This window comes from Stappia sp. ICDLI1TA098 (assembly GCF_054880955.1).
Genome location: NZ_JBTZBT010000001.1, coordinates 1,755,568 through 1,866,786, shown reverse-complemented (window position 1 = coordinate 1,866,786; position 111,219 = coordinate 1,755,568). Strand labels below are relative to the sequence as shown.

At 66.2% G+C, this 111,219-nt stretch carries 108 protein-coding genes (2 of these 108 cut by a window edge); 54 read left to right on the top strand and 54 right to left on the bottom strand.

The annotated features are described in order from the left end of the window. Positions 1-75, bottom strand: partial view of a DUF4198 domain-containing protein gene (locus tag ACSLUQ_RS08500; protein ID WP_461808249.1) — the start only. The gene continues 651 nt to the left of window position 1, outside the view; the window shows 75 of its 726 coding nt (coding positions 1-75); it begins with the start codon at positions 73-75; its stop codon lies off the left edge, out of view. A gap of 195 nt (positions 76-270) precedes the next feature. Next, positions 271-1,290 (bottom strand): zinc ABC transporter substrate-binding protein ZnuA, encoded by a 1,020-nt coding sequence (gene znuA / locus ACSLUQ_RS08495; RefSeq protein WP_417772692.1) that lies wholly within the window; start codon positions 1,288-1,290, stop codon positions 271-273. 284 nt (positions 1,291-1,574) lie between these two features. Between znuA and ACSLUQ_RS08490 the strand changes: the two genes are divergently transcribed. The 3 genes from ACSLUQ_RS08490 to ACSLUQ_RS08480 are packed head-to-tail and all read left to right on the top strand — an operon-like array spanning position 1,575 to position 3,749. Next, complete coding sequence (locus tag ACSLUQ_RS08490) at positions 1,575-2,468, top strand: ATP-binding cassette domain-containing protein (RefSeq protein ID WP_461808248.1); 894 nt, start codon at positions 1,575-1,577, stop codon at positions 2,466-2,468. Beyond that, positions 2,458-3,315: a metal ABC transporter permease gene (locus tag ACSLUQ_RS08485; protein ID WP_461808247.1), complete on the top strand. Its 858-nt coding sequence runs from the start codon at positions 2,458-2,460 to the stop codon at positions 3,313-3,315. The genes ACSLUQ_RS08490 and ACSLUQ_RS08485 overlap by 11 nt, the downstream gene beginning before the upstream one ends. Next, positions 3,312-3,749 (top strand): transcriptional repressor, encoded by a 438-nt coding sequence (locus ACSLUQ_RS08480; protein WP_417772695.1) that lies wholly within the window; start codon positions 3,312-3,314, stop codon positions 3,747-3,749. The genes ACSLUQ_RS08485 and ACSLUQ_RS08480 overlap by 4 nt, the downstream gene beginning before the upstream one ends. Positions 3,750-3,783: 34 nt before the next feature. Here ACSLUQ_RS08480 and ACSLUQ_RS08475 read toward each other — a convergent pair whose 3' ends face one another. From ACSLUQ_RS08475 to ACSLUQ_RS08460, 4 genes are read right to left on the bottom strand one after another with little or no spacing between them, the layout of a single operon-like run. Beyond that, positions 3,784-4,629: a heme ABC transporter ATP-binding protein gene (locus ACSLUQ_RS08475; protein ID WP_461808246.1), complete on the bottom strand. Its 846-nt coding sequence runs from the start codon at positions 4,627-4,629 to the stop codon at positions 3,784-3,786. Positions 4,630-4,631: 2 nt separating this feature from the next. Further along, positions 4,632-5,741, bottom strand: a complete 1,110-nt coding sequence (locus tag ACSLUQ_RS08470; protein WP_417772697.1) for a FecCD family ABC transporter permease — start codon at positions 5,739-5,741, stop codon at positions 4,632-4,634. Positions 5,742-5,758: 17 nt separating this feature from the next. Next, entirely contained in the window at positions 5,759-6,673 is a 915-nt protein-coding gene (locus tag ACSLUQ_RS08465) for a heme/hemin ABC transporter substrate-binding protein (protein WP_461808245.1), read from the bottom strand. A gap of 14 nt (positions 6,674-6,687) precedes the next feature. After that, complete coding sequence (locus ACSLUQ_RS08460) at positions 6,688-7,761, bottom strand: hemin-degrading factor (protein WP_461808244.1); 1,074 nt, start codon at positions 7,759-7,761, stop codon at positions 6,688-6,690. A gap of 385 nt (positions 7,762-8,146) precedes the next feature. Between ACSLUQ_RS08460 and ACSLUQ_RS08455 the strand changes: the two genes are divergently transcribed. The 6 genes from ACSLUQ_RS08455 to ACSLUQ_RS08430 are packed head-to-tail and all read left to right on the top strand — an operon-like array spanning position 8,147 to position 13,396. Then, entirely contained in the window at positions 8,147-10,231 is a 2,085-nt protein-coding gene (locus tag ACSLUQ_RS08455) for a TonB-dependent receptor domain-containing protein (protein ID WP_461808243.1), read from the top strand. 19 nt (positions 10,232-10,250) lie between these two features. Next, entirely contained in the window at positions 10,251-10,709 is a 459-nt protein-coding gene (locus tag ACSLUQ_RS08450) for a hypothetical protein (protein WP_417772701.1), read from the top strand. Between the two features lie 11 nt (positions 10,710-10,720). Beyond that, a complete protein-coding gene (locus tag ACSLUQ_RS08445; protein ID WP_417772702.1) occupies positions 10,721-11,437 on the top strand; it encodes a MotA/TolQ/ExbB proton channel family protein in 717 nt (238 codons plus the stop codon). After that, entirely contained in the window at positions 11,427-11,810 is a 384-nt protein-coding gene (locus ACSLUQ_RS08440) for an ExbD/TolR family protein (RefSeq protein ID WP_461808242.1), read from the top strand. Before ACSLUQ_RS08445 ends, ACSLUQ_RS08440 begins: the two co-directional genes overlap by 11 nt. Before the next feature lie 3 nt (positions 11,811-11,813). Then, positions 11,814-12,347: an ExbD/TolR family protein gene (locus tag ACSLUQ_RS08435; RefSeq protein WP_417772704.1), complete on the top strand. Its 534-nt coding sequence runs from the start codon at positions 11,814-11,816 to the stop codon at positions 12,345-12,347. After that, complete coding sequence (locus ACSLUQ_RS08430) at positions 12,344-13,396, top strand: energy transducer TonB family protein (RefSeq protein ID WP_461808241.1); 1,053 nt, start codon at positions 12,344-12,346, stop codon at positions 13,394-13,396. Before ACSLUQ_RS08435 ends, ACSLUQ_RS08430 begins: the two co-directional genes overlap by 4 nt. A 61-nt stretch (positions 13,397-13,457) precedes the next feature. Here ACSLUQ_RS08430 and ACSLUQ_RS08425 read toward each other — a convergent pair whose 3' ends face one another. After that, complete coding sequence (locus ACSLUQ_RS08425; protein WP_461808240.1) at positions 13,458-14,747, bottom strand: DUF2254 domain-containing protein; 1,290 nt, start codon at positions 14,745-14,747, stop codon at positions 13,458-13,460. A gap of 277 nt (positions 14,748-15,024) precedes the next feature. Here ACSLUQ_RS08425 and ACSLUQ_RS08420 point away from each other — a divergent pair, with 277 nt between their 5' ends. Beyond that, a complete protein-coding gene (locus tag ACSLUQ_RS08420; RefSeq protein ID WP_461808239.1) occupies positions 15,025-15,924 on the top strand; it encodes an extensin-like domain-containing protein in 900 nt (299 codons plus the stop codon). Between the two features lie 194 nt (positions 15,925-16,118). After that, positions 16,119-16,406, top strand: a complete 288-nt coding sequence (locus ACSLUQ_RS08415; RefSeq protein ID WP_417772708.1) for a hypothetical protein — start codon at positions 16,119-16,121, stop codon at positions 16,404-16,406. Between the two features lie 15 nt (positions 16,407-16,421). Here ACSLUQ_RS08415 and ACSLUQ_RS08410 read toward each other — a convergent pair whose 3' ends face one another. Then, complete coding sequence (locus tag ACSLUQ_RS08410) at positions 16,422-16,988, bottom strand: cupin domain-containing protein (RefSeq protein WP_417772837.1); 567 nt, start codon at positions 16,986-16,988, stop codon at positions 16,422-16,424. A 161-nt stretch (positions 16,989-17,149) separates the two neighbouring features. Between ACSLUQ_RS08410 and aptA the strand changes: the two genes are divergently transcribed. Next, the gene (aptA, locus tag ACSLUQ_RS08405) at positions 17,150-18,475 is read left to right on the top strand and encodes an omega-aminotransferase AptA (protein WP_461808484.1); all 1,326 of its coding nucleotides are present in this window, start codon (positions 17,150-17,152) and stop codon (positions 18,473-18,475) included. 109 nt (positions 18,476-18,584) lie between these two features. Here aptA and ACSLUQ_RS08400 read toward each other — a convergent pair whose 3' ends face one another. Continuing rightward, the gene (locus tag ACSLUQ_RS08400; RefSeq protein WP_461808238.1) at positions 18,585-19,400 is read right to left on the bottom strand and encodes an N-acyl homoserine lactonase family protein; all 816 of its coding nucleotides are present in this window, start codon (positions 19,398-19,400) and stop codon (positions 18,585-18,587) included. A 186-nt stretch (positions 19,401-19,586) separates the two neighbouring features. On the opposite strand from ACSLUQ_RS08400, the gene ACSLUQ_RS08395 reads away from it, so the two are divergent. The 10 genes from ACSLUQ_RS08395 to ACSLUQ_RS08350 all read left to right on the top strand — a co-directional run bounded on the left by ACSLUQ_RS08395 (position 19,587) and on the right by ACSLUQ_RS08350 (position 29,195). After that, a complete protein-coding gene (locus tag ACSLUQ_RS08395; RefSeq protein ID WP_417772710.1) occupies positions 19,587-20,261 on the top strand; it encodes a GntR family transcriptional regulator in 675 nt (224 codons plus the stop codon). Between the two features lie 129 nt (positions 20,262-20,390). Next, positions 20,391-21,290 (top strand): NAD(P)-dependent oxidoreductase, encoded by a 900-nt coding sequence (locus ACSLUQ_RS08390; RefSeq protein ID WP_461808237.1) that lies wholly within the window; start codon positions 20,391-20,393, stop codon positions 21,288-21,290. Next, the gene (locus tag ACSLUQ_RS08385; RefSeq protein WP_461808236.1) at positions 21,283-22,548 is read left to right on the top strand and encodes an alpha/beta fold hydrolase; all 1,266 of its coding nucleotides are present in this window, start codon (positions 21,283-21,285) and stop codon (positions 22,546-22,548) included. Before ACSLUQ_RS08390 ends, ACSLUQ_RS08385 begins: the two co-directional genes overlap by 8 nt. Positions 22,549-22,559: 11 nt before the next feature. After that, positions 22,560-22,970: a carboxymuconolactone decarboxylase family protein gene (locus ACSLUQ_RS08380; protein ID WP_417772713.1), complete on the top strand. Its 411-nt coding sequence runs from the start codon at positions 22,560-22,562 to the stop codon at positions 22,968-22,970. Between the two features lie 54 nt (positions 22,971-23,024). Next, positions 23,025-24,254: an ABC transporter substrate-binding protein gene (locus ACSLUQ_RS08375; RefSeq protein WP_417772714.1), complete on the top strand. Its 1,230-nt coding sequence runs from the start codon at positions 23,025-23,027 to the stop codon at positions 24,252-24,254. An 84-nt stretch (positions 24,255-24,338) separates the two neighbouring features. Further along, positions 24,339-25,229 (top strand): branched-chain amino acid ABC transporter permease, encoded by an 891-nt coding sequence (locus tag ACSLUQ_RS08370; RefSeq protein WP_461808235.1) that lies wholly within the window; start codon positions 24,339-24,341, stop codon positions 25,227-25,229. Beyond that, positions 25,226-26,215 (top strand): branched-chain amino acid ABC transporter permease, encoded by a 990-nt coding sequence (locus tag ACSLUQ_RS08365; protein ID WP_461808234.1) that lies wholly within the window; start codon positions 25,226-25,228, stop codon positions 26,213-26,215. The genes ACSLUQ_RS08370 and ACSLUQ_RS08365 overlap by 4 nt, the downstream gene beginning before the upstream one ends. Further along, on the top strand, positions 26,212-26,952 hold the full coding sequence (locus ACSLUQ_RS08360; RefSeq protein ID WP_417772717.1) for an ABC transporter ATP-binding protein: 741 nt from the start codon (positions 26,212-26,214) through the stop codon (positions 26,950-26,952). Before ACSLUQ_RS08365 ends, ACSLUQ_RS08360 begins: the two co-directional genes overlap by 4 nt. Positions 26,953-26,981: 29 nt before the next feature. Beyond that, positions 26,982-27,686: an ABC transporter ATP-binding protein gene (locus ACSLUQ_RS08355; RefSeq protein ID WP_461808483.1), complete on the top strand. Its 705-nt coding sequence runs from the start codon at positions 26,982-26,984 to the stop codon at positions 27,684-27,686. Between the two features lie 33 nt (positions 27,687-27,719). Beyond that, complete coding sequence (locus ACSLUQ_RS08350) at positions 27,720-29,195, top strand: NAD-dependent succinate-semialdehyde dehydrogenase (RefSeq protein ID WP_417772718.1); 1,476 nt, start codon at positions 27,720-27,722, stop codon at positions 29,193-29,195. A 59-nt stretch (positions 29,196-29,254) separates the two neighbouring features. Here the strand turns inward: ACSLUQ_RS08350 and ACSLUQ_RS08345 are convergent, their stop codons facing one another. Then, on the bottom strand, positions 29,255-30,229 hold the full coding sequence (locus ACSLUQ_RS08345; RefSeq protein ID WP_461808233.1) for a quinone oxidoreductase family protein: 975 nt from the start codon (positions 30,227-30,229) through the stop codon (positions 29,255-29,257). A gap of 48 nt (positions 30,230-30,277) precedes the next feature. Further along, positions 30,278-30,982: an RraA family protein gene (locus tag ACSLUQ_RS08340; RefSeq protein WP_461808232.1), complete on the bottom strand. Its 705-nt coding sequence runs from the start codon at positions 30,980-30,982 to the stop codon at positions 30,278-30,280. Positions 30,983-31,141: 159 nt separating this feature from the next. Between ACSLUQ_RS08340 and ACSLUQ_RS08335 the strand changes: the two genes are divergently transcribed. From ACSLUQ_RS08335 to ACSLUQ_RS08325, 3 genes are all read left to right on the top strand, one after another. Beyond that, positions 31,142-32,035, top strand: a complete 894-nt coding sequence (locus ACSLUQ_RS08335; RefSeq protein WP_461808231.1) for a LysR family transcriptional regulator — start codon at positions 31,142-31,144, stop codon at positions 32,033-32,035. Positions 32,036-32,147: 112 nt separating this feature from the next. Beyond that, the gene (gene dusA, locus ACSLUQ_RS08330) at positions 32,148-33,230 is read left to right on the top strand and encodes a tRNA dihydrouridine(20/20a) synthase DusA (protein WP_461808230.1); all 1,083 of its coding nucleotides are present in this window, start codon (positions 32,148-32,150) and stop codon (positions 33,228-33,230) included. Positions 33,231-33,296: 66 nt separating this feature from the next. Beyond that, entirely contained in the window at positions 33,297-34,130 is an 834-nt protein-coding gene (locus ACSLUQ_RS08325) for a sulfite exporter TauE/SafE family protein (protein WP_461808229.1), read from the top strand. Between the two features lie 90 nt (positions 34,131-34,220). Here ACSLUQ_RS08325 and ACSLUQ_RS08320 read toward each other — a convergent pair whose 3' ends face one another. The 4 genes from ACSLUQ_RS08320 to cobS form a co-directional block, all read right to left on the bottom strand. Further along, positions 34,221-34,937 carry a retropepsin-like aspartic protease family protein gene (locus ACSLUQ_RS08320; RefSeq protein WP_417772724.1) on the bottom strand — a complete coding sequence of 239 codons (717 nt, stop codon included), beginning with the start codon at positions 34,935-34,937 and terminating at the stop codon, positions 34,221-34,223. Next, entirely contained in the window at positions 34,934-35,122 is a 189-nt protein-coding gene (locus ACSLUQ_RS08315) for a DUF1289 domain-containing protein (protein WP_461808228.1), read from the bottom strand. The genes ACSLUQ_RS08320 and ACSLUQ_RS08315 overlap by 4 nt, the downstream gene beginning before the upstream one ends. A gap of 54 nt (positions 35,123-35,176) precedes the next feature. Further along, positions 35,177-36,376 (bottom strand): alpha/beta hydrolase, encoded by a 1,200-nt coding sequence (locus ACSLUQ_RS08310; protein WP_417772726.1) that lies wholly within the window; start codon positions 36,374-36,376, stop codon positions 35,177-35,179. A gap of 82 nt (positions 36,377-36,458) precedes the next feature. Then, on the bottom strand, positions 36,459-37,298 hold the full coding sequence (cobS, locus tag ACSLUQ_RS08305) for an adenosylcobinamide-GDP ribazoletransferase (RefSeq protein WP_417772727.1): 840 nt from the start codon (positions 37,296-37,298) through the stop codon (positions 36,459-36,461). 139 nt (positions 37,299-37,437) lie between these two features. On the opposite strand from cobS, the gene cobT reads away from it, so the two are divergent. Continuing rightward, positions 37,438-38,466, top strand: coding sequence for a nicotinate-nucleotide--dimethylbenzimidazole phosphoribosyltransferase (gene cobT, locus ACSLUQ_RS08300; protein WP_461808227.1), 1,029 nt, complete (start codon positions 37,438-37,440; stop codon positions 38,464-38,466). Positions 38,467-38,615: 149 nt separating this feature from the next. Here the strand turns inward: cobT and ACSLUQ_RS08295 are convergent, their stop codons facing one another. Continuing rightward, positions 38,616-40,181 carry a sensor histidine kinase gene (locus ACSLUQ_RS08295; RefSeq protein ID WP_417772729.1) on the bottom strand — a complete coding sequence of 522 codons (1,566 nt, stop codon included), beginning with the start codon at positions 40,179-40,181 and terminating at the stop codon, positions 38,616-38,618. 153 nt (positions 40,182-40,334) lie between these two features. Between ACSLUQ_RS08295 and ACSLUQ_RS08290 the strand changes: the two genes are divergently transcribed. Further along, on the top strand, positions 40,335-41,006 hold the full coding sequence (locus ACSLUQ_RS08290; protein ID WP_461808226.1) for a uracil-DNA glycosylase family protein: 672 nt from the start codon (positions 40,335-40,337) through the stop codon (positions 41,004-41,006). Here ACSLUQ_RS08290 and ACSLUQ_RS08285 read toward each other — a convergent pair. After that, complete coding sequence (locus tag ACSLUQ_RS08285; protein WP_461808225.1) at positions 40,980-41,852, bottom strand: LysR family transcriptional regulator; 873 nt, start codon at positions 41,850-41,852, stop codon at positions 40,980-40,982. The genes ACSLUQ_RS08290 and ACSLUQ_RS08285 overlap by 27 nt on opposite strands. Positions 41,853-41,941: 89 nt before the next feature. Here ACSLUQ_RS08285 and ACSLUQ_RS08280 point away from each other — a divergent pair, with 89 nt between their 5' ends. Together ACSLUQ_RS08280 and ACSLUQ_RS08275 are read left to right on the top strand one after the other, a co-directional pair. Further along, positions 41,942-42,910, top strand: a complete 969-nt coding sequence (locus ACSLUQ_RS08280) for a quinone oxidoreductase family protein (protein ID WP_461808224.1) — start codon at positions 41,942-41,944, stop codon at positions 42,908-42,910. 23 nt (positions 42,911-42,933) lie between these two features. Further along, positions 42,934-43,536: a cysteine hydrolase family protein gene (locus ACSLUQ_RS08275; RefSeq protein WP_461808223.1), complete on the top strand. Its 603-nt coding sequence runs from the start codon at positions 42,934-42,936 to the stop codon at positions 43,534-43,536. Here the strand turns inward: ACSLUQ_RS08275 and ACSLUQ_RS08270 are convergent. Next, positions 43,529-44,494 (bottom strand): sulfurtransferase, encoded by a 966-nt coding sequence (locus ACSLUQ_RS08270; protein ID WP_461808222.1) that lies wholly within the window; start codon positions 44,492-44,494, stop codon positions 43,529-43,531. The genes ACSLUQ_RS08275 and ACSLUQ_RS08270 overlap by 8 nt on opposite strands. 231 nt (positions 44,495-44,725) lie before the next feature. On the opposite strand from ACSLUQ_RS08270, the gene ACSLUQ_RS08265 reads away from it, so the two are divergent. Continuing rightward, on the top strand, positions 44,726-45,217 hold the full coding sequence (locus ACSLUQ_RS08265; protein WP_417772840.1) for an Lrp/AsnC family transcriptional regulator: 492 nt from the start codon (positions 44,726-44,728) through the stop codon (positions 45,215-45,217). Positions 45,218-45,360: 143 nt separating this feature from the next. Beyond that, positions 45,361-45,882: a DUF302 domain-containing protein gene (locus ACSLUQ_RS08260; RefSeq protein WP_461808221.1), complete on the top strand. Its 522-nt coding sequence runs from the start codon at positions 45,361-45,363 to the stop codon at positions 45,880-45,882. Between the two features lie 84 nt (positions 45,883-45,966). Here the strand turns inward: ACSLUQ_RS08260 and ACSLUQ_RS08255 are convergent, their stop codons facing one another. Further along, positions 45,967-46,449 carry an EF-hand domain-containing protein gene (locus ACSLUQ_RS08255; RefSeq protein WP_461808220.1) on the bottom strand — a complete coding sequence of 161 codons (483 nt, stop codon included), beginning with the start codon at positions 46,447-46,449 and terminating at the stop codon, positions 45,967-45,969. Between the two features lie 246 nt (positions 46,450-46,695). Then, complete coding sequence (locus tag ACSLUQ_RS08250; RefSeq protein WP_417772737.1) at positions 46,696-47,577, bottom strand: NAD(P)-dependent oxidoreductase; 882 nt, start codon at positions 47,575-47,577, stop codon at positions 46,696-46,698. Between the two features lie 376 nt (positions 47,578-47,953). Between ACSLUQ_RS08250 and ACSLUQ_RS08245 the strand changes: the two genes are divergently transcribed. Beyond that, on the top strand, positions 47,954-48,853 hold the full coding sequence (locus ACSLUQ_RS08245) for a LysR family transcriptional regulator (protein ID WP_461808219.1): 900 nt from the start codon (positions 47,954-47,956) through the stop codon (positions 48,851-48,853). Between the two features lie 27 nt (positions 48,854-48,880). On the opposite strand, the gene ACSLUQ_RS08240 is transcribed toward ACSLUQ_RS08245, so the two are convergent. The 9 genes from ACSLUQ_RS08240 to ACSLUQ_RS08200 form a co-directional block, all read right to left on the bottom strand. Further along, a complete protein-coding gene (locus ACSLUQ_RS08240; RefSeq protein WP_461808218.1) occupies positions 48,881-50,053 on the bottom strand; it encodes a trans-sulfuration enzyme family protein in 1,173 nt (390 codons plus the stop codon). A 174-nt stretch (positions 50,054-50,227) separates the two neighbouring features. After that, positions 50,228-51,064: an ABC transporter permease gene (locus ACSLUQ_RS08235; RefSeq protein WP_417772740.1), complete on the bottom strand. Its 837-nt coding sequence runs from the start codon at positions 51,062-51,064 to the stop codon at positions 50,228-50,230. Continuing rightward, positions 51,061-51,753, bottom strand: coding sequence for an ABC transporter permease (locus ACSLUQ_RS08230; RefSeq protein WP_417772841.1), 693 nt, complete (start codon positions 51,751-51,753; stop codon positions 51,061-51,063). The genes ACSLUQ_RS08235 and ACSLUQ_RS08230 overlap by 4 nt, the downstream gene beginning before the upstream one ends. Before the next feature lie 122 nt (positions 51,754-51,875). Beyond that, a complete protein-coding gene (locus ACSLUQ_RS08225) occupies positions 51,876-52,652 on the bottom strand; it encodes an ABC transporter substrate-binding protein (RefSeq protein WP_417772741.1) in 777 nt (258 codons plus the stop codon). 155 nt (positions 52,653-52,807) lie between these two features. After that, entirely contained in the window at positions 52,808-54,094 is a 1,287-nt protein-coding gene (locus ACSLUQ_RS08220) for a molybdopterin molybdotransferase MoeA (protein WP_461808217.1), read from the bottom strand. Next, positions 54,081-54,626, bottom strand: a complete 546-nt coding sequence (gene mobB / locus ACSLUQ_RS08215) for a molybdopterin-guanine dinucleotide biosynthesis protein B (protein WP_461808216.1) — start codon at positions 54,624-54,626, stop codon at positions 54,081-54,083. The genes ACSLUQ_RS08220 and mobB overlap by 14 nt, the downstream gene beginning before the upstream one ends. Further along, a complete protein-coding gene (gene mobA / locus ACSLUQ_RS08210) occupies positions 54,623-55,279 on the bottom strand; it encodes a molybdenum cofactor guanylyltransferase MobA (RefSeq protein ID WP_461808215.1) in 657 nt (218 codons plus the stop codon). The genes mobB and mobA overlap by 4 nt, the downstream gene beginning before the upstream one ends. Positions 55,280-55,562: 283 nt before the next feature. Then, a complete protein-coding gene (locus tag ACSLUQ_RS08205) occupies positions 55,563-56,033 on the bottom strand; it encodes a BLUF domain-containing protein (RefSeq protein WP_417772745.1) in 471 nt (156 codons plus the stop codon). Positions 56,034-56,229: 196 nt separating this feature from the next. Continuing rightward, the gene (locus tag ACSLUQ_RS08200) at positions 56,230-56,682 is read right to left on the bottom strand and encodes a BLUF domain-containing protein (RefSeq protein ID WP_417772746.1); all 453 of its coding nucleotides are present in this window, start codon (positions 56,680-56,682) and stop codon (positions 56,230-56,232) included. A 269-nt stretch (positions 56,683-56,951) separates the two neighbouring features. Here ACSLUQ_RS08200 and ACSLUQ_RS08195 point away from each other — a divergent pair, with 269 nt between their 5' ends. The 12 genes from ACSLUQ_RS08195 to ACSLUQ_RS08140 all read left to right on the top strand — a co-directional run bounded on the left by ACSLUQ_RS08195 (position 56,952) and on the right by ACSLUQ_RS08140 (position 68,536). Then, positions 56,952-58,130, top strand: a complete 1,179-nt coding sequence (locus tag ACSLUQ_RS08195; protein WP_461808214.1) for an Mrp/NBP35 family ATP-binding protein — start codon at positions 56,952-56,954, stop codon at positions 58,128-58,130. A gap of 467 nt (positions 58,131-58,597) precedes the next feature. Then, a complete protein-coding gene (locus ACSLUQ_RS08190) occupies positions 58,598-59,185 on the top strand; it encodes a TorD/DmsD family molecular chaperone (protein WP_461808213.1) in 588 nt (195 codons plus the stop codon). A gap of 46 nt (positions 59,186-59,231) precedes the next feature. Continuing rightward, the gene (locus ACSLUQ_RS08185; protein WP_417772749.1) at positions 59,232-59,426 is read left to right on the top strand and encodes a twin-arginine translocation signal domain-containing protein; all 195 of its coding nucleotides are present in this window, start codon (positions 59,232-59,234) and stop codon (positions 59,424-59,426) included. A 145-nt stretch (positions 59,427-59,571) separates the two neighbouring features. Continuing rightward, positions 59,572-62,553, top strand: a complete 2,982-nt coding sequence (locus ACSLUQ_RS08180) for a formate dehydrogenase subunit alpha (RefSeq protein WP_417772750.1) — start codon at positions 59,572-59,574, stop codon at positions 62,551-62,553. A 12-nt stretch (positions 62,554-62,565) separates the two neighbouring features. Beyond that, positions 62,566-63,165: a formate dehydrogenase FDH3 subunit beta gene (gene fdh3B / locus ACSLUQ_RS08175; protein ID WP_417772751.1), complete on the top strand. Its 600-nt coding sequence runs from the start codon at positions 62,566-62,568 to the stop codon at positions 63,163-63,165. A 179-nt stretch (positions 63,166-63,344) separates the two neighbouring features. Beyond that, positions 63,345-63,542, top strand: coding sequence for a hypothetical protein (locus ACSLUQ_RS08170; RefSeq protein ID WP_461808212.1), 198 nt, complete (start codon positions 63,345-63,347; stop codon positions 63,540-63,542). 120 nt (positions 63,543-63,662) lie between these two features. Next, positions 63,663-64,808, top strand: a complete 1,146-nt coding sequence (locus tag ACSLUQ_RS08165; RefSeq protein WP_461808211.1) for a formate dehydrogenase subunit gamma — start codon at positions 63,663-63,665, stop codon at positions 64,806-64,808. 87 nt (positions 64,809-64,895) lie between these two features. After that, entirely contained in the window at positions 64,896-65,048 is a 153-nt protein-coding gene (locus ACSLUQ_RS08160; RefSeq protein WP_417772754.1) for a hypothetical protein, read from the top strand. Positions 65,049-65,255: 207 nt separating this feature from the next. After that, positions 65,256-66,026 (top strand): biotin/lipoate--protein ligase family protein, encoded by a 771-nt coding sequence (locus ACSLUQ_RS08155; protein ID WP_461808210.1) that lies wholly within the window; start codon positions 65,256-65,258, stop codon positions 66,024-66,026. Next, complete coding sequence (locus ACSLUQ_RS08150) at positions 66,023-66,517, top strand: DUF6505 family protein (RefSeq protein ID WP_461808209.1); 495 nt, start codon at positions 66,023-66,025, stop codon at positions 66,515-66,517. The genes ACSLUQ_RS08155 and ACSLUQ_RS08150 overlap by 4 nt, the downstream gene beginning before the upstream one ends. Next, positions 66,517-67,533: a DUF6352 family protein gene (locus ACSLUQ_RS08145; protein ID WP_461808208.1), complete on the top strand. Its 1,017-nt coding sequence runs from the start codon at positions 66,517-66,519 to the stop codon at positions 67,531-67,533. The genes ACSLUQ_RS08150 and ACSLUQ_RS08145 overlap by 1 nt, the downstream gene beginning before the upstream one ends. Positions 67,534-67,564: 31 nt before the next feature. Beyond that, positions 67,565-68,536, top strand: a complete 972-nt coding sequence (locus ACSLUQ_RS08140) for a DMT family transporter (RefSeq protein ID WP_461808207.1) — start codon at positions 67,565-67,567, stop codon at positions 68,534-68,536. Here ACSLUQ_RS08140 and ACSLUQ_RS08135 read toward each other — a convergent pair. Beyond that, positions 68,533-69,354 carry a hypothetical protein gene (locus ACSLUQ_RS08135; RefSeq protein ID WP_461808206.1) on the bottom strand — a complete coding sequence of 274 codons (822 nt, stop codon included), beginning with the start codon at positions 69,352-69,354 and terminating at the stop codon, positions 68,533-68,535. The genes ACSLUQ_RS08140 and ACSLUQ_RS08135 overlap by 4 nt on opposite strands. A 52-nt stretch (positions 69,355-69,406) precedes the next feature. After that, complete coding sequence (locus tag ACSLUQ_RS08130; RefSeq protein ID WP_461808205.1) at positions 69,407-70,861, bottom strand: metal-dependent hydrolase family protein; 1,455 nt, start codon at positions 70,859-70,861, stop codon at positions 69,407-69,409. Between the two features lie 229 nt (positions 70,862-71,090). On the opposite strand from ACSLUQ_RS08130, the gene ACSLUQ_RS08125 reads away from it, so the two are divergent. Continuing rightward, entirely contained in the window at positions 71,091-72,314 is a 1,224-nt protein-coding gene (locus ACSLUQ_RS08125; RefSeq protein ID WP_417772761.1) for a multidrug effflux MFS transporter, read from the top strand. 16 nt (positions 72,315-72,330) lie between these two features. Here ACSLUQ_RS08125 and ACSLUQ_RS08120 read toward each other — a convergent pair whose 3' ends face one another. From ACSLUQ_RS08120 to ACSLUQ_RS08110, 3 genes are all read right to left on the bottom strand, one after another. Further along, positions 72,331-74,211, bottom strand: a complete 1,881-nt coding sequence (locus ACSLUQ_RS08120) for an aspartate:alanine exchanger family transporter (protein WP_461808204.1) — start codon at positions 74,209-74,211, stop codon at positions 72,331-72,333. 86 nt (positions 74,212-74,297) lie between these two features. Continuing rightward, positions 74,298-75,698 (bottom strand): glutamate decarboxylase, encoded by a 1,401-nt coding sequence (locus ACSLUQ_RS08115; RefSeq protein ID WP_417772764.1) that lies wholly within the window; start codon positions 75,696-75,698, stop codon positions 74,298-74,300. Positions 75,699-76,129: 431 nt separating this feature from the next. Continuing rightward, the gene (locus ACSLUQ_RS08110) at positions 76,130-78,169 is read right to left on the bottom strand and encodes a 4Fe-4S binding protein (protein ID WP_461808203.1); all 2,040 of its coding nucleotides are present in this window, start codon (positions 78,167-78,169) and stop codon (positions 76,130-76,132) included. 225 nt (positions 78,170-78,394) lie between these two features. Between ACSLUQ_RS08110 and ACSLUQ_RS08105 the strand changes: the two genes are divergently transcribed. Next, a complete protein-coding gene (locus ACSLUQ_RS08105; protein ID WP_417772766.1) occupies positions 78,395-78,937 on the top strand; it encodes a DUF3305 domain-containing protein in 543 nt (180 codons plus the stop codon). Next, positions 78,934-79,629, top strand: coding sequence for a DUF3306 domain-containing protein (locus ACSLUQ_RS08100; protein ID WP_461808202.1), 696 nt, complete (start codon positions 78,934-78,936; stop codon positions 79,627-79,629). The genes ACSLUQ_RS08105 and ACSLUQ_RS08100 overlap by 4 nt, the downstream gene beginning before the upstream one ends. Positions 79,630-79,640: 11 nt before the next feature. Here the strand turns inward: ACSLUQ_RS08100 and ACSLUQ_RS08095 are convergent, their stop codons facing one another. Together ACSLUQ_RS08095 and moaA are read right to left on the bottom strand one after the other, a co-directional pair. Next, positions 79,641-79,964, bottom strand: coding sequence for a hypothetical protein (locus ACSLUQ_RS08095; RefSeq protein ID WP_417772768.1), 324 nt, complete (start codon positions 79,962-79,964; stop codon positions 79,641-79,643). Between the two features lies 1 nt (position 79,965). Continuing rightward, positions 79,966-80,967, bottom strand: coding sequence for a GTP 3',8-cyclase MoaA (gene moaA, locus ACSLUQ_RS08090; RefSeq protein WP_417772769.1), 1,002 nt, complete (start codon positions 80,965-80,967; stop codon positions 79,966-79,968). 281 nt (positions 80,968-81,248) lie between these two features. On the opposite strand from moaA, the gene ACSLUQ_RS08085 reads away from it, so the two are divergent. Then, the gene (locus ACSLUQ_RS08085; protein WP_417772770.1) at positions 81,249-81,614 is read left to right on the top strand and encodes a gamma-butyrobetaine hydroxylase family protein; all 366 of its coding nucleotides are present in this window, start codon (positions 81,249-81,251) and stop codon (positions 81,612-81,614) included. An 87-nt stretch (positions 81,615-81,701) separates the two neighbouring features. Here ACSLUQ_RS08085 and ACSLUQ_RS08080 read toward each other — a convergent pair whose 3' ends face one another. The 5 genes from ACSLUQ_RS08080 to ACSLUQ_RS08060 form a co-directional block, all read right to left on the bottom strand. Further along, positions 81,702-82,286: a L,D-transpeptidase gene (locus tag ACSLUQ_RS08080; RefSeq protein ID WP_417772771.1), complete on the bottom strand. Its 585-nt coding sequence runs from the start codon at positions 82,284-82,286 to the stop codon at positions 81,702-81,704. Positions 82,287-82,558: 272 nt separating this feature from the next. Further along, entirely contained in the window at positions 82,559-84,196 is a 1,638-nt protein-coding gene (locus ACSLUQ_RS08075; protein WP_417772772.1) for a fumarate hydratase, read from the bottom strand. Positions 84,197-84,330: 134 nt separating this feature from the next. Beyond that, the gene (locus ACSLUQ_RS08070) at positions 84,331-84,903 is read right to left on the bottom strand and encodes a YceI family protein (protein ID WP_461808201.1); all 573 of its coding nucleotides are present in this window, start codon (positions 84,901-84,903) and stop codon (positions 84,331-84,333) included. A gap of 26 nt (positions 84,904-84,929) precedes the next feature. Then, positions 84,930-85,526, bottom strand: coding sequence for a cytochrome b (locus ACSLUQ_RS08065; protein ID WP_461808200.1), 597 nt, complete (start codon positions 85,524-85,526; stop codon positions 84,930-84,932). Between the two features lie 92 nt (positions 85,527-85,618). Continuing rightward, entirely contained in the window at positions 85,619-86,194 is a 576-nt protein-coding gene (locus ACSLUQ_RS08060) for a YceI family protein (RefSeq protein WP_417772775.1), read from the bottom strand. Positions 86,195-86,542: 348 nt separating this feature from the next. Between ACSLUQ_RS08060 and ACSLUQ_RS08055 the strand changes: the two genes are divergently transcribed. Continuing rightward, on the top strand, positions 86,543-87,178 hold the full coding sequence (locus ACSLUQ_RS08055; RefSeq protein WP_417772776.1) for a glutathione S-transferase family protein: 636 nt from the start codon (positions 86,543-86,545) through the stop codon (positions 87,176-87,178). 96 nt (positions 87,179-87,274) lie between these two features. Here the strand turns inward: ACSLUQ_RS08055 and ACSLUQ_RS08050 are convergent, their stop codons facing one another. Further along, the gene (locus tag ACSLUQ_RS08050) at positions 87,275-87,958 is read right to left on the bottom strand and encodes a L,D-transpeptidase (RefSeq protein WP_417772777.1); all 684 of its coding nucleotides are present in this window, start codon (positions 87,956-87,958) and stop codon (positions 87,275-87,277) included. A gap of 124 nt (positions 87,959-88,082) precedes the next feature. Continuing rightward, positions 88,083-88,781, bottom strand: a complete 699-nt coding sequence (locus ACSLUQ_RS08045; RefSeq protein WP_417772778.1) for a glutathione binding-like protein — start codon at positions 88,779-88,781, stop codon at positions 88,083-88,085. A 228-nt stretch (positions 88,782-89,009) separates the two neighbouring features. Between ACSLUQ_RS08045 and ACSLUQ_RS08040 the strand changes: the two genes are divergently transcribed. The 3 genes from ACSLUQ_RS08040 (at position 89,010) to pbpC (ending at position 99,545) form a co-directional block, all read left to right on the top strand. Next, the gene (locus tag ACSLUQ_RS08040) at positions 89,010-91,616 is read left to right on the top strand and encodes a PAS domain S-box protein (RefSeq protein ID WP_461808199.1); all 2,607 of its coding nucleotides are present in this window, start codon (positions 89,010-89,012) and stop codon (positions 91,614-91,616) included. Between the two features lie 111 nt (positions 91,617-91,727). Then, complete coding sequence (locus tag ACSLUQ_RS08035; protein WP_461808198.1) at positions 91,728-97,334, top strand: alpha-2-macroglobulin family protein; 5,607 nt, start codon at positions 91,728-91,730, stop codon at positions 97,332-97,334. Positions 97,335-97,400: 66 nt separating this feature from the next. Further along, positions 97,401-99,545, top strand: coding sequence for a penicillin-binding protein 1C (gene pbpC, locus ACSLUQ_RS08030; RefSeq protein WP_461808197.1), 2,145 nt, complete (start codon positions 97,401-97,403; stop codon positions 99,543-99,545). Positions 99,546-99,558: 13 nt separating this feature from the next. On the opposite strand, the gene ACSLUQ_RS08025 is transcribed toward pbpC, so the two are convergent. Beyond that, positions 99,559-100,449, bottom strand: coding sequence for an alpha/beta fold hydrolase (locus ACSLUQ_RS08025; RefSeq protein WP_461808196.1), 891 nt, complete (start codon positions 100,447-100,449; stop codon positions 99,559-99,561). A gap of 222 nt (positions 100,450-100,671) precedes the next feature. Here ACSLUQ_RS08025 and dapA point away from each other — a divergent pair, with 222 nt between their 5' ends. Further along, on the top strand, positions 100,672-101,550 hold the full coding sequence (gene dapA, locus ACSLUQ_RS08020) for a 4-hydroxy-tetrahydrodipicolinate synthase (RefSeq protein ID WP_417772783.1): 879 nt from the start codon (positions 100,672-100,674) through the stop codon (positions 101,548-101,550). Positions 101,551-101,650: 100 nt separating this feature from the next. After that, the gene (gene smpB, locus ACSLUQ_RS08015) at positions 101,651-102,136 is read left to right on the top strand and encodes an SsrA-binding protein SmpB (protein ID WP_417772784.1); all 486 of its coding nucleotides are present in this window, start codon (positions 101,651-101,653) and stop codon (positions 102,134-102,136) included. A gap of 526 nt (positions 102,137-102,662) precedes the next feature. On the opposite strand, the gene ACSLUQ_RS08010 is transcribed toward smpB, so the two are convergent. The 10 genes from ACSLUQ_RS08010 to ACSLUQ_RS07965 all read right to left on the bottom strand — a co-directional run. Next, a complete protein-coding gene (locus ACSLUQ_RS08010; protein ID WP_461808195.1) occupies positions 102,663-103,106 on the bottom strand; it encodes an acyl-CoA thioesterase in 444 nt (147 codons plus the stop codon). A gap of 26 nt (positions 103,107-103,132) precedes the next feature. Further along, entirely contained in the window at positions 103,133-105,382 is a 2,250-nt protein-coding gene (parC, locus tag ACSLUQ_RS08005) for a DNA topoisomerase IV subunit A (RefSeq protein WP_417772786.1), read from the bottom strand. 91 nt (positions 105,383-105,473) lie between these two features. Next, complete coding sequence (recO, locus tag ACSLUQ_RS08000; RefSeq protein ID WP_417772787.1) at positions 105,474-106,277, bottom strand: DNA repair protein RecO; 804 nt, start codon at positions 106,275-106,277, stop codon at positions 105,474-105,476. A gap of 147 nt (positions 106,278-106,424) precedes the next feature. Further along, the gene (gene era / locus ACSLUQ_RS07995) at positions 106,425-107,372 is read right to left on the bottom strand and encodes a GTPase Era (RefSeq protein ID WP_417772842.1); all 948 of its coding nucleotides are present in this window, start codon (positions 107,370-107,372) and stop codon (positions 106,425-106,427) included. A 26-nt stretch (positions 107,373-107,398) separates the two neighbouring features. Then, complete coding sequence (rnc, locus tag ACSLUQ_RS07990; RefSeq protein WP_461808194.1) at positions 107,399-108,121, bottom strand: ribonuclease III; 723 nt, start codon at positions 108,119-108,121, stop codon at positions 107,399-107,401. A 16-nt stretch (positions 108,122-108,137) separates the two neighbouring features. Beyond that, positions 108,138-108,890 (bottom strand): signal peptidase I, encoded by a 753-nt coding sequence (gene lepB, locus ACSLUQ_RS07985; RefSeq protein WP_417772789.1) that lies wholly within the window; start codon positions 108,888-108,890, stop codon positions 108,138-108,140. A 251-nt stretch (positions 108,891-109,141) separates the two neighbouring features. Further along, complete coding sequence (acpS, locus tag ACSLUQ_RS07980) at positions 109,142-109,579, bottom strand: holo-ACP synthase (protein WP_461808193.1); 438 nt, start codon at positions 109,577-109,579, stop codon at positions 109,142-109,144. A gap of 3 nt (positions 109,580-109,582) precedes the next feature. Further along, complete coding sequence (locus tag ACSLUQ_RS07975; RefSeq protein ID WP_417772791.1) at positions 109,583-110,344, bottom strand: pyridoxine 5'-phosphate synthase; 762 nt, start codon at positions 110,342-110,344, stop codon at positions 109,583-109,585. 87 nt (positions 110,345-110,431) lie between these two features. Then, the gene (locus ACSLUQ_RS07970) at positions 110,432-111,034 is read right to left on the bottom strand and encodes a DUF2062 domain-containing protein (RefSeq protein ID WP_417772792.1); all 603 of its coding nucleotides are present in this window, start codon (positions 111,032-111,034) and stop codon (positions 110,432-110,434) included. 108 nt (positions 111,035-111,142) lie between these two features. Beyond that, positions 111,143-111,219 carry the 3' end of a RelA/SpoT family protein gene (locus tag ACSLUQ_RS07965; protein WP_417772793.1) on the bottom strand. Its footprint extends 2,137 nt past the window's final position, so the window shows 77 of its 2,214 coding nt (coding positions 2,138-2,214); its start codon lies beyond the right edge, outside the window; the stop codon is at positions 111,143-111,145.

The window sequence follows — 111,219 nt, the reverse complement described above, 5'->3', positions numbered from 1 at the left end:
GATGCCATGGGCTGAGGCCGAGGCAAGCGAGGCCAGGAAAAGCGCGGCGGCGGTTGAGGTGCGAAGCAGTCGCATGAATGCGTCCTTTATGTGATAACATAACATATTTGGGTGATGAAAACCCACGCCACAACACGCCACCGGGAGCCGGCAGCGAGACGGAGACGGGTTCGGCGGGCAAGGTCGCGCAACGCCAGGCGGCGTCGCTGCGACGGTGCGGGGAGAATGCCGGCGCGCAAGCAGTGGGCGTTGCGCACCGGCGTGGTCAGGTCAGTCGTTCGCCGAAAGGCAGTCGGCGAGCGAGGTGGCAAGCGCCTTCAGCAGCTCGGGGTACTGATCGGGACCGGCGGGAATGTCCGCACCGAGCGGATCCAGCACGCCGCTGCGCGCCTTCGTGCCCTCGATGACGACGGAAACCAGCTTCGGCTCGAACTGCGGTTCGGCGAAGACGCAGGTGGCGCCGAGATCGGAGATCTTGGCGCGGATCTGCTTCACCCGGTCCGCCCCGGGCATGACCTCGGGGCTCACGGTGATGGAGCCGGCGGCGTGGAGGTCGAAACGCTTTTCGAAGTACTGGTAGGCGTCATGAAAGACCACATAGCCCTTGTCCCGGATGGGGGCGACGATGTTGGCGATCTCGGCCTTTTCCGTATCGAGCCGTCCCTCGAGGCGGGCAAGGTTGGCCGCATAGGCATCGGCGTTGTCGGGATCGGCCTGCGACAGCGTCGCCGAGATGGCGCGGGCCATCGCCTTGGCGTTCTCCGGATCGAGCCAGACATGCGGGTCGACCTCCCCGTGGCCGTGCTCATGGGAATGGTCGTGCGCGGCCTCGTGCTTGTGGTCATGGCCGTCGCCATGATCGTGGGCGTGGCCTTCCTCGCCGTGATCATGCTCGCCGTGGTCATGGGCCTCGAAGGCTCCTCCCTCGCGCGGGGGGAGTTCGACAACGCCCTCGACCTCTCCAAGCTCGACGGAGCGGGCGCGCGCGCCGACGGTCTCGATCGGCTTTTCCAGGAAGGCCTCGAGATCGTGGCCGATCCAGAAGATCACGTCCGCCTTCTCGAGAGAGGTGGCCTGGGACGGCTTGAGCGTGGCGGTGTGCGGCGAACTGGCGCCCTCGAGAAGCAGCGTCGGCTCGGCGACCCCTTGCATGACCGATGCCACCAGCGAATGTACGGGCTTGATCGACGCCACCACCGAAAGGTCGGCGGAAATGGCGAGCGTGCTGGTCGACATGAGCAGGGCGGCGGAGAGCAGGGACGTGCGAAGCAGGCGGGGCGGTGTTTTCATGAGGCAGTCCTGTGTTTGGTTCCAGGCGCGGCGACTGCGCGTCTTGGCTAGAACCGGCCGGCAAGCGGCCGGGTGGCGGGGAGGCTCGCCGGAAGCGGCGGGCGGATCCGGCGTCGGGAGGGGCGGCTCCGCCCGGGCTTCTCCCGCTGCCGGGCTCCTGGTGAGGGATGTTATAATATCACATTGTTGCGTTACGGTATAACGTGTGCGATAAGCTCGGGCAACAGGTTTTTTCGACAGATGCTCCGGCAAGTGTGCCGGGCCTTGTGATTGCGGGACATGAAATGGCGGAAAACGGATCGGGCGAAGCTCCGGCGCTGGTTTCTCTGGCCGGCGCGGGCGTTCGTGCCGGCAACCGCTGGCTTGTGCGCGGCGTCGATCTTGCCGTCAGACGTGGTGAGATCGTCACGCTGATCGGGCCGAACGGCTCGGGCAAGTCGACCACGGCGCGCATGGCGCTGGGGCTCCTGCCACCGAGCGAGGGGCGCTCCGAACGCATGGCCGGTCTTCGGGTCGGCTATGTGCCGCAGAAGGTCTCCATCGACTGGACGCTGCCGCTCGATGTCGAGCGGTTCATGCGTCTGACGGGACCCGTGGCGCGCGAGGAGGCGGAACGCGCGCTGGCCGCCACCGGCGTTTCCCATTTGCGCCACGCGGAGGTGCGCGAGCTGTCCGGCGGCGAGTTTCAGCGGGTTCTTCTTGCCCGCGCGATCTCGCGAAAGCCGGACCTGCTGGTGCTCGACGAGCCGGTCCAGGGCGTCGACTTTTCTGGCGAAAGCGCAATCTATGACCTGATTTCGCAAGTCCGCGACGAACTGGGCTGCGGTGTGCTGCTGATTTCCCATGATCTCCATGTGGTCATGGCGGCGACCGATCATGTGATCTGCCTGAACGGCCATGTCTGTTGCCAGGGCGCGCCGACGGCGGTCGCCTCGAGCCCCGCCTATCAGCGGCTTTTCGGTGCCCGTGCAAGCTCGACGCTGGCGGTCTATGAGCATCGCCACGACCACACGCATCTCCCCGACGGTCGCGTGCGCCATGCGGACGGTTCGATCTCCGAGGATTGCCACCCGAACGACGGCCACCACGGGCACCACGACCAAGGCGGGGCTCACGATCATTCCCGCCCTCATGTGCAGGAAACCGTAGGCGAGACGGAGACCGGCCATGCTCGATGACTTCTTCACCAGGGCGCTTGTCGCCGGCCTCGGCGTGGCGGCGGTTACAGGTCCGCTCGGTTGCTTCGTGGTCTGGCGCAGGCTGGCCTATTTCGGCGACACGCTGTCCCACGCGGCGCTGCTCGGCGTTGCCATCGCCTTTTTGCTGGAAATCAACGTCACGCTCGCGGTCTTCGTCGTCGCGACGCTGGTGGCGTTGCTGCTGCTTCTCCTGCAGCGGCGCGCGACGCTCTCTTCCGATGCGCTTCTGGGACTGCTCGCCCACTCGTCGCTTGCCATCGGCCTGGTGGCTCTCGGCTTCATGAGCTGGGTGCGGATCGACCTGATGGGATTCCTCTTCGGCGATATCCTGGCGGTGTCGAAGTTCGACATCCTCGTCGTTTATGTCGGCGGGGTTGCAGTTCTTGCGGTTCTGGCCGCGATCTGGACGCCGCTTTTTGCCGCGACAGTCAACCGCGACCTGGCCGAAGCAGAGGGACTGCGGCCAGACCGGGCCAATCTCATCTTCATGTTGCTCATGGCGACTGTCATCGCCATCTCCATGAAGATTGTCGGCGTGCTTCTCATCACGGCAATGCTGATCATCCCGGCGGCGACCGCGCGACGCATCGCCTTCGGGCCGGAGCAGATGGCCGTCGTCGCCGCTCTTGCCGGCATGGCGGCGGTCGCCGGCGGGCTCTTCGCCTCGCTGGAGTGGGACACGCCCTCGGGACCGTCGATTGTCGTCGCCGCGCTCGTGCTCTTCGTGCTCGCCATGTCGCCGGCCGCCGGTGTTCTCGCGCGGCTGGCACGGGGCGCGCGCCCGACGCGCGGCGCGGCGCCGCAACAGGAAAGGCCGGAGCGATGAGCGCTCATCATGACCATCACCACGCCCCGACGGAGGGGCTCACCCGCAACCAGGCGCTGGTGATGCGCGCCCTGTCGCAAGCCAGGGCGCCGCTCACCGCCTACACGATCCTGGATGAATTGCGCGCCGAGGGTTTCCGCGCACCGCCGCAGGTCTACCGGGCGCTGGAAAAGCTCGTCGAGATCGGCATGGTGCACCGGCTCGAGAGCCTCAATGCCTTTGTCGCCTGCCGTCACCCGGACTGCGACGGGCACGAAACGGTTGCCTTCGCCATCTGCGACGACTGCGGCCAGGTGGCGGAACTGAGCGACGACCGGCTCGCTGGCCACCTGAAGGCGATTGCCGGCGAGACCGGGTTTATTCTGCGCAAATCCATGGTGGAACTGCGGGGGCGCTGCGCCGATTGTGCCCGCGCCGCTGCGGCGCCAGCCTGAACCAAGAAAGCTGGAGTGTTGGTGGAGAGCGGGTTCAGCCCTTCGCGACCGCGCGCGGCGTTTCCGCCGCCGCTGCCCCGCCTGTCTGCGGAAGAATAAAGGGCATGCCCGGCGCGGGCACCGCGCCGACCCTCAGGGGATGGTCGAAGACCTGTGAAACCAGCCCGTCTGTAATCACTTCCCGGGTGCTTCCGTCGGCAAGCAGGTGGCCCGCCTTCATCGCCAGCACCTGATCGGCATAAAGCGCCGTGAGATTGAGGTCGTGCAGCACCGCGACAACACCGCCGCCGCGACGTGCGAACCCGGCGGCGATGTCCATGATCAGGATCTGGTGACGGATGTCGAGGCTTGACACCGGCTCGTCCAGAAACAGCCAGCGCGGGCCTTCTTCGGTGACCGGCTCCCAGACCTGGCACAGAACGCGGGCGAGCTGCACGCGCTGCTGCTCGCCGCCCGACAGGCTATGGTAGGGGCGCGGGGCAAAGCCGTCGAGATCCACCTTCTCCAACGCTTCCAGAACCCGTTCCCGGATCTGGGCGCGGCTGGTGCGCAGGCGCAGGATGCCCAGACGCACCACCTCGGCGACGGTGAGCGGGAACGCAAGCGTCGTGTGCTGGGCAAGGACGCCGCGCTGGCGCGCCATTTCCTCCGGCGACAGATCGCTCGTTGGGCGACCGTTCATCATCACCTGTCCGCCAGCCGAAAGCTCGCCGGTGACGGCGCGCAGCAGCGAGCTCTTGCCGGAGCCGTTGGGGCCGATGATCACCGCGAGCTGGCCGGCGCGTGCGCGGAAGCTGACCCCGTCGACGACCTTGTGCGTGCCGTAGCGCACATCGAGGTCACGGATGTCGAGGCTCTCGAGGGGGAGGGGCGTTGTCATGTTCATGCCTGGGTCAGTCCCTTGCGTCCGAGAAGGATCCACAGGAAGACGGGTGCGCCGGCGATCGCCGTGACAATGCCGATGGGCAGTTCCGCCGGCGAGACGATGGTACGGCTCACCGTGTCGGCAAGGATCAAAAGGCTTGCGCCGAGCAGCGCGGATGCCGGCAGCAAATGGCGATGATCGGGCCCGATGCTCAGCCGTAGCAGGTGGGGCACCACAATGCCGACGAACCCGATGCCGCCACTGACCGCGACCGAGGCGCCGGTGGCTGCGGCGACAGCGACGATGCAGACGATTTTCAGCCGCTGCACCCTGACGCCGAGATGTCCGGCGGCGGCTTCCCCGAGCACGAGGCCGTTGAGGCCGTTGGCGAAGACAGGGATAGTCAGGAGAACGATGCCGATGATCGGCGCAACGGCGGCGAGCTTTTGCCAGGTGGAGCCGGCCAGCGAGCCGAGCAGCCAGAAATTCAGGTCGCGAAGCTGCTGGTCGTCGGCGACATAGACGAGAAGCCCGGTTGCCGCGCCCGCGAGGGCTGCCAGCGCGATGCCGGCCAGAAGCATGGTGGCGACAGACGTGAAGCCGCCGCGCGTGCCGATGCGGTAGAGAACGAAGGTCGTCAGGAGACCTCCGAAGAAGGCAGCGAGCGGCAGTGCGTAGATGCCGAGCAGCAGGTACAGCGGGGCCAGGGCGGTGCCGCCGAGCACGATCATCGACGCGGCGCCGAGGCCCGCGCCGGCGGACACGCCGACAATGCCGGGATCGGCGAGCGGGTTGCGGAAGAGCCCCTGCATCATTGCGCCCGAGACGGCAAGCGCCGCGCCGACGAGCGCCCCCAGCAGCACGCGCGGCAGGCGAACCTGCCAGAGGATGACGCTGTCGCGCAGGGCATCGGCCGCTTCCGCGCTGGCGTTGCCGAAGAGTGCGCCGATCTCCCGGGACAGGTCGATATCGAGCGGGCCGATGGCAAGCGAGAACCCTGCCACCAGAACAAGGAACACCGCGAGACAGGCAATCGCGAGCCGGGCGAGCGGCTCGCGATTGCCGAAGCGCGCCTCGGCCAGCACGCCGGAGCGTGCTGGCCGGGTTGGCAGGGTGCTGATGGCCATGACCGGCGTGTGCTCCCTCAAAGGCCGTCGGCGGCAAGCTTTGCCGAAAGGTCGCGCACGGCCTTGGCGGTGCGCGGTCCGAAGCCCAGAAGGTAGAGGCCATCCATGCGCACCAGCCGCTTGTCGCGTCCGGCCGGGGTCTGAGCCAATGCCGGATTGGCGAAGACGGCTTCCGGTGCGACCGCATGGCCCTCGCCGCGATCGATCATCAGGATCGCGTCGGGCGCTGCGGCGATGATCGCCTCGTCGGAGATCTGCTTGTAGCCCGAAAAGCCCTCGATGGCGTTTGTCAGCCCGGCAAGCCGGAGCACGCCGGCGGCCGCCGTGCCTTCGCCGGAGGCAAGCACCCGGCCGCCCTGCAGCGACAGCACGAAGATCACCTTCGTCTTGCGGTCGAGCGCGTGCGCCTCGGCAACGGCTGCGTCCAGGTCGCCGGCAACCTCGTCGGCAAGGCTCGCGGCCTTGTCCTGCACGCCAAGCGCGCCGCCGACTGCGACGATCTTGTCAAGGATTGCCTGGCGGTCGTAGCCCTCGTGCACGCTCACCATGGACACGCCGGCCGCCTTCAGCACGTCAAGCGCCTGCGGCGGGCCGCTGCCGTCGATGGCAAGGATCCCGTCGGGCTTCACCGAGAGCACGCCCTCGGGAGAGAGCGCGCGCATGTATCCTACATCCGGGAGGTCGAGCGCCTCGGCGGGAAAGGAGCTGGTGGTGTCGCGCGCCACCAGCCGCTCGCCTTCGCCGAGCGCATAGACGATCTCGGTTACATCGCCGCCGATGGAAACGATCTTCTCCGCCTTGGCGAGCTCATCGACCGCCAAGGCCGGCGACAGGGCGGCAAGACCGACCAGTGCGGCGCCGAAACCCGCACGGGCAATCCCCGACGCCAGGACGGGGGATGCGGCGCGCGTGCGCGTATATGTCTTTTCCATGATGTTCGTCCGCCTCACGCCGGCTCGAGCGCGGGCTGGCTGGAGGCGGAGCGCGGCAGTCCCTCGACCAGCCCGCGCCAGTCCACGAGTTCGTCGAGCCCTTCCTTGCGCTTCCCGAAGAACTGGATGATCAGATCGCCGTTGGCGTCATAGGCCTCGACCGAGGTCACATGGCCGGCTTCGCACGGCTTGCGCACGGCCCAGGCCTCGACGATGTGGTCGGTGCGCAGATGCAGGTGGAAGCCCGGGTCCATCACGTTGATCCAGGGACCCATGGTGGCGATCTTGCTCACCGGGCCCGTGTGGATCTGGATGCAGCCCTTGCTGCCGACGAAACACATGATCGGCAGGCCGCTTTGCGAGGCGCGCTCCATCATCGCCGTCACCGCATCGGCCTCAAGCTTCCACGCCAGCTCATCGCCCGCCATGCCGAGTGCGTCGAGGCGATGCAGCTTCATGTCGCGCAGCAGGCCGAAGAAGTCGTGCGTGTCGTTCATTGCCTGCCAGCGGGTGCGCAGCTCGGGCGCGCGCGCCGGATCGGCCGGCACGCGCTCGTGCACTTCGCGTGGGGTCACATCCTCGAGCAGGCCCGGGTCCTGGTCGACGGCGATCAGGCTCTCGACCAGCGCATCCCAGACGGCCATGTCGGTCGCGTCGCGGGTGTGGATCTTGTGAACGGCGTCGCCATGGGCGTCGAAGAACTGCAGGCTCTTCTTCACCGACCCGTCGTCCTGCGGCTTCTCGACCGCGAACCCGTGCTTCCAGACCGAGGGGAACATGCGCATGTCGATGTCTTCGCCGAGCATCATCGCGGCGCCTTTGCCGGGGATGAACTTGTCGTAGACGCCCGGCTTCTCGTGCACGGCGCTTTCGTTGCGGGTCAGCGCCAGAACCTCGCCGACCCCGGCCAGTCCCTTGAAGATGTCATCGAAGCGCACGTCGACACGGCGAACGCCGTGTCCGCAGAAGGCGGCGATGAATTCGGCCTCGCTGAGCTCGAGCATGTGAGCGAGATCGCGCTCGCGCATCTTCGGGTTTTCCGAACGCATGTGGCGAACGTGGGCGAAATCCGTGGCTTCTCTTCTCATAGGTCACCTTTTCGGGAGCGGATGGCGAGCACGGGACCGGGGCTTGCGCAGGCGCATCCCATGTCTGGCTGTCTCGGCACATGCCGGTTCGGACCTATGCTGGCATCCCTTCGGCCGGTCGCGTGGCACGCTGTGGCGAAAGGGAGTCGCTGGCTGGCTTCGGGGGCCGAACGCTTTGTGGACAAGATCGGTAACGCGATCTGTTACTTGACTGAATAACTCATGTTTTGTATCGAGTTCAATACCTGAGTTGAGTGCTCAAGAATTATCAACAATCGAACAGCAAGCAAGCAAGCGCCAGCTAGCCGTCGAATCAGTGTGTGTGTGAGGGCGTGAAATGGGGCTGGCTAGCTCGCGAGAAATGAATGTTCGGGCACGGTATCGCGTGTTGCTGTGCAGTGGCGTGGCGCTCGGTGTGCTGATGACGGCCTCGACGGCCATGGCGCAGAGCGCCGACGGCGCGCCGGCGGGGGCTAAGACGTCGAAGCGTGACGAGGCCACCAGGCTCGAGCGCATCGTCGTCGGCGCGGGGATCGAGAAGGTGGCCATCGACACGCCGCAGGCGGTCACCGTTCTCGACCAGGAGGCGATCGACGCCGAACAGCCGATGACCATCGGCGAGATCTTTCAGCAGGTGCCGGGCGTGACCGTCGTCGGGTCGGATCGAATCGGCGGCCAGTCCTTCAATATTCGCGGCATTGGTGACTTGTCCTCGGCGGACGAGTCCAAGATCATCGTCACTGTCGACGGGGCGCCCAAGTTCTACGAACAGTACCGTATGGGCTCGTTCTTCTCCGACCCGGAGCTCTACAAGCGCGTTGAGGTCCTGCGCGGCCCGGCGTCTTCGACGCTCTACGGATCCGGCGCGCTCGGTGGCGTCATCAACTTCACGACCAAGGATGCTTCGGATTTCATCAAGGACGGTGAAACCGGCGCGGTTCGTCTGAAGACGATGTATGATTCCAACAAGGCCGGTGCGCTTGCCTCGATCACCGCGGCGCTTGCCTTCTCCGAGCAGACCGAGATGCTGCTCAACGGCAACTTCCGCCGCGCCGACAACTACGACGCCGGCGGCGGCGTCGAGGTGACGGGTTCGGAGTTCTCCTCCTTCTCGGGCCTTGCCAAGCTGACGCACCGCTTTGGCCAGGACAACGAGCAGGTGCTGCGCGTCTCCTACGAGCGCTGGCAGAGTGACGGCGACAACACCGAATACTCGCAGACGGGCACGTTCCCCGTGTTCGGCACGATCGACCGGGACATCACGGACCAGACCTTCGTGGTCTCCTACGAGAATCCGGCGAGCGAGACTCCCTGGCTTGACCTGAACGTCAATTTCTCGATCTCCGACACGCAGGTGTGGCAGGGCAATTCAAGCGCCTTCATTCCCAGCCCGCTGTTCCAGGATGGCGACTACGGATATCGGACCTATTCCGCCAGGGCCGACAACACGATCGAGCACCTTGGAGAGAACTTCACCAACCACTTCACGTTCGGCGCGCAGACGAGCTACCAGGAGCGCACGGCCGAGACGACGTCGGGCGCGATCAGCTTTCATCCGGAAGGCACCGACACGAAGTTCGGGGTCTTCTTCCAGAACGAGTTCACCTGGAACGACCGGCTGACGATCATCCCGGGCGCGCGCGTCGATTTCATCACGCTGGAACCTGACTCCTCCGTCGCCGGCGCGTCCACCCGTCACGAGACGGCTTTCTCGCCCAAGCTTGCGGTCATGTACAAGGTGACGGAGGCGTTCTCGCTGTTCGGCTCCGTCGCTCACACGGAGCGCGTTCCCACGCTTGACGAGCTGTTCTCGACCAATCCGCCCGACGGCACCTACCCGGGAGGCCGGGGAATGAGCCTTGGCCTGCAGAAGGAAAAGTCGAACGCGGCCGAAATCGGCTTCTCGATGTCCGCCTATGACCTGGTGCGTGACGGCGATAGCGTTCAGCTCAAGACCACGGCGTTTTACAACGACCTGCGCGACATGATCGTGCCGAACCCGAATACGGGTCTGGCGACGCCGGTGTCCTACTACCAGAACGTCACCCATGCCGAGATCTATGGCATCGAGGTGGAGGCGGCCTATGACGCCGACTATGCCTTCGCCAACCTCGGCTACAGCCATGTTCACGGCGAGAACAAGTCGACTGGCGCGACGCTGAACACCATTCCGGCCGATACCCTGACGGTGACCCTCGGCGGCAAGCTGCCGCAATACGACCTGTCCTTCGGCTGGCGCGGTCTTTTCGCCGGGTCAATGTCGACGGGCGCGACCACCGGCCCCTTCGCCGGATACGCGGTGCACAACCTCTTCGCCGACTGGAAGCCTGATGACGGCGCTCTGGCCGGGCTCGAGTTCCGCGCCTCGGTCGATAACCTCTTCGACAAGCACTATCGCAACAATCTGGCCGGCGACGACGGCAAGGGTCGGACGTTCAAGCTGACCCTTGCCAAGACGATCGGCTGGTAACGCCAAGCGGGAGCGGACAATGGGACGACGGATCGAAATCATGGTGGCGGCGGCTCTGACCGCCTCCGCCATCTGGGCGGGGCAGGCCCGAGCCGGGGAGGCCGAGGCGAAGCCGGCGGAGGAAAAATCCGCTTCCGAGCTGCGCATCGAGCTCAACAAGCTGGCCGACACCGGTGCCGGCGGCTGCCGTTTGACATTCGTCGTCTCCAACGCCACCGGCGGGGATATCCCGCAACCGCGCTACGAGTTCGTGCTCTTCGACGCGGACGGGCTCGTGGAGCGGCTGACCACCTTCGACTTCGGTGCACTCGAGGCCAGCAAGACCTCGGTGCGCCAGTTCGATCTCGCCGGCATCGGATGCGCCCGCCTCGGGCGCATCCTCGTCAACGGTCCGTCCCAGTGTGGTGAGGGCGCGGCGGCGCATTGCAGCGCCACCCTTGCCCTTTCGAGCCGGTCCGCCATTCCCCTCGTTCAGTAGGAAGCGCTCCCATGTCCTTCGCCGACATTCTCGCTCAAATCGTCGGTTTCCTCGAGCTTGGCGGCCCGGTTGTCGCGATCATCGGGGCGCTGTCCGTCGTGGCACTGGCGATCATTCTGATCAAGCTGGTCCAGTTCGCGCTCGAGGGCGTCGGTCGCCGCCGGCGCGCCGAGCGGGCCGTCTACCTTTGGGTGCATGGCCGGCGCGCCGAGGCGCGTCAGCTTGTTTCCGACGCGCGCGGCCCCACCGGCGCGTCTGTGGCCGTCGCGATGGCCACGGCCGAGCGGGCGAACACCGACAAGTCCCTTGCCGAAGACGAAGTGGGGCGCATCGCCGCAATCCGGCTGCACCGGCTGGGCCGTGGCCTGCGTCCGCTCGACACCATCGCCCAGATCGCGCCTCTGCTCGGCCTCTTCGGCACCGTGCTCGGCATGATCGAGGCGTTCCAGAAACTTCAGGGTGCCGGCAATGCCGTCGATCCCTCGCTGCTCGCCGGCGGTATCTGGGTCGCGCTGATGACAACGGCGGCTGGCCTCGCGCTCGCCATGCCGGTCTCCATCGTCGTCACCTTCTTCGAAGGCATGATCGACAACGAGCGCATGGCCATCGAGAGCCTGTCCTCGGCCGTGCTTATCGACAGCGCGCTGAATGCGGGAGACCTGCGCGAAGCCGCGTTCGACGCCGGCGACACGGTCAGCCCGGTGAAGCGGCTCGTCCATGCGCATTGACCTGCCGCGACCGAGCCGGCGGCGGCTTTCGCTCACGTCGCTCATCGATGTGATCTTTCTGCTGCTGCTGTTCTTCATGCTGTCCTCGACCTTCACCCGGTTCGCCAGCGTCGAGATCGCTGCGCCCGGTGGTGGCGGGGGCACTGCGCCGCGCCCGAAGATCTTCGCGACCGTCGACGCGGAAGGGCTCGCCATCAACGGTGAGCGCTTCGCCGACGCTGAGGCCGTGCGCGCCAAGATCGAGCAACTTGCCGAAAGCGGTGGGGACACCGCGCTGCTGGTTCCAAAGGAGGGCGCGCGCGCCCAGGATCTGGTCACCGCCCTGGAGCGCCTTCGGGCGGGCGACCGGCTCAAGGTCGTTGTTGCGAGGTAGGACATGATCCGTCTTCCAAGGCCCGCTGTGAAACGCCAGGCCGAGAGCACGATCTCGCTGATCAACGTTGTGTTCCTGATGCTGATCTTCTTCCTGATCGCCGGCCAGCTTTCGCCTCCGGTCGATCCTGAGGTCGACCTCGTCGAAACCGAGGACGCGCCGCCGCTTCCTCCGCCGGACGCGCTTTTCGTCGATGCGCAGGGCGCGCTGCGCTATCGCGGCGCCGTCATCACCGCCGAGGCCTATCTGGCCGAACTGGCCAGCGAGGGTGCGGCAGAACTGCCGCCGCTTCCTGCCGACACGGCGGAGGCGCAAGCCGCGACGCCCGCCGGACCGCCGGTTCTCCTGGCGGCCGACCGGGAGCTGGATGCCAGTGTGCTGCTGGAGACGGTCGACACGATTTATCGGGCGGGTGCCTCGAAGGTTTCGCTCGTCACCATGGGCGAGACGCCAGAAGCGGCAGGCGACCTGCCGGCCGACACGCCGGAGGGCACCGCGAACGCAACCCCGGATGCGGGGGTGGGAGCTGATCAATGAGGCTTAGGAGCTATCATATCGCCGGTGCGCTGGTGCTGTCGCTTGCCGCCCATGCTGGTGCCGTTGGGTGGTTTACCTCTGGCGAGGAGCCGACGCTGCTGGCCGGCGGCGGACCGGTTGTCTCGGCCGAACTCGGCCAGGTCTTCGTCGACGCGATCCAGGCCGGCAACATGGACGAGGGCGAGGAGGTCGGCGAGGTCAAGCCCGAGGAAGTGCAGCCCGTCGATGCGCCCGAGGCCGACAAGGCGAGGGAGGAGTCGACCGCGCTGGTCGAGTCGCTTGAGCCGGAAGCTTCGGACCCGACGCCGGCGCCGGAGGTCGAGGAGGCGACCGAGGTTTCCGCGGCCCGACCGGTGCAGGAGGCCACCGTGGCCGATCAGGTGCCCGCCGACATGGCCGTGCCCGAACTCACCGCGTCTGTCCCCGCCGAGATTGCCTATGCGGATGCGACGGTCAGCGAGCCGGTGAGCGAAATCACGGAGGCGGTGCAGGCGGCCCCCGCCGAAGTCGCCGAGACCGCTCCGACGGAAACTGTCGAGGCCGCGGTTGTCGAGGCGGCGCCGACGCCGCGCGGCCGGCCCAAGGATCTCAAGATCGCCGAGGTCAAGCGCGAGGCTCCGGCTCGCAAGGCGAAGGAAGTCAAGCGACGCAAGGAAAAGCCGGCGCGCGCCCGCAAGGCCGGCGGACAGAAGGGGGCCGGCGGTCAGTCGAACGCCACGGCAAGCCGGGGGGGCGCATCGCGAGCCGGCAGGACCAGCGAGATGGGCAACGCCGACGTCTCCAACTACCGCGGCCTCGTCCAGCGCAAGCTGGAGCGCGCGCGCCGTCGCAGCCGCGATGCCGGCAACCGCCGGGGAACGGTGACTGTCTACTTTGTCGTACAGACGTCGGGTTCGGTGTCGGCGATATCGATCCGCAGCAGCTCCGGCGATCCGGTTCTGGACCGGGTGGCGGTCAAGATGGTGCAGAAGGCTGCCCCTTTCCCGCCGATCCCGGCTGGTGCGGGACGTCGTACCTGGCCCTTCACCGTGCCGATCGCCTACAACTGATCGCGCGGGAGCGATACCGAACGAAGACGCCGCCGGGAGATACCTAGCGGCGTCCTGCGTTTCAGTGGCGGCGGCGCGCGGCGTGAATCGATCGCCGGGCGCGTCGGATCAACTCGGCGATGGCGGTGCGATCTTCGCGCGTATCGACGGATCTGCAGGCTCCGGATGCGATCAGCAGGAGGTGCTCGGCCAGGATCGGCGCGTGATGGCGCCGCGTCACCAGCGCCATGCGCCCGACCGCATCGACGAGACGCATGGTGACCATGACGTTGCCGCGCGTGACGCGACGCAGGGGATGCAACGCCGTGCCGACCATGTCTTTCACCTCCAGGAGCTCAACCCAGACACGCGGCTTTCCGTCGCTGTCGCAGATCAGCGAGGACGGTACGCCGCGCTGCAGGATGAGGGCGAGCGAGGCTGAAAGCTGGTCGATGGAACTGATCGCCGTATAGGAATCGTTGATGCCGGGAGAAAGCGCCCTGAGCGCGATCTCGAGGGTCAGATGGATGGCGAACTGCATGTCGCCGTCCGGGGTGCGGGCATCCTCGATCCGCACGGCTCTGCGCACGCGGTCGCCCTCGATCTCGCCATAGACATAGGCGATCGGCTGGCCCTGGATGACAAAATGCCCGGGCACCGCCACAATGCGGATGAAACCGTCCTTGGCGGAGGCTTCGCTGAGAAGCGGGGCGGTCCCGATGGCCGTGATGTAGCCGGAGCGGGCCGCCGGCACGGGAGCCCCGTCTTCTTTCGGAAGCGCTTCCCTGTCGTCGGGTTCCTCGCGGGGTTCGTCCGACAGGAGCCGTTCGATTGTCGAACGCAGTTTGCGTTGCGTGCGGGCGATCTCGTTGTCGACCATGACCCGGCGTGCCGTGTCGTGAACGAAATAGACAAGCCAGAAGAAGCTTACGGTCGCCAGCACGATAGCGGTCGCCACCGCGAAGCGCGGAACGTCATCATCGCCGACGATGTAGAGAACGATGAGCGCGTGCAGGAACGTCGCCCCGAGCAGGCCGATGGTCGTCTGGTTCACGCGGTTGTCGGTGAATGTCTCAAGAAGGCGCGGTCCGATGTTGCCGGCGGCCAGGGTGAAGACCACCAGGGTCAGCGAATAGACGAGGCTGAGCACCGTCATCATGGCGCCGGCAATGGTGCTGAGCACTGACCGGGCGCCATCGGCGCTGATGTTCAGGAAGGCGACGTAGTCGAACAGGCTGGTGGCGATGCTGCTGCGGTCGACCGCGACCGTGGCAACCGCCAGAAGCACGCCCAGAACGGCCAGCAGTCCCGGCAGGAAGAAGAAACCGCGCACCAGAACGTGTATGCGTGCCGTGAAAGCGTTGAAGTACACAATACCCCCTTTGCCGGGAAGAGCACGCAAGCGGGCTCTTCCTCCATGTGTCCCGTCTGCGGCGCACGGGCTTTGCGCAAGAGGATATACGCAAGCGCGCGCCTGTCCATCGCGTCGCCTTGCCATTGCTGCAAGGGCGCGCGAGGTTCCGAGTGCGCGCGATCGCAGGTGCTTGCGGAACAATACAGCGGCGTCAGGCGTTTCCTTCAGGCGGGGCACAGGAATGAGCAGAGCGGGCGCGCATCGGCGGTACGCTGAAACAGGAGCGGCGAGAGGAATGACTGAACGCAGGACGCGGTGCGAAGATCACGGCGGATATGGCGGTGCGATTGCCTCTCGCGCGCGGCTGCTTGTGGGCTTGTCTGCCCCATGGAGTGGATTGCTTGCTCTGGCGCTGGTCGCCGGCTGCCTGTCCGTCCTGCCGGCGGAGGCTGCCGATACGCCGCACCCGCGTGACAAGCCAGCGGAAGATGCAGTCGTCAATCCTCCCGCTCTGCCCGAACCGGCTCCGGCGGAGACCGCGGCGGAAAAAACCGCTGGAAAGCCCGCGGAAAAACCCAGGGACAAGCCTTTGCCGCTCGGCTCTGCGGCTCCGACACCCGAGCCGGCCCCGGAAGCGGAGGTTGCGAAGCCCGAAGCCACCTCCTCATGTCTTGGCGACCTGAGGGCAAGGGGGGCCAAGGTCGTCGCCCGCCCGGATGCGGTGACACAGGCGCGCTGTGGCGTCGAGGAGCCGGTGGAGCTTTCCTCGATGGGAGCGGTGCTGTTCGATCCGGCGCCGATCCTTGCCTGCGACACGGCGCGAAAGGTTGCGGACTTCGTATCCGGAACCTTGTCGGAACTCGCCAGCAAGCACTACGGGACAGGCATCTCAACGATCCGCGTTGCTGGTGCGTATGAGTGTCGCGGGCGCAACCGGCAGCCGGGCGCCCGGCTCTCCGAGCATGCCTTTGGCCGCGCCCTCGACATGCGCGGAGTGACGCTGGCGGATGGTGGCAATTTTTCGGTGCTCCCGCGTGCGGACAAGGACATGACGGTTGACGCAAGGTTCCAGCGCGCCGTGCGCAAGGCGGCCTGCGGCCCGTTCACGACGGTTCTTGGGCCGGGAAGCGATGCCTATCACGACGACCACATGCACTTCGACACCAAGCCGAGGCGGAGCCCCTACTGCCGCTGATCCGGATGTGTCTCCGTAAGTGCGGGGAAACGCGTACATATTGTCGCAGTGGCGGGCGGTCGCATGGGATTGGATGCGCGTCCACGTCAAAGTTGGTTCCGCGCCCCAGGAGGGCTGGCCTGATTTCGCCCGAAGGGCGAACCGGCCGGTTGGGGCGCACGAACGCAACCAACGCAACGGACGGACATTCCAATATGACGACCCCTGCCAGTGCCGCGGCCGCGACGCCCGCGCCGGGTGGAGCAATCCGCCTTCTCGAATACGTTCCCGTCTTCGGCTTCTTTCTGAGGAGCGCCCGTCTGGGTGGTGAGATGGAGCGTTGGGCGTTCGCCGCCAACATCTTCGCCTTGTGGCTGATCGCCGTGTTCACATTCGGCTACCCGGTTCTCATTGTCACGGTTCTGGGCGCGGCCTGGCTCTATCTGCTGATGCTGGTGGTTCTTACCTCGCAGGGCCTTTGGTCCCGACGCGACGAGGAGTGATCCTGTCCGCCTGTCTCAGAACGTCGGCGGCGTGCAGGCGCTGACGACGACGCAAGGGGCCGGGCCGACAGCGCGAAAGCGATGCGGGCTTGTGCTTGCGAAGAGATAGGCATCTCCCGGGCCAAGGATCTTGCGTGTCTCGCCGACGGTGACCTCCAGCCTGCCGCTGATGACGACGCCGCCCTCTTCGCCGGCATGGGTCAGCATGACGCGACCCGTGTCGGCGCCTGGCTGGTAGGTTTCATGCAGGATCTGCAGGCTGCGGGCGAAAAGCGCGCCGCCGACCTGGCGGTAGGAAATCCCACCCTTGCCGATTTCGGTCAGTTCTTCGGCGGCGAAGAACACCTGCTCTTCCGGTTCGGGCTCATACGCGAAGAACTCGGCTATCCCGATGGGCACGCCGTCGAGCACCCGCTTCAGGGCGCTGACCGACGGGTTCATGCGCCCCGATTCGATCAGCGAGATCGTCGCGTTGGTCACGCCCGCCTTGCGCGCCAGCGCCCGTTGCGAGAGCCCGCGCGCAAGGCGGATGGCCTTGAGCTTCGGCCCGAGGGTGCGCACGAACCCGTCTTCGTCCGTCATTGCCGGCATTTGTCGATTTTCCTGTTCACGATCCTGAACGTTTGCGGCTCGTACCAAGTTATATCAATATGTTGCGCGAGAGAAGAAACAGGCTGTTTCCCGATCTCTTTGCGTGTTCATTGGTGGCAGGGGAATTTTCTGGAGGATCGATCATGGATCACATGTCTGCCGACGCCGGCCACAACCGCCCGCTCGACGCCTACTGGATGCCGTTCACGTCGAACCGGCGCTTCAAGGCCTCTCCCAAGCTCCTCGCCGAGGCGAAGGGCATGTACTACAAGGCCGCCGACGGTCGCGAGATCCTCGACGGCACCGCCGGCCTTTGGTGCTGCAACGCCGGCCACGGCCGACAGGAGATCGCTGACGCGGTCCACAAGCAGCTCATGACGATGGATTATGCGCCGTCGTTCCAGATCGGCCATCCGATCGCCTTCGAGTTCGCCGAGCGCCTGACGCATCTCGCGCCGGGCGGCTACGACCATGTCTTCTTCACCGGGTCGGGCTCGGAGTCGGCCGATACCGCGCTGAAGATCGCGCTTGCCTACCACCGCGCCCGTGGCGAAGGCACGCGCACCCGGCTGATCGGCCGCGAGCGCGGCTACCATGGCGTCGGCTTCGGCGGCACTTCGGTTGGCGGTATCGTTGGCAACAGGCGTCAGTTCGGCACGCTGCTGGGCGGCGTCGACCACATCTGCCACACCCACGATCCGGCGCGGAACGCCTTCTCCGTCGGCCAGCCGGAATACGGCGCCGAATTCGCCGATGACCTGGAGAAGCTCGTCGCGCTGCATGGCGCTGACACGATCGCGGCCGTGATCGTGGAGCCGGTTGCCGGCTCCACCGGAGTTCTGCTGCCGCCGAAGGGCTATCTGGAGCGCCTGCGCGCAATCTGTGACCGCCACGGCATCCTGCTCATCTTCGATGAGGTCATCACCGGTTTCGGCCGCCTCGGCGCACCGTTCGCAGTGGACCGTTTCGGTGTTCGTCCGGACATCTTCACGACGGCGAAGGGGCTGACCAACGGCGTCCTGCCGATGGGCGCGGTCTTCACGCAGGGCCACGTCCACGATGCGCTGATGCAGGGTGACGAGGCGGCCATCGAGCTTGCCCATGGCTACACCTATTCGGGGCATCCGGTCGCCTGTGCCGCCGGCATGGCCGTTCTCGACATCTACGAGCGCGAGGGGCTTCTCACACGCGGTTCCGAGCTTGAGGAGACCTGGGCGAAGGCGATGCACGCGCTTCGTGGCAAGCCGAATGTGGTCGACATCCGCACCATCGGCCTTGTCGCCGGTGTCGAGCTTTCGGCTCGTGACAACAAGCCCGGTGCGCGTGGCTATGATGTCTTCACCCGCTGCTTCGACGAGGGTGTGATGGTTCGCTTCACCGGCGACACCATTGCCATGTCGCCGCCGCTGATCGTCGAGCCGGGGCAGATCGCCCGCATGGCCGAGACGCTTGCCGACGTGCTCGACCGGGTCGACTGATCCCGTCTGGCCGGGACTGAACGACAGAGCCCCGCGCGGTCCGTACCGCGCGGGGCTTTTGCATGCTTCTGGCGACCTGCCGACCCTGGGCGGTGACGACGGGGAGGGCTCAGGCCCCGCGTTTGCGGACAATCACGGCGTCTTCCCAGTCCGGTTCCACGCGCGGATAGAGCGTCACGACATCTGGATCATGGCCGGGGAGGATCTCCGCTCCTTCGTCCATCATCTCGCGCAGCACGCGGTATCCCTCGACTGTCTCGAGGTAGTTGCTGAACATCGGGAAGATCTCGTCGGTTTGCAGGTATTTTCTGAGATGCACGGCGTCGGAGGCGATCACGAGTGGTGCATCACCGTCGACGACCAGGATCTGAAGTCCTTTCGAATGTCCACCGACGTGTTTTGCCTGAAGCCCCGGGAACAACCGGTAGTCGCCGTCGTGGAATCGCACCCTGTCACGATAGACCAACTCGACGGCAGTCGTGACATCCGCGACGGCAAAGGGTTTTCGCATGCGTGCGTGGCACATGCAGCGCCCCGTTGCGTAGCTCATCTCAGAATCTTGAAGATGAATGGTGGCATTCGGGAAATATTTCAGGTTTCCTGCGTGATCGTAATGCAGGTGAGTTATGAAAATGTCGGTAATGTCCGCTGCGGCAACGCCGATTCTGGCGAGCGCGTCGACGGGATGGATCTGCATGACACGGCCACGGCTTTCGCCCTCGATCCGGTCGAATCCGGTGTCGACCAGCACCGTCCGCTCGCCGTTGCGGCAGAGCCAGACAAAATAGTCGAGCTGGTGTTCGCACTCGTGTGGATCAGGGTCGAGAAGGGCGTGGCTGGCGGGAAGCTTCTTGGATGCGTAGCGCAGGGCGATGACCTCCCAGTCAGCGGACCTGGGCGAATTCTTCTGATCTGACAGGGTCATATGCGTTCAGCCTGTGTTCGTCCCGGAAGTCGTGCTAAGACATGACACATGTGCAGTTTGTCTGACAATGCGATAAATCAGACAAAATACGAAATGACATCCGAGTGGGTCCCGCCGGTGGGGTATGCCGGTGAGGGGCGGGGATGCACGGGGCGCGTGCCTCGAGACGAAGGAGTTGAGCAGTTCATGGACAAGCCGGTGCTGAAAATTTCCAAGCAACGCGCCACGATTCGGCATCTGGTTGAGGAAAAGCTGCGGGAGTTGATCTCGCTCGGTCATTTTCGGCCCGGGGACCGGCTGGTTGAACGCGAGCTTTGCGAGATGTTCGATGTCGGACGCACCTCGGTTCGTGAAGCGCTGCGCCAGCTTGAGGCGGAGGGCCTGATCCAGACGGAGCCGCATCGCGGTCCCTTCGTCAGCAAGGTGACCTACGAGGAGGCGCAGCAGCTCTACACCTTCCGGGCCCTGCTTGAGGGGTTCTGCGGGGCTGAATTCGCGATCCATGGCACGGACGAGGAGCACCGCCGCTTGCAGGAGGCCTGCGACGCCTTTGCCCGCGCGGCAAAGGACAAGGCCGACACGGCGGAACTGGTCGCGCGAAAGACGGAATTCTATCGCTGCCTGATCCAGGGCGCGCGAAACACATTCGTGGAAAGCGTTCTGACCTCGCTGCACAACCGGGTGACCCTCCTGCGCTCGACAACCATGACACAGCCGGATCGGTTGCCGAAGAGCGTGCAGGAGATCCGTGAGGTGACGGCGGCAATCTGTGCGCGCGACGCCGATGCGGCGCGCCTTGCAAGCGTCCGCCATGTCGATGAGAGCAGCAAGGTCGCCCTTCATATCCTGAGCAAGCGATAGCCGCCGCGACACCGCTCCGGCGGGGTGGTTCTGTCCGTGAGACAGATTTTCAGCTTGCAAGTTTGTCAGACAATCTGCTAGCCATCCCTTGCACGCGGCCGTCGTGGCCGCTCAACGGGAGGTGCATGGATGTCCGCGCAGGTTGGCAAGCTCACTGGATCGGTCGCTTTCATCGGTCTTGGCCGGATGGGTCTGCCAATGGCTGCAAACCTGGTCGCCGCCGGGTTCGACGTCACCGGATACGATCGTTCGGAAGCGGCGCGGGCAAGCTTTGCGGCAAAGGGCGGCAAGGTGGCCGACACCGCCAGGGCCGCTGCTGCCGGCAAGGCCATCGTCATCACGATGCTGCCGACCTCGGCCATCGTCGCCTCCTGCCTGATCGGCGATGAGCAGGCGCTCGCCGATGTCGCGCCGGGCGCGCTTGTCATCGACATGAGCTCCTCAGTTCCCGGCGATACGCTGAAACTCGCCGAGGTGCTCGAAGCGCGCGGGCTTTCCCTTGTCGACGCGCCTGTCTCCGGCGGCGTGAGCAAGGCTGTCGACGGCACTCTGGCCATCATGGCCGGCGGCGATGCTGTCGACCGGGCCATGCCCTGCCTCGAGGCGATGGGGGCTCGGGTCTTTCGCGCCGGCAAGCTCGGCGCGGGCCATGTGATCAAGGTGCTGAACAACTATGTCTCCGCCGCCGGCGCGCTCGCCGCCGCGGAAGCCCTGATCGTCGGGCGGGACTTCGGCCTGGATCAGGACGTCATCACGGACATTCTCAACGCCTCCACCGGCCGCAACAACACCACCGAGAACAAGGTGAAGAGGTTCATCCTGTCGGGGGCCTTCAATTCCGGCTTCGATATGTCGTTGATGTCGAAGGACATCGGCATTGCGGCGGGACTTGCGCGGGACATGGGCCTGCAGATGGGCCTCCTGTCCCTGACTTCGCAGGAGTGGAACGCCGCAACGGAGGCGCTGGACAACGGTGCCGATCACACCGAAATCTACCGCTACGTCGATGCGATTTCCCACCGTGACTGAGCTCTTCGATATCCTTGTCGGGCGTCTTGCCGGGATCTCGGGTGATGCCGAGCTCGAGCGGCTTTCATCGGGTCTGGATTGCACGCTTGCAATCCGCTGCGGCCCGGATCGCGCGGTTGTCGTCATTCGCGATTGTCGCTTCGGTCTCGCCGATCCGCAGGCACCTGCGGGTCTGGAGCTTGTGCTTGATCCCGACGTGCTTCGACGAATGGTGGAAACGCCGCCGCCGCCGCGCCATCAAGGGTTCACGGCGTTGCAGATCGCCAATCCGGCTGTCGCGACCAGCGGGGACGCGCTTTTGCTCGCCCAGGCGCGCGCCGCGCTGGAGCGCGTCTTCGAACTCGCGCTCGCAGCCCCGGAAAAAGCCGCGCCGGTGCGTTCCCGCAACCTCATGGGGGTCGCTGGGCGCTATCTGACGCTCGAATGTGCCGAGGGTCCGCTCGAGATCTATACGGATATTTCCGGCAAGCCGGGCGCCACGCCGCTGGTGTTCCTGCATACGGCCGGGGCGGATGCGCGCCAGTTTCAGGCCCAGCTTGCCGATACGGCGCTTGGGGCCGGCTATGAGCTTCATGCCCCCGATATGCCGTTTCACGGAAGGTCGCTTCCGCCGCTCGATTGGGACGGCGCGCCCTACCGGTTGACCGCCGCACGCTATCTCGACTGGGTGAAGGCCTATCTGGCGCAGGTCGTCGGTCGGCCGGCGATCCTTGCCGGGTGTTCCATGGGAGCGGCAGTGACGCTGCTTTGCGCCGCGCGCGCGCCGGAGTTGCTGTGCGCGGCGCTGCCAATCGAGCCGCCGTTTCGCGCCACCGGCCGGATCAACCGCGGGCAGAACGATGTCGCGGTTCATGCCGGTCTTCACAATGGCGCCTTTGTGCGCGGCTTGATGGCGCCGACTTCGCCGGAAGGCTACCGCCGCCGCGCTGGCTGGATCTACTCCCAGGCCGCGCCGGGCATCTATCAGGCGGATCTGGCGTTCTATTCGCTCGAGTTCGATGGCGCCGAGGTTGCCCCGGCCATCGATGCGCGACGGCTTCCCGTCGTTCTTCTGTCGGGCGCCTACGACTATTCCGCGACGCCCGAAGATGGCGCGCGGCTCTGTGCACTGATGCCGGGTGCCCGGCAGATCGTCATGCCCGATCTCGGGCATTTCCCGATGAGCGAGCACCCCGATCTTTTCGCCAGCTACCTGGACGAAGCTCTGACGTTGCTGGCTGCCGGCCCCATCGACACACCCCTACCTGAGAGAAACTGAAGGAAATTGAGATGAGCACGACGACCAAGCGCCCTGACGGCACGCCGGCTGGCGAGAAATTCGACGCCGGCCTCAAGACCCGCCGCGAGGTGCTGGGGGAGGATTACGTCAACGCCTCCGTCAACAAGGCGACCGACTTCAACTGGCCGATGCAGCAGCTCGTGACCGAATACTGCTGGGACGAGGTCTGGAACCGCCCCGGCCTCGGACGCCGCGAGCGCTCGATCCTCAACCTCGGCATGATCTCGGCTCTCGGCCGCAGCCACGAACTGCGCCTGCACGTGCGCGGCGCGATCAACAACGGTCTCACCAAGGATGAGATCCGCGAGATCATGTTGCAGATCGCCATCTACTGCGGCGTGCCGGCCGGCATCGACAGTTTCCGTACCGCCCAGGACGTCTTCGACGAAATGGGAATCTGATTTGCGCAACGCCCGGCGCGACAGTCCGGGCAACCTATCTTGGGAGGAGACGAGATGACCAAGGACAAGTCGAAATCAGGATTCCGCCTGTCGCGCCGGCAGGTTTTGGCCGCCGGTGCCGCAACGGCCGTGGCCATGCCGTTCTATGCGCGCCGCGGGTTTGCTGCCGACACGATCAACGTCGGCGTGATTCAGCCGCTGTCGGGAGCCAATGCCCAGTTCGGCATCAACTCGCGCAATGGCATCCAGCTTGTGGCCGACGAGATCAACGCCGCCGGCGGCATCAAGTCGCTGGGCGGAGCGCAGATCAATCTGATCGTCTCCGACGCCACGTCGAACCCGACGCAGGCCGCCACGGTGGCGCAGAGAATGATGTCTCAGGACGGCGTCTGCGCCGTGCTCGGTGCGTTCGCCTCGTCGCTGACGCTGGCGATCTCCGAGGTCACCGAAAGGCGCGGCGTGCCGCTGCTGACCATGTCGTTCTCGGATCAGGTGACCGGCCGCGGCTTCCACAACATCTTCCAGGTGGTGTCCAAGGCCTCGCAGCTGGGCGACGCAACGATCACCCACACGCTGGACCTCGCCCAAAAGGCCGGTGATAAGATCACCAAGATCGCGATCATGTACGAGGACACGGCCTACGGCACGTCACAGGCCAAGGGATTGCGCAACTCGGCGGCGGCGCATGGCGTCGAGGTGGTGATGGACGAGGCCTATCCGCTCGGCATCACCGACGTCTCGCCGCTGATCAACCAGCTGCGCCGGACCGAGGCCCAGGCGGTGTTCCCGGTCTCCTATCTCAACGACAGCCTCCTGATCATCCGCAACATGCGGCAGCAGGGCATCAACCTGCCGACCATTGGCGGCGCGGCGGGCTACATCATCCCGGACTTCCGCAACGGTCTCGGCGAACTGGCGGACGACGTCCTGTCGATCTCGCCTGCCGCCTACGATCAGGCGCCGGAATACACCGACCGGTTCCGCGAGCGCTTCGGCTACTTCATGGTCCACGAGGCACAGGAACACGCGGCCTGCATGGGCGTTCTTGCCTCGGCTCTCGAGAAGTCGGCCTCGACCGACCCGCGCAAGATCCGCGATGTGATCGCCTCGGAGACCTTCGACGAGGGCTGGGCCACGGTGATGTCGGGCGGAAAGATCAAGTTCGACGAGACCGGCCTCAACATCCACGCCGTGCCGATGATGGTGCAGTGGCGTGGCAACGAGCTCGTCACCGTCGCGCCGGCCGAATACGCCAAGGCCGAGGCTGTCTGGCACAGCCTCTGATCCCGACCATCTGCGCCCCGCGCGAGCGGGTATCCAGGCTGCCGGGAAGGGGACACCCTTCCCGGCGAACCTCGTGAGGGGATAATGGAACAATTGATCATCCTGCTACAGACATTGCTGGACGGGATCATGATCGGCGGCGTCTACGCGGTGCTGGCGATCGGTCTCAGCCTCGTTTTCGGCGTGATGCACATCGTGAACTTCGCCCATGCTGAATTCATGATGGTCGGCATGTTCATCGGCTGGCTTTGCTGGCACTTCCTTGGCCTTGATCCGCTGCTCGGCGCCTTTATCGCGCTGGCGGTCACCTTCGCCTTCGGAATGCTGGTGCAGCGCGTCTTGATCCGCCCGGTTCTCGGCGCCCCGCAGGTCGCGCAGATCTTCCTGACCGTGGGAATGATGTTCGCGATGGAAAACGCCGCGCTCATGATCATGGGCGCGGAATACCGCTCGGTTACCACGGCCTATCAGACCCAGTCGCTGACGCTGTTTTCCTACGGCGGCGAGCGCGTGCTGGTCGGCATGGACAAGCTCTATGCCTTTCTGATGGCACTGCTGTCGGGCGGGTCGGTCTGGCTCTTCCTCAACAAGACACGCTTCGGCACCGCGATGCGCGCCACCTCACAGGACCCGATGGCGGCCAAGCTGATGGGGGTGAACACCGACCTGATGTATGCCGTCGCCTTTGGTCTGGGCGTTGGTACCACCGCTTTCGGCGGTTCGGTCGTTCTGCCCTATATCACCGCCTCGCCGTCCGTCGGCTCTGGCTATGCGGTGCTGATGTTCACCGTCGTGGTGCTTGGCGGGCTGGGGTCGGTCACCGGCGCGATCATCGGCGGCATCGCCGTGGGCGTCATCCAGTCCTTCTCGGCATTGTTCATGCCGATCCAGTTGCAGAACCTGGCGCTGTTCACCGTCTTCATCCTCGTGCTTGCACTGCGGCCGGAAGGCATCGTTGCCCGGAGGCGCTCATGACACGCAAGAATACCCTTTCCCTGGCCGCGCTTGCGGCGGTTGTCCTGATCCTCATCGTCATGCCGCTGTCGATGGACCCCTTTGGCTACACGCTGCGTATTCTCTGCCTGATGCTGCTGTTCTGCGCCATGGGGCAGGCCTGGAACATCGTCGGCGGGCTGGCAAACCAGATCTCGCTGGGGCACGCGGCCTATTTCGGCATCGGTGCCTACAGTTCCACCATCCTGTTCAGCTCCTTCGGTGTGTCGCCGATCCTTGGCTCCCTTGTCGGCATGGTGCTCGCGGCACTGTTCGCCCTGGTTCTTTCGTTGCCGACGCTTCGGCTGAAGGGCCACTATTTCGCGCTGGCCACGCTTGCGGCCGGCGAGGTCGCCCGGGTCGTCGCCAACTCCTGGACCAGCCTGACCGGAGGGCCGGTTGGCATCTCGGTTCCCTACCGGCCGGACGCCGGCATCTGGGCTCTCCAGTTCCAGACCGTGTTGCCGAACTACTATCTGTTCCTCGGGGCGATGCTGCTGGTCTCACTTGTGTTCTGGCTGGTCCAGACATCCGCGTTCGGCTACCGCCTGCGGGCGATCAAGGAAAACGAGGTCGCCGCCGAGGTGATCGGCGTCAACACCTACCGGGTGAAGCTCTACGCCTCGATCCTTTCGGCCATCCTGACGGCGATGCTGGGCACGCTCTATGCGCAGTTCCAGTTCTTCTTCGACCCGGACACGATCTTCGGGGTTGCGACGATATCGGTGAAAATGGCGCTGATCGTCATCCTGGGCGGCGCCGGACGGCTTTACGGCCCATGGGTTGGGGCGTTCGTGATCATCCCGCTTGAGGAGATGGCGAATTCCTACCTGGGAGCCTCCGTGGCGGGCCTGTCGCAATTCGCCTATGGCGTGCTGCTGATCGTCGTCATCCTTCTCAATCCGCATGGCCTGATCGCGATGATCGAGTCTCTGCGAGACCGGTTTGTCAGGAGGAGCCGGGCATGAGCGAATATCTTCTTGAAGTCAGGAATGTCACCCGGCGCTTCGGCGGGTTGGTGGCCAATTCCGACGTGAGCTTCTCTGTGTCGCCGGGCGAGATCATCGGCCTGATCGGTCCCAATGGCGCTGGCAAGACGACCCTCTTCAACGTGCTGGTCGGCATCTATCCGCCGAGCTCCGGCGAGGTGATTTTCGACGGACAGAGCATCGGCGGGTTGAAGCCGCACCGGGTGGCCAAGGCCGGCCTGACCAAGACATTCCAGAACGTCGCGCTTTTCGCGGAATCGACCGTTCTGGACAATGTGGTTACCGGCGGTCTCGTAAACCGCAGCCTGTCGGATGCGCGCGCCTTCGCCGCCGAAACCCTGGAAAGGGTCGGCATCGGCGCGATCTCGGACAAGCGTGCCGGGGACCTGTCCTTCCCGGAGCGTGCCCGTGTCGAAGTTGCGCGCGCGCTGTGCACCTCGCCGAAACTCCTGCTGCTGGACGAGGTGATGGCAGCGCTGACGCCGGCGGAGATGGAGGAGATCATCGAGCTGGTTCGCGGCCTGCGTGACGAGGGGATGACCTTCATCGTCGTGGAACACCACATGAAGGCCGTGATGAAGCTTTGCGAACGCCTGATCGTGCTGAACTTCGGCGAGAAGATCGCCGACGGGACGCCCGAGGAGATCGCGAGCAACAAGAAGGTGCTCGATGCCTATCTCGGCGCCAATTTCTCGACTGAAGGGGAGGGGCACTGATGCCGGCGACTGTTCAAGGGCGGGAGATCCTGCTGGAGGTGAGCGGGTTGACCGCCGGCTACGGCGCGCAACCGGTGCTTCACGGGGTGTCGCTCGAGGTGGCGCGCAACGAGTTCGTCGCCGTGATCGGTGCGAACACCGCCGGCAAGAGCACGCTTCTGCGCGCAATCTCCGGACTGCTGCCGCAATGCAGCGGCCGGATCGCCTTCGAGGGAGAGGACCTGACCAGGCTCAAGGCGCATGAGATCGCGGGTCTCGGCATCGCCCATGTGCCGGAGGGGCGTCATGTCTTCCCCGACATGACGGTCGAGGAAAATCTCAAGATGGGGGCCTATTCGCACGCGAATCCGGCCTTTGCCCATCACGCGCTGGAACGTGTCTACGAGCTCTTTCCGCGGTTGAAGGAGCGACGCGCGCAATATGCCGGCTCCATGTCGGGAGGCGAACAGCAGATGGTGGCCGTCGGCCGCGGCATGATGCTTGAGCCAAAACTTCTGATCCTCGACGAACCGAGCCTCGGGCTTGCGCCGCTGGTCGTGGAGGAAATGCACCAGAGGTTCCTCGACATTCACCGCTCGGGCGTTACCGTATTGCTGGTGGAGCAGAACGTTTCGCTGGCGCTGCACAGTGCCGAGCGGGCCTATGTCATGGCCTCCGGCGCGATCGAGATCGAGGGCGCGGCGCGCGAGTTGCTCAACGACGACCGGATCCGGCGGGCCTATCTGGGCATCTGAGGCCGGATCGCAAGCAACAGGACTGAAACAGCAATGAGGGACGGTATGTCGACCAATCCGCTGCGTCTGAAGGATGCGAGCCTGCTGGAAACGCGCGCCTACGTGAACGGCGCATGGGTTGCCGGGGAGCGGAGCTTTCCGGTTCACAACCCGGCCTCCGGCGATCTGGTTGCCGAGGTCACCGACCTGAACCCCGGCGACGCCGCCCGTGCCATCGACGCGGCCCACGCCGCACAGCCCGGCTGGGCCGCCCGCACCGGCAAGGAACGGGCCGCGGTCCTGCGTCGCTGGTTCGACCTGATGGTGGAAAACGCCGACGATCTGGCGACCATCCTGACTGCCGAGATGGGCAAGCCCTGGCCCGAGGCGCGCGGCGAGATCCTCTACGGGGCCTCGTTCATCGAGTGGTTTTCCGAGGAGGCCAAGCGGATCTACGGCGAGACGATCCCCGGGCATCAGCCCGACAAACGTATCGTCGTTATCCGCCAACCGGTGGGGGTGGTCGGTTCGATCACACCGTGGAATTTCCCCAATGCGATGATCGCCCGCAAGGTGGCTCCGGCGCTGGCGGTGGGGTGCTCCTTCGTTGCCCGTCCGGCCGAACTGACGCCGCTTTCCGCGCTCGCGATGGCGGTTCTGGCCGAGCGCGCGGGCGTTCCCGCTGGCATCTTCAACGTCATCCCGTCATCGGATTCCGCCGCTATCGGCGCCGAGCTTTGCGCCAATCCGAAGGTGTCAAAGATCACCTTCACCGGCTCGACCCGCGTCGGCAAGATCCTGATGCGGCAGTGCGCGGACACGGTGAAGAAGATGTCGCTGGAGCTGGGAGGCAACGCGCCCTTCATAGTCTTCGACGATGCCGATATCGATGCGGCGGTCGAGGGCGCGGTGATCGCTAAGTACCGCAATGGCGGTCAGACCTGCGTTTGCGCCAATCGCATCTATGTCCAGTCTGGCGTCTACGATCAGTTTGCGGAGAAGCTTGCCGCGAAGGTGCGCGAACTGAAACTCGGCAATGGCCTTGAAGACGGTGTAAATCTGGGGCCGCTGATCAGCGAGGCGGCGCTTGCCAAGGTCGAGGATCATGTCGCCGACGCCCTGGCCAAGGGCGCGCAGGTTCTGGAGGGCGGCAGCCGTTCGAACCTTGGCGGCACCTTCTACCGCCCGACCGTGCTGGGCGGCGTCACCAGCGACATGAAGGTGGCGCGCGAGGAAACCTTTGGCCCGGTCGCCCCGCTGTTCCGCTTCGAAGACGAGGCGGAGGCGATCGCCCTGGCCAACGACACCGAGTTCGGCCTGGCATCCTACTTCTACAGCAAGGACCTGGGACGGGTCTGGCGTGTCGCCGAGGCACTCGAGTCCGGGATGGTCGGGATCAACACCGGCCTCATCTCGACCGAGGTCGCGCCGTTCGGCGGCATCAAGCAGTCAGGCCTCGGGCGCGAAGGGTCGCGGCATGGTGCCGAGGACTACCTCGAGATGAAGTACCTGTGCATGGGGATCGACTGAGTACCTCTCACCGGGCGGCTCAAGCCGCCCGGTGAGGCATCCTGCGGTGGCGGGGCTGCTCAGGCGATCAGCACCGTCGCACCACTCGTGCCGCCGGTCTCGAGCTGGCGATGAGCCTCGGCCGCATCCTTCAGGGCAAAGACCTGCTGGACATTCGGGCGCAGAATGCCGCTGGCGACAGCGTCGAACAGATGCGAGGAAATCGCCTCCAGCTCCGCCCGTGTCGCGGTGTAGGCGCCGAGCACGGGGCGGGTGACGTAGAGCGAGCCCTTTGCTGCCAGCGTCGCGATGTTGACGGGTGCGACCGCGCCCGTGGTGTTGCCGAAGCTGACCATCGTCCCGCGACGTCTCAGACAGTCGAGGGAGGTATCCCAGGTATCCTTGCCGACGGAATCGTACACGACCGACACGCCGTCGCCATTGGTGATCTCGCGGACCCGCTCGGCGACGTTTTCGCTCTTGTAATTGATCGTGTGGGTGCAGCCGTTCCGCTTCGCCAGAGCGGCTTTCTCCTCGGAGCTGACGGTGCCGATCGCAATCGCACCGATGCTCTTGAGCCACTGGCAGGCAAGAAGCCCGACGCCCCCGGCGGCGGCATGGAAAAGCACCGCGTCTCCCGTCTGAACCCTGAAGCATCGGTGCAGAAGAAACTCGGCGGTCATCCCCTTCAGAAGGACGCCGGCCGCATCCTTGTCGGAGATCGCGTGGGGCACCTTGAGCAGGATGGCGGCCGGCACGACGCGTTTTTCGGCATAGGCTCCCGCCGGCCCGCCGGCATAGGCGACGCGGTCGCCGACCGCGAAGTTGGTGACGCCAGGACCAATGGCCTCGACGACGCCGGCGGCTTCCGAGCCCAGTCCGCCCGGCAAGGGGATCGGATACAGGCCTGTGCGGTGATAGATGTCGATGAAGTTGACGCCGATGGCCGTTTGCCTCAGCAGGACTTCTCCCTCGCCGGGCGCGCCGGGATCGACGTTTTCCCAGCTCAGGACATCAGCGCTGCCGGTTCGTGCGAGGCGGATCGCTCTCGTCATTGCTATCTCTCTTTCATGCTTCTTGAGGGGTAAGGCGGCCCGCGCGTGTCAGACTTCGCCTGCGGCGGCGATCGCCTTCAGGTGCTGGCGGAATCCGTAGGAGGGGGTCGCCTGCCGTTTGGCCAGATACTCGGCGAACCGTGTCTGGCTGCGGTAGCTGAGGCCTTCGCGCATTGCCTTGAGCTGGGTGGCCTCTACATCCCGGTATGTCATCGCCGCCCGGATTACGTCCTCGAGCTTCTCCTCGGCGATAAAAAGCGCGCCATTGGCGTCAGCGATGACAAAGTCGCTGCGGGTGACGTCGTTGCGTCCGAATGTGGCGCGCGACAGCGCGTCGCCGGGGCGAGGGGCGGAACGCTGCGGACCGGTGGGAAGCGCCCCGAGGCTGAAGACCGGAAAGCCGATCTCTGCAAGCTCCTTGCTGTCGCGGTGACATCCCCACACGACGAAGCCGGTCGCGCCCGCGGCTTCTGCCTCGAGCAGGACGATGTCGCCGATGCAGGCTTCGTCGAGGCGCCCGCCATTGTCGATGACGACGACGTCGCCCGCCGTCATCTGCTCGAACGCCTCGAAGAAGATATCTATGCTGCCAAGGTGCTGAACCGGGAGCGCGCGGCCAAAGCAACGCATGCCCTCGACCAGAGGCCGCGTCCCCGCGGGCGCGATGCGGATCGGGTTTCCGGTGACAAGACATCCATCTGCCAGATGCGGGGTGGTCAGGTTCGCCAGTTCATCCAGTAGCGTTCTGTCCAAGATCGTTCCTCCCTGATGAGCTCCGGCGAGTAATTCTGTGCCGCCTCGCGGAGGCCCCCATGCCGGGCATCGGTTGTGTCGAACGGCTCCTGTCTAGACAGTCGAGTGGAATTGGAATAACGAATAATATGGATATTTCGCATTCGAAATGATGAAGTGATGATCTGTAATTTCGATATGGAAGCCCTGCGCACGATGGTCGAAGGTGTCGAGCAGGGCAGCTTCACCCGCGCCGCCTCGAGATTGGGCCGGTCCCAGTCGGCGATCAGCATGCAATTGAAAAAGCTGGAAGAGCGCGCCGGCGTGCCGCTTTTCGTGCGCAAGGGCAGGGGACTGGTGCCGACAGAGGCGGGCGAGGTGCTGCTGACTTTCGCGCGCAAGATCATCGCTTTGAACGACGAAGCGGCTGTGTCCCTTGGTGTCATCCAGGCCGAGGCCAGTGTGAAGCTTGGCCTGCCGCAGGATTTCTTCGAGGACATTTTGCCGGACACCATCACGGCATTCGAGGATCGCCTCGAGAATGTGCATGTCGAGGTGCGGGCGGGGCGCAATTTTCTCCTGGAGGAGGAAGTCAACGCCGGACGCCTCGACGCGGCCATCGCCTTTTTCCCGCAAGGCTCCCATGCGCACGGGGACCTGATCGCGACGCTTCCGACCTTCTGGGTGGGCGGCGACGGTTGCCGCGTTCGTCCCGGCAAGGACAGGCTTCCACTGGTGCTGTTCGATCACCCGTGCCTGTTCAGGTCGACGGCCCTGAAAGCCCTTGAGGATGGCAATCTGAACTGGCGCGTGGTTCTGACGACGCCCAGTCTTCCTGGCATCTGGGCGGCGGTGCGCGCGGGAAAGGGCATTTCGCTGCGGACACGCCACGGGATACCCGAGGGAGTGAGCGTTCTGCGAAACGACACCGGCTTTCCCAAGCCGCCGCCGGTGGAGGTGCGCCTGCTCACGGCGGCGGACATGTCCGCGTCGGGAAGGAAACTGGGCGAGATCCTGCGTGAGGTCGCGGCGTCGCACCTGGCGCCGCTTGCCCTGTCTTCGTGGATGGACTGACCGGCAAGGAGTTCCCTCCAGGCGGCGCTTGGGATATTCAGGTCGCGTTCTTGCCTGCCTGCGCGGGCGCGGGCGGCGACATGCGGGACACGAACGGGACTGTCAGAGCATCATGGAACGATCTGAAAAAACCAAGACAACAAGCCAGCTCCGTGCGCGTCGGGTTGCCGTGGCGCCCATGATGGAATGGACCGACCGGTTCTGCCGCGCCTTTCACCGGAGTCTGAGCCGCGACACGCTGCTCTACACCGAAATGGTTGCCTCCGCCGCGGTGATCCACGGGGATCGCGAGCGGCTTCTCAGGTTCCGCGACCTTGAGCATCCGCTGGCCTGTCAGCTAGGCGGTTCCGATCCCATGGAACTGGCCGAGGCCGCGCGCATCGTCGAGGATTTTGGCTACGACGAGGTCAACATCAACGTCGGCTGCCCCTCCGACCGGGTGCAGTCGGGGCGTTTCGGAGCGTGCCTGATGCGCGAACCGGCGCTTGTCGGAGAGTGCGTCGCGGCGATGAAGGATGCTGTTTCCATCCCCGTGACCGTGAAGTGCCGCATCGGCGTGGACGACCAGGATCCGGAGCCGGCGCTCGACGCCGTGGCCGATGCGGTCGTGGCGGCGGATGTCGACGCGCTTTGGGTTCACGCCCGAAAGGCCTGGCTGAAGGGGCTTTCGCCCAAGGAAAACCGCGATATTCCGCCGCTTGACTACGACCGGGTCTACAGACTCAAGCAGCGGTTGCCGGACCTCTTCATCGGCATCAACGGCGGCATAACCGATCTCGATGAGGCGGAGACGCATCTCACCCGGGTCGATGGCGTGATGCTCGGCCGTGCCGCTTACCATGACCCCTGGGTGCTGGCGCGCGCCGACACTCGGTTTCTCGGCGCGCAAGATGATCCGGCCGCTGACCGTTTCGCCGCGGTGGAAGCCTTCCGCCCCTTTCTTCACGAGGAATTGTCGAAGGGCGTGCGCGCCAACCAGGTGATGCGCCATATGCTCGGACTGTTCCACGGCATGCCCGGCGCGCGGGCCTGGCGGCGGCGGCTCACGGTCGATGCGGTGAAGCCTGGAGCCGGCATGGAGGTGCTCGATGCGGCGCTGCGGGAGATCGCTTGCGTGGAGGTCGAGACCTCGGACAGGCTGGACAAATCCACTCCGCTGGGTCAGACAAGCGCAACGAGGGCCGCCGCGCGGTAGCTCGCCGCCCGCTTCTCCCGGTTCCTTCTGACCGCTCATCCCTTGGCGAGCCATTCGGGGGCATTCATGGATTTGTCGTCAATCAATGGCGAGGTGATCGGCCTCGTCTTCGCGCTTGTTGCGTCCGGAGCGGTGGCGGGTCTTCTCGCCGGTGTGTTCGGCATCGGGGGCGGGGCCGTGCTTGTGCCCGTCCTGTTCCAGTTCCTCACCTGGTTGGGTGTCGATGAATCCGTGCGCATGCACGTCTCCGTTGCCACGTCGCTGGGTATCATTGTTCCGACGTCTATCCGCTCCTTCATGGCGCACAAGAAGCGCGGCGCGGCTGATCTCGAACTGCTCAAGAGCTGGATCATCCCGGTTCCCGCCGGTGCGCTGGTTGCCAGCCTGGTTGCAGCGCATGTGTCTGGCGACGGGCTCAAGGGCATCTTCGCCGGCATTGCCGTCGTCGTCGGTCTCAGGATGCTTCTGAACCGCGACAGCTGGAAGCTCGGCAACGATATTCCCGGCAATCCGGTCCGCGCCATCTGCGGGATGCTGATCGGTTTCTTTTCCACGCTGATGGGAATTGGCGGCGGCGTCATGAACAACACCTTCATGACGCTCTTCGGTCGACCGATCCACCAGGCCGTTGCCACATCCTCCGGCACGGGCGTTCTGATCTCCATCCCGGGTGTTCTGGGCATGATCTGGGCCGGCTGGGGGCACCCTGATCTGCCGAACTTCTCGCTTGGCTACGTCAATCTGCTCGGCGTCGCGCTGATCATTCCGATCACCACCTTTGCTGCGCCTTTCGGCGTGAAGATCGCCCACGCGCTGCCCAAGCGCGCGCTGGAAATCTTCTTCGGCGTGTTCCTGCTCTCCGTGGCAGCACGCTTCGCCTGGAGCCTCTGGGGCGGCTGAACCACCTCCCGGCGCGCCATCGCATCGTCAAGACGCCCCGTCCATCGACGGGGCGTTTTTCGTTTCCGCGCGCGCTGGGGCGAGGCAGCCTCAGGGTTGGAGAATGAGCCTGTCGCCCTCGACCCGCCAGCTCTTCAGCCGATCAAGGACGCTCATGCCGAGCAGGCTTGTGTCCAGCGCCCCGTCGCGGGCGACGAAGGCGCGCAGGTTTCCCAGGTGCAGCGTATCGATCGTCAGATCCTGGACCCGCACCGAGGCGACCATGGTCATCCCGTTGGCTGTCGAGACCGGCGTCGTATAGGTCAGCGCATCGGGATCTATCCCCGCAGCTCGCGCGTCCTGCGCCGTCAGCGTCATGGCCGAAGCGCCGGTATCGAAGAGGAAGTCCACCGGCGCGCCGTTGACGCTGGCGCGGATGCGATAATGGCTCGACCGGTCGCGGATCACCGTGATCGTGCCTTTTTCTGTGTCGGCGATGGGATGGCCGGGAAGCAGCGTTCCAACAATCCTGCGCCCAACGACTTCAAGCTCGCCGCGATAGGCGTATCCGCCAACGAGCAGGAAGCCGAGGGAAAGCCATATCACGATGTTCTTCAGCAGATCCGGCACGGCCGGTGGGGCGGCAAGCATGCCTCCGGCGACGACGATCAGGATCGCGACCAGCGAGACGATGCGCGGTGCCTTGTCCGAGGCCCAGGTCTCGGCACCCGGCATGGAGTTGCCGGCGAAAAAGGCGATCACCGCGCCGATCATGGCGACGAGTAGGAGGCCGAGCACCAGGGTGCCGACAATCTGTCCGCGTCTCATGCCGGTTGCTCCGGAACAAGCCGGCGGCGGGCGGGCAGGGCGGCCAGGACCTTGGCGCGCGTGGCCGCGCTCATGCCGCTCCACCCGGCGATCTCGTCGAGATCGCGCAGGCATCCGATGCAAAATCCGCTGTTGTCATCGATGCGGCAGATATCGACGCAGGGGCTTTCTGTGGAAGCGGTCATGGGCTCCGTTTCGTCGCTTGTTCCCTCAGACCCGCTTCATGTGGGGCGGTCGTGCTAGCGCGACAAGGCAGTGAGCGGCGCGGTCAGGATCTTGAGCGGGAATGTTACCGCGGCCTTCGCGGTGTCGCCGATCGTGTTGTTGAAGGTGTCGACACCCGTTCGCGATCCCTGCGAGTTGCTTTCGATACGCAGCGAGCGGAGCGCCTGCTGGAGCTCGGGCGCCGCCTGGGCGAGTTGGGTGTATTTGCCGTGATTTGCTGAATCTCCGGCCTTCACCTGTGTCAGGTCAACGATGACCGCGCCGAGCCGGGCGAGCTCTTCCTCGTCCTCATAGGCGCCAAGCCGACCCTTGCCCCCGGCGAGGTAGTTGGACGCCCGCAGCGCCCGGTCGTCCTTGGACACGAGGATGACGAACGGCTTGTCCGGCTTGCCGACACGTTTCATCTGCGCCTTGAAGACCTCGACATCGACATCCGGCGCGGCCATCGCGATAAGGCCCATCTTTGCTGCGGGCAACGGTCGCCCGGAGATGCGGATCTGCCGCATCGTTTCCGTCAGCACCCAGTTCCCCATGGAGTGGGCCAGCACGTTGACCTTTTCCGCCTTGGAAGCGGTGAGCGTGCGCAGCGTTTTCTCCAGTGCATCGCGGGCGATGGTGGCGCTGTTGGTGTCATAGAGATAGTCCGACACACGGCCGGCCGACGCCCATGTGAAGAGCACCGGCACCTGCGGCAGGCCGGAATCGTGGCGAAGCTGAACGATACGGTAAAGCGCTTCCGGATAGGTCGTGTTGAAGCCGTGAACGAAGACGAAGACCTCTCGCTTGCCTTTGGGAAGCTGCATGACCTGGCGGTTGACCTCCGCAAGGAAGGCGGCATCGCTCAGAAAGCGGCTGGAGCGCAGGGTGAAATCCGTTCTCGGATCTCCAGGCGGGATCGAGGCCCATTCGATCTCGCCGGGCTTGTGCGTCGGCGGAACGGAAACGGTGGCCATCGCATGATCAAGCACATCGGCGCGCTGGCCGTTGTAGATTGTGTAGGGCGTTTCGGCACGCTCGCGCGTTGTCGCCACAAGCACGGTGTGGTCGGTCGCGCCGTCGAGCGGCTTGTCGGATACCTTCAGCATGCCGACGCCCGGGCGCACCGCGCAGGCCGCGAGGAGGAGAAGCGTTGCGACCAGCGCCGTCGCCCTGCCGAGGCGGCGACAGCCGATCCGCGCAGTTTCCCGAAATTCCCCGACTGGAGCTGCGCCCATGCGCTCTTCCTCTCGATTGCCGCACTTTGCGGCTTTCCTTAGCACAAGCTGGCCTGCCACGACACGCAAGAGGTTCGCGTGCTTAACCAAATGCTGCAAGCGCGAAGAGCGCCGCCAGGCCGCACAGTTGCTGGGTCGCGCCGAGCACGTCCCCGGTCTGGCCGCCGATGCGGGATGTTGCGAGCCGGGCGACGCCCAGCCCTGTAACGATTGCCGCGCCCATCGCCGTTGCCGTGGCCGTCAGGGAAAACAGCGGTGCAAGCGCCAGCATCGCGGCAAGGCCGATCAGCGCGGCAACCGATGCCGCCTTGGCCGAAGGCATGCCGCAGGCCGCTGCAAGGCCGCCCGGGCGCGCAGGCGGCAGCCGCGACCACAGCACCACCAGCGCCGAGCGGGAGCCGGCCTCGATGGCGAGGAGCGCCGCTGCCGCCGCCGGCCCGCCGTGGCGGTCGAGGAGCGCGGCGAGGAGGCTTGCCCGCGCCAGCACGGTGACGGCAAGCGCCAGCGCGCCAAAGGCGCCGATGCGGCTGTCCTTCATGATTTCCAGGCGGCGCTCGGCGCTTGCCCCGCCGAAAAAGCCGTCGACGACATCCGCCAGCCCGTCCTCGTGCAGGGCACCGGTGAGCGCCATTGTCAGCCCCAGCGCGGTGAGCGCCACCGCAAGTGCCGGCAGCGACGTCTGGGCCAGAAGTGCCAAGGCGAGGGCGCCGGGAAGGGCTATGAAGAAGCCCGCCAGCGGCGCCACGGCGCCGGCGCGGCGGAAATCGGGGAGCGCGGCAGGGTCATCGAGAGCGTTCGCTGCCGGCACGGGAATGCGCGAGAAGAACCGCGTTACCCCGGCCGCGTCGGCGACGGTTTGCGCAAGGCCTCCGGCGGGGCTTCTGCTGGCCGTGTCCGGTGCTGTTTCCGGAGCCTGGTTCATTTTCCCGTCCCTGATGCTGTCGTAGGTCTTGCGAGGTTTGCGAGGCGAAGGCTCCCGGTTTATAGATCGACCCCCGCCTGTGGCCAATGCCTCGTGCGCCCACGCTGGCGCGCCCCATGTTGCGACCGGAGTTCCCCCAATGTCCATGTCCCCGTCCGCGCTTCCCTTCGACGACATCCGCAATCTGGTGCGCCAGATGCCCGGGCCGGACGAGGACGCCGTGGCCGAGGTTCGCGCGCGCGAGGTGCAGCTCACCAAGCCCGCCGGCTCTCTCGGACGTCTGGAGGAACTCGCCGAATGGGTGGCCGGGTGGAGCGGACATGGCCGCCCCCGTGTCGCACGCCCGGTGGTCGCGATCTTTGCCGCGAACCACGGCGTCGCCGACAAGGGCGTCTCGGCCTTTCCCGCCAGCGTGACGCGCCAGATGGTGGAAAACTTCTCGGCCGGTGGCGCGGCGATCAATCAGCTCTGCATCGCTCATGACCTGGGCCTCAAGGTGTTCGATCTGGCGCTCGATCTGCCGACACCCGACATCACCGAGGAAGACGCGTTCGACGAGGCCAGTTGCGCGGCGACCATGGCCTTCGGCATGGAGGCCGTCTCTGGCGGCACCGACCTTCTCTGCATCGGCGAGATGGGCATCGCCAACACAACAGTGGCGGCGGCGCTGCTTGCCGCGCTCCACGGCGGCGAGCCGGGCGACTGGGTTGGCCCGGGCACGGGCGTCGACGACGAGGGACTTGAGCGCAAGCGCGCCGCGGTCGCCGCCGCCGTTGCCCGCGTCAAGGGCACGAAGGATCCGCTCGAGGTGCTGCGGCGTGTCGGTGGACGCGAGATCGCCGCCATGGCTGGCGCGGTGCTCGCCGCGCGCCTTCAGCGCATTCCCGTGATCGTCGACGGCTATGTCGCCACCGCTGCCGTCGCCGTTCTTCATGCGATGGACCCGGAAGCACTCGATCATTGCCTCTTCGCCCATCTCTCCGCCGAGCCGGCGCATGGGCGCATTCTCCAGATCATGGGCAAGACACCGCTTCTCGACCTCGGCATGCGTCTTGGCGAGGGCACAGGCGCCGCGCTGGCCGCCGGCATCGTCAAGGCGGCTGTCGCCACCCATTCAGGCATGGCGACCTTCGCCGATGCTGGCGTGTCTGGAAAGGCCGACGCCTGAGTGAGACTGGTTATAGGCGGATGATTGGTGGGGCAGGGGCGGCTTGGCGGGGCGTTTTCCCTCGGTGCCCCGCCGGCGACGGGACACGCGGCTGAAACTCGACGTCGTGTTGAAGTCGCCGCTGGATCGAACTGATGGAGCGTCGGCTCTCAGGAGGCCTTGCGCAACAGGCGGGCCGAGGCGCGCCTGGCACGCGGCAGTCCGGCGTTGCCGCCCTCGTCCAGCGCCGGCATCGCTTCCAGCACGCGCGAGGCGGGGAAGGTGACAAGCGCTTCCGTGCCCTCGCGCAGGCGCGAGCGCAACTCGAACTTGCCGCCGTGCATCTGGATCAGGGCGTTGACGATGGGCAGGCCGAGGCCGGTTCCCGCTTCGGCGCTCTTGATGGCGATGGCACCCTGGCCGAAGGCCTGCATGACGATCGGGATTTCCTCTTCGGGAATGCCCGGGCCATTGTCGCGAACCGAGACATATTGTCCGCCGCCGGCCGTCCAGCCGGCCTTGATATGGACCTCGCCGCCGGTCGGGGTAAACTTCACCGCGTTGGAGACCAGGTTCAGGATCACCTGACGGATGGCGCGCTCGTCCGCCCAGAGTTTGGGCAGGCGCTCCTCCACCGTCTCGGAGATGGTGATGTTCTTCTTGCGGGCGCGGATCGACATCATTCCGCGGCACTCGGTCAGCAACTCCGAAAGCTGGATCGCCTCCTCGGAGAGCTCGTAGCGGCCGGCCTCGATGCGCGACAGGTCGAGGATTTCGTTGATGAGGTTGAGCAGATGCTCGCCCGAGCTGTGGATGTCCCCGGCGTAGTCGCGATAGGTATCGTTCTCCATCGGCCCGAGCAACTGGCTCTTCATGACCTCGGAGAAGCCGAGGATGGCGTTGAGCGGCGTGCGCAATTCATGGCTCATGGTCGCCAGGAAACGCGACTTGGCGAGATTGGCTTCCTCGGCGCGGCGGCGGGCCTCGTCGGAGATTGCATTCGCCTGTTCCAGCTCGCTGATCAGATGGTCCTTCTCGGCACGGAAGGCGAGCATCGTCAACGTCGAGACATGGAGCTGGTTGCCCAGCATGACGAAGAACCCCTGTGCGCCCATCGCCATGGCCATCATCGCGTAGTGGATCGCCGTCTGCTGGTTCAGGAAGGAAACGACGATGGCAATGGTGATCGGCAACGTGCCGGCGAGCAGCGCGCGCGGCAGGCTGGAGGACAGCATCGTCAGCATCGCGATGACGATCAGCATCGTCGCGAACTGGAAGATCTCGGAGCCGTCATGTCCCGGAGCGGCCGACTGGAGCAGGAAAAAGCCTGCCCAGGTCAACCCGTAGAGCAGATCGCCGATGACGAACTGACGCCGCCACACCGGGATCCGAACGCTGCCGGGGGCTTCGCGCTCGAAGCGGCGGCAGGCCATCATCAGCAGCGTGTGGGCGATGAGCGAGAAGGCGAGCCAGCCGACGATCATCGCCAGCGGCATCCACAGCAGCGATATGCCCGCCACGATGAGCGAGAACAGAGGCAGGGCGATTGCCGCGCTCAACCGGTTCTTGGTGAAGGTGAGGAGAAGCTCGTATTCGAAATTTGGCTGCACGCCGTCGACCGTCGACAACCGTTCGCGCACGGTTTTCACCGTCTTAGCGACGTCGCGTCGGCGTTGCGCCCGCTCGCTGTTGGAGGCGGTGCGCGCATCGCTGTCTCGTGTCTCCGCGCTTGCCATCTGATTCCCGGAGCAACTCTTGCCGGTCGTTTGACCCGACCGCTTGAACTTGCTCCATCATGCTCACCAACTCTTAATAAGCACCTCAGGGACGTGGTTAACGTTTTCTCATCGCGGGCTTGCAAATGCTGCAAAATGACAGGAACAGGAGCCATGGCAACGGCAGATGACACCAACGCCGCGCGCGGAGTGCGCGATGAGGCGGACGCGGAAATCGAAAGGCTGGCTGTGGACATCGGCGCCTGCCGTGCCTGTGTCGAGGCGCCCTTGCGCTCGCCGTTGCCGCATGAGCCCCGCCCCGTCTGCGTGCTGTCGCCGACAGCGCGGATCGTCATCTGCGGACAGGCGCCAGGCACCCGCGTGCATGCCAGCGGGCGTCCCTTTACCGACCCGAGCGGAGACCGTTTGCGCGACTGGATGGGCATCGGGCCGGAGGTCTTTTACGATGCGGCGCGGATCGCCATTGTCCCGATGGGGTTCTGCTTTCCTGGCCTCGATGCCAAGGGCGGGGATCTTCCTCCGCGCCCGGAGTGCCGACGCCTATGGCATGACAAGGTATTCGCCGCCATGCCGCGGATCGAGCTCCGGCTGGTGATCGGCGGCTACGCGCAGGCCTATCACCTGGGCGCGCATCGGCATCGCACGCTCGGCGGTACCGTCGCCGACTGGCGGGCGATCCTGTCTGCAACGCGCGCCGAGGGGCGCGCGGCGCTCCCGCTGCCGCATCCGTCCTGGCGCAACAATGCCTGGCTGAAGCGAAATCCGTGGTTCGAGGCGGAGTGTCTGCCGGTGCTCAGGTCAGAGGTTGCGCGTCTTGTCGGATGAGGTCGCGCGCAAGCCGGCGCGCAGCGCATCGATCACGGCGCGCACAGGGGCTGCGTCCTTCATGTCGGAATGGACGACGATCCAGACGTCTCGCACCAGCGCGGTTTCATCCGGCCACACCCGTTGTAGCCGCTCATCCCCCTCGGCCAGGAACTCCGGCAGCACCGCGACCCCGCCGCCGGCCCGCGCCAGAGCGGCCTGTATCTCGATCTGGTCGGAGGCCAGGCCGATATCGCGTCCGGCCGCCTGCTTGGCAAGGATGGCCTGCTGCGGGGCTCCCGCCATCGGCCCGGCCGATCCGATAAAGCGCAACTCGTCCACGCCGCTCGCCCGCAGATAGTCGGGGCTTGCGTAGAAGCGAAAGGGCATCTCGCCCAGCCTCGCGGTGGTGAGGTCGCCTGATTGCGGACGGCTGAGGCGGATGGCGATATCCGCCTCGCGCCGTTCCAGCGAAGCGGTGCGGGCCTCGCCAAGAAGCGTGATGCGGAGCGCGGGATGGCGGCCTCCAAGGTCCGCCACGAGCGGCGCGAGCAGCGCCGCGGCGTAGGCTCCGGGAGCGCTGATCACCACCTCGCCACCGAGTTCCGATCGCGCGCCCCGTGCCAGCCGCGCCAGCGCCTCCTCGCCGGCCGCCATGCGTTCGGCTATCGCCGCCACGCGTTCGCCGTCCTGGGTCAGAAGCAGCCGTCGGCCCCGGCGGTCGACGAGCTTCAGTCCCAGCTTCATTTCCAGCGCCGCGATCCGGCGCGCGACGGTTGCGTGCTCGACCGCCAGAAGACGCGCGGCCCCCGACAGGCTGCCGCCGGACACGAAGGCGGCGAAATGGCGAAGGTCGTCCCAGTCCATATGTGAATAATCTCCCATACCATGAGAAGTTATAGTGAATTTATAAATCATGCGCCATGGGCGAGTCTCCGCTGGAAAGTGAGGACGACATGACCATTGCCATCAAGCTTCAGCGCCCCGGGTCCCCCGATATGCTTCATGTCTCGGACTGGGATCCCGGGGAGCCCGGACCCGACGAGGTCCGCATTCGCCAGCACGCCATCGGCCTGAATTTCATCGACGTCTACCAGCGGATCGGGCTTTACGGGCTGGAAGCCCCTGCCATTCCCGGCGTCGAGGGGGCCGGGGTGGTGGAGGCCGTTGGCGCGAATGTGCACGACCTCGTCGTCGGTCAGCGCGTCGCCTATGCGGGAGCCTCCGGTGCCTATGCGGCGGCCCGGCTGCTGCCCGCATGGCGCGCGGTGGCTCTGCCGGAGGCAATCTCTTTCGCCCATGCGGCTGCGACGCTGCTGCGCGGACTGACCGTGCGGATGCTGCTTGCCCGGACCTATCCCGTTTCGCGCGACAGCGTGCTCCTTGTCCATGCCGCCGCCGGCGGTCTCGGGTCGCTTCTGACCCGTGTCGCGACCCGACTTGGCGCCTGTGTGATTGCAACGACGGGATCCTCGGAAAAGGCGGAGCGGGCGCGGGAGAATGGTGCGCGTCACGTCATCGTCGGTCGCGATGCGGATCTCGAGGGTGAGGTCGCGCGCCTCACCCGGAACAGAGGCGTCGACTTCGCCGTCGACGGTATTGGCGGCGACATGCTTGCCCGGACGCTCGCCTGCGTACGCCGTTTCGGGACGGTCGCGAGCATCGGTCAGGTTGCCGGCCCCATTCCGCCGTTGGCGGTCGAGGACCTCGGCCCGCTGCGCTCGCTGACGCTGGCCCGGCCGAGCGTCATGGCGTTCGCCGCCGAACGGGAGACCTATGGCGAGGCCATGCACGATGTCTTCGCCATGATCGCCAGCGGCGACGCGGAGTCGCCGACACAAACCTATCCGCTCGCGCGCGCAGCCGAGGCGCACCGCGATCTGGAAGCCGGACGCACCGCCGGTGCCGCCGTGCTCATTCCCTGAAGGGACAGGAAGGACGCAGGATCATGACGGCTGCCAAGACGCTGTTCGAACTCGCCGGGCATGTGCCCGAAGCGGCATCGCTGGAAGAGGCGGTGCTGGTGTTGATCGATTATCAGAATGAATACAGGGAGGGACCGCTCGCGCTTCCAGGCGTCGAGTCCGCGCTGGAACGCGCCAGTGCATTGTTGGCGGCGGCGCGGCGCGTGGGAGCGCCGGTCGTGCATGTCGTCCACCGTGGACGGCCCGGCGGCCTGTTTGACCGCTCGAGCCGGCGCGGAGAGATTGTCGAGGCGCTGGCGCCGCGCGCCGGAGAGCCCGTGGTGGAGAAGACGCTGCCCAACGGTTTCGCGGGCACGGACCTTGCCAGCTGCATCGGCGCTGCGGGAACACGGATCATCGTGGCGGGTTTCATGGCGCACAATTGCGTGTCGTCGACGGTGCGCGCCGCGCTCGATCTCGGCTATGCGATCACGCTTGCCGGCGATGCTTGCGCGACCCGCGACCTGCCGCTGCGCGGCGGGATCGTGCCCGCCGCGCAGATCCATGAGGCGACGCTTGCCGCGCTTGCGGACCGGCATGCCCGTGTGGTTGAGGTCGCGGACCTCTTGAAGGCTCGTGTCAGCTGAAGATGTTGCTGAAGAAGGCCTTCACATCGTCCATCATCGTGCGCTCGGAGGCGATCGGCAGGCTCTCATCCTGCGACCAGCCGACCATGCTCTCGTCGTAGAGCGAGACGTTCTTGTAGCCGAGCAACTCGTGCATGACGAACCAGTTGGTTGCCGCCCAGTGGCCTGTGTTGCAATAGGAGACGATGTCGACATCCTTGTCGTCGAGCCCCTGAGGAACCAGTTTCGCGATCTCCGAAGGGGCCTTCAGTCGGCCGGCCTTGTCGTCGTAGAAGACGCCTTGGTCGAGGCTGACGGCCCCTGGAATGCGCCCGAAGCGGGTTGCCTTGGAGTGCTTGGCCTGGCCGGCGAATTGCGACGCGGGCCGACCGTCGATCAGCACGGTGGAGGTGTTCATCCGCCTGGCGACGTCGGAGGTGCCGGTGAGATAGTCGGCACGCGGTTCGGCGACGAACATGTCGCCCACCGGTGTGACCGCCCCGGTCTCGAGCGGGCGCTTCTCTTCCGTCCAGCGGCGGTGACCGCCGTCGAGAATGGAAACCTCGTCATGGCCGAGGTACTTGAGCGTCCAGTAGATCCGCGCCGCGGCGCTGAACTCCGAACTGTTGCCGCCCGCGGGAACGATCACCACGGTCTTGCCATCGGCGACGCCGAGCTCGGACAAGGCCGCCTCGAGCTTCTCGACGGAGGGCAGGACGCCGACGACATCGCCGCGGTCCGTGCGCCAGTAGCCGGGATACTCGCTCCACAGCGCGCCGGGAATGTGTCCCTCGAGATAGGCCTCCCGGCTCGAACCGGCGAAGGGTGAGCGGATGTCGAGGACGATCGTGTCGTCGCGCTTCAGGTTCTCCGCCAGCCAGTCGGTCGAGACCAGCGGCGTTGCCGCCAGAGCGACCTGCGCCAGCGTCAGGGACAGAACGAGGGCACCAAGGCCGGTGAGCCGCTTGAGGGCCTGCATGGGATATCTCCGAAGGTCACGTAGAGGGAGCCGCCGAATGGGTTCCTGAGCTTTGAGTTGACATCGGATATAAAAAGCGGCAAGCGGAAAGCGAAGAGATTTTGGAAGAAAAATCCAATATTCTCCAAGTTAAGCACTAAGGAAGAAAACGCGCATCGTCATATCCGATTTCTTTGGAAAATGAATCCAGATGAAGTCGAGCGACCTGCCGCCAGCCGGGCCCGTTCCATGATCGACCGTATCGACCGCCGCATTCTTTCCATTCTGCAGGAGGACTGCACCATTCCCGTCGCCGAGGTTGGCCGCCGTGTCGGCCTGTCGACGACGCCGTGCTGGAGGCGCATCCAGAAGCTCGAGGAGGACGGCGTCATCAAGCGCCGCGTCGCCATTCTGGATCCGAAGAAGATCAACGTGAAGGTCACCGCCTTCGTCGCGATCACCACCTCTCGCCACAATGACGACTGGCTGCGCAAGTTCGCCGATGTGATCTCCGAGTTTCCGGAGGTGGTCGAGTTCTACCGCATGGCCGGTCAGGTGGACTATCTGCTGCGCGTCGCGGTGCCCGACATCGAGGCCTATGACGCCTTCTACAAGCGCCTGATCGCCAGAATCGACATTTCCGACGTGTCGACGTCTTTCGCCATGGAGCAGATCAAGTCCACCAGTGAGTTGCCGCTCGCCTATGTTCCAACGGAAAAGCCGCGCAACGAACGCGACGATTAAGCCCGCGGTGAAAAGGGGCTGGTGGCGCGACATATTCCATGAATGGGATATGTCTTGGCGTTGGCCGGTGCGAGGCGATACGATCAGGCAAAGGCCGGTCCGCTTCGGACACAGGGCCCAGGACAACACCACGGGAGGGTGCCATGCAGCGCAGGCGGAACTGGATCTTGATGCGGGGCGCGCGGGCGTTGCTGCTCGGTGGCGCGGCGCTGCTTGCAGCCGGCGCGTCCGCCTCGGCGCAGGACGGGGCGGCTCTTCCGGACGGGGCGACCGCCCTCACGGTGGAGCGAGCCTATGACGATGTGCGCTTCGACATGGAGAACGCCATCATCAACCGCGGTCTCGTCATCGACCATGTGTCGCATATCGGCGAGATGCTGGCGCGCACCGGCGCGGACGTCGGCTCCGACAAGGTGGTCTACGTCAACGCGGATGCGATGATGTTCTGCTCCGCGCGCCTGTCGCGCGCGGCGATGGAAGCCTCGCCCGGCAACATCGCCTTCTGTCCTTATGTGGTCTTTGCGTTCGAGACGCCGGATGCGCCGGGAAAGGTGACCGTCGGTTTCCGCCGGTTGGAGGAGGTCGGATCGGAGGCGTCAAAAAAGGCGCTTGCCGATGTCAACGCGCTGCTTGAGGAGATCGTTTCCGAAGCGGCCGGCCGATAGTGCGATCAAGCGGGCGCCTTTGATGCGGATGGCACAGGCGCCCGCTCTCGTCCGGTCGTTCACTCTCAGGCTGATGCCGGGAGATTACCTCCACATCTGCTGCCGAAATTCCTCGACCGTCACGTTGCCATCCTTGTTGGTGTCGGCAGCCTCGAAGCGGGCCTTGCCGCTGTCGATGAATTCGTCCCGGCTGACCTTGCCGTCGCCATCCTTGTCCATGGTGGCGAAACGGTCTTCCTTTGCCGCCTGGCGTTCTGACTGCCTGGCCGTGTTGAGGCCGGAGCCGGGCCCCATGCGCACAGACATGTATTCGTCTTTCGTCAGGGCGCCATTGTCGTCCGCATCCATGGCGGAATAGACGTCCTCGACGGAGGTGGCGGCCTCATCCGCCGTGACGACGCCGTTGGCGTCGGAGTCGATCGCACCGAAACGGCCCATCATCATCTGTCCGCCGCGCATTCCCTGGCCTGTTCCCATTCCCATGCCGCCACCGGCATTTTGCTGGGCAAAGACGGGCTGGGCGAGGGCAAGCGTCATGGCCAATGCCAAGATCGACACACGGTTCATCGGAGCCTCCTGTGTTGGCCCGACGCATGCTCTCCAGCCTGAACGGACAAGCGCGCGTCGAGCGCCGTCACCTGACCGGCGACGTAGCCAGTCTGGACCCCTGTGAGGTTTGCGTCTTGATGAGGATCAATATTTTCGAATAAAGGAATGTTTTAAAAGAGCGCGCGCCGGATCATGTGATCTGGCCATGCCCCCGGCACCCGTCTGGGGCACCGGGAGCGGATCGTCGCCGTCGCGCTTGCGACGTTACTTGTTATCGGGCTGCTGCAGACGTGCGATCAGGCTGGAGGTGTCCCAGCGATTGCCGCCCATTCCCTGCACTTCCGCATAAAACTGGTCGACCAGCGCCGTGACGGGCAGGCGGGCACCGGTCTCGTTGGCGGTTTTCAGGCAGATGCCCAGATCCTTGCGCATCCAGTCGACGGCGAAGCCGAACTCGAACTTGTTGTCGCGCATCGTTTCCCAGCGATTTTCCATCTGCCAGGACTGCGCGGCTCCCTTCGAGATCACATCGATCACCTTGGCCACGTCGAGATCCGCTTTCTTGGCGAAGTGAACCGCCTCGGAGAGGCCCTGCACGAGACCGGCGATGCAGATCTGGTTGACCATCTTGGTGAGCTGGCCGGCACCGGAGGGGCCCATCAGTCCGACCATCTTGGCAAAGCAGTCGATTGCCGGTCTGGCCTTGTCGAAATCTGCCTGGTCGCCGCCGACCATCACCGTCAGCGCGCCGTTCTCGGCGCCCGCCTGGCCGCCCGAGACCGGAGCGTCGAGGAAGCCGAAGCCCTTGGCGGATGCTGCCTGGGCAAGCTCGCGCGCGACTTCCGCCGAGGCCGTCGTGTTGTCGATGAAGATGGCGCCCGGCTTCATCGCCTGGAACGCGCCGTCGGGCCCGAGGGTGATGGCGCGCAGGTCCTCGTCGTTTCCAACGCAGGCGAAGACGAAATCGCAGTCGCGGGCGGCTTCAGCCGGGGTCGGCGCATGGGCGCCACCGTGTTCGGCAACCCATTTTTCCGCCTTCGCTGCCGTCCGGTTGTAGACCGTGACGTCGTGACCGCCCCGGTTCTTCAGGTGGCCGGCCATCGGATAGCCCATGACGCCAAGACCAATGAACGAAACTTTCGCCATCGCGCTTCTTCCCCTTTGTCGTGTCGGATTGGCTGCGCGAGGCCCGCTCCCGCGTCCCCCTGTCGCGCCGTGTCGCGGTTCCTGTGTAGCGCATTGACACGGAGCTGTCAGGGGGAGCGGAAGGATCAAAGGGGCAGCATGGCAAGCAGGCCGCGGAGCCGCCTGTGCAAGAGAGGTTCCGCCTGGCGCAGTCTCGCCGTCGACTGCCGACGCCGGCCTTCGGCGCCATCAGAACGGGTTGCGGTCATGAAAGTTTCTGCGAAAATGCCGAGCATCGATACGCCCTCCGTCTTGTGTTTGGATTGGCTGTATCGTGCGCCTCGAGTGGCCTTTTCGCCACTCAGGAAAAACCTGGAAACGTAAGGCAGTATTACAGATGGACTGGACCCATATGCCCCCGCTTTCCGGGCTGCGCGCCTTTGCCGCTATGGCGGAGGAGGGCACTTTCGCTGGCGCGGGACGCAAGCTCAACGTCAGCCACGCGGCGGTCAGCCAGCAGGTGCGCGCGCTGGAGGTGTGGTTCGGTTGCCAACTGGTGCGGCGCGAGGGCCGGGGCATGGCGCTGACCGGCGAAGGGCTGCGTCTTGCCGGGCATCTCGACACCGCCTTCTCGACGATGCGGCGCGCGGTAGACGAGCTTGCCGATGCCGACCGGATGCGGCCCTTGCAGGTGACGATGACGCCGGCATTCGCGGTGAGCTGGCTGATGCCCCGTCTGTCTGAGTTTCGCCATCGCCACCCGGGCATCGAGTTGATGCTCAACCCGACGGGCGAAGTGGTGGACCTGCAGCCAGGCGGAGTCGACCTGGCCATCCGTTATGGCGGCGGGGAGTGGCCGGGACTGGCGTCGGAGCCGCTCCTGCGGGCCTCCATCGTCGTCGTCGCGGCGCGTGCGCTTGTCGGCGACGAGGCGTTCCCTGAGCCTGCGCGGCTCGTCGACTTCCCCTGGATCCAGGAATACGGAACCGCCGAGGTTTCCGCCTGGCTCGACAGCCAGGGCGTGTTGTCGCGCAAGAACCTCAACATCGTTCACATGCCGGGCTACATGGTGCTCGAGGGGCTCAGACGCGGCGACGGGATCTCCGTCACCTCGCGGGCCTTCATCGAGCCGGAAATCCGATCCGGCGCGTTGCGGGTGCTGTTCGAGGATGCCTATCCCGGCAACGGCTATCACATGGTGACGCGCCCCGGCGTGCGCCGCGCGCCGCTCAAGGCCTTCATGTCGTGGTTGAAGACCCATCGTGTCGCGGAGACGGACGACACCGGCGCGACATAGGCCGGCACCGTCCGCATAAGCAAAGGGTCAGGCGCGGTGGATCAACGGATCGAGTGCGGCCGTCAGGTCGGCGATGAGGTCCTCCGCGCTTTCGATGCCGATCGAGAGGCGCAGCAGATTGACCGGGATGCCGCTTGCCTCGCCCTCGATGGTGTAGCGATGCTCCACCAGGCTTTCGACGCCGCCGAGCGAGGTGGCCCGCTTGATCAGCGACAGCCGGCCGGCGACGGCCAGCGCGTCCGCGGCGGTTCCCTTCACCAGAACCGACATCATGTAGCCGAAGCCGCCGTTCATCTGTCGCCGCGCGGCTTCATGCGCCGCGTGCGAGACGAGACCCGGATAGAGCACGGTCTCAATGGCCGGATGGGCCTCCAGCGCGGTGGCGACCGCCTGCGCGTTGGCACACATGCGCTCCATTCGCAGTGACAGGGTGCGCAGGCCGCGCAGCAGCAGATAGGCGTCGAAGGACGAGAGAACCGCGCCCGCGTCGTGGCGTTCCTCGCGCAGGAACCGCCAGGCGTCGCTGTCCGCATCGCGGCAGGAGACGATGCCGGCGAGCACGTCGGAATGGCCGTTGAGCGCCTTGGTGGCGGAATGCACGGCCAGATCCGCGCCCAGCTCCAGCGGTCGCATCAGCAGCGGCGTCGCCGCTGTGGCGTCGACGGCTACGACGGCATCGCAGTCGTGGGCCGCCTCGCTGATCGCCCTGACGTCTGCGACCTCGAGGAACGGGTTCGAGGGGACCTCCAGGAAAACGAGGGCGGGGCCGCATTCGCGCAGCGTTTCGCAGAAACGCGTGCCGTCGGCGGCATTCGCCTCGATCAGCGCGATACCCATGTGCTGGCAGTGCTTGCGCATCCACAAGGTGGTGCCCCAGTAGATGCCGGACTGCATGAGGATCGTCTGCCCGGGCTTCACCATGCGCGCCGTTGCGGCGATGGCGGCCATGCCGGAGGCAAAGAGCCTTGCTTCGGCGCCGCCCTCCAGGTCGGCGATCAGCGCCTCGATCTGGCGCGTGAGGTCGTTGTCGTCGCGGGAGTAGAGGTGGGTGGGGCTCGTCAGCCGGTAGGCCTCATCGCGGGCGAACGTGGTCGCGGTCGAGATCGGCGGCACCACGGCTCCCGTCGCCGGGTCGATCCCGCCGCCGCCATGGGCAAGCCTGGAGGCCGGGGAGAGCTTCGCATTGCGGGGAGTGTGCATGGGTCGTTCCGTCTGTTCTGTCGCGCGGGCAGGGGGGGCGGTGCGGATGATCCACACCGGCGAGCCGATGCGGAATGCCTGCCGGATCAAGGATCTGGCCGCATCGCGGGCCGCGCTCCGATGCCCAGATTCCTAGCGGTTTCGCGACATGTCCGCAATCGGCCTTTCGCTGCTCTATCGTTCCAGATGCCGGGTCAGACGGAGTTCCAGGACATCCCACACCCGACGCACCGTTTCGACGACCATCAGGTAGAGCACCGCCGCCCAGATGTAGGCCTGGAAGTCGTAGGTGCGCGAATAGGCACGGCCCGTCACCCCCATCAGGTCCTGCACGGTGATGATGGAGGCGATTGCCGACCCCTTGATCATCAGCACCAGCTCATTGCCATAGGGGCGGAGCGCTACGATCATCGCCTGCGGCAGGATGATCTTGCGGAAGGTGACGACGCGCCCGAGGCCGAGCGCCGCGGCCGCCTCCCACTGCCCCTTGTTCACGTTCAGCACGGCGCCGCGCAGGATCTCGGCCTGATAGGCGGAAGTGTTGAGCGCGAACGCCAGGACCGCGCAATACCAGGCGTCGCGGAAGAACCACCACAGGCCGATGTCGTTCAGGAACGGCTGGAAGCTACCGGACCCGTAATAGATCAGGAAAGTCTGGGCGATGAGCGGCGTGCCGCGGAAGAAATAGACATAGCCGAAGGCGAGCGCCGAGATCGCCTTCACCCGCGACTGGCGAGCCATGGCAACCGGCAGCGAGAGCGCGGCACCGATGACCATGGAGACCGCGACAAGCCTGATGGTGATGAGAACGCCGCGTTCATAGCGCTCCCAATAGGTCAGCAGGAAGTCCGACCCGATGTTGAGGGCCAGATAGAAGAGGAGCCCGATGCCGGCGATGGCCCAGACCGTCATCAGCGCATGGCCTGCGATGCGTGCCTCGCTCCATCCCTGCCGGCGGGCGGGCGGGGGCGTGCGCGCCGGGATCGGCGCGTTGCGGACGAAACCCGTCATCGCCGGACCTCCCCGCGTCTGCTCCAGATCTCGATGCGCGTCAGGCCGATGGAAGAGATCATCGAGAGCGCCAGATAGATCAGGCAGGCGACGCCGAAGAACAGGAAGGGGGCCTTCTCCACCCGCGCGGCAATGCCCGACCAGCGCAGCAGGTCGTCGAGGCCGACGACGGAGACCAGGGCGGTTTCCTTGAGCAGGATCAGCCAGAGGTTGCCGAGCGCCGGCAGGGCGAGGCGGATGAGCTGGGGAAAGATCACGAGGCGCATCGTCTGCCGGCGACTGAGCCCGAGCGCCTGGCCGCCTTCGTACTGGCCGTAGGGAATGCCGCGAAACGCCGAGACGAAAGCTTCCGATGCGTAGGAGGAAAACACCAGTGACAGGGCGACCATGCCCGCGACAAAGGAGTTCACGTTGATCTGGATCAGAACGTTGAGCGCGATCTGCACGCCGTAATAGACGAGGAACAGCGTCAGCAGTTCGGGCAGGCCTCGAAAGATCGTGGTGTAGACATCTGCCGCCGCCCGCAGCGACGCCTCCTCGGATTTCTTGGCAAGCGCCAAAAGGAAGCCGATGACCAGCCCGAAGGGAAGCGAGGCGAGGGCAAGGCTGATCGTCACCAGCGTGCCACGGGCAATCTCGTCTCCCCATCCCTCGGGGCCGAAGGAAATCAGGGTCAGCGCGTCGTTCATCGTCTCGGACCGCGTCGGGGCATGTCGCGACATGGCGGCATCCCGGGAAATGTCTCACGAACGCCGGCGGGCGTCAGCGGGCGTTGCCCGCGTGTCGCCCGCCGGTTTCGTCGCGGATCCGGTCAGTCGCCGTAGACGTCGAAGTCGAAATACTGGTCCTGGATCTCGGTGTATTTGCCGTTCGCGCGGATCGCCTTGATCGCCTCGTTGAACTTTGTCTTGAGGTCGTCTTCGCCTTTGCGGATGGCGATGCCGACGCCGGGGCCGTTGATCTCCGGGTCCGGCGTCAGCGTGCCGAGCAGCTTGCAGCAGGCGCCGTCATCGGAGGCAAGCCAGTCGGACAGCACCACCACGTCGTCGATGGCCGCGTCGAGGCGGCCGGAGGACAGGTCGAGCTTGTACTCGTCCGGGGTCGGATAGAGCTTCAGCTCGGCCGAGGGCAGTTTCGCCTCGGCGTAGTTCGAATGCGTCGTCGACGACTGCGCGCCGAGGAACTTGCCGGCGAGCCCGGCGTCAGAGGCCTCGGTGATGTCTGAGTCCTTCGGAACGGCGATGCCCGGGGGCGTGTTGTAATACTTGTCGGTGAAATCGACTTCCTTGAGCCGCTCCTCCGTGATCGACATGGACGCGATCACCGCGTCGAACTTGCCGGCCTGAAGGGCGGGGATCATGCCTTTCCATTCCTGAGTGACAAACTCGCACTCGACCTTCATCTCCACGCAAAGGGCCTTGGCGATGTCGACATCGAAGCCGACGAGCTGGCCGTCGGAGGTCAGGTTGTTGAAGGGGGGGTAGGCCCCTTCGGTGGCGATGCGGACCTTGGTCCAGTCCTTGGCCTCGGCTCCTCCAACGGCAGTGAGGAAGATGGCTGCGGCTGCTGCGATTTTCATGAAACGCATGATTGCGTGTCCCCTGGTGCAATAAGGTTTATTTTCCGGAACGACTTCGCGCTCCTTTCTGGAAGGTGTCATCCTTCCATGAACCTCAAGCTGATTTCAATATTGTTGAATCGTGCCGGGGGAAATTGCCGATGGATGACGCAGCGTTGCCCTGTTCAACGCGGAAGCAGGCCGAGCTCCGGAAAGGGAAGGAAGTCGACGAGGTCGCCGGGACGGATCTCAGTTGTCGCCTCGGGGATCTCGATGAGCCCGTCGGCGGCGCGCAGGCCGGAGATCAGGCCCGAGCCGTCGCGGGCAAACTTGTCGACGACCGTGCGTCCGGCCGGGTCGCTCGCCAAGGTGCCGCGGTAGAACTCGCGCCGGTCCGCCTTCTTCCTCGGCACGCCAAAGGCCGCCGGCACCTGGAAACGATGCGGATGGACGAAGCCGGCGCCCGAAAGCGCCGAGATCACCGGGCGGGCGTAGAGCAGGAAGCAGACCATCGCCGCGACCGGGTTTCCGGGGAGGCCGAGCACCACGCAATCGCCGATCTGGCCGAAGCTCATCGGCCGCCCGGGCTTGATCGCGAGCTGCCACATGTGACGGCTGCCGAGCGCGTCGAGAGCCGCGACCATGTGGTCCTCCTCTCCGCGCGAGGCTCCGCCGGAGGTCAGCACCAGGTCGTGGGTCCTGGCGGCCTGGGCCAGCGCCTCGTGCACGACGTCTGGCTTGTCCGGCAGCACGCCGAGATCGGTGGCGGTGGCGCCGGTTCCCTCGACCAGCGCCTTCAGCAGAAAGTGGTTGGCGTCATAGACGCCACCCGGCGGCAGCGGTTCGCCGGGGCGGCGGATCTCGTCACCGCTCGAGACCAGAGCGACACGGAGCCTGCGGAAGACATCGATTTCGGCCTGCCCGGTGGAGGCGATGGCGGCAAGGTCCTGTGGGCGCAGGCGGGTGCCGGCATCGAGAAGCGGCGCGCCCGCCCTGAGATCCTCGCCGGCGCGCCGACGGTTGGCGCCGGGCTTCAGACCGTCGGGCACGGCGACGACGGCTGCGCCGCCGGTCTCCTCGATGGCGCAGTCTTCCTGCATGGCGACCGTGTCGGCGCCCTGGGGCATGACCGCGCCGGTGAAGATCCGCGCAGCCGTGCCGGGCGGCAGGGGGGCGTTCGCGGGGTGGCCGGCTGCAATCCGCGCGGCAATCTTCAGCCGGCCGTTGCACGCGAGGTAGCTGGCGTGTGCGAAGGCATAGCCGTCGACGGCGGAATTGTCGTCCGCCGGCACATCGCGCGGCGCGCTGACCGTTTCGGCGAGAACCCGCCCGCAACCCGAGCCGAGCGGCACCCGCTCGCACCCGGTAACGCCCGTCAGCCGCGCTTCGAGGATCTCGAGCGCCTCCGCATGGCGCAGCCGGTCGCGGTCGTGCAGAAAGCAGTCATCCTTGAGCTTTCTACTGCCCGCCATCGCGCGTCCTTTCGGCGGCGTGGAGACCGCATTCGGCTAGGATGAAATCCGCCATGGCGGCCACGTCATCGAGATCGAAGACCGGCAGGCCATGGGTTTCGCATCGGTGGTCCGTGGCGATGGCCCGGATTGCCGGATCGCCGGGCGCAAGCGGCCCCTTGTCCCTGGAGGCCGACCTGCGGGCCTCGATCTTCGGATGCCCCTCGCGCTTGAAGCCTTCTATCAGCACAAGATCGCAAGGCCCCAGCCTGTCGACGATTTCCGCAAGCGCCGGCTCTTCCTCGTCGCGCAATTCGTGCATCACTGCAATACGGTGGGCGGAGACGAGCGCCACCTCCCGCGCACCCGCCTCGCGGTGGCGGAAGCTGTCCGTGCCAGGCGTGTCGATGTCGACGCCATGATGGGCGTGCTTGACGGTCGAGACCGTCAGGCCACGTCCGACGATTTCGCTTACCAGCCGCTCGACGAGCGTGGTCTTGCCGGAATTCTTCCAGCCGGTGACACCGAAGAGCGGCGGGCGGGCGGGCGTCATTGCGAGCCTCCGGAGCGGGCGCGGGCGGACGCTTCGGCAAGTTCCTCCGGCGTGTTGATGTTGAAGAAGGGATCGCCGCCCCCGGTGCTTGCGCCAAAGTCGGCAATGGCATTGTCATGGGCGTCGACGAAGGCGAGCACCTTGCGGGTCGTCGCCTCCCGCAGGAAACGCTCCAGTGCATCGGCCAGCGCCACCGGCCAGTAGCCGAAGACCGGATGCAGATGCCCGTCGGCCTTGGCCAGCACGATCCTGTCGATCTGCGCTCCGCGTACGCTGATCAGCCGGGTGACGAGATCTGTTGGGAAGAACGGCGTGTCACCGGCGACCGAGACGACGCCCGGCACCTCCGGCCTGTTCGTTTGCGCCCACCTGAGGCCCGCCAGCACGCCGGCGAGCGGCCCGGCGAACCCTTCGACCGGATCCGCTGCGACGGGAAGCGCGAAGCTGGCGAAACGGGCGGCATCGCCATTGGCGTTCAGCACCATCGGCCCGACCTGCGGCGCGAGCCGGTCGATCACATGTGCAAGCAGAGGGCGTCCGTCCAGGGCGAGAAGCGGCTTGTCGCCGCCGCCCATGCGCCGTGCCAGTCCGCCGGCGAGAATGCAGCCCGCAAGGCCGGATTGCCCTGAGGTCGGGGCGGCCGTCCGGGTCATGCGTCCTGCGCCTTCTCGGGGAGCGTCATCGTTTCGTGCAAGGCCAATCTCCGCAGCCTTCCTTGGGGGATCCGCCCGGGCGTCGTCTCGATGCCTCGCGGTCAGGATCACAACCTAGGAAGCCCGGCCGCATCCTGGCAAGGGGGGCGAGGAGAAAGGCGCGGGAAAGTCGCAGACAGGTGGCGTGAGCGGTGACTGGAAAAAGGTAATCGCCGTTTTATCTCAAGGAGATGCGGGGCATTCCGGAATCGTTTTGCAAACCATCGAGTCACGGCGCATGGAGCTAGGCGGACATGCGCCGGCCGATCTCGGGACCTCGCGAAAGGCGAGCCGATGCGAAGATCGTGACCGAGACGATATCGTCATGGGTCACCAGATCCGGTGATTGCATGATCGGCATGGAGAGGCTCGACAGAACGCCATCATGGGCGTCGAGCGCGTCGCAGAAGAAGAGCGGCAGATCAGGCAGTATGCGAGACGTCGCCGTCCGGACTTCGATGATGGTCGGCTGGTTGTGGCGCGTGTCGCGTGCGATCCGCCCATAGGCTGCCATCACCTCGGCCTCCGGTCCTTCGATCATCTGGAAGAACGAGGGGCCCGCCAGAATCAGGGCGCCGGTGACATTGTCTCGCTTGTTGTTGTGGCGCGAGCGGCTGGTGATCCGCTCGATTTCCTCTTCGAGCGAAAGCGCCATGTTGGCGAAGTTCGGTGTGCTGCGGTAGCAAAGCCGCGTGATCGACATCGTGAGCCCCAAGGGTATGTTCCTGTGATCTGGAGCTTACGGTGGACCTGTTCGAGTTCCGTAATCCGGTCCGTAAATTCTGAAATCAATTCATTAACTTGGCGGCAAGCAGTTGCGCGGATCGTAAAATACCGGATGTCATTGTGGACCCAGCGTCAAGCGCGTCCCGCACGCCGCAAAGCCGCGCGGGAAACGGTAAATGCGGCACTCAGACAAGCATCGCCTGATGGGTGAAACGCGCAGGTGCCAGCCGTTCTCCGATGGGCGCGAAGGCCTCGCGCATGGCGGCAAGCCCGGGCGCGGGCTCCTGCGCCAGCTGATCGATTCGCGCGCCGACGGCATCGGTTGCCTCGCGATAGTCGGCGAAATAGAGCCAGCAACGCGGGAAGCTTCGTGCCTCGACGGGGCCTTCGCACAGTGTCGTCAGCGCGCTCAGACGCGGATCGCGCGCGGTGCAGTCCCTGGTGTCCGAAAGGCCGGTCGGCTCGCCCTCGATCCACTGCACGATGCAATCAGGATAGAGCAGCAGTGCGCCGGTCACGCAATTGAGCCGGTTGAGCTTGCGCGCGCGCGCCAGAACGGTCTCGATTTCGGCGTCGACCGGCGCGCGCACTGCGCTCCAGTTGATCTTCGCGGTAAGGCAGACTGCGGTGAGGGGCATGACAGGCTTCTTTCACGAATGTCTCTGCTGTCATGAGCCTGACACCGGAACCTAGCGGAACCGTTAAGAGATCCCTCCAAAATCGTTAAAATGCGCCGGATCCGATCACGTTTCCTCTCCGTTTTGCAATGCGGCCGCCTGTCTGTGAATGTCGGAGGGACGCGATGTCGCGGGATTGGCGATTGACGCAAGTTGCATTCGCCTTACGTTCCGCACCCAACAGCGAACGCTAGGGGTGACGAATGTTCTGGAAATCGAAGGGGGGTGGGATGCCGACACGCGAGGATGTGCTCAAGGAGCTTTCCAAGGTCAAGGGACCGGATCTTGAGGGCGATATCGTCTCTCTCGGTCTCGTTTCCGACGTGTTCATTTCCGACGGCCGCGTCATCTTCTCGATCACCGTGCCGGCCGAGCGGGCACAGGAGCTCGAGCCCTTGCGTCAGGCTGCGGAAAAGGTCGTCTCGAAGCTGCCCGGCGTCGAGAAGGCGCTCGTTGCGCTGACGTCGGAGCGCAAAGGGGGAGGGCAGGGAGCCGCGCCGGCGCCCGTGCGCCCGGCGCCGAAGGCCGGCGATGCCGCCAGCGTGCCGCCGCCGATGCGTGCTGGCGGCGCTCAGCCCGGTGGCGCGGCGGCGAAGCCCGGCGTGCCTGGCGTCAAGGCGATCATTGCCGTCGCCTCCGGCAAGGGCGGCGTCGGCAAGTCCACGACGACCTGCAATCTGGCGCTGGCGCTTCAGGCCAACGGGTTGAAGGTCGGTGTGCTTGACGCCGACATCTACGGCCCCTCGATCCCGCGCCTCTTCCATGTCACCGGACGACCGGAGCCGGTTTCGGGGCGCATTCTCAAGCCGCTCGAGGGCTATGGCGTCAAGGTCATGTCCATGGGCTTCCTCGTCGATGAGGAGACGCCGATGATCTGGCGCGGGCCGATGGTGATCTCCGCGATCACCCAGATGCTGCGCGAGGTCGAATGGGGCGAGCTCGACGTTCTCGTCGTCGACATGCCGCCGGGCACGGGCGATGCTCAGCTCACCATGGCGCAGAACGTGCCGCTCGCCGGTGTTGTCATCGTGTCCACGCCGCAGGATCTGGCGCTGATCGACGCCCGCAAGGGGCTCAACATGTTCCGCAAGGTCGACGTGCCGCTTCTCGGCATCATCGAGAACATGAGCTACTTCCTCTGTCCAGACTGCGGCGGGCGACATGACATCTTTGGCCACGGCGGCGCCCGTACCGAGGCCGAGCGTCTCGGCGTGCCGTTCCTTGGCGAGGTGCCGCTCGACATGGCCATTCGCGAAACCTCGGATGCAGGCACGCCGGTGACCGTCTCAGACGCAGACGGCGCGCATGCCAGGATCTACCGGGATATTGCCGAGAAGGTCTGGGCCGAGGTCGCGCGCAACCGCGACGGCGGCCATCGCGCTGCACCCAAGATCGTCCTCGAGAGCTGAGCGGGAGACAGCCCGCTTGCCCCGGCGCGAGACCGCGCCGGGGCGAATCTTTGCTTTGCCGACCAGGCGAAGAAAGATGAGTAATACAATCATGTTTCAGGGATCTACATGCGCTGAAGGCTGTTTTTCATGCCGGTGGCGTCGATATGTCACGAGAGCTTGAGGACATTGTGGATAGGCGATTGTGCGTCGCACAAGCGTCGATCCGTCCCTGCCTATGCGATTTGTGTCTTTCTGTGTTTTAATTTTCTTATTTGTCTGAAAAATATGAGAAAAAATCAAATTTAAGCTTGCGCGACGCAGCACTTAAAGCGTTTGCATCGTCGTATTCGTCATGTCTATTCTGCCGATGAGGGAGACTGCCTTGGGCTGGTGTTTGCCGGTCGAAGGCTCAACTACAGAGCATGTGCAGCAAAAGCGCGCATGCGAGGTACGAGATGACCGCTGAAAATGGCGCAAGGGCACTCATGACAATTACGGAAGAAGACCGGGACCGCGCGGCGGTTTATGATCTTCTCGCGTCCGCGCTCGCTGGCCCGGTCGGGCAGGACTGGCTTGATGTGGTTTGCGGCCTTTCGGGTGGCGACGGCGCACTCGGACAGGCGGTCGGCGACCTGGCGACCGCGGCGCGCAAGGCCGACCCGGAACGGGTTGCACGCGACTACCACGATCTTTTCATCGGCGTTGGCCGGGGCGAGCTCGTTCCCTACGGCTCCTTCTATCTGACCGGTTTCCTGAACGAGAAGCCGCTGGCGCTTCTGCGTCAGGACATGCGGCGCCTGGGCATCGAGCGCGATCCCTCGGTCAGCGAGCCGGAGGACCATATCGCGGCCGAGTGCCAGATGATGGCCGGGCTCATCATCGGGGACTTCGGCAGCGGCGAGCCGGAGGCGGCGGGCCGCTTCTTCCGCGCCCATCTTTCGACCTGGGCGCCGTATTTCTTCAAGGATCTCGCAGCCTCGACCTCGGGTGATCTCTATCCGGCCATTGGCCGGCTGGGCCTCGCCTTCCTGGAGATCGAGGCGCAGCTTGACGTCATGTTCGAGGCGTCGTGACGCAACACGTGGCCCGCCCGGGCGCGGCTGACTGAGGAGAGTGGACATGAAACGCAAGGATACGGCCGTTGAGGCCGACCGTCGCAGCTTCCTGAAGCTTGCCGGCCTGGGCGTCGTGGCGGCGCCAGCGGCTCTTGTCGCTAGTGAAAAGGCGGAGGCGGCCGCGCCGACGTCGAAGACCGCCGCGGGCTACCGCGAGACCGAGCACGTCAAGCGCGTCTACGAGACGTCGAGCTTCTGAGCGGCGATGGGGTTCGGTCCGCAAGGCCGAGCCGCCGGATCCGATAACATTTCGCGAGGCGCCCGCGCCGTTCCGCATCGAGGGAACGGGAGGCGGGCAGGGAAGTGCAAAGCGCTCCCGCCGCGCGGTTCGAGGGAGAAACGAGATGCTGAGAAAGAAGACGAGCTCCGTCGCCCGTCGCACGCGGCTTGCCTCCGCGATCGAGGCCATCGGCGCGAGTGCCATGGACCGGCGCACCTTCCTGCGTCGCTCGGGCCTGGCGGCCGGCGGGCTAGCCGCTGCCGGCGCCTTCACCGGCGGCATGGTCCGCAAGGCGGAAGCCGCGGGGCCGACGAGCGCCTCGACCGAGATCAAGAAGACGATCTGCACGCATTGTTCGGTCGGCTGCACGGTTCTGGCCGAAGTGCAGGACGGTGTCTGGACGGGACAGGAGCCGGGCTTCGACAGCCCCTTCAATCTCGGCTCGCACTGCGCCAAGGGTGCTTCGGTGCGCGAGCACGCCCATGGCGAGCGGCGCCTGAAATATCCGACCAAGCTGGTCGATGGAAAATGGGTGCGCGTTTCCTGGGAAGAGGCGATCAACGAGATCGGCGACCAGATGCTGAAGATCCGCGAAGAAAGCGGACCTGACAGCGTTTATTGGCTCGGCTCGGCCAAGCACTCCAACGAGCAGGCCTATCTGGTGCGCAAGTTCGCTGCCTTCTGGGGCACGAACAACGTAGATCACCAGGCGCGTATCTGTCACTCGACCACGGTCGCGGGTGTTGCCAACACCTGGGGCTATGGCGCGATGACGAATTCCTACAACGACATTCACAATTCCAAGGCGATCCTGATCATCGGTGGCAATCCCGCCGAGGCGCATCCGGTGTCCCTCCTGCATGTGCTCAAGGCCAAGGAAGAGAACAACGCACCGCTGATCGTTTGCGATCCGCGTTTCACCCGCACGGCTGCCCATGCGAGCGAATATGTCCGCTTCCGCCCGGGCTCCGACGTCGCGCTGGTGTGGGGCATTCTCTGGCACATCCTCGAGAACGGCTGGGAAGACCGCGAGTTCATCCGTCAGCGTGTGTGGGGCATGGACGAGATCCGCGTCGAGGTGGCCAAGTGGACACCGGAAGAGGTCGAGCGCGTCACCGGCGTTCCGGGGTCTCAGCTTCGCCGGGTCGCGCGCACGCTCGCGAACAACCGGCCGGGCACGCTGATCTGGTGCATGGGCGGCACCCAGCACACCAATGGCAACAACAACACCCGCGCCTACTGCATCCTGCAGCTTGCCCTCGGAAACATGGGCAAGGCCGGCGGTGGCACCAACATCTTCCGCGGCCATGACAACGTCCAGGGCGCCACGGACCTTGGCGTGCTCGCCGACACGCTGCCCGGTTACTACGGACTTGCCGAAGGCTCCTGGAAGCACTGGGCCCGCGTATGGCAGGTGCCTTACGAGGACCTCGCCGCGCGGTTCGCCACGATGAAGGCAGCCGACGGCAGCGACAAACCGATGATGTTCGAGACCGGTATTCCGGTGTCGCGGTGGATCGACGGCGTGCTCGAGGAAAAGGCGAACCTTCAGCAGCCGGACAACACCCGCGCCATGGTGTTCTGGGGCCATGCGCCGAACTCGCAGACCCGTCTCCCGGACATGAAGCGGGCGATGGAGAAGCTTGATCTTCTCGTGATCGTCGATCCGTTCCCGACGATGTCGGCGGTCATGCACGACCGCAAGGACGGCGTCTACCTGCTGCCGGCGACGACGCAGTTCGAGACCTACGGCTCGGTGACCGCCTCGAACCGCTCGCTGCAGTGGCGCGAGAAGGTGGTTGAGCCGCTCTTTGAGTCCAAGCCCGACCACGTCATCGCCTACCTTCTGGCCAAGAAGTTCGGCTTCGAGGAGCCGATGTTCAAGAACATCGAGGTCAATGGCGACGAGCCGCTGATCGAGGATGTGACCCGCGAGTTCAACCGCGGCATGTGGACCATCGGCTACACCGGCCAGTCGCCGGAGCGGATGAAGAAGCACATGGCCAACCAGCACACCTTTGACCGCACGACGCTGCGCGCCAACGGCGGCCCGGCCGACGGTGATTTCTACGGCCTGCCGTGGCCGAGCTGGGGAACGGCGGAGATGAACCACCCCGGCTCCGCCGTGCTCTATGACACCTCGCTGCCGGTCGCCGAGGGCGGCATGGGCTTTCGTGCCCGCTTCGGCGTGGAGAAGGACGGCGACAACCTGCTCGCCGAAGGGTCCTGGCCGGTCGGATCGGAGATCGAGGACGGCTATCCTGAGTTCACCATGGCCATGCTGATCAAGCTGGGCTGGGACAAGGATCTGACGCCGTACGAGCGCCGGATGATCGAGTGGGTTGCCGGCATGGTCAATGACATGCCCTCCTCGGAAGAGGTCGGCGAGACCTCGCACAGCGGGGACATCCCGTCTGACTACAACGACAAGGTTGGCGGTGTGAACTGGAAGACCGACCTGTCCGGCGGCATCCAGCGTGTCGCGATCAAGCACGGCTGCGCGCCCTACGGCAACGCCAAGGCCCGCGCCGTCGTGTGGACCTTCCCGGACCCGGTGCCCCTGCACCGCGAGCCGCTCTACACGAGCCGTCGCGACCTGCTCGACAAATACGCGACCTATGAGGACAAGACCTTCTGGCGCGTGCCGACCCGCTACAAGTCGATCCAGGTGAACGACTACTCCAAGGACTTCCCGATCATCCTGACCTCGGGACGTCTGGTCGAGTATGAAGGCGGTGGCGACGAGACCCGCTCGAACCCGTGGCTTGCCGAGCTTCAGCAGGACATGTTCATCGAGGTCAATCCGCGCGACGCCAACAACATCGGCATCCGCGACGGCGAGATGGTCTGGGTTCACGGTCCCGAAGGCGGCAAGGTCCGCGTCATGGCGATGGTGACGGAGCGCGTCGGCACCGGCGTTGCCTTCATGCCGTTCCACTTCGGCGGCTTCTTCCAGGGCGAGGATCAGCGCCACAAGTATCCCAAGGGTGCCGACCCGTATGTCCTGGGCGAGGCGACCAACACCGCCCAGACCTACGGCTACGACAGCGTCACCCAGATGCAAGAGACAAAGGCCACGCTTTGCCGCATCGAGCGCGTGGGCTGAGGAGGATAGATCATGGCACGGATGAAATTCCTCTGTGACGCCGAGCGCTGCATCGAGTGCAACGCCTGCGTCACGGCCTGCAAGAACGAGAACGAGGTGCCCTGGGGCATCAACCGCCGCCGCGTCGTCACCATCAGCGACGGCAAGCCCGGCGAACGCTCGATCTCGGTTGCCTGCATGCATTGCTCGGACGCGCCCTGCATGGCGGTGTGCCCGGTCGACTGCTTCTATCAGACCGACGAGGGCGTGGTCCTGCATTCCAAGGACCTGTGCATCGGCTGCGGCTACTGCTTCTACGCCTGTCCCTTTGGCGCGCCGCAGTATCCGCAGGCCGGCAACTTCGGCTCGCGCGGCAAGATGGACAAGTGCACCTTCTGCGCCGGTGGTCCGGAGGTCGACAATTCGTCCGCTGAATACGCCAAATACGGCCGCAACCGTCTCGCCGAGGGCAAGCTGCCGCTCTGCGCGGAGATGTGCTCGACCAAGGCGCTGTTGGCCGGCGATGGCGATGTGGTCTCCAGGATCTACCGCGAGCGCGTTGTCGCCCGCGGCTTCGGCGCCGGTGCATGGGGCTGGGGCACGGCCTACGAGAAGAAGGCCGGCACTCTTTGATGCGCTGCCGGCCGCTTTCCCTGCAAGGGGCGCTGGCCTGACCGCATGGAGCAACGGACACACGGGAGCGGGGTGGGGATATGAGCCCCATCCCGCTTCCGCGCTTCGCGGGGAGCCGTCAAGGGTCCTGAAAATCCGGATCTTCCGGGAGCCATCTGCCCGGGCATGGAGATGAAGACGTGAAATCTCGACGGAGTGCAATCTGTGCGTTGGCCGTTTCGGCCGTGGTTCTGGCGCTGGTGCCGGGGTGTCGCGAGGAAGAGCGCGACCGTCCGCTCGTGCTCGAGAAGGGTGTCTATCAGGGCGAGCCCGATCAGCCTCTGAGCGAGGCGCAGTTGCACGAGTTGCGCCAGCGCGGGCTTCGGCAAAGCTTCTGAAGAGCGGCCGGCCACGCGGACGGGCGGCGGCCGTGCGACAATCGGGTCTGAACGAACAGGCCATCATCCCGACGGGCGCGGGCGAAACCGGCGCGACAGGGAAACGAGGAGCGTGAAACGATGCGGTCAGCGCCAGACGGACGGATTTCGCGGTTCATGCGCGCATTGGTGACGGCGACCCTTTTGCTGGTCGCCTGCGGGGCGTTTGCCACGCTTGCCCCCTCCGCATGGGCCCAGCAGGGCACGGTGCGCCCGCCGCAGGATGCGTCTCCCGTCGAAGGGCATGTGCCCGGCGATGTGCTTGGCACCACCTCGGATGCAGAGATGTGGCGTGAGATCCGCCGCGGGGCTGCTGGCAACGTCTCCATCCCCGACAAGAAGTCCGCACGTCTCGTGCAGTCGGAAGGCGAGCTCTGGCGCGCGCTCAAGAATGGCCCCATCGCGCTTTATGGCGCCTGGGCGATGCTCGGCATCTTGGTGCTTCTGTGCCTGTTCTTCGCCCTGCGCGGGCGCATTCGTATCGAGCATGGGCGCAGCGACGAGACCATCACCCGCTTCATCGCGGTCGAGCGCTTCGGTCACTGGCTGACCGCCTCGTCCTTCGTGATCCTCGGCCTTACCGGCCTCAATGTCATGTATGGGCGCTATGTGCTGCTGCCGGTGGTTGGAGCGGATGCGTTTTCCGCGGTCACATGGTGGGGCAAGCATTTGCACAACTATCTGGCCTTTGCCTTCATGGCCGGCCTGGTCCTCATTTTCGTGATGTGGGTGCGCCACAACCTGCCCGACCGAACCGACATCAAATGGGTGTTGCAGGCAGGCGGCCTTTTTTCCAAGCGCCTGCATCCTCCGGCGAAGAAGTTCAACGCCGGCCAGAAAGTGATCTTCTGGCTGACGATCCTCGGTGGCGTCTCGATTTCCGTCTCGGGCTGGTCACTGCTCTTTCCGTTCACCACGCATCTGTTCTCCGACACCTTCGCGCTCGTGAACTCTCTCGTCGGTACCGACTTGCCGACGCCACTGACCACCCTTCAGGAGCAGCAGCTTGCTTCGCTCTGGCATTCGGTCATGGGCGTCTTCCTGGTCTGTGTGATCATCGCCCACATCTACATCGGCTCCATCGGTATGGAGGGTGCCTTTGACGCGATGGGTTCCGGGGAGGTCGACCTCAACTGGGCGCGCGAGCACCACTCGCTGTGGGTCGAGGAGGTTCAGGCGCGCGAGGACGGTGGCGAGGCGAGGCCGACAACGCATCCGGCCGAGTGATCCTCCAGGCCATGTGACTTTCGCAGCGGCACGCTGGGGAGCGGGCCGCCGGCGAGTGGATAAGGAAATGCGGAAATGAAGGCGTTCGTGAGCGCTTTGGTCGTTGCTGGTGTGATCGGAACCGGGGCCTGGGCGGTGCTGAGCTTCGGGCTCGACTATTCGTCCGCCCGCGTCTACGCCCCGAAGAACCCGGAGGCGGTGCGCCTGTCACCGGGCGACGGCCTGCGCAAGGAAGACTGAGCCGCGGAATCCGCAGCTGTTTGCACTGACCCGGCAAGAGGTTGGGCCGACCGTCTGAATCGATTTCGCAAGGTCTTTTGCCGGATGGGGATCCGGTTTCGTCTGATGGGGTGAAGACGATGAATCCATATGTCCGACACGGAGCGCATCTCGTTGGCGCTCCTTGCTTTTTGCATGCCGGTGCCCGTTCCGGCGCACGAGCGTGAGATGACGTTGGCCGATGCTCCTCAACTGCCGCCGCTCTTGACCGGCCATCCCGTCGAGGCGGGGTCTTCAGTCTTCGAGCGGGCGCGCCAGGGCGCGCGTGACGGGCTGTTTCGCGCCGGCGATTTCCTCTGGTCCCGCGACCGCGAGCGGGTCGCCTTCACCCTGGTTCTGGAGCCGGAGATCGATCCGGAGCACTGTGCGCAGATGCTGTTTCTGGCCATGGTCGCGGCGGTTGACGCCATTGGCGCGCGGCTGCCGCCCGAGATCGCACTCACGCACCGCTGGCCGAACATCCTGCTTGCCAACGGCGCGGTCGTTGGCGAGGGCCGCGTTGCGTGGAGCGAGACCGGTGACGCCAACGGAACGCCGGACTGGATGATCGTCGGCCTCTTCGTGCGCCTGGCGCCGATCGGGGGGGAGCTTGAGCCGGGCCAGACGCCGGAGCTGACCAGCCTCTTCGATGAAGGGGCGGGGGGGCTCGACAGCACGCAGGCGCTTGAATCCATCTCACGGCATCTGCTCACCTGGCTGAATCGCTGGGAGCACGACGGTTTCTCACATGTGGTGGAGGCGTGGCTCTACCGTGCAGACGGATACCTTGGGACCATGGCGGTGGACACCGGCGCGGGAAGAAGCTCGGGCCGGTTTCTCGGGCTGGACGAATGCGGCAATCTGCTGTTGAAGCAGGAAGGTCTGGAGGGCGGAACACGGGCGGTCATGCTCGACACCGCGCTCGCGCACGCAGAAACCGAAAAGGGACCCCGCACATGAAGCGCTTGCTCAAGGCCATCCGCCTCGATCACTCGGACACCCGCGTATTTCCGACTGCGGCCGAGCCCGGCGACTGGCTCATCCCCGGCACCTTCGCATTCCGCGCCTACACGCAGGAGGGGCTCTCCGGAAAGGTCGAGCAGGCATTCCTTTCCGGCTTCCTGTCGCTCGGCAACTTCGGTTGGTCAACCTTCGCCACGGCGGACACGATCTCGCAGGAGGATCTGGCCGGACTGATCGACCGGCTGGCGGCTCATTTCGTCGAGGAGGAAGGCGCGCCGTCCGTCGAGGCCGCGCGTTCGGTTGCCGAGGCGGAGATCGCCGACGCCTGCGATCTTGCCGAGGGCGTCGAGGGAAGCGCGCTGCTGACCATTGAGCGGACCCTGGATGAGGAAGGCCAGTTGCACGAGCGCTTCCAGCTGTTTTCTCCCGACGACGAGGAGGGGGAGGAGCCCCACGCACGCGTGTGGGACGTGGAAGAGGACGATTGATGCCGGCGTTCTGGAGATCGTCGGGCCTGCATCTCGTGACGCGCGACGCCAATGGCTGGCTGTCGGTGAGCGGCGATTTTCTGCGCGCCTATTTCACACGCCCCGAGGTCCATCCGGTCGAGGAGTCCTGCCCGGCTGAGCATGCGCTCTTCGAGAAGCTGATGGAGGATCCCTTCGTTCGGGTGACGGAGGAGGACATCGCCGCCATCGTTGATCCGGATGCTGCGGACAACTATCGCGTCGTGCTGCGGTTTCGCGATCATCTGGCGGAAAGCGGAACAATCGAGCGCGCCTATGCGGCTCTGTTCGAGAAGGGTGGCGGCATCGCCCTCCCGCCGATGTTCATCGACCAGATGGTCCATCTCGTCTTGCACAATGTCCTGCGCAAGATTGCCGACCCGCTACGCGCGCGGGCGGGCGAGCTGTTCTTTCGTGAACAGTCGGTGACCACCGCCGACGGGCAGCTGATGCTGGCCGACGCCGAGATTGTCGAGACCTATTCGCGCACCGGTGGCCTCGGCGGGCTCGGCGCGCTGCTGGCGGAAGCCGGCACCCCGGCGCGCTCCGTTGCACTTGATGTGCTGGGTGAGGACAACCGGGAGATCTACTGGGACAGGTCCGACCGTTTCGATACGGCCATCGACTTCCGCTTCACCGAGCCCGCGCTCGATGCCTTCGCCCGGGTGCTGGAAAGCTGGATCGGTCATTTCCACGGGATTTCGGTGCGCATCCAGCCGCAGCGCTCGATCCGCGACGAGCGCTGGTCATGGCACGTCGGCCTCGACGCGGATTCGACGCGGATCCTGAACGCCCTTTACGAAGGCGCTCCGCTGGGCGAAGGTGATCTGTCACGCATCGTCGGCCTTTTCCGTCTCGATTTCGAGGATCGTGCCGATACGGTCGACACGATGCGCGGCAAACCTGTATGGCTGGGTCTGGCCATGGGCACGGACGGCATCCTGCGCATGAAACCGCAGAACCTGCTGACAAATCTGCCGCTGCGCCATCGCAACTGACGCGCTGCGGCGAAAGAAAGACATCCCGACCATGACGTCCCCACCGACACCGGCGACACTCGCCGCAGAGAACGGCCGTGCCATCGCCTTCATGCTGGTGGCCATGGTGGGCTTCATTCTCAACGACAGCCTGATCAAGATCGTCTCCGAGCGCCTGCCGCTTGGCGAGATCATGCTGTTCCGCAGCCTGTTCGCGATTCTCTTTCTTTTGATCCTGTGCATCGCCAATGGCGCGATCCGTCAGCTCCACCTGCTGTTTCATCCGCTGGTGGGGCTGCGCGTCGTTGCCGAGGTCACCGGGACGCTGCTCTATCTGACAGCGCTCTTCCAGCTCCCCATCGCCAATGCCACCGCCATTCTGCAGGTCCTGCCGTTGATGATCACGGCCGGGGCCGCACTGTTTCTCGGCGCGCCCGTCGGCTGGCGGCGCTGGAGCGCGATCGGCGTTGGTTTCGCCGGCGTGCTTCTCATCATGCGCCCCGGCATGTCCGGGTTCGACCAGTGGTCGCTTGTCGCTCTGGCCGGTGTCGCCTGCATGGCCGTGCGCGACCTGACCACCAGCCGGCTGCCGCGCCATGTACCAACCTATGGCGTGTCGCTGGCCACGCTCGTCGGCGTCGCCTTCGCCGGCCTCAGTCTCCGGACGGTGGAAACCTGGCTGGTGCCGGAGCCCATGGATGTCCTCTTTCTCGCCGGGTCCGCGGGTTTCATCCTTGTCGGCTTCGTCTTCGTGATCAATGCGATGCGGCTCGGCGACATATCCTTCGTCGCTCCCTTCCGCTATTCGATCATCGTCTGGGCAATCGTGATCGGCTACCTCGTCTGGGGAGATGTGCCGGACGCGCTGACGATTACGGGCATCGCCGTGCTCGTCGCCACGGGGCTCTACAGCCTCATGCGCGAGCGCAAGATCATGCGCAAGCCCGGGCCCGCGGCACGCGCCGACCTGCCGGTGCGCCCGTCCGCGCTCGCCGGTCCGAAGCAGCCGGAGCGTGGGCCTTAGAACCGGTAGGTCACGCCGAACACCGGTCCGCTCATGGTCGCGTCATAGACGTGACCGCCCGAGCGGTAGTCGACGGACAGCGCCTTGTAGCCGGCCGAGACGGTCCACGCCTCGCCGAGATCGTAGTTGAGCGTGCCGAGCACCTGCCAGGTGTTGCGCGACCCCAGGCCGAAACCGCCGACGTCGGCGTGAAGCATCGCCGACAGATCTTGCGTGAGGCGCAGGAAGGCCCGCGCCGAAACCAGCGGATCGACCCAGCCGAAGCTGCTTTTCGCCTTCAGCGTCGTTGTCGTGTAATACAGCGAAACCTCCGTATCGACATGCCAGAAGCGCGCGCCGCCAAGCAGGTCGAGTGAGAAGCGCGGTGTTTCGATCACCCGGTAGCCGGCCTGGGCGGTCGCGGTGAACTGGCTCGTGTCGACGCTTGCGCTGAGGCCCGGCGTCGGTCCGATCTGCGGCAGGGCGCCGATGACCTGGCTTTCGCCTAGGTTGACGTAGAGCATGTCGCCGGAGAAGACGAACCGGTCCTGCCGGCCCCAGATCTGCACGAACCCCGCGAAATTCAGATCACTGAGGATGTCTTTGAAATCCTTGCGCACATGCGCCGCCGGCAGGCGCCGGAAGGGCGAGATCTTTCCGTCAAGGGCGGCCGCCCATCCGTAGGGCGTGATCTGAAGGACCCGGTCGGGGCGGGTGAGGGCAGATGTGTCGGCCGCCTGTGCGCCCGCCGGAACGGCGTGCAGCATCAGGCCGGCGGCAGCAATGGCAGAGGCGCGAAGGGTGTTGCGAACCAGAGCCCGCGCGGCAGGTGCGGTCATTGGCATCATCCGTTTTTCCGTGTTGATTGGAGGCGTGCTGCGCGGCCATGCCTCATGAGGTGAGCGTGTTCTTGTGGACACGTCCATCCTTCATGATCAGCTTCAGGTTCCGCTCCGGGTCGGCGATGAGGTTGATGTCCTCCAGCGGATTGCCGTCGATCACCAGAAGATCGGCCATCGCGCCTGCCTCGATCACGCCGAGTGCGGCCGGATAGGGATTGCGCAACCCGCAAAGGCCGAGCAGTTCCGCGTTCCGGCTGGTGCCGAGCCGCAGCACGTCGGCGGGCGAGAACCAGCGCACGATCTTGGCGAGCTGCTTGCCCTGGGTGCCTGTCTTGCCCGGGCTGAACAGGATGTCGGTGCCCCAGGCCATGTTGACGTCGTACTTCTGTCCGAGTTCGAACGCCCGCACGGTTCCTTCGGCGATCAGGCGTTGCTGGGCGCGCTGAGCCTCGGAGGCGTGCGGATTGGAATCCTCATCCGCCAGGAACGGCTGCAGGCTCCACCATGCGCCCGCATCGGCCATCAGCTTCACCGTGTCCTCGTCGGCGAGCTGGCCGTGCTCGATGCAGCGCACGCCGCCTTCCAGCGCGCGCTGGATGCCCTTCGGAGTGTAGACATGGGAGCAGACATAGGTGCCCCAGTCGGCGGCTGCATCCACGGCGGCGCGGATCTCGGCGACAGTGAACTGGGTTGAATCGATTGGATCGAATTGCGAACTGACGCCGCCGCCGACCATGATCTTGATCTGCGTCGCGCCGAGCAGGAGCTGCTCGCGGACCCGTCGCAGGACCTCCGGAACACCGTCCGCGATGGCCGAGATGCCGGCCATTTCCGCCGTGCTCATGCTGCGCATGGCATCGCGCGGAACCTCGTTGCGCATGCGGAAGTCGCCATGGCCGGAGGTCTGCGAGATCATCGCCCCGGAGGGAAAGATGCGTGGCCCCGGCGTCACGCCCTCGTCGATGGCGCGCTTGAGCGAGAACGACGGCCCGCCCACATCGCGGATCGTCGTGAAGCCGCGCATCAGCGTACGCTCCGCCTCTTGCGCGGCGAGCAGGTGGATGTAGGGCACGTCGGCGGTCATCGCCACCATCTCCGGCACCGCGGCGAGGATCGAATGCCAGTGCGCGTCGATCATGCCGGGCATGATCACACGGCCGCCACAGTCGATCTCCAGAGCATCGGCGACACGTTCCGCCCGAGGCACCAGCGCGGTGATCGTCCGGCCCTCGACCAGCACGTTACGGCCCTCGATCAGTTGCGCCGAGCGGCCGTCGAAGATGCGCGCATTGGTGAGGAGCCTGGGGCGGGTGTCGTCCGCCGCGCGAGCGCCCCCGGCGCCAAGCGTGCCGGCTGCCAGGCCGGCGACCATGCCTTTCAGAACCGAGCGGCGCGACAGCCCTTCCGTAATCCGCGCGTTGATCCGCGCGAAGGCGGGTGTGTGACACAGGCATCCGAAGCCATGGGCCAGGTGCTGGTATTTTTCGCCGAGACTGGGCTGCATGGAGGGCCTTTCGGATGCTTGTTTTGACAGACGCGCGGCACGACCGATTCCAAGACTATGTCGGGAAGGTCGTCGGGGACAATGCGCGGTTGCGGGGGCGGGCGAACTATCCCGCCAGACAGTCTGCTTGCGGAGCCCAATCCTCCATCTTCCCCGTCAGGTCGAGATCGTGCGGGGCACACGCAGGTTGGGCTTGCCAAGCATCGCGGCGGGCCATAGGAAGTTTTGTATGACAAACAGCCTCCCGACGGTCGCACCGTCCCGGCGACCGACGCTTGCCCTCCTGGTCGCCGTTTCCGCCGTAAACCCGCTGGCTCTCAACATTTATCTGCCGTCGATGCCCGCGCTTCCGGGCACGTTCGGCACCAGCGCCGCCATGGTCCAGCTCATCTTGTCGCTGTATCTGGCCGCGGTCGCCATCGCGCAGATCGGCATCGGCCCCCTGTCGGATCGGCACGGGCGCCGGCCGGTTCTGGTCTGGGGGCTCGCCATCTTCGTGGTCGGCAGCATCGTCTGCGCCATAGCGCAGACAATCGAGTTCATGTTGGCAGGGCGCATCCTGCAGGCGGTCGGGGGCTGCTCCGGCATCGTCCTCGGGCGCGCCATCGTGCGCGATCTCTACGATCGCTCGCAGGCAGCCAGCATGATCGGCTATGTGACGATGGGCCTGGCGGTCGCGCCGATGGTCGGGCCCGCGCTTGGCGGCGTGCTCGACGAGACCTTCGGCTGGCGGATGAATTCCTGGCTGATGGTGGTGCTCGGCCTTGGCGCCTTCTTCTGGGCCTGGTTCGAGCTGCATGAGACCAACCATTCCCGCCAGCCCGCTGGCGGTGGATTGCGCGGTCTGGCGCAAAGCTACGGCACGCTGATGCGCTCGCCGTTGTTCCTTGCCTATGCGCTCACCGCCGCCTTCACCTCGGCCGTGTTCTTCACGTTTCTCGGCGGAGCGCCATTCATTGCGGCGCGGCTCCTGTCCATGACGCCGTCCACCTACGGCTTCTATTTCATGATGGTGGCAGCAGGATATGTCGTTGGAAACGGCATTTCGGGCCGCTATTCGTCGCGCATCGGCATCGGTCGCATGATCACCGGGGGCAACACGGTCCTCGTCGTCGCGGTCGCGGTGATCGCGCTCGCCTTCGGCGCCGGTTACATCCACCCGCTGTCGCTGTTCGCGCCGATGTTTCTCGTCGGGATCGGCAATGGCATGGCGCTGCCCAACGCGATTGCCGGGGCGGTCAGCATCCGTCCGGATCTCGCCGGAGCAGCGTCGGGCTTTTCCGGCAGTCTCCAGATCGGCGCCGGCGCGATTGCCTCGGCGCTGTGCGGCTGGCTGATCTCGGGGGTTCTGTGGCCCGGTACGATCTGGCCGATGGTGCTGGTTATGGCGGTTGCCTGCGCCATCACCGTCGTGACCGGCATCATCGCCCGGATTCTCGAGGCGCGGCAGTAGCCGCGCCTCTTTTCCTCTAAGACAGGATCTGCGCGATATAGCCGCCGATCAGGGCAAGAACCGTGGTCACCGCGTAGGAGACCGGGTAGGGCACGGCCGCGACCTGGCTTTTCGACTGGTCGAGGATGGCGTTCAGGCTCGGCGTCGAGTTGCGGCCGCCGGCGCAGGCGCCGGCATTGATGACCGAATTCATGCCCAGCAACCGGTCCCCGACGAAGAACGCCACGACGACGGGCAGCAGGGCTGCCGTCGTGCCGATCAGGGCGAGCCAGATGACGGTGTCCCCGCCAAGAGCGGTGATGATCTTCGGTCCGACATTGGCGCCGAGCGCGGCGACGAAGATATTCAGCCCGATATCCTGCATGAAGCTGCGGGCGCCTTCCGAAACAGGGCCGCCGAACTGCGGGTTCCGGCTCCTGAAATAGGCCACGAAGATACCTGCGAGCAGGCAGCCGGCGGAGGTCCCTAGGGCGAAGGGAATGCCGGCGATCGTAACGCTGAGCGTGCCGATGACGTAGCCGACCGCCATGGCGATGGCGAGATAGGTTACCTCGGTTGTCGCAAGCGTCTTGTCGGTGATCGCACGGCTGCCGAGCGCCTTGGCCGCCCGGTCGATGGAGGCGACGGTTCCCGACAGCCTCAGCACGTCGTGAAAGCGCACGTCGGTCTCGGGACCGACGGGGATCTCGTTGCCGGCGCGGAAGATCGCGGTCAGACGCAATCCGTAGGCCAGCGAGGTCTTGGCCAGCTCGCCGATGGTCTTGCCGGCAATCTCATGCGTGCCGACGACGATGTCGGCGGTCTCGATGGCCAGGTCGCGTGCGAGCGGGTCATCGACTTCCGGCCCGATTTCCTCGCCCTCCAGGATGAGTTCGCCAATGTCGGAGCGCGCCGCCACCACATCGCCCTTGCGCAGGACATGGCTTCCCAGCTCCGCGACCGCCTTTCCGTCCTCGACGACCTTGAGGATGGGGGCATGGGGGTGCGACTGCCAGAGCTGCGCGACGGTCTTGCCGACGATGTCGTCATGCTCGACCTTGAAGGCGCGGATATCGAGCCCCTCGTGCCGCAGCAGGAGCGATTGCGGCGTTCCCGGCAGGGGGTGACTGCCGGTGCCGGCGAAGGCGGCTTCGGCGGCAGCCGCATCGCGCACGGGATCGTGCCCAAACATCGACGGCAGGTAGCGCAGCAACAAGATGATACCGACGCTCGACAGGATGTAGCTGATCGCATAGCCGGCGGCCATGTTGGCGCCGATCTGCTCGGCCGTCATGCCGGGGGGAATATGGGCGGCGCCGCTCTGGATGGCCGATTGCGCAACGCCGAGCACGGCCGTGATCGTGTAGCTGCCGGAGATCAGGCCGGCGGCGAAGCCGGACTCCAGGTTGAAGACCCTGGCGCCGCCGTAGCAGATGACCCAGTTGAGCGCCCAGATGATCATGCCGAGCACGATCGCCTTCAAACCGGCCGACTTCAGGCCCGCGAAGAACTTCGGGCCGGTTCCCAGCCCGAGCGCATACATGAACAGCGTCAGGAAGATCGTCGAGACGATCCCCGGCACCGAGTAGGTGATGTCGAAGACGGCCTGCGCGGTCATCGACATGAGCACGGCGGCGAGCAGGACGCTGGCCGTCGAACCGAGCGAGATGGAGGCGATCTTCAGCTTGCCGACGGGATAGCCGATCGCCAGCGCCACCAGAATGAACACCCAGGGCTGGGCGTCGAGAAACGCCGCGACACCCCGGAAGCCCTCTTCGGCGACGGGCTCGAAGAACTGGAGGACATTGCCGCCAACCTGCGCGAAGGCCGGGCTCGCTGCCAGCACCGGAAGGAGGAGGAGGCCGGTACACAGAGCGAAAAGGCCTGCGGCGGACATCCGGCGACGATCTTGTTTCATGCCACGCTCCCTGGCGAAATGGCTGGCCGACCGGACAATTCCCGGTCGGCCCCCGGTCGTTCGGCCGTTGTTCGGCCGTCAGAGGATCAGTGGTGGAAGCCGCCGGCTTCCGCTTCGGTCAGCGGCGTCGACACCGGGTGTGCCTTGAAGAACTTGAGGCAGTTCTTCATGTCCTCGATGAAGAGCGACGCGAGGTCCTTGGTGAAGCCGTGGCGCACCAGAATGCGTTGCACGACGAGGTCCTCCCGCTTCGGCGGCATCGTGTAGGCGGCCACCTGCCAGCCGCGCATCCGCAGTCGGTCGCTGAGGTCGAAGAGCGTGTAGCCGCGCGTGTCGAAGCCCTCCTTGACGGTCCAGGAGAGAGCCGGAATGCCGTCTTCCGGCTGGCCGTCGTAGAGGATCTCGAAGGGACCCATCTTGCCGATCTCCTCGGCCAGATACTGCGCGGTGTCGTAGCAGGCGGAGTGGATCTTGCGGTAGCCCTCGCGACCGAGGCGCAGGAAGTTGTAGTACTGCGCGATGATCTGCCCGCCCGGACGGGAGAAGCTGAGCGCCAGCGTCGGCATGTTGCCGCCCAGATAGTTGACCCAGAAGATGAGGTCGTCGGGCAGATCGGAGGCATCGCGGAAGATGCACCAGCCGGTGCCGAGCGGGGCGAGCCCGAACTTGTGCCCCGAGGCATTGATCGACTTGACGCGCGGCAGACGGAAGTCCCAGACGATGTCCGGCGCGCAGAACGGGGCGAGGAAGCCGCCCGATGCGGCGTCGACATGGATCGGCACGTCCAGCCCGGTCTCTTCCTGCAGCTTGTCGAGCGCGTCGGAAACCTCCTGAACCGGCTCGTAGTTGCAGGTGAAGGTGACGCCGAAGGTCGGCACGACGCAGATCGTGTTCTCGTCGACGCGCTTGAGAACTTCCTCGGCGTTCATGATGAGCCGGTCGCCCTCGAGCGGGATCTCGCGCAGCTCGATGTCCCAGTATTTCGCGAATTTGTGCCAGCACACCTGCACCGGCCCGCAAACGAGGTTCGGCTTGTCCGTGGGCTTGCCCTCGGCCTTGCGCTTCTCGCGCCAGCGCCACTTGGCCGCCAGCCCGCCCAGCATGGCCGCATCCGACGAGCCGGTCGTCGAGGTGCCGAGCGTGTTGGTGCCGTCCGGGGCATTCCACAGGTCCGCGAGCATGTGGACGCAGCGCGCCTCGATCTCGGCCGTCTGCGGATATTCGTCCTTGTCGATCATGTTCTTGTCGATGCACAGATCCATGATCTTGTGGATCTCGTCGTCGAGCCAGGTCTGGCAGAATGTCGCCAGGTTCTGGCGCGCGTTGCCATCGAGCATCAGCTCGTCGCGCACGATCGACGACGCCAGGCTCGCTTCCTGCTCCTGCTCCGGCATCCGGTACTTCGGCAGCGGCCGGGACACATCCGAAGTTCCATAGACGTCGTCACGCCATTCGTCGCGGATGTCGTTCTTGTTGTGGAGAGGCATTGGTGCTGTCCTTTTGCTGGTCGTCGCAATCGGCGGGGGTGTCCGGTCTTCCGCCGGAAGGCGGAGCAGGCCAAACCGGTGCGGGCCGGGTGGGGGCTGGCCCGCGGAGAGGAAACGCGACGCTGTCGCCCGATGGCGCGTGCCATCCCGGATAGCGGCGGCAGGCAATCGTGTCATTGATTCATGACAATGCCAATGCCGCGTACCCGGAAAACGGCATGCCCTTCATGGCTAGTCATACCTGCGTCTCAGGGGTATTGGTAATTTGCGCAGGTGTTTGAGTATTTTTTGTATTGGTTGCGGAAAAATAAAAGATGACGCAGGGGTAATTTGTATTTTACGAAAAAATTATACTTTGTTCCGGTCGGCGGTATTGGTGTCGGCGACCGGCGCGCGCGCTCTTGCGAGGCACGCAGCGCCGGCCAGGGATCTCAGTCTTCGCTGAGGAAGTCATCCGCCGTAAGGGGATCGCGTTCCACCGCCAGATAATCGTCGGTGGTTACGATCCGGGGGCGGCCGCCGCCGCGCAGCGGGGTGTCCGGCATGTCCCACTGGGCGGTGATGCGACAGTCGTCGCACATCTCGATCAGCGCGATCTGGTCCGCTCGCTGGAACATCCAGTGCTTGCCCGAGAGCTTCTCGCGGATCCGCGCGATGGAGGACTTCGTGCCGAAGGGCTTGCCACAGGACACGCAGGCCGCCGGCTCCTCCTCATGCAGGACGCGCGGACGCATCGCCTCGGGTGTGGTGTCATAGCGCGCTTCGAGCGTGATCACCTTTTCCGGACAGGTCGCCGCGCAGAGCCCGCATTGCACGCAAGCCGCCTCCGTCAGGCTTACCTGTGGACGCTCGGGATTGTCGGCAAGCGCATTGGCCGGACAGGCGGAGACGCAGGCAAGGCAGAGTGTGCAGCCTGTCGCGTCGATGGCGATGCGCCCATAGGGGGCATCGGCGGGAAGCGGGATTGGCTTCTCCGCTCCCGGCGCGTCGGCCAGCAGGCGCGAGATCGCGCTGCGCGCCACGTCGCGCTTGCCGCCAACGGGCGAGAACGCTGTCGGCCTGATCGCCAGCGGCGAGGCGGGAAGCGCGAAGGAGGGCAGGAGCGCGTCGGGATCGTCCGTGACGAGGATGTCGAAGAGCCCGTCGACGGCATGCCCCATGCCACCCGCCAGCGCCTCGCACAGCGCCACCTCGCGGCGCAGCGTCTCGATCTCGTCCGCCTTCCTCGGCGAGGCGAGGAGAACCACACGCTTCGCACCGGCCAGCAGCGCGGCGAGCAGCGTGTCGTGTCCAAGCACCGTTGGCGCATGGACCGCGAAGGGCAACACGTTGCCGGGCAGCCCGTCACCGAACCGCGCCAGCGCATTGATCAGTCCGCCGCCATGGGCCTCTTCGTGGACGAGGAGAACCGGATCGCGGCCGCCGGCTTCCAGATAGGTGCCAAGCAGCGCCTGCATCCGCAGGATCTGGGTGTCGCGCGGCGGGTAGCGGTAGCTCACGGCGCCGGTCGGGCAATGCGCGGCGCAGGAGCCGCAGCCGCCGCAAAGGCCGGGGTCGATGGCGACCGTCGTCCCCGCGCTCGAGATCGCGCCTGCCGGACAGGCATCCAGGCATTTGGTGCAGCCGGTCTTGCCCGAGCGGCCGTGGGCGCAGATCGAGGCGTCATAGGCGACATACAGCGGCTTCTCGAAGGTGCCGACCATGTCGGAGATCGCGAAAAGCGCGCGCGCCACGGCCGCGGGGTCGCGCGGATCGGCGCGGAAATAGCCGTCGCGGTGATCCGGTGCGGTGATCGGCGGCGTGCCGCCCGACAGGTCGAGGATCAGGTCGCACCCCGCCTTCGCGCCGTCGCGCGGCAGGGAGAACTGCGGCGCCCCGCGCGAGGAGGGGAGCATCTGCGCATAGCCGTCGACGGTCACCGAGAAGTCGCCGAGCGCACCGGCGACCGAGCGAATGCGGCCCGCATGCACGGGAACGTCGAGCACGCTCGGCAGCAGAACCTCGTCGGTCTGCGCCAGAAGCAGTGACACGGACAGCCGCCCCTCGAGTTGAAGCGCTGCGTCGAGCGCCTCCTGGCCGGTGCCATAGACGAGGCAAACGCCTTCCGATTCGATGGAATGAAGCGCCGCCGGTTCGCGCGCCACCTGGGCCTCGGCCAGCAGCGCGGCGATCTTCGGGTGCGGATCCGTCGAGGCGGCGCACCATCCGGCCTGCTCGCGAATGTTGACGAAGGCAAGCTCCGTTTCCGAGCCCTTCTCCTCCGCCACGTCCTCAAACAGCGGCGCTTCCTGGGTGCAGGCGACGATCAGCGGCGCGCCGTCATCGAGGGCGGCCTCGAAGCGGGCGACCTCCGCACGACAGAGCTGGGTGTGGACGTGGGTGGAGGCCTCGAGGCCGGCGATACGGCCGGCATCCAGGCGCATGGTCTTTTCGCAATTGCAAAGGAGAACCCGGGGGCGGGTCGATGACATTCACTTCCTCCGTGGCGCAGGCCCGCGCCGGGCGCGCCGTCCGTCGCATTCGGTTTTGTTGCATGGAGAATAACCCCGGGTGCGCGGATTTTCATCCTTTCCGTTGCGAAAGATTGTCTTCGCGCCGCGAAAGCCCCAAAATCAGGAAACGCGCAGCTCCGGCGTCAGGCCGGCGCGCGTCCATGTATCTCTGAGCCTATGTATCTCTGATAGGGGACAACCAGCGTGGAACGCGAAATCTCCGCCCAATTCGGCATGGTCCTCGAACGCCGCCCCGCTGCCTCCGCCTGGGCGGACTGGGTCTGGCGCATCGTCGATGTCGTCCCGGATGCCCCCGCGACGGACGGGTGGCTGCTCCTGTCCGAGGAGGGCGGCGTGCGCCGCTATCTCTCCGCGCCCCATGCTTTGACCCTGCATCACAAGATGGTCGAGGCCTATGACGCGAACATCGAGACCGGATCGCCGAAGATCTGGGCCATGCTCGACGACGCAACGGCCGGCGGTGAGCCGCCGTTCCGGGTGCGCGGCGTCACCGCCGACCCCTATGAGGCGCAGGGCGTGCTCGACAGCGCCGAGGGGCTGGTGGAAAAGCTCGACATGCCCCGCGCCACGATCGCCTGGATGGCGGCCTTCCTGTCCGCGATTCCCGAGGCTCCGGCATTCCGCAAGCGCCGCCGCGACAAGGTCGAGATCGAGAAGCAGATCTTCGGCAAGGAGCCCGTCTTCACCTCCTCGCGCGATCCGGGCGGGGAGGGAGAGCCGTCGTGAGCGTTGACCGGGAACAGGGCTTCCTCAGCCGGTGGGCGCGGCTGAAGCGCGAGGCACGGCTGCCCGAGGCGCAGGCTTCCGAGCCCGAGACGATCTTGCACGACGACGACGGCCGGGCGCTGTCTCCGGACGAGGCACGGCAGAAGATCGAGACGGAGAACCGCGAGCTGGCCGAAGCGGTTGACATCGAAAGCCTCGATTATTCCTCGGACTACACGCTTTTCCTCAAGAAGGGGGTGACCGATGCGCTGAAGCGCCAGGCCTTGCGCAAACTGTGGACCTCCGACCCCGTGCTTGCCTGCGTCGACGGGCTGAATGATTACGACGAGGACTACCGAACCGTGACGGCGCTTGCCGATGGTTTCAAGAGCTCCTGGCAGGTGGGCAAGGGGTTCGGGTGGATGGACGAGACGCTGGACGAGGTCCTGCCTGAAACCTCGGCGGAAGAGGCTGTGACGGCTGGCAACGCAGGCGACGGCCGCGCCACCGTTGAGGAGGTCGTCGCGGAAGACGCCGCCGCGCCCGACCCCGGCGAGGCGGAAGACCGCGCGGCGTTGCCGGAAACCGGAGACGCCGAGCGCGATCCGCAGGCGGAGCTGGTCACGGCGGAAGCTGACGCGCGTCACGAGGGTGCGGAGAACGCGCCATCTGTCGTCCCGCGCCCGTCGCGCCGCCGCGTTCGCTTCGAGTAGGCCCGAGGCCGTCAGCGCTCGGATGGGAACTGGGTCTGGCAATAGCTCACGGCGCGGTCGCGGAAGAGCGCGTACCGCGTTGCATCGATGACGCCTTCCTCTTTCATCGTGTCGACGGCACCGATGCGTTCGTCGAGACAGGCGGCAAGCTGCGGATTGTTCGCGGCGACGGATTGGGCGGTCGCCGGGGCGATGTTCTCGAAGGGCGTCAACGCCACGCCGGCGAAGCCGACGCGGCCGATCCAGACGATCGCGGCGAGCGATGCCACGGCAAGCGCCAGCGCGCCGAGGCGTGCCGCCGGCGCGTCGAGGAGCGAGCGGCGGGCCGCGCCCATGTCAGCCGCCGGTGACGCTCATGTGGCGGGAAACCGCCGGCCGGCGACCGGTCCGGTCGATGACGAAATCATGCCCCTTGGGCTTGCGGCCAATGGCCTCATCGATGGCGTTGTTGAGCAGCTCGTCGCTCTCCGAGGCCCGCAGCGCGGCGCGCAGGTCGGCGCTGTCCTCCTGGCCAAGGCACATGTAGAGCATGCCCGTGCAGGTGACGCGCACCCGGTTGCAGCTTTCGCAGAAATTGTGGGTCATCGGCGTGATGAAGCCCATCCGGCCACCGGTTTCCTTGACCTCGACATAGCGGGCCGGGCCGCCGGTCTTGTAGGGAATGTCGACAAGCGTGTGGGTCTCGGCGAGGGCGGCGCGCACCTGGGTGAGCGGCAGATACTGGTCCGTGCGGTCCTCGTTGATCTCGCCGAGCGGCATGGTCTCGATCAGCGTCAGGTCGTAGCCATGCGCGTGGCACCACTGCATCATCGGCAGGATCTCGTGATCGTTGACGCCCTTCAGCGCGACCATGTTGATCTTGATCTTCAGCCCGGCCTCGGTGGCGGCGCGGATGCCGTCCATCACCTTGCCGAGATCGCCCCAGCGGGTCACCGTCTTGAACTTCGCCGGATCCAGCGTGTCGATGGAGACATTGATGCGACGGATGCCGCAGTCGCGCAGCTCGCTGGCGTAGCGCGCGAGCTGGGAGCCGTTGGTGGTGATCGTCAGCTCTTCCAGCTTGCCCGTGTCCAGATGGCGCGACAGGCTGCGGATCAGGCTCATGATGTTCTTGCGCACCAGCGGCTCGCCGCCGGTCAGACGCAGCTTGCGCACGCCCTTCTCGATGAAGGCCGAGCACAGGCGGTCCAGCTCCTCCAGGCTCAGCACGTCGCGCTTTGGCAGGAAGGTCATGTCTTCCGCCATGCAGTAGACGCAGCGGAAATCGCAGCGGTCCGTGACGGAGACGCGGAGATAGCTGACCGTTCGCCCGAACGGGTCGATCATCGGCTGGGACATGCAAACGGGTCCTTGCTGTTGCGGAGCGTTCCTCTTCGCCCCGCCGGCCTTGCACGCTGTGTCGCGCTTGCCGCAGAAGTTCTTATTTAGTGGGAAAGGTAGCTGATTGAAGAGGTGCGTCAATCGGCTTGCCATCAAAAGATGCGTGAGCCCCTTTGCGCAGGGGCTTGCGCCGACTATCGTCCCGCCCTGTCGCTGCCGGCGACGCATGAACGAGATCATCGCGCCGACCGTGCGCAGCTGCGCGCGCGCAAGGTTGGTGTGTGAAGAAGGAGAGAGACGTGAGCGACGAAAAGCCCTGGCCGACGGAACTTCGCCTGAGCAAGGACAGGAAGACCCTCACGGTCACCTTCGACAATGGCGAGAGCAACGCCTATGAGGCGGAGTACCTGCGCGTCTGTTCGCCGTCGGCCGAGGTTCAGGGCCATTCTCCCGAGCAGCGCAAGACCGTGCCGGGCAAGCGCGCCGTCGAGATCCTGAAAATCGACCCGGTCGGCAACTACGCGGTGCGCCTGCATTTCGACGACATGCACAGTTCCGGCATTTTCTCCTGGGAGTATTTCCTCACGCTGGCCCGCGACAGGGAGACCCTGTGGGGCGGCTATCTGAAGGAACTCGAGGAGAAGGGGCTTTCGCGCGAGCGCTGAGACGGATGCGCGACGTGCAAAAAAGCAAAAAGGGCCGGCGGAGCGCCGGCCCTTTTCGCGTTTCAGATCGGCGTTCCGCCTGGCGCGTCAGCGCTTGACCACCACCCGGGTGCCGACCTCGACGTTCTCGTAGAGGTGCTCGACATCGTCATTGGCCATGCGGATGCAGCCGGAGGACACGGCGGTGCCGATGGTCCAGGGTTCGTTCGAGCCGTGGATGCGGTACAGCGTCGAGCCGATGTACATGGCGCGCGCGCCGAGCGGGTTGTTCGGTCCGCCTTCCATATGCGCGGGAAGCTTCTGCCCCTTGGCGCGGGCGCGGGCGCGCATCTGCGGCGGCGGCGTCCAGCCCGGCCATTCGGCCTTGCGGGTGATGTGGTGGGCACCGGCCCACTGGAAGCCCTCGCGGCCGACGCCGATGCCGTATTTCATCGCCTTGCCACCCGGCAGGACGTGGTAGAGACGGCGCTCGCCGGTGTCGACGACGATGGTGCCCGGCTTGTAGGGGCCGTCATAGCTGACGCGCTTCCGAGGGATCGGCGACTTGCCGCTCGGAACGCCATAGGCGTTGTACTCGACCCACTGCCGGGTGGCAGGGTCGAACACCCGTGCCGCAAGGGCCGGCGTTGCGGCCACCACAGCGGCAACCGTCACTGCAAGCAAGCGATACATGCGCATTCTTCACTTCCCATCCGGTGATCGTCCCCGCCGGGATCCTCGCGATCTCCGGCATTCTATCAGGACATGACTATTCCCGAGCTCCCTTGCGTTGCGGTTAACGCCCGGTCGCCTCGATGAACAATATGCCGCCACAATGTCCATGGGATCGGTGATCCAGATCACAACGACGTGAGGTCAGGTCGAAAAGATCCTGAACTCACCAAAAAAGGGCCGGAGCGTCCGCCGCTCCGGCCCTTTCTCTTGTGTCCGCCCTGTTGCTGCTGTCAGCCGAGGTTCAGTTCCTTGAAGAAGTCATTGCCCTTGTCGTCGATGACGATGAAGGCCGGGAAGTCCTCGACCTCGATACGCCAGATCGCCTCCATGCCGAGTTCCTCGAACTCGACGACCTCGACCTTCTTGATGCAGTCCTGGGCAAGGCGGGCGGCAGGGCCGCCGATGGAGCCGAGGTAGAAGCCGCCATGGGCCTGGCAGGCGCGGCGCACCTGCGGCGAGCGGTTGCCCTTGGCGAGCATGACCATGGAACCGCCGGCCGCCTGGAACTGGTCCACATAGGCATCCATGCGCCCGGCCGTCGTCGGTCCGAAGGAGCCGGAGGCATAGCCTTCCGGCGTTTTCGCCGGGCCGGCATAGTAGATCGGATGGTTCTTGAAATACTCCGGCAGCGGTTCGCCCTTCTCGAGGCGTTCGCGCAGCTTGGAATGGGCGAGATCGCGGGCGACGATGAGCGGGCCGGAGAGCGACAGGCGCGTCTTGATCGGATGCTTCGACAGCTCGGCGAGGATCTCCGACATCGGCCGGGTCAGGTCGATCCTGACCACATGGTCGGTGAGGTTCTCGCTCTTCACCTCGGGCATGTACTTGTGCGGCTCGCGCTCGAGCGCCTCGAGGAAGACGCCGTCCTTGGTGATCTTGCCGAGCGCCTGGCGGTCGGCCGAGCAGGAGACACCGATGCCGATCGGCAGCGAGGCGCCGTGCCGTGGCATGCGGATCACGCGCACGTCATGGCAGAAGTACTTGCCACCGAACTGCGCGCCGACGCCCGTCTGCTGGGTCAGCTTGTGGATCTCGGCTTCCATCTCCAGGTCGCGGAAGGCGTGGCCGAGCTCGGAGCCCGCGGTCGGCAGGGCGTCGAGGTAGCGCGCCGAGGCGAGCTTGACGGCCTTGAGGTTCAGCTCCGCCGAGGTGCCGCCGATGACGACCGCCAGATGGTAGGGCGGGCAGGCCGCGGTGCCGAGCGTCAGCACCTTCTCCTTGATGAAGTCGATGAGCCGCTCCGGCGTCAGCAGCGAGGGCGTTCCCTGGAACAGGAAGGTCTTGTTGGCCGAACCGCCGCCCTTGGCCATGAACAGGAACTTGTAGGCGTCCTCGCCCTCGGAATAGATCTCCACCTGCGCCGGCATGTTGTTGGCGGTGTTCTTCTCCTCGAACATGGAGAGCGGCGCGAGCTGCGAATAGCGCAGGTTCTTGCGGAAATAGGCGTCGCGCGCGCCTTCGGCCAGCGCCGCCTCGTCGCCGCCGGACGTCCACACGCGCCGGCCCTTCTTGCCCATGATGATCGCCGTGCCGGTGTCCTGGCACATCGGCAGGATGCCATGGGCGGAGATGTTGGCATTCTTCAGCAGGTCGAAGGCGACGAACTTGTCGTTCTCGGTCGCCTCCGGATCGTCGAGGATCTTGCGCAACTGCTCCAGGTGACCCGGGCGCAGATAGTGGTTGATGTCGGCGAAGGCCTCGTCGGCCAGCACCTTCAGCGCCTCCGGCTCGACGACGAGCACTTCCTCGCCGTTGAAGGTCGCGGTGGAGACGAAGTCTGAGGTCAGCTTGCGGTAGGGCGTGGGATCCGCGCCAAGGGGGAAAAGCGGCGCGTGATTGTAGCTCGGCGGGGTTTTCGGCTCGGACATCTGCTTGCCTTGGCTGGGTTCGCGCGTGCCGGCGCGGACCGGGAAGGAATGATTGATCGCGAGCCTTTTACGCCATCGGACAGCGCCGCGCCAAGTCCGCTGCGCTGCCCTTGTTGTATTGGCGCGGCGTTTGCCTAGCGCGTGGCGGAGATGTCCAGCACCACCTTCACGTCCTCGGCGACGGTGGAGGCCGGCATGTCGCTCCCCACGCCATAGGCGAGCCGCGACAGCGGCACCTGCGCATGCGCGGTGGCGGCGTCGCCGTCGATGTCGAGCGTGAACGGCAGCGTGAAGGGCATTTCCTTGCCCTTGATCGCGAGCGTGCCCTGCGCCTCATAGGCGTTCGCGCCCGTGGCTTTGATGCTGGAGGAACTGAAGACCGCCTCCGGCGTGGCGGCGGTGTCGAACCATGCGGCGCCCGGCAGCGTCCCGTCGATCTGCGCCTGGCCGGTGGCGGCGGAGCCGGTCTTCACGGTCGCGACGATACGCGCCGTCGACAGGTCGGCCGGATCGAGCGTGATCTCGGCGCTCCAGTCGGAGAAGACACCCTCGACGGGCGCGCCGTTCTGCTGGGCGACGAAGGCAAGGCGGCTGTTGGCGTGGTCGACGCTCCAGTCGGAGGCGAGGGCGCCCGCGCTCGCGGCGGCGAGGAGGGCGGCCCCAAGTACGGCGACGGACAGGCTGCGGGAAAGGAAGCGGGTCTGCATGGCGGGATCTCCAAAGCGACGCGTGATCAGGAGCGTTCGGCGGTCGAGGCGGCCTGCCGGGTCGAGAGCATGCGCGTCAGCACGCCGTCGCGGTTGATGAAATGATGCTTGAGGGCGGCGGCTGCATGCAGTGCCACCAGCACCAGCAGCGCATTGCCGAGGATCTCGTGCACGTTCTTGAGCAGCGCCTCCGCCTGGGCCTTGGTGCCAAGGGCGGTGGGCACGGGAAGGTGCGGTACCTGCAACGTGTCGAACAGGATGGTCGGGATCCCCCAGGGCGAGGCGGAGACCATCAGCCAGCCCGACAGCGGCAGCCCGAGCATCAGCGCATAGAGCCCGGCGTGGCCGAGGGCGGCGGCGATCCGCTCGTGGGTCGGCATGCCGTCGGGCAGCGCCGGTGCGGGATTGACGGCACGCCAGGCAAGCCGCAGCACGGCAAGTGCCAGCACCACAAAGCCGAGCGACTTGTGCAACTGGTAGAGCGGGTAGACCCCAGGCGCGGTCGGCTCGAGCCCGGCGATGTATTTTCCGAAGAAGAAGAGGCCGATGACGAGGACGGCCATCGTCCAGTGAAAGGCGATCGCGAGCGCGCCGTAGCCCTTCCTCGTATTGCTGATCTGCATAGCACGCTCTCCTGGGCCGTGACGGTGGGCAGCGATGGCCGGGCATCCGGCGGGATCGCACCCGCCGTACGTCCCGGCCATCGCCGCAGGTGTTACTTGGCCGCCAGCGCCTCGGCGTTGAAGCTGATGGTGACGTCGTCGCCGACATAGGGGACATACATGTCCATGCCGTAGTCGGAGCGCTTCACGACAGCCGTGGCGTCAAGGCCGACGGCCGGCTGCTTGGCCATCGGATGCTCGCCGATGGCGTTCACCGTGACGTCGAAGGTCACCGGCCGTGTGATGTCCTTGATGGTCAGGTCGCCGGAGACCTTGAGGGTCTTGTCGCCGGTCTTCTCGACCTTGCTGGAGACGAAAGTGGCCTTCGGGAACTTGGCGACGTCGAAGAAGTCGGCGCTCTTGAAATGCGCGTCGCGCTCGCCCCAGAAGCTGTCGAGGCTCGCGGTGTCGACGGTGAACGTGATCTTGGAGGCGGCCGGGTCGTCCTGGTCGATGACGAGATCGCCTTCCCACTCACCGAAGCGGCCCTCGGTCGTCGAATAGCCAAGATGGCTGTAGGAGAAGCCAAGGTTGGCGTGCGACTTGTCGAACTGATAGGCGACGGGCTCGGCCAGTGCCGGCGTGGCGACGACAAGCAGGGCAAGGGCGGGAACGGCGAAACGGATCATGCGCGGGCTCTCCATCGAGCGGGGGAACGGATTGCTGTCGCGCCGCATTGTGCAGCGCACTGTGACAAATTGTATGGATCGCCCCCGCCTTCAACCGCGCCCGACTGAATTCACTGTCCATAACGGGTGAACAATACCTGTTTTTCCGGTCACGATTATTTGTCTTTTGAGTGACGGATGGATGTGATCGGCCGCATTTTCCCGCGAACACGCCTGTGGTCGGCCGTGCGGGACCATCGCGAAACGCTGTGCGGACATGCGCGTTCTTATCGTTGCCGACGTCGTGCGGATCGGAGAATGTGGCTGTCCGACAAATCCGGCGGAAGGCCGGCGAGCGGGGACAATGGAATGATCGATCTCTACACATGGACGACGCCCAACGGACGCAAGGTCTCCATCATGCTGGAGGAATGCGGCCTCGACTACGAGGTGTTCCCGGTGGACATCACCAACCAGCAGCAACACCGGCCGGCCTTCGTGCATATTTCGCCGAACGCCAAGATCCCGGCGATTGTCGACCGGGAAGCCGGCGTCAGCTTGATGGAATCGGGCGCGATCCTGCTCTATCTGGCCGAGAAGACGGGCAGGTTCCTGCCCTCGGGCGGGCCGGAGCGGTTGCGGGTCATCGAATGGCTGATGTGGCAGATGGGCGGCTTTGGCCCGATGCTCGGCCAGGCCCACCATTTCCATCATTTTAATCCCGGCAAGGCGCCCTATGCCGAGGAGCGCTATACCCAGGAGGCGCAGCGGCTCTACTCCGTGCTCGACAAGCAGTTGTCCGAGCACCGCTATGTCGCCGGCGACTATTCGATCGCCGATATCTCGATCTGGCCATGGACAAGCCGTTTCGAATGGCAAGGTGTCGATCTGGCGCGCTTCCCCCATGTGCGCCGGTGGTATCTGGAGGTCGCAGCCCGCCCGGCGGTGCAGCGCGGCTACGATGTGCCGGCAGTCACCAATCCGATTCCAATGCCGGGAGAATGATCGCGATTCCGATGAAGGGTCGGGCCCGCTGACGCAAACGCCCGGCCGCGCGGTTCTCGCACGGCCGGCCGTTCTGTTCTCGCCTGCCTGTCCCGGCTAGCTGAGGACGACGACCTTCGCGCCGATCTCGACGCGATTGTAGAGGTCGATGACGTCCTGCTGCCACATGCGGATGCACCCGGAAGAGGCGTTGGTGCCGATGGACCGCGGCTGGTTCGTGCCGTGGATCCGGTAGAGCGTGTCCTTGTTGCCCTGCCACAGATAGAGGCCGCGGGCGCCGATGGGATTGCGCGGGCCGCCGTCCTGTCCGTCCCGGTATTTCTCGAGCTTCGGATCGCGGTCGATCATCTCCGCCGGGGGGAACCACTTCGGCCATTCGCGCTTGTGGCGGATGGTCGCCTCGCCGTTCCACGCAAAACCCGCGCGGCCGACGCCGATGCCGTAGCGGATCGCCCGGCCGCCGGGCTGGACGAGATAGAGGAACTTGTTGGCGGGATCGACCACCACCGTGCCGGACGGCTGCGAGGTGATGTAGCGCACCGTCTGCCGCAGATAGCGCGGATCGACGGTCTTCCAGGGGATGGCGGGAAGGTTGAACCCGCCGTCGCGCGTGGGGCCGTAGGCGAGCGCATAGTCCGGCTTGCCCTCGGCGGTGAGGTCGAGGCCGGCGTTGCGGATCGCGCCGGTCCGCGACTGGCAGGCGGCGGCAAGCAGCGGCAGGCCGATGAGAAGCGCGCGGCGCGACATGCGTCCGGCGTCATCGGTGATGTGTTTCTTCATGGGGGGCAAGGCGTCAGGTCTCCGGTGATTCCCTGACGTGAACTATGCGCGCGAGTCTGCCTTCCTGTCATGCGGCTTTCGCCGCGTTCCCGCCCGTTTCGAGGGGGGCGGGAACGCGACTGCCTCAGGCGGGAACCCGTGTGCCGCGCTCGAAGGCCGGGCGGGCCATGCAGGTCTCGATCCAGCGCTTCAGATTGGCCATGGCGTCGAGACCGGAGATCTCGCCGGCCTCGTAGAAGCCGCCCAGCGTGCGCAGCCACGGCACGATGGCGATGTCGGCGATCGTGAGGTCGTCGCCCATGATGTAGTCGCGCCCTTCCAGCCGTTCATCGAGAACGCCGAGCAGGCGCTTCGTCTCGTTCAGGTATCGCTCGCGCGGGTAGGGATCGCTCACCTTGTCGGCGGCGAACTTGTGGAAGTGGCCGAACTGGCCGAACATCGGCCCGACTCCACCCATCTGGAACATCAGCCACTGCAGTGTCTCGTAGCGCGCATGCGGCTCTTGCGGCAGCAGTTTTCCTGCCTTCTCAGCCAGGTAGACGAGGATGGCGCCGCTTTCGAAAAGCGCCAGCGGCTTGTCGCCCGGGCCGTGCGGATCGATGATCGCCGGGATCTTGTTGTTCGGGTTGAGCGACAGGAACTCGGGCGTCATCTGGTCGTTGGTCTCGAAGGAGACCTTATGCGCCTCATAGGCAAGGCCGGTCTCTTCGAGCGCGATGGAAACCTTCACACCGTTTGGGGTCGCCAGCGAGTAGAGCTGGATGTGGTCGGGATGCCGCGCCGGCCAGCGGCGGGTGATCGGAAAGTCGGAAATTGCGCTCATGACAGCCTCCAGAACCCAGGGAACCTGGTCGAGGCCTAGCGAAGATTTCGGGTGCTGTCTGTTGAAATTTCTTGGCGCCCGCCTCGCGTCGGGCGCACGCGATCGGGGCCTGTTTCGGGGAGCTGTGCGTCCCTGGGTTGCTTCGCGGCGAGACTCAAGGCCCAATTCGGGCAAGGAAAATCGGGCCGTGCACCGGCCGGGGGGAAAGCTATGGAGGCAATCCGGGGCATGCTGGCGGAGCCTGGAGCGCTGCCTGTCGTGCTGACGGCCGGGCTGGGGGTGGTTGCGCTCGCGCTTGTGCTGGTGCTCTGGCGCCAGACGCGTCTGCTGTCGCGCGAGCGGGCGCGCAGCCGCGCCGCCGACAGGATTGTCGGCCTGCTTGAGGAACTCAGCGGCCGCCGTAGCGCCGAACGCGGCCTGCTCGCCGCGCTCGAGGCGCTTCCCGACGGCTTTGTCCTCTATGACGCGCAGGACAGGCTCCTGCTCTGCAACAGCCGCTACCGGGAACTCTACGCCATGAGCGCGGATGCCATCCGCCCTGGCGCGCGCTTCGAGGACATCATCCGCATCGGCGTGGCCCGCGGCCAGTACGCGGATGCGCTCGAGGACCCGGAGCGCTGGATTGCCGAACGCCTCGAGCAGCATCTCGACCCGCCGCGCAAGCCGATCGAGCAGGCGCAGGGAAACGGCCACTGGCTCAGGGTGTTCGAGCGGCGCATGCCTGATGGGCACACCGTCGGCTTTCGCGTTGACATCACCGATCTCAAGCAGCGCGAGGAGGCGTTGCGGCTGAGCGAAGGGCGGCTGGCCGCCGTCGTCAACAGCGCGCTCGACGCCATCGTCGTCATCGACGAGGACGGACGGATCGTCGAGTTCAACCCTTCCGCAGAGCGCGTCTTCGGCTACCGGCGCGACGACGTGATGGGCGGCATCGCCCGCGAACTGCTCGTGCCCCAGCGCCACCGCGCCACCTACGACCGGCGTATTGCAGACGTTATTGCCTGCCGCCCGACAGTGCGCCCCGCCGACCGCATCGAGGCGCGGTCGCTGCGCGCCGACGGCAGCGAGACCCTGACCGAGGTCACCTTCGGCAGCGTCGATGGGCACGACGGCCCGCTGGTCATCGGCTTCATTCGCGACATCACGGAGGAGCGCGCCGGCCGGGTCGCGCTGACCGATGCGCTTGCCCGTGCCGAGGAAGCCGACCGGGCGAAGTCCGACTTTCTGGCGATGATGAGCCACGAGATCCGCACGCCGCTCAACGCGGTCATCGGCCTTCTCGACATGATGCTGGAGGGCGGGCTCGATGATCCCCGGCGCGCGCAGGCGAGAACGGCGCGCGGCTCGGCCGAGGCACTGCTTCATATTCTCAACGACATCCTTGACTTCTCGCGCCTGGAGACCCGCCGCTTCGAGTTTCGCCTCATGCCCTTCGACCTGCGCGAACTCGTCGCCTCGGTCGGCGATCTCTTCGCGGCGCGGGCAAGGGAGAAGCGGCTTCTCCTGCGTGTCGAGGTGGACGAGGCGGTGCCGCCGGTGGTGGTCGGCGACGCCGGCCGCATTCGACAGGTTCTCGTCAATCTCCTTGCCAACGCGGTCAAGTTCACGCCCGAGGGCGAGGTGCTGCTTCGGCTCGAGTTGCGTGCGCCGCCCACCTTCGTCTCCCCGTCAGCGCAGGCGGAGGCGGCGGTGGAGGCGAGCGCGGCGGAGGGCGCCGCCCCGGTCTGCCCGGTCGCCACACCGCTGGCGGCCTTGCGCTTTTCGGTCGAGGACACGGGGCCCGGGATTTCCGGCGACGACCGCAGCAGGGTCTTCGAGCGGTTCCGCAGCATCTCGCCCGACGGCGGTGGCCACGGCGACGGCGTCGGGCTCGGCCTGGCCATCTGCCGCGAGCTGGTCACCGGCATGGGCGGCACGATCTCCGTCGCTGGCGCTCCGGCGGGCGGGTGCCGTTTCCTTGTCGATCTCGATCTCGCCGCCGGCGGCGCGCCGCTGCCCGAACAGGCGCGCCAGGGCATCCGTAGCGCCGATGCGCGGACCCTGCGCGGCGCCTCGATCCTTGTCGCCGAAGACAATCCGACAAACCGCATGATGGTGGCCGTGCTCCTCGATCGCTGGGGCTGCCGGCACGTCGCGGTCCACGATGGCGCGGCCGTCCTGCCGGCGCTCGAGGCGGGAGACTTCGACGCGGTGCTGATGGATGTCTCTATGCCCGGCATGAGCGGCTATGAGGCGACGACACGGCTGCGCGCCAGCGGCGCGTCCTTCGCCCGGCTGCCGGTCGTCGCGCTCACGGCGCATGCGAGGCCCGACGAATATGCCCGCGCCTTTGCCGCCGGAATGGACGCTTTCGTGACCAAGCCGATCGATTCTGGCGTGCTCGCGCGGGTTCTTGCGGCGCTGCTGCGCGGCGAGCGTCCCGAACACGGCGGCGCCGTCGAGGCGGCCGTCGATCCCTGCCAGCTCAGCGAGGCGCTGGCGGAGGTTCCGCGCGCGCGGCGGGCGGCGTTGATCGAGCGCTGCGTTGCGGATCTGCGCCACGAGGCCGCCCGCGCCGTCGGGCTTTCTTCCACGCCGGCCCGTCTTGGTGCCTGCGCCCATGTGGTCGGGGGGCTGGCCGAGACTTTCGGCGCGCCGGCGCTTGCCCGAATCGCCCGGGAGATCGAAACCGGCGCGGCGAAGCAGACGGATGCGGCACGGCTGGCCGAGCAAGCCGGTGCAATGGCGCGCGAAGCATGCCGCGCAGCCGACGCCTTCGCCCGTCTTGCCGCCGAGCCGGACGCAGAGCCCACGGCGGCGGATGCCACGCCAATGCGCGGCGTTTCAGGCGACTGAGACGACACGTTTTCGAAATTTTGGTCTTGGACTTGTCAAGATTAGGTGTTCCCATTGCCGCCGCGTGGCTTTGCGCCTGAAGCGTGCGCCTGGCTGGTGAGGGGAACGATCATGGTTTCAGTTCGTGCGATGCGTCCGTTCGGTTGTGCTCGCGACAGCGGGGATAGGACAACGGCAGGGACGGTTCGCGGCGGCGGGGATATCCCGGTCGCGGAACGTCGCGCGGGCCTGGCGGCGAAAGTTGCACGATTTGGCCTTGGCCTCGCCGTCGCGCTGATCGCGCTCTCGCCGGCGGCACCTGCGCGCGCCGCCGAGGACCGGCGCATCGTCACGGTCGAGGACGCCGACTATTTCGGCGCCGACTTCCAGACCATGAAGGATGTCGACCTCGACGCCTGCAAGACTGCCTGCCTCGCCAGCTCCCAGTGCCGCGCCTTCACCTACAACACCTCCGCCAAATGGTGCTTCCTCAAGGCCGACGTCGGTCGTCTCCAGAGTTTCGCCGGCGCCGTCGCCGGTCGCGTCGTCACGGTTGCCGCACAGTCGCCGGCGGAGCGCAAGGAGCGTGTCGCCGAACTCGACTTCCTGCCCCGCTCGCTGACCGAGGAGGCGGAGCGCTACGCCCGCAAGCTGCCGCGCGCCTTCCGCGCCACGGAGCAGTCGGCCGAGGAGCTCGGCTCCGTCGGCTTCGCCATGATCGGCGAGCGCCAATACAGCCAGGCCGAGGTCGCCTTCGGGCGCGGCCTGAAGCTGGAGCCGGAGCGTTTCGAGTTCTGGGCGGGCCTCTCCCGGGCGCTGGCCGGCAACAAGCCGGACGACTGGCAGGAACGCAGCCGCGTCGAACGCGACGGGATCTCCGCCTCGATCAACAGTTATTTCAATGCCGCGACCGCCGACGAGCGGGTCGAGGCGCTGCGTCTGGTCGCCGCCGCCCTGGTGCGCCGCGACCACTACAAGCCGGCGATCAAGGCTTTGCGCGCCGCGCTGGCGCTTGACGACACGCCCGGCCTGCGGGCCCGCTACGACGACCTCGTCGCCCAGCACGGCTTCCGCGTGCTCGATCATCAGGTCGATTCCGACGCGGCATCGCCGCGCGTCTGCGTCGTCTTCTCCGACACGCTGAAGCGCGCCACCGACATGAGTTCCTTCGTGCGTGTCACCGGCGAAGGCTCCACCTCGGTCGAGACCGACGGCGCGCAGATCTGCGTCGACGGCGTGCGCCATGGTGGTCGCTACCAGATCACGCTGCGCCAGGGCATCCCCTCCGCCGATGGCGAGAAGCTCGAGAAATCCGCCGATCTCACGGTTTATGTCCGCGACCGCGCTCCGGCGGTGAACTTCCTTGGCCGCGCCTATGTGCTGCCGGCCGGTGAGGGCGCGACGATCCCGATCCGCTCGGTGAACACCAAGACGGTCGAAACCGAGATCTATCGCATCGGCGAGCGCGGCCTCGCCTCGGCGCTGCGCGACGGGCGCGTGCTGTCGCAGCTCGACAACTACAAGGCCAGCCAGATCCGCGACGAATACGGCGAGTTCCTGTGGAAGGGCACCGTCGAGACCGAGATGCTGCTCAACCGCGATGTCACCACGGCAATCCCGGTGGCGGAATTTGGCCTGACCATGGCGCCCGGCATCTATGCCATGGTGGCGCGCGCGGCCAGCGACAAGGCGAACGAATGGGGGCCCTGGGCGACCCAGTGGTTCCTCGTCTCCGACCTCGGCCTCAGCGCCTATTCCGGCGATGGCGAGACGGTCGTCGCGCTGCGCAAGCTTTCCGACGCCTCCGCCGTGGAAGGCGCGTCCGTGCGTCTCGTCGCAGTCAACAATGACGTGCTCGGCGAGACGAAGAGCGATGCCGAGGGCTTTGCCCGGTTCGCCCCCGGCCTGACCCGTGGCAAGGGCGGCCGCGCCCCGGCGATGGTCGCCGTGGAGACCGCATCCGGCGACTATGCCTTCCTCGATCTCGGCAAGCCGGCCTTCGACCTGTCCGACCGCGGCGCCGAGGGACGGCCCGCGCCGGGAGCGCTCGACGCCTTCGCCTGGACCGACCGGGGCGTCTACCGGCCCGGCGAGACGGTCAACATCGGTGCCATGCTGCGTGATCCGGCGGCCTTCGCCAGCACCGGCGTGCCGCTCACCTTCATCTACATGCGTCCCGATGGCGTCGAGTTCCAGCGGGTGACGGTGCAGGACGCCGGCGCCGGTGGTCGCGCCCATGCGCTGACACTTCCCGCCTCCGCCCAGCAGGGCAGCTGGAGCGTGCGCGTCCACGCCGACCCGAAGGCCGCGCCGCTCGCCCAGCTTTCGTTCCTTGTCGAGGACTTCCAGCCTGAGCGGGTCGACTTCGATCTGGCGACGCGGGCGAAGGCGATCGACCCGGCCAATCCGCCGGAAATCTCTCTGCAGGCCAAGTTCCTCTATGGGGCACCGGCCTCCGGTCAGCGGCTCGAGGGCGAGGTGGTCGTTTCGCCGACCCGCGCCAACGCGGCCTTCCCCGGCTATGTCTTCGGTCTCGCGGACGAGCAGATCTACCCCGAGCGCGCCAATCTGGAAGATGGCGCCGCGACGGATGCCGACGGCAACGCCGGCTTCACCCCGACCTTGCCGCAACTGGCACCGACCACGGCCGGCTACACCGCGCGCATCACCGCCCGCGTCGTCGAGGCGGGCGGGCGCTATGTGGAGCGCTCGCTTGAGCTTCCCGTCGTTTCCGACGGTGTGCGCATCGGCGTCAAGCCGGCCTTCGATGGCGGTGTCGACGAGGGCGGCCCGGCCGATTTCGACGTCATCGCGGTGGATTCGGACGGCAATCGGGCAGCCCTGTCCGGGGCGAACTGGACACTCTCCAAGCTCGACACCCGCTACCAGTGGTACCGAAACGATGGGCGCTGGTCCTATGAGCCGGTGACCACCACCCGCCGGGTGGCCAATGGCACCTTTGATCTGGCGCCCGGCACTCCGGCGCGCCTCAGCCTGCCCGTCGACTGGGGCCGTTACCGTCTCGAGGTGGTTGCGGCCACTGGCGGCGATGGCGTCCAGGCGGCGACGAGCACCGAATTCAGTGCCGGCTGGTACACGTCCTCCGCGTCGTCGCAGACCCCGGACCTGCTTGAGGTCGGTCTCGACAGGAAATCCTACCGCGTCGGCGACACCGCCACCTTGCGCATGAAGCCGCGCTTCGCCGGCACCGCGCTCGTCTCCGTCATGACCGACCGTCTCGTCGAGACCCGCGTCGTCAAGGTCGGGGAGGGCGAGAGCGAGGTGAAGCTCACCGTCACCGATGCCTGGGGCAATGGTGCCTACGTCACGGCGACCCTGTTCCGGCCGATGGACCTGGAGGCCAAGCGCATGCCCTCGCGCGCGCTCGGCCTCGAGTGGCTGACGGTCGACCCGCAAGGGCGCAAGCATACGGTTTCCCTGGACGCGCCGGAGAAGATCCGCCCGCGTTCGACGCTCGACATCGGCGTCACCGTGTCCGGCCAGGACGCCGGCAAGCCGGCCTATCTGACGCTTGCCGCCGTCGACGTCGGCATTCTCAACCTGACGCGCTTCGAGACGCCGGATCCGGACGGCTGGTACTTCGGTCAGCGCCGCCTCGGCATGGAGATCCGCGACTATTACGGCGAGCTGATCGATCGCACCGCCGGTGATCTCGGTCGGGTCCGCTCCGGCGGCGACGGCATGGGCCTGTCGCTCGACGCCCCACCGCCGCAGGAGGCGCTCGTTGCGCTCTTCTCCGGCGTTGTCGAGACCGATGCGGACGGCAAGGCCAGCGTTTCGTTCGACATTCCCGACTTCAACGGCACGGTGCGCCTGATGGCGGTGGCCTGGAGCGCCTCGGGCGTCGGTCATGCCGAGAAGGATGTCGTGGTGCGCGATCCGCTGGTGATGACCGCGACCCTTCCTCGCTTCCTCGCACCTGGCGATGAAAGCCGGCTGCTGGTCGAGGTCGACAATGTCGAAGGCGAGGCAGGCGACTATCGCATCGCGGCCGAGGTCTCGGGACCGGTGACGCTGGACGCGGCTTCGGACGGCGAGGTGCTGACGCTTGCCAAGGCCGAGCGGCGCGCGCTCAGCCTGCCGCTGCGCGCCGGCACGACGCCGGGCGATGCCTCGCTGCGGCTGACCCTGTCGGACGCCAGCGGCGTGATCGCGGAAAAGACGTTGGCGCTCGGGGTGCGTGACAACACGCCCGACATCACCCGGCGTTCCTTCGTCACCCTGTCGCCCGGCGGCAAGCTGACGCTCGACGGCGACACGCTGGCCGGCATCCGTCCGCTCGGCGCGACGGTGTCGCTGGCGGCGGGCGGTCCGGCGCGGATCGACATTCCGGGGCTTCTCGGCGCGCTCGACCGCTATCCCTACGGCTGCACGGAGCAGACGACCAGCCGCGCGCTGCCGTTGCTCTATCTCAACGAGCTGGCGCTCAGCAGCGGCATGGAGACGGATGCCGAGATCCGCGAGCGCATCGCAAAGGCGATCAACCGGGTGCTGGGCAACCAGGACAGCAGCGGCGCCTTCGGTCTCTGGTCGGCCTTCGGCGGCGCCGATCCCTGGCTCGACGCCTATGTCACCGACTTTCTCACCCGGGCGCGCGACAAGGGCTATGACGTTCCCGAACTGGCCCTGTCGCAGGCGCTGGAGAACCTCGGCAACAAGGTCGCCTATGCCTCCGACTTCTCCGACGGCGGGCAGTCGGTCGCCTATGCGCTCTATGTGCTGGCGCGCACCGGCCGGGCCTCGCTTGGCGATCTGCGCTACTACATGGACGTGAAGCTCGCCGACTTCGGCGGCCCGCTGGCCAAGGCGCAGATTGGCGCGGCGCTCGCGCTCTACGGCGAGAAGGAGCGGGCGAAGGCGGCGTTCGAGGTGGCGATTTCCGACACCAACCTGCCGGATTCCACTGCCTACCGGGAGGACTACGGCTCGTCGCTGCGCGATGCCGCCGGCGTCCTTGCCTATGTCACCCAGGCGAAACTCGACCTGCCCGAGGCGCGCGAGCTCGCACGGCAGGTGGCGGATCGACAGGACGCGGCCGAGGCGCTCTCGACCCAGGACATGGCCTGGCTGCTTGTGGCCGGACACGAGCTGTTGAGCGCGAGCGCGGGCGACAGCTTCACCATCGACGGGGTGCCCGCGCCCGCGCCGCTGGCTCGCACGCTGGCGGGCGGCGAGCTGGCAGGAACCTCGGTCGCGGTGGAAAACGCCGGCAGCGCGTCGGCCGACGTGGTGGTGACCGTTTCGGGACGGCCGGTGAGCCCGGAGCCCGCCGGTGGCAAGGGCTACCGGATCGAACGGGCCTATTACGACCTTGACGGCAACCGGCTGGATCTCGCCGCCGTGCCGCTCAACACCCGCGTCGCCGTGGTGCTGACGGTGACGATGGAGCGGCCCGACAAGGGGCGCCTGCTCCTTGTCGACCGTTTGCCGGCGGGGCTGGTGATCGACAACCCGCGCCTCGTGCGTGCGGGCGATCTCGGTGCGCTCGAATGGCTCGACCCGGTCAGCGAGGCGGACCACACCGAGTTCCGCGACGACCGCTTCGTCGCCGCGCTCGACCGCAACCTGCCCAATGTCGACACCTTCAGCTTCGCCTATCTGGCGCGCGCCTCGATCCCCGGCCGCTTCGCCCTGCCGCCGGCGACGGTGGAGGACATGTATCGCCCGGATCTCTCCGCCCGCACGGGCTCCGGCCGGTTCGAGGTTATCGCCAACTGAGGCAAGGCAGGAGCGTCACGGGACAGGGCGGCAAAGGTGCCGTGACGCGAGCGGACGGGCGGCGGAATGACGGACAGGAATGACGAGGGCAAGGCTGGGGGCGTCGGCGGGTTCGCGCGCGCGCGCCGCACCCGCTTTGCCCGGGTGACGCTGGCCGTCTTCGCCGTCTTTGTCCTCGCGCTCGGTGCGGGTGCCGGCGTTCTTGCCGTGTCTGTTGCCCGGGTTCCGGAGGACCTCGTCTCCGGCAAGGTGGCGGTGTCGCGGGCCGTGCTTGACCGCAAGGGCGTGCTCCTGCGCGCTTTCCAGACTCCGGACGACCGCTGGCGGCTTGCAGCCGGGCCGCAGGACGTCGATCCGCTCTACCTGCGCATGTTGCTTGCCTATGAGGACCGGCGCTTCCGCGACCATGCCGGCGTCGACCCGCGCGCCCTGCTGCGCGCCGCCTTGCAGATGGTCTCAAGCGGACGGATCGTGTCCGGTGCCTCGACGCTGACGATGCAGACGGCGCGCCTGCTGATGGAAGGTTCGACGCGCTCGGCTGTGGCCAAATGGCGGCAGATCGTGCTGGCGCTGGCGCTGGAGCGCCGGCTTTCCAAGGACGAGATCCTGACGCTCTATCTTACCCGCGCGCCCTTTGGCGGCAATGTCGAGGGCGTGCGCGCTGCAAGCCTCGCCTGGTTCGGCAAGGAGCCGAAGCGGCTGACGCCGGCGGAATGCGCGCTTCTCGTTGCGCTGCCGCAATCGCCGGAGGCGCGCCGGCCGGACCGCTTCGCCGGAAACGCCCGCGCCGCCCGCGACCGGGTGCTCGCCGCGATGACGTTGCGCGGCGTGCTGTCCGCCGAGGAGGCCGCCGCCGCCCGGCGCGAGCCGGTGCCGACGTTGCGCCGCGACGTTCCGCTTCTTGCCGCCCATGCCGCCCGCGAGGCCCTGGCGCGACTGCAAGGGGGGGCGAGCGAGGTCCGCCTGACGCTCGACGCGGGTCTCCAGTCGCGGCTCGAGGCGCTTGCCGCCTCCCGCGCCCGCAGGCTCGGCCGTCGCATTTCGCTCGCCATTCTCGTTGCCGACCACAAGACCGGCGAGGTCCTGGCCCATGTCGGCTCGGCCGGGCTGCTCGACGAAGAGCGCCGAGGCCATGTGGACATGACCCACGCGGTGCGCTCGCCCGGGTCGACCCTGAAGCCGCTGATCTACGGACTGGCCTTCGAGGAGGGGATCGCCCATCCCGACAGCTTCATCGAGGACCGGCCGATGACGCTTGCCGGCTACAGCCCGACCAACTTCGACCGCGCCTTCCAGGGAACGGTGCGGGTGGCCGACGCCCTTCAGGCCTCGCTCAATGTGCCGGCGGTGGAACTGCTCGATGCGGTCGGCACGGCGCGCTTCATTTCGCGGCTGAAGGCGGCGGGTGCCGATCCGCGCTTTCCGCCGGGCGAGGCGCCGGGCCTTGCGGCCGCCCTTGGCGGTTTCGGCATGACGCTCGACGAGCTGGTCGAGCTCTACGGCGGCTTTGCCCGTGGCGGACGCGCCATGGCGCTGAAGCGCTATGCCGACGATCCCGATCCCGCGCTGGCGACCCCGCCGAGGCGCTTTCTCTCCGAAACGGCGGCCTGGCGCATCGCCGACATCCTCTCCAGGGTGCCGCCGCCGGAGGCCGCGAACGGCGAGGGCGTCGCCTACAAGACCGGCACTTCCTACGGCTATCGCGACGCATGGGCTGTCGGCTTCGACGGGCGGCATGTGATCGGCGTCTGGGTCGGGCGCGCCGATGGGACGCCGGTGCCGGGGATCACCGGCTATCTGGCGGCCAGCCCCATTCTCTTCGACGCCTTCCAGCGCATTGGACCGGAGCGGGCGCGCCTGCCCGGGCCGCCGAAGGCGCTCGAGGGAGAGGACCGGGTGCCGGCCCCGCTGGTCCACGCGCGCACCCGCACGCCGCGCCGCGGCGGTGCGGAGGCGCTCGGGCCCGAGATTTTCTATCCGCCCGACGGCGCCATCGTGGAACTGGGCTCGCAGGCGACGGGATCCGCGCCTCTCGTCGTCAAGGCGCGGCGCGGGCGCGGCCCCTTCGTCTGGCTGGCGAACGGCAAGCCGGTGGCAAGCGGCCCCTTCGCGCGCTCGATCAGCATCGTGCCGGACGGGCCGGGCACGTCGACGATTGCGGTCATTGATGCGGACGGACGCGCCGCCCGCGTCACGCTCGACCTGCGCTAGGTCGTCGCCCGCCTCACGACAGCGGCGCGAGAAAGTCCGCGATGGCGTCGCGGCTCGCCGCATCCCACAACAGCGGGGCATGGCCTTCGTCGGGCACGGTGAGCGTGGCAAGTCCGGGATGCGTCGCCGCCATCTCCGCGACCGTCTCGCGCGCGAGAATGTCGGAAAGCGCGCCGCGTATCACCATCACGGGAAGTCCGGCGAGACCGGCGAACACTGGGCTGAGGTCCGGCGCGGTCGCCTCCTTGCGCGTGTCGTCGAGCGTGTGAGACAGCGCCGGGTCGTGGTCGAGCAGGGGGCCCGTGTCCGTTTCACGGTAGATCTGGTGGGCGAAACGCTCCCAGTCCGCGTCGTCCATCCGCGGGAACTGGGCCGCGAGACCGGCGCGGGCGTGCGCGGCCGCGGCCGCCCAGTCGCGCACGGCAGGCTCGCCTCCCATCGCGCGCGCGATGCGGGCAAGGCCCGCCGCCTCGATCCGCGCGCCGATGTCGTTGAGTACGAGGCCGGCGAGTGCCTCGCGCCGGCGCAGGCCGAGCAGCATGCCGTGGATGCCGCCGCGCGAGGTGCCGACAACGGCGAAGCGTGTCAGATCGAGTGTGGCGAGCCCCCGGTCGATGTCGTCGGCCTCCTGCTCGATGGAATAGCTGCGCCAGTCGGCCGCATGCTGGGATGCGCCACGCCCCCGATAGTCCATGGCAACGACCCGGTGTCCGCGCGCGGCAAGTGTTTCGGCAAGAGGCGCGAAGTCGCGGGCGTTGCGCGTCAGGCCGGCCAGGCAGAGCACGTCGACGCGCCGGTCTTCGCCGCGTGGCGCGTGGACGGTCGCGGCAAGCCGCAGGCCGTCGGCGGCGGTCCAGGTGTGCTGTGCGGCGGGCGCGGTGTGGTCGGGATGAGGGGTGTTCATGGCGTGCCTTGTCGTGGTGAAGGGGCAAGTCTAGCGGGCGTTTGGGCGCGCTTGAAGGGGGGATCGGGAGACGCGGGAGACCGCTCGCTTTAGCCTCTTTTGGTCATCCACGCCTCGCGCATCGCGGGGTGCAACGTCGTGTTGCGTCGGGCGCGAGCGCCGATTATGGTGCGCCACCCGGATGTTCGATCCGGTTCTGACCCACACTCCATGAGGACCACCATGTTCAAGGGATCGATCCCCGCACTCGTCACGCCGTTCCGCAACGGGACCGTTGATGAGAAAGCGTTCCAGGAGTTCGTGGAGTGGCAGATAAAAGAGGGCAGCCATGGTCTCGTCCCGGTCGGCACGACCGGTGAGAGCCCGACGCTGACCCACGACGAGCACAAGCGCGTCATCGACCTGTGCATCGAGGCCAACGCCGGCCGGCTGCCGGTGATGGCGGGCGCGGGCTCCAACAACACCGCCGAGGCCATCGACTTCTGCCGCCACGCCGAGACGGCGGGCGCGGATGCGCTGCTGGTGGTGACGCCCTATTACAACAAGCCGAACCAGGCCGGCCTGATCGCCCACTATCGCGCCATCGACGACGCGGTGGGGATTCCGATCTACATCTACAACATCCCCGGCCGGTCGGTGATCGACATGCTGCCCGAGACCATGGCGGAGCTGTTCCGCACCTCGCGCAACATCAAGGGCGTCAAGGACGCGACGGCGAACATGGCCCGCACCACCCGCACGCGGGTCGCCTGCGGTCCTGACTTCGTCCAGCTCTCGGGCGAGGACATCACGGCGCTCGGCTTCAACGCCCATGGCGGCACGGGCTGCATCTCCGTGACGGCGAATGTCGCGCCGGGCCTGTGTTCGCAGTTCCAGCAGGCGACGCTTTCGGGTGACTACGCCACGGCGCTCTCGATTCAGGACCGGCTCGCGCCGCTCCATGACGCGCTCTTCATCGAGCCGAATCCGACGGGCGCGAAATACGCCCTGTCGCTGCTCGGCAAGATGGAGAACGAGCTGCGCCTGCCGCTCGTCGAGGTCGCCGACACGACCAAAGTGGCCATCCGCGAGGCGATGACCCACGCCGGTCTCCTCAACTGACGTTGAATTCGGGCAGCCGACACCCCAACTGCGTGACGAGACACGGATAGAAAGCTGATGGCGGGAGGTCGCATCCTCCCGCCACGCACAAAGGCAGCACATGGCGCAGAAACGCCCTGGCGACGAGAATCGCAAGATCATCGCCGACAACCGCAAGGCACGGTTCAACTTCGAGATCGAGGACACGCTCGAGGCCGGCATCGCTCTGACCGGAACCGAGGTCAAGGCGCTGCGTCTCGGCAAGTCGATGATCGCGGAATCCTACGCCTCCTTCGAGGGCGGCGAGCTGTGGCTGATCAACTCCTATGTGCCGGAATATCTCCAGGCCAACCGCTTCAACCACGAGCCGCGCCGCCGGCGCAAGCTGCTCGTTCACAAGCGTGAAATGGCGCGTCTTTCGATCGCGGTGGCCAAGGACGGCAAAACCATCGTGCCGCTGAAACTCTATTTCAACGAGGACGGCCGGGCCAAGGTCGAGCTCGCCCTGGCGCGCGGCAAGAAGCTGCACGACAAGCGCGAGACCGAGCGCCAGCGGGACTGGAACCGCGAGAAGTCGCGGCTGATGAAGACCGCCGGCAACAACTGATCGACCGCCCGGCCACCGTCGGGCCGCGTCGAACGCCTTCTTGCCCCCCACCTTCTTCCCCCCCTGTGGACCTCCTGTGGGAAGCCTTGTGCAAACCCCTTGCGCGCGGCTGTGGACAATCTGTGCGCGGCCTGTTCATGGGGCGGTGCAAATGCTTGTGGGTTTCCTGTGTGAAATCCTGTGCTTTTCCTGTGCGGAAGCCTGTGCGGAAGGTGTTCGCCGGCTGTCGATATCGTGTGGACCGGCACCGCCTTTCTTCACCCACCACCGTCACCCCCGGCCTGACCCGGGGCCCACTCGAACCTTGAGCGCTTGTTGTTTGGGCTCAGGGGCGGCGGGACGTCCGGTGGCTACAGCGGTCGCTTGGCGTTTGTGGGCCGGTGGATTAGGCCCCGGGTCAAGCCCGGGGTGACGGCCGAGGGAGGGGCGACGGTCGCTTGTAGATCGGCGGTTGCCGGTGCGCCAAAGCGGCCTCAAGGTCTGCGGGAACATGAGAATGCCCGCACAAACCCCTGAAAGGACTCTCTCAATCGCCTGCGACGATGGAGGAGAGAAGGGCGCGCCGCGCGCCGACGATGGGGGTCGGGCGGCGGGTGCGGGCGTCGACCTGGACGTGAACGAAACGCCCCTGCGCGCAGGCGACGTCGCCGTCGTTGCGAAACAGCGCGATGTCATAGGTGACCGAGCTGCCGCCAAGGCGGGCGACGCGCACGCCGACGGCGACGCGGTCCGGGTAGACGATTTCGGAGAAGTAGCTGCAGCCGGTCTCGACGACGAGGAAGATCTCCTCCGAACGTCTGGGATCGAGGACATGCTCCTCGATGAGCCAGCCGTTCACCGCAGTGTCGAAGAAGCTCAGGTACTGGACGTTGTTGACATGGCCATAGGTGTCCACATCCATCCAGCGCGTCGGGATGTCCCTAAACAGGCGGAAATCCTTGCGCGTGAAGGCGGAGGGGCGCGTGGTCATCGTCCGTCGTCGTTCCGTGTGTCCGCTCAGCCCTGGCGGGGCGTGAAGGTGTTGGACCGGGGGAAACCGTTCGGGGGAAGGCGGCCGGCCTGGGCACGGTCGCCCTGCCAGTCAGCCAGTTCCTCGAGCTTGCGGGTGAAGCTGCGGCTGGAGGAATCGACCCATGTCAGCCCATCGGCGGCGGAGAACACCGCCACGTCCGACACGCCGCCGTCACGGTAGCGCTGAAGCCGTACGCCGCGCCCACGCGTCATCTCCGGGACCTGTGCCAGAGGGAAGACGAGAAGCTTGCGGTTGCGGCCTATGATGGCGACATGATCGCCCTGTGCCGGCACGCAGACGCGCGCCTCGACAGGCGCGGAGACGTTGAGCACCTGCTTGCCCTTGCGGGTGTTGGCGACAACGTCGTCCTCCTTGACCACAAAGCCGCGCGCTTCGTCGGAGACGACCAGAAGCTTGCGGCCGCCGCGATGGACGAAGACGTCGACCACGTCCTGGCCTTCCTCCATGTCGACCATCAGGCGGATCGGCTCGCCATGCCCGCGTCCGCCCGGCAGCTTGTCTGCGCCGAGCGTGAAGAACTTGCCGCCGGTCGAGAAGATCAGCAACTTGTCCGTGGTCTCGGCAAAGAGCGACAGTTTCAGCCGGTCGTCCTGCTTGAAGGACACGCTCGACAGGTCACTCTGGTGGCCTTTGAGCGCGCGAATCCAGCCCTTCTGCGAGACGATGACGGTGATCGGCTCCTTCTCGATCATCGCCTGGTGAATGTCGGTGAGGTCGAGATCGATGGCCTCGCCGAAGGTGGTGCGGCGCTTGCCAAGCGGCGTCTCCGGCCCGTAGGCCTTGGCCAGCTCGCCGATCTCCTTGCCGATCCGCGTCCACTGACGGCGGTCGGAGCCGAGCAGGGTGAGGATCTCGTCGCGCTCCTTCGACAGCTTGTCATGCTCCTTGCGGAGCTCGATTTCCTCAAGCTTGCGCAGGGACCGCAGGCGCATGTTGAGGATGGCTTCCGCCTGGACGTCGGTGAGGTCGAACGCCGCCCGCAGCGAGGCCTTGGCGTCGTCCTCCTCGCGGATGATGCGGATCACCTCGTCGATGTTGAGGAAGGCGATCATATAGCCGCCCAGCACCTCGAGCCGGTGCTCGATCTGTGCCAGCCGGTGCTGCGAACGGCGGACGAGCACCTCCTTGCGGTGATCGAGCCATTCGCGCATGACCTGCCGCAGGCCCATGACCATCGGCACGCGACCGCCCGACAGCACGTTCATGTTGAGCGAGAAGCGGTTCTCAAGGTCGGTCAGCTTGAACAGCGATTCCATCAGCAGAGCCGCGTCGACGTTCTTGCTGCGCGGCACCAGGACGACGCGCACGTCCTCCGCCGATTCGTCGCGCACGTCATCGAGCAGTGGCAGCTTGCGCGCTTGCAGGAGCTCGGCGATCTTCTCGATCAGCCGCGATTTCTGCACCTGATAGGGGATCTCGGTGATGACCACCTGCCAGGTGCCGCGACCGAGGTCCTCGGTCTCCCAGCGGGCCCGGATGCGGAAACCGCCGCGCCCGGTTTCATAAGCCTCCTTGAGGCCGGCGTCGTCGCGCACCATGACGCCGCCGGTCGGGAAGTCCGGCCCCTGGACGAACTGCAGCAGATCCGCCGTCGTCGCCTCGGGGTTTTCGATGAGATGGCGGGCGGCGTCGCAGAGCTCGCCGATGTTGTGCGGTGGGATCGAGGTCGCCATGCCAACCGCGATGCCGGCGGCGCCATTGGCAAGCAGGTTCGGGAAACCACCGGGCAGCACCACCGGTTCCTTGTCGAGCCCGTCGTAGGTCTCGCGGAAGTCGATGGCATCCTCGTCGAGACCGTCCAGCGTGCGCACCGCGACATCGGTGAGCCGCGCCTCGGTGTAACGCATGGCGGCCGCGCTATCGCCGTCGATGTTGCCGAAGTTGCCCTGGCCATCGATCATCGGATAGCGGACGGCGAAATCCTGGGCGAGACGCACCAATGCGTCATAGATCGCCTGGTCGCCATGCGGGTGGTACTTACCCATCACGTCACCGACGACGCGGGCGCATTTCTTGAAGCCGGCGCTCGGGTCGAGCTTCAGCAGGCGCATCGCGTAGAGCAGCCGTCGGTGCACCGGCTTCAGCCCGTCGCGCACGTCCGGAAGGGCGCGGTGGGTGATCGTCGACAGCGCATAGGAGAGGTAGCGCTCCTCAAGAGCGGTGCGCAGGTCGATCGGCTCGATGCCACCCGGCGGAATCAGTTCTTTTCCCATGGGTCTTGGCTACAGGCATTCGCCGAATCACGCAACGGAGCGCGCCCGTGGAAAGCGCGGAAATGTGCCGATTTCAGGCCGTCCGCGGCAATCAGGACGCAGTGCGGGAAAGGTGGGCGCGCGCAAGAGCCTCGATGAAGCCTTCGCGGGCCGGCGAGACCGGGACCTGGCGCGGCTCATGCACATGCCGGCGCAGGAAGTGGCCAGTCAGACGGAAGGCGTCGGCGAGCGCGGAAAACCCCGCTTGCGCCGCCTCCCGTGCCTCGATTCGCGCCGCGTTCGGGTCCGGGACCGGCTGGTTCGCGTGGACGTCGGCGTCGCGACGCAGAAAGGCGGGCAGGGGCAGCATGCGCTCCGCATAGGGCAGGCCGGCCTCGCGGCAGACCGCGCGCCCGGACTTCGGCGAGACGTAGACCAGATCGTCGCGTCGGCCTGTTGCGGCACACTCGGAAAGGTCGAGGCCGAAGCCCAGCTCGGCAAGCACCTGAAGCTCGAAATGCACCATCAGCACCCCGGCGATCTCCGGCTCGCCGAGATGGGCGAGGATCGCCTCCAGCCCCGCGTGGAGGCCGGGATGCGGATCGCGCTCGGGCAGGAAGTGGAGGAGGGCGGCGAGCGCCTGGATGCCGTAGACGCCCGTCGGCGTCGTCATCAGCTCCGCCGCGCGCAGGCGCAAGGGCTCGACGGCGAAAAGCCCGAGATGATTGTCGAGCCGCGCCCGCCAGACCAGGTTGACCTCATTGCCCGGCTGGAGCGCCGCCTGAAGCTTGCGGCTTCTGCCGCCGCGCACCAGACCCATGTGTCGCCCGCGCCCGCGCGTCATCACCTCGAGGATGAGGCTCGTCTCGCCGTGCCGGCGCGTCGCCAGGATGATGCCGTCTTCGCTCCATTCCATCGGGTCTGGTCTTTCATCGGGCGCACATCCCGCGCCACGCTCCAAGAGCTACCCGATGCGGGCGGGCAATGCCAATACCCCGCACGAGACACGCCTCGGGCGGCAGGTAGCCGCGACGGGGTGTTCCGCGATGCCGGATGGCGCGCCTTACCTCGGGAACTCCAGTCCCATCTCACGGTAGCGCTCGGGGTCGTCGGACCAGTTCTCGCGCACCTTGACGAAAAGGAAGAGGTGCACCGGACAGCCCGCGGCTTCGGCGATGTCGGCGCGCGCCGCCTGGGAGATCGCCTTGATGGTGCGTCCGCCCTTGCCGAGCACGATCATCTTCTGGCTGTCGCGTTCAACGTAGATCGTCTGCTCGATGCGCGCGGAGCCGTCCTTGCGCTGCTGCCACTGCTCGGTCTCGACCGTCGACATGTAGGGCAGTTCCTCGTGCAGGCGCAGGAACAGCTTCTCGCGGGTGATCTCGGCGGCCAGCATGCGCATCGGCAGGTCGGAGGCCTGGTCTTCCGGATAGAGCCAGGGACCTTCCGGCATCGCCTTTGCGAACTGCTCCATCAGGCGGTCGAGGCCGGAACCGGTCTGCGCCGAAACCATAAAGGTCTCGTCGAAGGGGACCATGGCATTGGCGGCCTCGGCCAGCGCCAGCAGCTTGTCGCGCTTGGTGACGTCGATCTTGTTGAGGATCAGGACGCGCGGCAGCTTCACGTCGGCGAGCGTCTTGAGGATGTTCTCAACCGCCTCGGTGATGCCGGTGCGCGCGTCGATCAGGAGCGCCACCACATCGGCGCCGCGCGCGCCGCCCCAGGCCGTGTCGACCATGGCGCGCTCGAGACGGCGTTTCGGGCGGAAGATGCCGGGCGTATCGACGAAGATGATCTGCGCCGCGTCGTGCATGGCGATGCCGCGCACCAGCGCGCGCGTCGTCTGCACCTTGTGGGTGACGATCGACACCTTGACGCCGACAAGCGCGTTGAGCAGCGTCGACTTGCCCGCGTTGGGGGCGCCGATCAGCGCGACGTAGCCGGCCCGCGTCGGGCCGTCGCCATGGCCCTTGGTTTCGCTCGGCAGGGCGGCCGCGTCCTCGTCGTCAATCCTGTCGTCGGATTCGGGGCGATCGGTCACGTCTTGTCTGTCTCCGTCAAAAGGCCTTCGCGCTTCAATACGGTCTCTGCCGCGCGCTGCTCGGCGATGCGTTTGGATCCGCCGCTGCCCGAAGCCACGTCCTCGCCGTCGATCTCCACCTTGACGGTGAAGAGCGGCGCGTGGTCGGGACCGCTGCGGTCGGTCATCGTGTAGCGCGGGGCGGGCTTGCCGCGTCCCTGCGCCCATTCCTGGAGCATGGTCTTGGGGTCTCGCAGCGGACCGGCATAGCTGGTCATCCGCCCGCCCCAATGACGCTCGATGAGAGTTTGCGCCGCCTCGAGCCCGCCGTCCAGATAGACGGCGGCGATCACCGCCTCGCACACGTCGGCGAGGATCGCCGTCTTGCGCTTGCCGCCGGTCTGCTCCTCGCTCTCGCCAAGCACGAGCGCCTCGCCGAGCGCCAGCTCGCGGGCGACGTCGGCGCAGGTCTCGCGGCGCACGAGCTGGTTCAGCCGGCGCGCCAGCTCGCCCTCGTCCGCCTTGGGAAAGGCGTGGTGCAGCATGGTGGCGATGGCGAGCCCGAGCACGCGGTCGCCCAGGAACTCAAGCCGCTGGTAGCTGGCGTCGGGCGCGTTGTTCTTGGCCGTGGCGCTGCCATGGGTGAGCGCGCGCGTCAGCAGCAAGGGGTCGTCAAAGCGGTGACGCAGCCGGTCCTGAAGTTCCGCCTGCGCCTTCTTCTGGCGAGTGTGCGAGGTCATGGTGCGCCGTCCCGGCTCACAGTGTCTTGAACAGGCGGTTCCAGCGCACCGTCCACGGCCATTCCCAGAACATCCAGGCCGAGGCGTCCTCGTCGACGGAGAAGAACAGCATCTCCGCCCGGCCGACGAAATTCTCGAACGGCACGTAGCCGACGGCCGAAAGAACGCGGCTGTCGGTGGAGTTGTCGCGGTTGTCGCCCATCATGAAGTAGTGGCCCGGCGGTACCTTGTAGACGCCGGTGTTGTCCCAGGTGCCGCGCGGCGTCAGGTCGAGCGTCTCGTAGCTGACGCCATTGGGCAGCGTTTCCCTGAAGCGCGGCACGCGGCGCACGGCGCCGAAGGTGTCGGTGGTGATGAAATCGTCGATGCGGGTGCGCTCGACGGGCGTGCCGTTGATGTTCAGCACACCGTCGATCATCTGGATCTCGTCGCCGGGAAGGCCGATCACGCGCTTGATGTAGTCGGTCGAATTGTCGGTCGGCAGCTTGAAGACGGCAACATCGCCGCGCGTGGGCTCCGTCGCCCAGACCCGCCCGTCAAAGGGCACGAGACCATAGGGGAAGGAATAGCGCGAATATCCGTAGCTGTACTTCGACACGAACAGGTAATCGCCGATCAGCAGCGTGTCCATCATCGACCCGGAGGGAATGTTGAACGGCTGAAACAGCAGGGTGCGCACAACGAGCGCGAGGAGCAGGGCCTGCACGAGCACCTTCACGGTCTCGTAGACGCCGCCTTCCTTGGCTTTCGAATTGTCGGACACGCTCATCTTTTCCTTCGCGAAGTCCCGGTCAGGCCAGGCAGTCAGGCCGGCGGCGCGCGCGCAAGGCACGCAGCCGGCAATCGGCCGCCGGTCATCCGGCGGAAGGACCCGGCCACAAGGCCGGCAGCCGGCGCGCCGAATGCTGGGCCCTGGGAGGCGGCCGACATCGTGCGCAGACAGACTTGGCTTTTAGCGGCAAGCCACTGGAGACGCAATGGCACAAGCCCCGGGAGCGGCGCGAAGCCGGGATGCGCCGTTCAGTCCGTTGCCGGATCGCCGCTCAGCGGCTCCGGCCAGTCGGTCGGCCAGGCGCTGATCACCACGAAGGCCTGCGCCAGCGGATCGTCGTCGGTGATCGTCAGGTCGATGCGCGCCGCGAACCCGGTCGGCACCATCGAGGCGAGGCGGCGCGCCGCCGAGCCCGTCAGCAGCATCGTCGGCTTGCCGGACGGCAGGTTCACCACCCCCATCTCGCGCCAGTTGACACCCATGCGAATGCCGGTTCCGAGCGCCTTGGAGCAGGCCTCCTTGGCGGCGAAGCGCTTGGCGTAGGAGGCCGCGCGCATCCGGCGACGGTCGGAGCGCGCCCGCTCCTCGGCGGTGAAGACGCGGTTGACGAAGCGCTCGCCGAAGCGCCCCAGGGTCTTTTCGATGCGGCGGATGTCGATGAGGTCGGATCCGATGCCGATGATCATGGGTCAGGCGGCTCCCGCACCGGTCCTGGCCTCGTCCATCAGCCGGCGCATCTCGTGGATCGCCGCCTCGAGCCCGATGAAGATTGCCTCGCCGATGAGGAAATGGCCGATGTTGAGCTCGGCGATCTCCGGGATCGTGGCGATCTCGCCGACCGTGTCAAAGGCGAGCCCGTGGCCGGCGTGGATCTCCAGCCCCATCTCGCGACCGAGCCGCGCGGCGCGGGCGATGCGGGCACGCTCCGCCGCCGCCTCGTCCAGGCGTGCGTCGTTGAAGAGATCGCAGTAGCGCCCGGTATGCAGTTCCACCACGGGCGCGCCGAGCCGGACGGCGGCCTCGAGCTGGCCCTCGTCGGCCTCGATGAAGAGCGAGACGCGGGCGCCGGCCTCGCCGAGCCGCGCCACGATCGGCCGCAGGTGCTCGATCTGGCCGCGCGCGTCGAGACCACCCTCGGTGGTGCGTTCCTCGCGCTTCTCGGGAACGATGCAGGCGGCGTGCGGGCGCGCCTTCAGTGCAATGGCGACCATTTCCGTCGTGGCCGCCATCTCGAAATTCAGCGGCAGGGCGATGTCCCGCGACAGGCGCTCGATGTCGCTGTCGATGATGTGCCGGCGGTCCTCGCGCAGATGCGCGGTGATGCCGTCAGCGCCGGCGCGCGCCGCCAGTTCCGCTGCGCGCACCGGATCGGGAACGCGCCCGCCACGCGCGTTGCGGACGGTTGCGACGTGGTCGATGTTGACGCCGAGACGCAGGCGCTGGCTCGTCATTCTTCTGGCTCCCGGGAAATGGCTGCCGCGCCGCGCGCCGGGCACGGGCGGATGATCTGCGGAAGGCCGAATATGCTGCCTTGCAGCCTAGCTGTCGAGATCCGAGCTCGATGCAGCCGCCGCCGCCAGGTCAGACTTGCGGCGCCCGGCCGCCAGCCGGTGGGCACGGGCGCGCTGATAGGTGCGCACGCTGTAGAAGACGACAAAGTAGAACAGGGTGCCGGCGATGAGCCCGAGCGGGACCGAGCCGATCAGCATCGGCTTGATCAGCGGCAGGATCACGTCGATCGATTTCTCCAGCACGCCACCGCCAAGATGTCGGTTCATGTCGCCGGTCGACAGCGTCTTCGCCTCACCATAGGCGACCCAGGTGCCGACCTTGTAGGTCGTGGCCCAGATCAGCGGGAAGGTGAGGGGATTGCCGACGGCCGTGCCAAGCGCGGCGGCGAGCATGTTGCCGCCGATGATGTAGGCGATGACGAAGCTCAGGATGAAATGCAGGCCGATGAAGGGCGTGAACGAGGCAAATGCGCCGGCGGCGAAACCGAGCGCGATGGCATGGGGGCTCGCCGTCAGCCGAAGCACGCGCTTGGAGAAATAGCGCGCCGAGCGCATGAAGCTGTGCCGGGGCCACACGGCGACACGCAGGCGTTCAAGATGGCTCGGTTTGTTGCGGCGTTTGAAGAGCATCGTGCCTTGATTCGTTCTCTGGGGCCGGTGCTGCCAGCCGATGCGGGCAGGCGTGCCTGCCACTCGTTGCGTCTCGCGGGACCCCCGCCGCGGATGGCGGGGTGCCGATCAACCGATCACCCGCGTCACCCCCGCGACATTGGACTTTGCCCTGAGCTGATTCATGATCCGCGTCAGGTGCTTCA

Coding starts and splice junctions, on each gene's coding strand:
- ACSLUQ_RS08035 (WP_461808198.1), top strand. CDS start 91,728: ATGGTTTCAGTTCGTGCGATGCGTCCGTTCGGTTGTGCTCGCGACAGC.
- ACSLUQ_RS08055 (WP_417772776.1), top strand. CDS start 86,543: ATGATCGATCTCTACACATGGACGACGCCCAACGGACGCAAGGTCTCC.
- ACSLUQ_RS08230 (WP_417772841.1), bottom strand. CDS start 51,753: ATGAACGACGCGCTGACCCTGATTTCCTTCGGCCCCGAGGGATGGGGA.
- ACSLUQ_RS08420 (WP_461808239.1), top strand. CDS start 15,025: ATGACTGAACGCAGGACGCGGTGCGAAGATCACGGCGGATATGGCGGT.
- parC (WP_417772786.1), bottom strand. CDS start 105,382: ATGGGAAAAGAACTGATTCCGCCGGGTGGCATCGAGCCGATCGACCTG.
- ACSLUQ_RS08460 (WP_461808244.1), bottom strand. CDS start 7,761: ATGAGAAGAGAAGCCACGGATTTCGCCCACGTTCGCCACATGCGTTCG.
- ACSLUQ_RS08075 (WP_417772772.1), bottom strand. CDS start 84,196: ATGTCCGAGCCGAAAACCCCGCCGAGCTACAATCACGCGCCGCTTTTC.
- ACSLUQ_RS08250 (WP_417772737.1), bottom strand. CDS start 47,577: ATGGCGAAAGTTTCGTTCATTGGTCTTGGCGTCATGGGCTATCCGATG.
- ACSLUQ_RS08155 (WP_461808210.1), top strand. CDS start 65,256: ATGACGTTGGCCGATGCTCCTCAACTGCCGCCGCTCTTGACCGGCCAT.
- ACSLUQ_RS08130 (WP_461808205.1), bottom strand. CDS start 70,861: ATGCAGCCCAGTCTCGGCGAAAAATACCAGCACCTGGCCCATGGCTTC.
- ACSLUQ_RS08125 (WP_417772761.1), top strand. CDS start 71,091: ATGACAAACAGCCTCCCGACGGTCGCACCGTCCCGGCGACCGACGCTT.
- ACSLUQ_RS08475 (WP_461808246.1), bottom strand. CDS start 4,629: ATGACAACGCCCCTCCCCCTCGAGAGCCTCGACATCCGTGACCTCGAT.
- ACSLUQ_RS08235 (WP_417772740.1), bottom strand. CDS start 51,064: ATGACGGGTTTCGTCCGCAACGCGCCGATCCCGGCGCGCACGCCCCCG.
- ACSLUQ_RS08430 (WP_461808241.1), top strand. CDS start 12,344: ATGAGGCTTAGGAGCTATCATATCGCCGGTGCGCTGGTGCTGTCGCTT.
- recO (WP_417772787.1), bottom strand. CDS start 106,277: ATGGAATGGAGCGAAGACGGCATCATCCTGGCGACGCGCCGGCACGGC.
- ACSLUQ_RS08045 (WP_417772778.1), bottom strand. CDS start 88,781: ATGAGCGCAATTTCCGACTTTCCGATCACCCGCCGCTGGCCGGCGCGG.
- cobS (WP_417772727.1), bottom strand. CDS start 37,298: ATGAACCAGGCTCCGGAAACAGCACCGGACACGGCCAGCAGAAGCCCC.
- ACSLUQ_RS08095 (WP_417772768.1), bottom strand. CDS start 79,964: ATGGGCGCGGCCCGCCGCTCGCTCCTCGACGCGCCGGCGGCACGCCTC.
- ACSLUQ_RS08335 (WP_461808231.1), top strand. CDS start 31,142: ATGATCTGTAATTTCGATATGGAAGCCCTGCGCACGATGGTCGAAGGT.
- ACSLUQ_RS08410 (WP_417772837.1), bottom strand. CDS start 16,988: ATGACGGACGAAGACGGGTTCGTGCGCACCCTCGGGCCGAAGCTCAAG.
- ACSLUQ_RS08470 (WP_417772697.1), bottom strand. CDS start 5,741: ATGGCCATCAGCACCCTGCCAACCCGGCCAGCACGCTCCGGCGTGCTG.
- ACSLUQ_RS08390 (WP_461808237.1), top strand. CDS start 20,391: ATGTCCGCGCAGGTTGGCAAGCTCACTGGATCGGTCGCTTTCATCGGT.
- ACSLUQ_RS08070 (WP_461808201.1), bottom strand. CDS start 84,903: ATGCAGACCCGCTTCCTTTCCCGCAGCCTGTCCGTCGCCGTACTTGGG.
- smpB (WP_417772784.1), top strand. CDS start 101,651: ATGGCGCAGAAACGCCCTGGCGACGAGAATCGCAAGATCATCGCCGAC.
- ACSLUQ_RS08110 (WP_461808203.1), bottom strand. CDS start 78,169: ATGTCATCGACCCGCCCCCGGGTTCTCCTTTGCAATTGCGAAAAGACC.
- rnc (WP_461808194.1), bottom strand. CDS start 108,121: ATGACCTCGCACACTCGCCAGAAGAAGGCGCAGGCGGAACTTCAGGAC.
- ACSLUQ_RS08435 (WP_417772704.1), top strand. CDS start 11,814: ATGATCCGTCTTCCAAGGCCCGCTGTGAAACGCCAGGCCGAGAGCACG.
- ACSLUQ_RS08490 (WP_461808248.1), top strand. CDS start 1,575: ATGGCGGAAAACGGATCGGGCGAAGCTCCGGCGCTGGTTTCTCTGGCC.
- aptA (WP_461808484.1), top strand. CDS start 17,150: ATGTCTGCCGACGCCGGCCACAACCGCCCGCTCGACGCCTACTGGATG.
- ACSLUQ_RS08485 (WP_461808247.1), top strand. CDS start 2,458: ATGCTCGATGACTTCTTCACCAGGGCGCTTGTCGCCGGCCTCGGCGTG.
- ACSLUQ_RS08010 (WP_461808195.1), bottom strand. CDS start 103,106: ATGACCACGCGCCCCTCCGCCTTCACGCGCAAGGATTTCCGCCTGTTT.
- ACSLUQ_RS08190 (WP_461808213.1), top strand. CDS start 58,598: ATGACAATTACGGAAGAAGACCGGGACCGCGCGGCGGTTTATGATCTT.
- ACSLUQ_RS08440 (WP_461808242.1), top strand. CDS start 11,427: ATGCGCATTGACCTGCCGCGACCGAGCCGGCGGCGGCTTTCGCTCACG.
- ACSLUQ_RS08040 (WP_461808199.1), top strand. CDS start 89,010: ATGCTGGCGGAGCCTGGAGCGCTGCCTGTCGTGCTGACGGCCGGGCTG.
- ACSLUQ_RS08465 (WP_461808245.1), bottom strand. CDS start 6,673: ATGGAAAAGACATATACGCGCACGCGCGCCGCATCCCCCGTCCTGGCG.
- pbpC (WP_461808197.1), top strand. CDS start 97,401: ATGACGGACAGGAATGACGAGGGCAAGGCTGGGGGCGTCGGCGGGTTC.
- ACSLUQ_RS08350 (WP_417772718.1), top strand. CDS start 27,720: ATGAGGGACGGTATGTCGACCAATCCGCTGCGTCTGAAGGATGCGAGC.
- ACSLUQ_RS08290 (WP_461808226.1), top strand. CDS start 40,335: ATGGCAACGGCAGATGACACCAACGCCGCGCGCGGAGTGCGCGATGAG.
- ACSLUQ_RS08200 (WP_417772746.1), bottom strand. CDS start 56,682: ATGCCCCTCACCGCAGTCTGCCTTACCGCGAAGATCAACTGGAGCGCA.
- ACSLUQ_RS07975 (WP_417772791.1), bottom strand. CDS start 110,344: ATGACGAGCCAGCGCCTGCGTCTCGGCGTCAACATCGACCACGTCGCA.
- ACSLUQ_RS07970 (WP_417772792.1), bottom strand. CDS start 111,034: ATGCTCTTCAAACGCCGCAACAAACCGAGCCATCTTGAACGCCTGCGT.
- ACSLUQ_RS08380 (WP_417772713.1), top strand. CDS start 22,560: ATGAGCACGACGACCAAGCGCCCTGACGGCACGCCGGCTGGCGAGAAA.
- cobT (WP_461808227.1), top strand. CDS start 37,438: ATGTCCATGTCCCCGTCCGCGCTTCCCTTCGACGACATCCGCAATCTG.
- ACSLUQ_RS08145 (WP_461808208.1), top strand. CDS start 66,517: ATGCCGGCGTTCTGGAGATCGTCGGGCCTGCATCTCGTGACGCGCGAC.
- ACSLUQ_RS08140 (WP_461808207.1), top strand. CDS start 67,565: ATGACGTCCCCACCGACACCGGCGACACTCGCCGCAGAGAACGGCCGT.
- znuA (WP_417772692.1), bottom strand. CDS start 1,290: ATGAAAACACCGCCCCGCCTGCTTCGCACGTCCCTGCTCTCCGCCGCC.
- ACSLUQ_RS08400 (WP_461808238.1), bottom strand. CDS start 19,400: ATGACCCTGTCAGATCAGAAGAATTCGCCCAGGTCCGCTGACTGGGAG.
- lepB (WP_417772789.1), bottom strand. CDS start 108,890: ATGAGCGTGTCCGACAATTCGAAAGCCAAGGAAGGCGGCGTCTACGAG.
- ACSLUQ_RS08245 (WP_461808219.1), top strand. CDS start 47,954: ATGGACTGGACCCATATGCCCCCGCTTTCCGGGCTGCGCGCCTTTGCC.
- ACSLUQ_RS08135 (WP_461808206.1), bottom strand. CDS start 69,354: ATGACCGCACCTGCCGCGCGGGCTCTGGTTCGCAACACCCTTCGCGCC.
- acpS (WP_461808193.1), bottom strand. CDS start 109,579: ATGATCATCGGCATCGGATCCGACCTCATCGACATCCGCCGCATCGAA.
- ACSLUQ_RS08165 (WP_461808211.1), top strand. CDS start 63,663: ATGCGGTCAGCGCCAGACGGACGGATTTCGCGGTTCATGCGCGCATTG.
- ACSLUQ_RS08260 (WP_461808221.1), top strand. CDS start 45,361: ATGCAGCGCAGGCGGAACTGGATCTTGATGCGGGGCGCGCGGGCGTTG.
- ACSLUQ_RS08325 (WP_461808229.1), top strand. CDS start 33,297: ATGGATTTGTCGTCAATCAATGGCGAGGTGATCGGCCTCGTCTTCGCG.
- ACSLUQ_RS08370 (WP_461808235.1), top strand. CDS start 24,339: ATGGAACAATTGATCATCCTGCTACAGACATTGCTGGACGGGATCATG.
- ACSLUQ_RS08365 (WP_461808234.1), top strand. CDS start 25,226: ATGACACGCAAGAATACCCTTTCCCTGGCCGCGCTTGCGGCGGTTGTC.
- ACSLUQ_RS08120 (WP_461808204.1), bottom strand. CDS start 74,211: ATGAAACAAGATCGTCGCCGGATGTCCGCCGCAGGCCTTTTCGCTCTG.
- ACSLUQ_RS08315 (WP_461808228.1), bottom strand. CDS start 35,122: ATGACCGCTTCCACAGAAAGCCCCTGCGTCGATATCTGCCGCATCGAT.
- ACSLUQ_RS08375 (WP_417772714.1), top strand. CDS start 23,025: ATGACCAAGGACAAGTCGAAATCAGGATTCCGCCTGTCGCGCCGGCAG.
- ACSLUQ_RS08150 (WP_461808209.1), top strand. CDS start 66,023: ATGAAGCGCTTGCTCAAGGCCATCCGCCTCGATCACTCGGACACCCGC.
- ACSLUQ_RS08275 (WP_461808223.1), top strand. CDS start 42,934: ATGACGGCTGCCAAGACGCTGTTCGAACTCGCCGGGCATGTGCCCGAA.
- ACSLUQ_RS08415 (WP_417772708.1), top strand. CDS start 16,119: ATGACGACCCCTGCCAGTGCCGCGGCCGCGACGCCCGCGCCGGGTGGA.
- ACSLUQ_RS08240 (WP_461808218.1), bottom strand. CDS start 50,053: ATGCACACTCCCCGCAATGCGAAGCTCTCCCCGGCCTCCAGGCTTGCC.
- fdh3B (WP_417772751.1), top strand. CDS start 62,566: ATGGCACGGATGAAATTCCTCTGTGACGCCGAGCGCTGCATCGAGTGC.
- ACSLUQ_RS08295 (WP_417772729.1), bottom strand. CDS start 40,181: ATGGCAAGCGCGGAGACACGAGACAGCGATGCGCGCACCGCCTCCAAC.
- ACSLUQ_RS08025 (WP_461808196.1), bottom strand. CDS start 100,449: ATGAACACCCCTCATCCCGACCACACCGCGCCCGCCGCACAGCACACC.
- dapA (WP_417772783.1), top strand. CDS start 100,672: ATGTTCAAGGGATCGATCCCCGCACTCGTCACGCCGTTCCGCAACGGG.
- ACSLUQ_RS08445 (WP_417772702.1), top strand. CDS start 10,721: ATGTCCTTCGCCGACATTCTCGCTCAAATCGTCGGTTTCCTCGAGCTT.
- ACSLUQ_RS08065 (WP_461808200.1), bottom strand. CDS start 85,526: ATGCAGATCAGCAATACGAGGAAGGGCTACGGCGCGCTCGCGATCGCC.
- ACSLUQ_RS08255 (WP_461808220.1), bottom strand. CDS start 46,449: ATGAACCGTGTGTCGATCTTGGCATTGGCCATGACGCTTGCCCTCGCC.
- dusA (WP_461808230.1), top strand. CDS start 32,148: ATGGAACGATCTGAAAAAACCAAGACAACAAGCCAGCTCCGTGCGCGT.
- mobB (WP_461808216.1), bottom strand. CDS start 54,626: ATGACGCCCGCCCGCCCGCCGCTCTTCGGTGTCACCGGCTGGAAGAAT.
- ACSLUQ_RS08060 (WP_417772775.1), bottom strand. CDS start 86,194: ATGATCCGTTTCGCCGTTCCCGCCCTTGCCCTGCTTGTCGTCGCCACG.
- ACSLUQ_RS08285 (WP_461808225.1), bottom strand. CDS start 41,852: ATGGACTGGGACGACCTTCGCCATTTCGCCGCCTTCGTGTCCGGCGGC.
- ACSLUQ_RS08185 (WP_417772749.1), top strand. CDS start 59,232: ATGAAACGCAAGGATACGGCCGTTGAGGCCGACCGTCGCAGCTTCCTG.
- ACSLUQ_RS08080 (WP_417772771.1), bottom strand. CDS start 82,286: ATGTATCGCTTGCTTGCAGTGACGGTTGCCGCTGTGGTGGCCGCAACG.
- ACSLUQ_RS08180 (WP_417772750.1), top strand. CDS start 59,572: ATGCTGAGAAAGAAGACGAGCTCCGTCGCCCGTCGCACGCGGCTTGCC.
- ACSLUQ_RS08395 (WP_417772710.1), top strand. CDS start 19,587: ATGGACAAGCCGGTGCTGAAAATTTCCAAGCAACGCGCCACGATTCGG.
- ACSLUQ_RS08310 (WP_417772726.1), bottom strand. CDS start 36,376: ATGGGCGCAGCTCCAGTCGGGGAATTTCGGGAAACTGCGCGGATCGGC.
- ACSLUQ_RS08270 (WP_461808222.1), bottom strand. CDS start 44,494: ATGCAGGCCCTCAAGCGGCTCACCGGCCTTGGTGCCCTCGTTCTGTCC.
- ACSLUQ_RS08220 (WP_461808217.1), bottom strand. CDS start 54,094: ATGGCGGGCAGTAGAAAGCTCAAGGATGACTGCTTTCTGCACGACCGC.
- ACSLUQ_RS08195 (WP_461808214.1), top strand. CDS start 56,952: ATGCCGACACGCGAGGATGTGCTCAAGGAGCTTTCCAAGGTCAAGGGA.
- ACSLUQ_RS08280 (WP_461808224.1), top strand. CDS start 41,942: ATGACCATTGCCATCAAGCTTCAGCGCCCCGGGTCCCCCGATATGCTT.
- ACSLUQ_RS08450 (WP_417772701.1), top strand. CDS start 10,251: ATGGGACGACGGATCGAAATCATGGTGGCGGCGGCTCTGACCGCCTCC.
- ACSLUQ_RS08360 (WP_417772717.1), top strand. CDS start 26,212: ATGAGCGAATATCTTCTTGAAGTCAGGAATGTCACCCGGCGCTTCGGC.
- moaA (WP_417772769.1), bottom strand. CDS start 80,967: ATGTCCCAGCCGATGATCGACCCGTTCGGGCGAACGGTCAGCTATCTC.
- mobA (WP_461808215.1), bottom strand. CDS start 55,279: ATGACCCGGACGGCCGCCCCGACCTCAGGGCAATCCGGCCTTGCGGGC.
- ACSLUQ_RS08050 (WP_417772777.1), bottom strand. CDS start 87,958: ATGAAGAAACACATCACCGATGACGCCGGACGCATGTCGCGCCGCGCG.
- ACSLUQ_RS08480 (WP_417772695.1), top strand. CDS start 3,312: ATGAGCGCTCATCATGACCATCACCACGCCCCGACGGAGGGGCTCACC.
- ACSLUQ_RS08345 (WP_461808233.1), bottom strand. CDS start 30,229: ATGACGAGAGCGATCCGCCTCGCACGAACCGGCAGCGCTGATGTCCTG.
- ACSLUQ_RS08115 (WP_417772764.1), bottom strand. CDS start 75,698: ATGCCTCTCCACAACAAGAACGACATCCGCGACGAATGGCGTGACGAC.
- ACSLUQ_RS08320 (WP_417772724.1), bottom strand. CDS start 34,937: ATGAGACGCGGACAGATTGTCGGCACCCTGGTGCTCGGCCTCCTACTC.
- ACSLUQ_RS08225 (WP_417772741.1), bottom strand. CDS start 52,652: ATGCGTTTCATGAAAATCGCAGCAGCCGCAGCCATCTTCCTCACTGCC.